Source organism: Pseudothermotoga sp., assembly GCA_025060105.1.
Lineage (GTDB): Bacteria > Thermotogota > Thermotogae > Thermotogales > DSM-5069 > Pseudothermotoga_A.
In genome coordinates this window covers 1-115,343 of sequence record JANXCS010000006.1, presented here as the reverse complement: position 1 = coordinate 115,343, position 115,343 = coordinate 1, and the positions used below count along the sequence as shown (strand labels likewise).

The window sequence follows — 115,343 nt, the reverse complement described above, 5'->3', positions numbered from 1 at the left end:
ACGTTCTGCTTCCTTTTTATCAAACTTTTCAACATCTATCGTCGTGGAGGAAAAGTCTCTTTCATTGATGAGAGGCCAGGTCGCGATCTCTAACGTTTCAAAACCCACCTTACTCGACCATTCAACGATCTCTTCAAGCTTAGTGTTACCCATTGCCACAGTTAAGAAACCTATCTTCATTCGAACACCTCCAAACAACTGAGGCGGGCAGTTGCCCGCCTCAACTTTTTAGAACACTGAATCTGGGAAGTAGTAGTCTTTCGCATTCTGTCTCGTGACAGTTTCTGTGGAGAGTATTATCTTTCTCGGAATTCCTTTCTGGTAGAATCCATTCAAAGATTGACCTCTCAATGCCATGACCGCAAGATTGATGGCTGTAGCGATCATGTTCGGTGGGTAAGTGAAGTTAACCTCGATCAGTGGATGACCATCCATGATCATTTTAACGATATTCTTTTCACAAGCACCACCCACCAAAACGATGTTCTTATCCCTTCCGGCTTGTCTGAGTGCGATGAGCACACCATGGAGCATGTCATCGTCTCCAGTCCAGACTGCATCGATCTGTGGGAATTTTGTCAACAGCGTCTGCATAACCTCGAAAGCTTTCTCTCTGGACCAATAACCTGGTTGCTCAGCGATGATCTTGATATCTGGATAAGGTGCGATCGCATCCTTGAACGCCTTGACTCTTTCATCGTCGATCGTGGAAGGGATGCCCCTTATAACGACGACATTGCCTTTACCTTTCAGCTTTTCAGCGATGTATTTACCTGCTAGATAACCGTACATGTAGTTATCACCAGCGATATAAACGTTGTACTCTTCGGAGACGATGCCCCTATCAACTATCACCGTGAAAATACCTTGTCTGAACGCTTGAACGCAGATCGGTGTGAGTGGTGCGGACTCGTATGGGTTGATCACCAAAGCGTTGATTCCACGCGCTAAGAGTGCTTGAACTTGAGCAATTTGTTCGCTCGGTTCTCTCGCCGTCACCAAGTAGAACTCTAAATCTGGATCTTTCTGGTACTGCTTGATGGCGTACTGTGCCCACCAGACCATACCACCAGTCCAACCGTGATCGGCCGCCGGTATAGCGACTCCGATCTTGAACTTTGCGGCGAAGCTCAAGAGTGTCATGACGATCATCAATACAACCAGAAACCTCTTCATACAAACACCTCCCTTTCTTTCCCCCTCACGGGGTGATCATTTTCTGATGTTCTGAAGTAAAACCGCCGCGATGATGATGAGCCCTTTCACCATACCTTGGAGATATACCGCGACGTTCAGCATCACCAACATGTTGTTCACGACACCTAAGATCAACGCTCCAAAGAAAGTACCAAAGATCGTACCTTTACCTCCACTCAAACTCGTTCCTCCGATCACGGCCGCCGCGATCGCATCCAACTCAAAACCTGATCCAGTGGATGAGGAACTCACCGATGCCATCATCGAAGAGAGTAAAACTGCCGATGTGACCACCGAAACGCCACTGATAACGTAAGTGATCGTCCTGATCAAATCCACTTTTATCGCTGAATAAACGGCTGCCGTTTCGTTCGCACCGACTGCGTACACGTACCTACCGAACCTTGTCCTGTCCAACACTATGTGAGCCAGGATGGCATAAACAATGAACACAACCATCGGCAATGGCAATCCTGCAATGAATTTCATTCCAAAACTCGAGAAGGTTCGAGAAAAGCTCATGTACACTCCGCCGTTGGCGAAATTCAAAACCAAAGATCTGTATATCGCCATGCCTCCAAGCGTCGTTATGAACGCTGGAATCTTTCCTTTGGTTGTCAAAAGTCCCATACCTAAACCAAGTAGCGCACCGAGCCCATAAGTGAGAAGGATCGAAACAAGGGTTGAACCAAGATTATCGCCGAGTTTATTACTCGTGGTGATCGCAAAAGCCCCCATCAGTGCGAGCATTGATCCGACCGAAAGATCTATTCCACCGGCGATCATGACGAAGGTGATACCTATCGCGATGATGCCTACATACGATGTTTGCCAGAAGATATTGAGAATGTTCCTCGGTTTGAGGAAAGCAGGTGTAATGATCCCTGAAAACACCATCAAACCGAGTAGTACAAAGACTATCATGTATTTCGAAATGATGCTTTTGAATTTAATACACACCAACCTCCTTCACACCGGTTGCATGGTAAATCAGTTCTTTCTCAGTCAGTTCTTCACCAGCCACTTCGGCAACGATCTCACCACTTCTCATGATCAAAACTCTGTTGCAAAGTCCTATAACTTCAGGTAAATCTGAAGACACAACGACAAAGCTACAACCGAGCTCTTTGATCATGTTGTGCATGATCTCATAAATTTGGTGCCTCGCGTTGACATCTACACCTCGTGTTGGCTCGTCGAAGAGGAAGATCCTTGCCCCCGTTTCAACCAACTTGGATATGACGACTTTCTGTTGATTACCACCGCTCAGTGTTCCGGCCGTTTGCCATGGACTTTGTACTTTGATCTTGAATCTTTTCTCATAATTTTTGAAAGCACTAATTTCATACTTCGTTTTCAAGAGGAGTTTGGAAAACTTTTCTAAAGACATCATCGTAGTGTTTTTGAAGGCCTCCAAAACCGAGATGATTCCTGCTTTTTTTCTATCCTCTGGAAGATAAACCAACCCAAATCTTTTTGCCGTTTTGGGATCTTTAATTTCTACTTTCTTACCAAACAGATGTATCTCGCCCGATAAAACTTTCCTGATACCAACCAAGGCTTCCATGAGTTCCGTTCTGCCTGAGCCTACTAGGCCATAGAAACCCAGTATTTCACCTTTATAAAGCTCAAAACTTGCTTTCTTAACTCTGCCGTCCTCAGTTGAAAGATCCTTCACCTGAAGGACTACCTCGCGGTCGGGGATGGGTTTGCTCGGAAACATCTCGTCCAACTTTCGACCAACCATGAGCTCCGCTATTTGCTTTTCAGTGAGGTTCTGCAACTCTCCTTGATAAACTTTTCTCCCGTCCCGTAGCACGATCAGTTCCTCAGCGATTTGGCGAACTTCCTTGAGTCTGTGGGAAATGAATATGACCGTTATACCGTGCTGCTTCATGTTTCTCATTATTTGAAAGAGCTTCAACACTTCCTCATCCGTTAAAGATGATGTTGGCTCATCCATGATGAGTACTTTCACCCTCTTCGATATGGCTTTGATGATCTCCACCATTTGCTTCTGAGCTGGGGAAAGTTGGAAGACGAAAGCTGTGGGATCTATAGACAGCTCGAGCTGCGATATTAAACGCTTGGTTTCTTCTATCATGGCTTTCTTGGAAATGAAAAATCCTTTCCTGATCTCATCACCGAGAAAGATGTTCTCGTAAACTCTCAAGCCTTCGACGAGATTCAGCTCCTGCGGTATCAAGATGATCCCCAATGACTTGGCCTTCAACGGATTGAGTAGGACTCTATTTCCCTCAAAATAAACTTCACCTTCGGTCGGATGAAGAAAACCCGATAAGATTCTCATCAGCGTTGACTTTCCGGCACCGTTCTCACCGACTAGGCCGTATATCCTCGCCGGTGAAAAGTCCACATCAACGTTATGAAGAACTCTCACACCAGAAAAGTCCATGCAAATGTTTCTCGCTGAAAGAATCACACTCATTCGATGCTCACTACCTGTCCTTTCTTATAAGATTCGAATATTTTCTCGACAACTTTCACCGCGATGTACCCATCTTCTGGCTTAACGATAGGTTCTTCTAGCCCCAGACACACTTTAGCGAAATGATCGATGATGGGCATCTTCCAGTAAGGATCTTCATTAGTGAATAGAGGTTTTAGAACTATTTCTCCGTGCATTCTGAAAGGTCTGTCGAGATAGATATCGATCTTCGTTGGATCGGTTTGTCCAACCTTCATTGTGCCTTTCTCTCCGTAGACAACAAAGTAGTTCTCTTCGAGCCCCTTAGTTATCCAGTTAGAATCGAGTGTGGCCAAGGCTGAGTTCGAAAGTTTCAAAACCGCACTCGCGACATCTTCCACTGAGGCACGTTTTTCAAGTGTCGCGGTTAGGCCAACACACTGCACAATGTCTAGTCCCGTGATGTACCTGATCAAATCTACCTTGTGTACCCCCAGATCTCCCAAAGCACCGAACATGGCCACATCTTTATTGAAGAACCACGCGGCATTCGGCGACCAATTCTCTGGTCCCGCATGACCAAACATCGTCTTGACGAGTCTTATTTCACCGAGTATGCCAGACTGAACCACCTCCTTAGCTCTTTGATGGTGTGGAAAAAATCTTTGTGAATGGTTCACCATCAAAACTTTTTTGCTTTTCTTCGCTGCTTCGATCATCTTTAAAGCCTCTTGAGAATTAGTAGCCATAGGCTTTTCAACAAGCACGTTCCTACCACTCTCTAAAGCAGCGATAGAAATCTCCGCGTGCAAAGTATTCGGAACCGCAACGATCACAGCATCCATACTTTCTTTTTGAAACATCTCTCGGTAGTCAACATAGAAATTGATACGGTGACTTTCCAACTTCTTCTTGAAGTACTCGAGTCTCTGCGGATTAGGATCAGCTATGGCCACAAGCTCTGCATACTCTGAGAGGAGTGTGTTTGGAACATGGAGTACCTCAGCGATTTTTCCAGCGCCCACGATACCAACTTTTAATTTCTTCATCGAAGCACCTCCTCAAAGTTTTGAAAGGTCCAAAAGCTTCTTCCTGCACGGTGATAATGGAAATCTAGAACCTAGATGCTTGAACACCTCGGCATAAGGACAACCAATTTGAATACCCCTAAAGCCTGCAGGGAAAATGATCGAAGGCATTATTTCTTTCTCGAAGACCTCCTCTTTGAAAGCACTTTTCATCATTTCTATAGCCTTTCTCTTGTACTCATAAGAACTCGTCACATCCACTGCCACATCGAACTGAAAATCCTGACTTGAAGCTGGTATTTCGAAAAGATAGATCTCCTTTTCAAACTTCCTAGCCAGTTTGATGGTGTGCTTCGAAACTACTTCGTGATCGTACAATATCTCGGAATACCAGTGGGTAAAAACGATGTCTGGATTGAGTTTTTTCATCAACTCTTCGAGCCGTTTGAAAAAGTCCTCTTCATCTATCTGAGCGTAAGAAAAATCGAAATACACAGGTTCAGCGCTGAGCAATTCAATCGCTTCAGTGTAACCTTCTATCCTATCACCGCAAACACTCAAAACCGTGACACTGTTGCCGAGTTTTGACAGCTCCCGTATGGTACCACCGACCCCTATGATTGGATCGTCGCTGTGGGCTCCAACGATGAGAATTTTTTTCATGATTCACCCCTCAAACTTGACTGCCTCACGACTAACCTTGGAGCGAACACGTAACGTTTGACCTTTGAGTTTCCTTTGATGAGTTCGAACAACAATTTCGCAGCCACTTCACCCATTTCTTCCACAGGTTGATGTATCGAACTCAACGGTGGATTCACCACCTCACAGAGTTCTTCATCGTTGTCGAAACCTATGACGGCCACGTCTTGTGGTATTCTCAATCCTTTTTCTTTGATAGCTCTCATGGCACCTATGGCCACAAGATCGTTCATGCAAAAAACCCCATCCAACTTTTCTCCTGTTTCGATCAACCGCTTCATACCCTGATAACCCGCTGACTCGTTATAACCTACAGGTTGAACCAAAGGCTTTAGACCCGCCTCCTTCATGGCTGATTCATAACCCCGAGCACGTTCTAAGGAAACATAAAGTTCATGGGTTCCACCCAGATGCACGATATTTTTACAACCGTTTTCGATCAAATGCTTCGTCGCCATGTACGCGCCATAGTTGTTGTCCAAAACTATAGAAACAACGTTCTCCAACTCATAGTACTTGTCGAACACGACTACGGGAATGTAGTTCGAAATTTCCTCCACCAAGTCATCGTTCACGCGAGAGTTGCCTATGATGATCCCATTTATACCGAAAAACCTCGCATTGCGTATGAGTTTCTCTTCTCTATCAAGGTTTCTGAACGAATCCATGAGGATGACCAGCGTATCTTCCCCACAAGCTTTTTGAACCCCACGCGTTAGTCTTGCAAAAAATGGGTTGATGATGTCTGGCACGATCAAACCTATAGTCAAAATCTTTGTCCTCCGAGCCATCGTTCGAGCGTGGTAGTTTGGCGTGTAGCCGAGTTGCCTCGCTATTTTCAGTATCTCTTTCCTTTTCGCCTCGCTCACGCGACCTTTTCCATTGAGCACCTTGGAAACTGTCGAGATCGAAACGTTGGCCAAATTTGCCACATCTTTCAGACTAGCCAACGATCATTCTCCTTTTCTAATGAGAGGTCTAACGTTTTCTCAATATGTTCATCAACAATATACCAATTTTTCTCAGATTACACAAATCCCACTTTTGCCAATCATTCGTAAGATTCAAATGATTTGCGTTGTTTTTCATTTTTATGGCTCGTTTTCTCACCTAATCGAAAGATTTCTTAAAATTTCTTGCAATTTCAATTCAAACGTAGTGCGAACATTGAAAGAAATTCGCGTTAAAAGCTGATCACATGAGAAGATACTCATTGTCGAATCTTCTGTGCAAACAGTTTTTCAATGCAAGCTTTGATCGCGTTATGGTAACAAAATTGGTGCAATGGGGTGTTTATGGATCTCAAGTGAGGAGTATCAAAAACTTGACAAACAATGAACCAAAAACCTCAACACGAGTTTTTAAAAAGTGTATTTTTCACCTTTCGTAAACAGGGTTACTTTAAAAGCTAAGCAGCGGCTAGGTCAACTTTTGTTCAAGGTATGATCGAGTGATCAATAATTATCACACACCCACCTGACGATCGAATCTATCTGATCTTTAGGATATTGACCAGAATAGTTGTTCACAAATATTGCGAAAGCCACTTTCCTGTCAAACTTGGTGATAGCAACTCCTGCTAAGGAAGCACAGTATGCCAAGGTACCTGTTTTACCATACACTTGATAACCTGCTAATCTCTTCGCCAAGGTACCATCTTTTCCAGCCACGGCCAGCGTGGAGATGAACCCATTCAAGCCACCACATTTCTTGTAAGCGTATTCGAGCAACTTCACTGTCATGTATGGGCTTACAAGGTTGTACATCGAAAGACCACAACCGTCAGCAAAATTGCGTGGATAATCTTCTCCAACGATTTTATCTACCAACTGATTCAGTGCTTTCACAGCGTTTGCGTTACTACCAATTCCAAAGAGCTTCAATCCAACCGTTCTGAATATTTGTTCCGCGTAAGAGTTATGACTGACTTTGTTTGCAACGCGTATCAATTCCTTTAAAGGTTGTGAGCGTATGGTTATGAATTCCTCAAATATTTCTGGTTCGAGCCTTCCGACCTTCACGCTCTGCAACTGTATGTCAAAACGTTGCAGCGTTTCTCTCACCATCTCTCCTGCATAGAGTGCTACTTCGTCCTCATTGTATGGATTGAAGCCATGCACTCTGTTTTGAACGATCAATGCATCAACGTGGGGATTATCGTTCAAATCCCATGGCCATCTCGTAGACCACCTCTCTTTGTTGAAAGCGGTGTTGTCGATCACCAAGTTGCCTTCTACCCTTTGAAAGCCATCTTCCTTGAATTTGACCAAATGCTTTTCGAGTACAACATGGTTCAGTGAAGGATCTCCGCTACCTTTTATCACGATATCTCCTTTCACACATGGAGGTTGTGAACCCTTAGGAATATAAATCTTCGTTTCGTACTTGAAATCTTCTCCGAGAACCTCCCAAGCCAGCAAAGTTGAAAAGAGTTTCATGACCGAAGCTGGTATGAATAGTTTGTGTTCGTTGTAATTCAGAATGACTTCTCCGCTTTCCAAGTCCACAAAGTAAATTCCTAAATGTGCAGTTCGAATTGTTTTGTCATTTCTCATGGCATCAATAAAGTCACGAGAGGAATCGAAAAAAGTCGAAGAAAAAATTGTGGCAGGAATTAAAAGAAAACAAAATAATTTCAGCATGAAATCACCCCTCCTACGGTTTCAATCATTATCAATGAATAGTATAAATTTAGGGCTTAGAGAATCCTCGAAAGGGTTTATTGACAGATGGAATCAATCTTTAATCCCTCTCTACCTTTGTCTTCGAAATTGTGCTAGTCTAAATCAAAGGGTGAGGAACTTGGAAAGGGAAGATTTCGTTGATCGTGTGAAGATATTCGTGAAAGCTGGAGACGGTGGAAATGGAGCGGTGAGCTTCCGCAGGGAAAAGTATGTGCCACACGGAGGACCGGACGGCGGCGATGGAGGCGATGGAGGCTTCGTCATCTTGAGAGCCGATGCCAGCTTCTCGACACTTCTCAGATTCAAACATCAAAAGAAATTCGTCGCAGAAAACGGACAGCACGGTAAAGGGAAAAAACAGGCCGGTAAGAACGGTGAAGATCTGATCATAGATGTTCCGGTCGGCACCGTGGTGAGAGACTTGCAAACTGGTGAGATTTTAGCGGATCTCGATAGGCACGGCATGATGGTTTGTGTCGCACGGGGGGGTAAAGGCGGTAGGGGTAATGTTCACTTTGCAACCAGCACTCTGAGAGCCCCGAGGATCGCGGAGTCTGGAGAGAAAGGTGAAGAAAGATGGATAGAACTTGAGTTGAAACTGCTCGCCGATGCAGGATTGGTCGGACTTCCAAACGTTGGTAAATCCTCACTCATCGCGGCAATGAGCAATGCCAGGCCAAAGATCGCTGACTATCCTTTCACCACACTCATACCGAACCTAGGAGTTGTACGGATTGGAAACGAGATAGAATACGTCCTTGCTGACATCCCCGGACTGATCGAGGGGGCACACAAAGGTAGTGGACTTGGAAACCTGTTTTTGAGGCACATCGAAAGATGCAGTGTTCTTGTACACGTGATAGATATAGCGAGCGTCGAGGGTAGAGATTTTTTGAAGGATCACGATGTGATCGTGCAAGAGCTAGAAAAATACAGTCCAGAATTGTTGAAAAAACCCCAACTCTTAGTCGCAAACAAGATAGACTTACTCGATGAAAAAGAACTGCACGAAAGACTCGAGAGATTGAAACGTCACACCGGTAAAGAACCGATAGCAGTTTCTGCGCTCACGAAGCAAAACATAGATATTTTGAAAGCCAAGATAGCAGAACACGTTGGTGAGAGCAAATTGAAGATGAAAATGCTTCCAGCTCCAGCTTTTGAGAAACCTAAACCGGTCAAAACAAGACTCGAACTCAAGTTCGACTTTGAAATTGTCAGAACGAAAGAAGGGTTCATCGTGAAAGGTGAGCAAGTTGAAGCCTGGCTCAAACGTTATTCGTTACAATACAAAGATGCGTTGGCAAGATTTCTGGAAGTGTTGGAAAGGAATGGTTTGAGTGAGAAACTGAAGCAAGCTGGAGCGAAGGAAGGAGATACGGTCTGGATTGGAGGTTATGACTTTGAATATCACGAATAGAATAGGCATCTTTGGTGGCACCTTCAGTCCCCCACACGTAGGTCATTTGATCGTGACACAGTATGCGATGGAACTTTTACAGCTCGAATTACTCTACATCGTGCCGACTTATAAACCTCCTCACAGATCTGACGACGTGGCACCGTTCGAGCTGAGGTTCGAATGGTGTAAGAAAACTTTCGATTTGAATAACGTCGTAGTGAGCGATTATGAAAAGGTCAGGGGAGATGTCTCTTATTCCCTCTACACAGTGAACCACTTTGCGAGCAAGCACTCGTGCAAACCATATTTCATCGTTGGTGAAGATGCTTTGAGTTATATCGAAACTTGGTACAGATATGTAGATTTGCTCAACTCATGTCACTTCGTCGTTTATCCAAGATACTGTGGAAAACCTTACCACGAAAGGGCAAAAACCGTTTTGAATGATCTGTTTGAAAGAATCATTTTCCTTCAGGCTCCGTTGATCGAACTTTCCGCAACCGAGATAAGAAAACGTGCACGACAGGGCAAAAGTATAAAAGGTATGGTCGTTGCACAAATAGAAGAATCCGTCGCGAGTTACTATGGCGAAGTTTAGTTATCCAGGCTCTGTAGGTCTCGCGCCCATGGCTGGCATAACGGATAAGGCTTTCAGAACTGTGTGTAGATTGTGGGGCGCACAGTTCTTTTTCACCGAAATGATCAGCGCCGAAAGTGTTTTACTGCAACTCACCGTTGTCGAAAGAATGCTTCCTTCAGTCGATGAAAAGGACACGGCCGTTCAACTCTACGGATCTGAACCAAGAAAACTCGCCCTCGCTGCCAAGAAGATTCAACATCGTGCCAGTTGGATCGATTTGAATGCCGCGTGTCCTGTGAAGAAGGTGGTTAAAAAGAATGCCGGTGCCGCGTTGCTGAGAGATCTAAATCGACTCGGAGACATCGTCAAAGCCATGAAAGATGCTTGTGAAAAACCTGTGACAGTGAAAGTGAGACTTGGTTTTGAAAAGAACGAACTTGAAAAGATCATGGAAACTTTGATTTTTACTGGGGTGGATGGTGTGGAAGTTCATGGAAGAACAGCCGTTCAGATGTACTCTGGTAAAGCCGAATGGAACCTACAACTCGATAAATGGAACGTACCCACTGCGATCAGTGGCGATCTTTTCACAGTTGAAGATATCAAAAAAGCACTCGAAATTTCGAAATCGAAGGCTGCCATCGTGGCCAGGGGTGTTTTGAGAAAACCTTGGATATTCTTCGAAATCCAACATGGAAGTGAACCTAGCTTTGAGGAGATAAGAGATATGTTTCTTTTCCATACAAGGATGCTGAGAGAACAAGAAGGAGAGAAGTCTTTCTACAAACTCAGGCAGTTCGTGATGGGGTACACACATGGTTTTGCGAACGCAAGGAAATTCAGAGAAGCTTTCATGAAACTTGAAAAATTCGAGTCTATAGAACGCGCTATTCAGGAATTTTTTAATCACTTTCTAATGAACGCGGGGGAAAATATGAGCGTCAAAGAAGATGGAGCCAAAGCTTGATTCGAGGAGGTGTTCGCTGTGAGAAAACTGTTCGTGGTGTTGAGCCTACTTGTGGTGGTAGTTTCAACTTTTGCACTGCTCAATCCGGATTACCAGAGCCCCATCGTCGCAGTGGTTGAGGCCTGTGCACCAGCTGTGGTCAAAGTTGAAGCGGTGAAGACTGTCAGCTCACCGTATTTCGATCCATTCATAGAGGATTTCTTCAGACGCTGGTTCGGTTACTCTCCGTTCGGAGGAACACAGCGCACCACGAGTATTGGCTCTGGCTTCATCTTCGACAAAGTTGGCTACATACTCACCAACGAACATGTCGTGAGTGGTGCTGTCGAGATCACTGTAACACTCCTGAACGGTTCTACTTACAAAGCTGAGTACATCGGTGGAGACGCAGAATTGGACATCGCTGTTATAAAGATCAACGCTGAAAAAGAACTTCCAGTGCTTGAATTTGGTGATTCGGACAAGGTCAAGATAGGTGAATGGGCCATCGCGATTGGTAATCCTCTTGGTTTTCAACACACAGTCACCATAGGCGTGGTGAGCGCTACTGGAAGGAGGATACCGAAGCCAGATGGATCGGGTTACTATACCAACCTCATTCAAACGGACGCGGCGATCAACCCAGGTAACAGTGGTGGACCTCTTTTGAACATACACGGTCAAGTGATAGGTATCAACACGGCGATCATCAATCCACAGCAGGCAGTGAACCTTGGTTTCGCCATACCCATCAACACGGTGAAGCGTTTCATCGATCAGCTCGTTCAAACTGGTAAGGCTCAAAAAGCTTTCCTCGGCGTCAGAGTGACCACCGTGACCAACGAGCTCGCCAAAGCGTTGGGATTGAAGGTGAACAAAGGTGCCTTGATCGTACAGATCCTGGGAGGTTCACCGGCAGAAAAGGCCGGTTTGAAGGAGAACGACGTGGTCATCAAGTTCGATGGGGTCGATGTGAGCAGTGATGCTGAACTCGTTTCACTCATACACAGTCGTGTGCCTGGAGAAATTGTGGAAATCGTCGTGAACAGAAACGGAAGAGAAATGAAGTTCAGTGTCAAACTCGGTGCCTCCACTGACGAACAAACACAATCGGTCACTGCTGCAAGAGAATTCGCCGGACTTGTGGTGGGTGAAATAACCCCATCTGACAGAGAAACTTACTCCATAGCTGCATCTGTGAACGGTGTGATCGTAAGACAGAACAAAGGTTCACTTGGCTTGCAACCAGGCGATGTGATCGATCAAATTGCGGTGAGCGGTCAAAGATACACCATAAAGTCCACGAACGATTGGAACGAAGTGGTGGGAAAGATCAAAAAAGGAGATTTCGTAGCGATCTTCGCCATCAGAAAGATGGCCAGGCTCGTTTACAGTTTCACATACTGAGAGGCGCGATCGCGCCTCTCAATTTTAACCTATGGGGGTGATGGTATGAAGGTAAAAAGAAACGTCCTGTTGATCATTGTTACGGCGCTCGCAGCCTTATTGATCTACTCCTGCAGTACACCGATAGCACTTCCAAAGTATGGAACACCTCTGAACATAGTTGAAGCAGGCCCAGTGAGAAACTCTAATCTAGAGGATCTTTCAAACTGGTGTAACAACGTTCGAACAGACACCATATTGCTCTGGTATCCAAGTTCAGCACTGTTTAGTGATCGTGGTATAGAAAGTGTGACCCCAAATGATAGGTATGCATTTTTGAACAATGAATTTGTTGGTAGTTACGATACATATTCGAACCTTCAGAATGTCAAAGAACAGATCCGTGATCGGGTCGAATCTATCACAGGTGGTAATTTGAAGCTCCGCTTAGAGCCGAACGATCTTTTTGGTACAACGTGGGACTTAGTGATCGGCGTAGGAACACAAGAGAAAGTGTTAATTACTCCAAACAGTGGTTATGTCTTGGTCCAATTCATCAACGAAAATGGTGTTTATAGAGTTACAAGCGCCGAATTTAGAACAAACTGGCAGGATTTGACAGTACCTAAGAATATATCTTCATCTCAGCTGAGGGGTTTTGCCTTTTTCAAGATTGAAGGTGGAAAAGTTACAGCGGCACGTGTGATTGAGCCGTGAAAGGGGGGATTTGGATGAGCAAAAAGGTTTGGATTTTAATTTTGGTTTCACTGATCGCAACAATGAGCTTTGCAGAGATGCAGCTTAAAAACATCATCATTGTTCCAAAACCTAGTGAGCTTGAAGTGAGAGTTTGGCTCAATAAACCTGAAGGAGCGGTCTATCAGGTTGGAGAATCGATCAACATCTTTTTCAAAGCCAACAAGAGTTGTTATGTGGTCATTTACGATATTCGACCCGATGGAAAGATCACGCTTTTGTTCCCGAACAGGTACGATACGAACAATTACATCGCACCGAACGTCACTTACAAGCTTCCCATCTCGACAACCTATTCTCTCAAAGTTTCACCACCTGAGGGTAAAGAGTTCATTCAAATCATCGCTAGTACCAGCTATATCCCCATCATCCAACAATTGAGAGAGCTCGGTACCACCCAAACTTTCCCAGAACTCACGACCGATCCAGAAAATTATGTTCAAAGACAGATCTTGCCATACCTCACCGGTGAATGGGCGAGCGATATAACTTATTTCTACGTTGGCAGAGCTCCGAGAACAGGTGTCGTTCAACTGGAATCTAACCCAACTGGCGCATACGTGTATGTTGATGGAAGATATCTTGGAAGAACTCCAGCGCGAGTCGAGCTCGATGAGGGTCAACACTTCGCCACCTTCTATCTACAAGATCAAGTCATAGTTGAAACTTTCTTCGTCACCGAAGGAAGAACAATAGTTGTAACAGCAAACTTTCTGAGAAAGACTATGCTCAACATCCAAACAACACCACCGGGTGCGCAGATCTATCTGAACGGTAGCTACGTTGGTGTGAGCCCACTGCAGATCGAAGTTCAACCTGGTACGCACACGATCCTCGCCACCAGACCAGGATACGAACCAGAGCAAAGATCGGTCACCATTGCCCTGGGTGAGACCAAAACGGTGAGCATGGCGCTCAGTCCAGAAAGAGCCACGTTGATCGTGTTCACGAATCCCATAGGAGCATCGATCTACATCAATACTCAATATAGAGGAACCACAACATCGGCAGGTTTGAGTCTTTCATTGACCCCTGCCACCTACAACATAGTCGCCAGAATGAGTGGTTATCAAGATGCTTCTGTGACGGTGACGTTGAGCCCAGGTGAGACAAGATCAGTCACGCTCAACCTTGCTCCCGCTGTGAGAAAAGGAACACTCAACATTTTCACCAATCCAGCTGGCGCCTCGATCTATGTGGATGGAACTTACGTTGGAACCGCAAGAGCGACAGGACTTTCAGTGCAAGTTGATCCAGGTCCACACACGATCATCGCGACGATGGATGGCTATCAGGATACGACGGTGACGGTGAGTGTGGCTTCCGGTGAGACCAAGAGGATCGATATAACATTGCCACCGATCGTCAGAACCGGCTTTTTGCTCATTTATACTACTCCACCGAACGCTTCAATTTACGTGAATGGAAGGTACGTCGGCGTTGCAGATCCATCAGGCTTGAGAGTTGAAGTCGATGCCAACATTGTACACAGAGTCGTTGCGAGTCTGCCGGACTATGAAGATGCCTCAACGGAAGTCCAAGTTACCCCGAATGAAACAAAAACTGTGAGGTTGACACTTGAACCTGTCAGCAGGATCGGTACTGTAAGCATAAGTAGCTCGCCTTCCAACGCACTCGTTTACATCAACGGTTATTTGAAAGGTATCACACCGCTCAGAATCGATCTTGACTATGGAACTTATCAACTTGTGGTGATCAAAGGCGGTTACTACGCAGAAGTTCTCACACTGAAGGTGGATAGAAAAACCGTCAATGTCTCCGTCACGCTCAGACCGATTCAGTAAATCTGAAGGGGGCTCATGCCCCCTTCAATCTTGTCTCACATCGATGATGGAAACGTTTGGAATACCCTCTAACAGTTTCTTTTCGAAGCTTTCTCTGTTCAACGAAAGTTTGACCTTCACAACGACGTTGTACTCTTGATCCGATTTTTCATACGTGCTAACGGCGATCACATCTGCCCCACATTGATACATCAAATTCAAAATTCTTGCGAGGATGCCCGGAACATTCTGAACTTTGAAAACGTATCTGAAACCTTTTTCACGAGCTCCCAACATGTTGATGAACATTTTGAATATGTCAGTCTCAGTGATGATACCAACCAACTTCTCTTCTTCCATCACCAAAAGTGAACCTATTTTTCTGTCTGCCATGATCTTAGCAGCTTCTTCTATCGGTGTGTTCGGGTGCACATGGACAACGTCTTTCTTCATGATTTGTTTGACCTTCAGTTTACCGAGCAGCGTGGTGAGCTCCCACACGTCCAAAGTCGTCGCCTGAGATGGAGAGGCCTTCAATAAATCTTTCTCAGCGACGATACCAACGACTTTGTCATCTTTGACCACAGGAAGTCTCCTCACACCCTTAGTCCTGATGATCTCCATCGCTTCGTGAAATGTTGCTTCCGGAGATATAGTGATGACGTTCGTTGTCATGATATCCTTGACGAACATGGTTAAACCTCCCTCCTTGGATCAACTTTCCTCAACATTTTGTTTTTCCAATGTTTCTTGGAAATCTTCGAATCTCTTGGCCTTTGCTATATTTTCTCTGATTTTATCAACACTCGATCGTATTGAATCGCTAGATTTCGCAATACTGTCGATTTTCTTCTCAATTTCCGCAAGAACTTTCAGCAATCCATTCACAAGTTGTTTGTATCTTCCAACATCTCCTTGCTCTTTGAGCTGAAGATATCTTTCAGCTATCGTGTGTGCCACGAAGAAAACATCTTTATAACCACAAAGATAAACATTCGATCCTCTGCCGATATTCATGAGCTCTGGAGCAATATCCAATGCCGCATCTGGCACCACCAATATACAACTATCGATGGTGTTGTGACAGTTCTGATATTTCTTGACACGTTCGATCTCTTTTTTGAGTTTATCGGATATCAACTTTCGATAGGATTCTTTTTCTGAAATGTCAGCCTTCTCAAGTTGTTCGATGATCTCCTCAAGCTCCGGTAGTTTTGAATCTATCGGAATGTACTTTCCATCCCCCAAATCCCAAGCAAATTCGACCTCACCGTTTCCAGTTTTCAAATTCGTCTTCACAATCCCAACCTTTATCGATTCTTTCATGACCTCTTTCAAAATGTTTTCTCCAGTTCGACCACGCGTTCTTGTACCTGAGATAGTTTTCACGAATTCTTCTATCGTTCGCTTTACATCTTGTAACTGTGCATCTCTTCTTTTTTCTATCTCTTCCTTGCTTTTTCCTTGTTCGATCAGAAACATCTCTACATGCTTTTGCTGTTGTTCCAAGAAAATTTTGATCTGATCAACTAATTGTTTTACTCGTTTTTCCCTCTCACTCTCGGTCACTTCAGTTCGAGTCTTTAACTCTTCGAAGAGTTTGTAGATGTTAGTAATAGTTTCAGTCAATCTGTTAGTCTTTTCATCTTCGAGCTTTTTCTGATATTCCCTCCAGCTTCTCAACTGTTCAAGTTCAGCCTTGAGATTAACTATATCTTGCACAACATCGTATTTCGTTCCCACTCTCGATCTGAAGATATGAACAGTCCAAAGCACCAACAACACCGTCCATGTGAACAAAACTGCAAACCATACAGCGATCATACAACCTACCCCCTCGACAAAAAAGGACCCCAAACGGGGTCCTTTCACACCACGATTAGATTCAAAAACTCATTGCGCTCCGCCGGCACCGGCCATCATCAAACCGATGATTCCAAGGACCGCACCAGCTGCTCCAACGATTATACCTATCAAACCCATGTTGTAAGCATCGCTGATCTTCTTGGATAGATCAACCGTCGTAGCTTCGATGTCGCTCATCCAAGGTTTAGAGTCGATCTTTTTGGATAGGTTCGCAATGTTCTGCTCGTTCTGCGACACTTTCTGACTCAGTGAAGTCATCTGGCCAGCCAACGTCCCAACGTTACCTTCGAGAATACCCACTTTCTTTGCTGCGCTCGTTGCTTCAGCGACATCCTTCTTCAGTTTCTCGACGTCCGTGACGAGTGAAGCAACTTGACCTTCGAGCAAGGACAACCTCGCATCGAGTTGACGAGCGGTTGTGTCCAATGCTTTTCTGAGACCATCCACATCGGAAGCAACCTTTGTTTCGAGCGCTGCAACACGACCTTCAAGATCAGATAGACCTTTTCTCAGTGTTGTGAGAGCCTGCAGGTTTGATTCCACTCCATCGACTCTCTTGGACAGCGCCGTTAAGTCCGCCTTCGTCGAGTCGAGCGATTTCGACAGAGCATCTATCCTCGAAGAGAGTGTATTGGAAAGTGAGTTGAGTTTACCATCGATTTCGCTCACTTTCGCGTTGACCGCATCGATGGAGCCTTTGACTTGCGACATAATCTGTGCAGAGATCTGAGCCTGTAGTTCAGAAACACTCTTCTCAACTGCAGCTACTTTCGAGGATAGTTGATTGTACATCGTCATCATCTTGCTTTCAGAAGCAGCGATCATGGTTGGCAAGTCCCTTCTTACCTGAGAGATCTCAACTATAGTGGATTTCAAATTGGAAATTTCTGCCAAAACAGTTTGAAGAGTTTGATCTGTGACAGCCAACTGTTCCCCTTGTCTTTGAGTCCTGTTTATAGCTGTGCTGACTAGATCTTCCAGAGCAGATATTCTTCTCAAAGCATTCTGTAGATCAGCTGGAGATGCAGTTGAAATCCGCTTCGTGAGATAGTCTATGAGCTTTTTGAGTGCGACTGCGACTTGGTAGCGAGTCATCGGGTTGTTTCCCTGAAACGTACCATCAGGCATTCCTGAGATGATACCGAGCTTGGCAAGCTCAGTCACAGCTTCATATGCCCAGTGGTTCACAGGCACATCGGAGAACGCTTGTGCAAAGATCAAACCCGCAACGAGTACCATGACTAAAATGAACGCTTTCTTCATCCACCTCACCTCCAAGAACAATTCTTTCTTGAATTATATTACCACAGCAATGTCTGTTTTTCGGACTGATTCGCTAAACTCTATTTCTCAAAGAGAACAGTGCATTCTACCGGCTGTGTTTGGCCGAAATTTCGTTGAACATATTCATGAGTTTGCTGGTCTTGAAGTTGGAGAATGGAGGGATAAGATGAAAGCGTTTCTATTGTGGTCTGTGGTTTTCTCCGTGATCTTTTTACTCTCGATAGACCCTTTGAAAGCGGTGGAGGGAGAAAAGTTTCTCGATCGATCGCTCTACGATTTTGAAACTATCGACGGTTTAAAAATAGCTTACCAAAAGGTGGGAGACGGACCTGAGGTTTTGATCCTGATCCACGGTTTTATGGGTAACTCGACGAATTTCGAGTATCTTTTTGATCTGCTGAGAAACGATCTCACATTGATCGCCGTTGACTTACCAGGTTTTGGGTTGAGCGAGAAAAATATCAAAAAACCATTGTCAAGAAGGTACATGGCACAAACAGTGGCAAAACTGGCTGAAAAGCTGAATTTGGATCATTACCATGTACTCGGTCATTCGATGGGTTCAGAAGTCGCAATGTGGTTGGCTTTGGATGATCCAGCCAGAGTGAAATCCTTGATTTTGCTCGACAGCCCAATATGCCTTTCTGAAAGAAATTCTATTCCAAACAACATCTTCACGAAAGTCGGTTTGAGACTCATCTTTATGAATTACAATTTCCAGAAAAAAGTTTTCAAAGATATGCTGATAAACGAGCAGAACTTCGATGAGAAATATTTTCTGAAGAATTACTACCTCGCCTATCAAACCCCCATGGAAGTCATCTTCAATTTGGCTGAAAATCAGGATACGCCTCAACTCAGAGAAAACATTGGAAAAATTTCCGTTCCTACGTTCATCATTTGGGGGGAGAAAGACGAAGTGACCCCTTTGAAGAGTGCAGAATGTTTACTGAGTGCTGTCAAGGCCAAACTTTTAGTGATACCGGATGCAGGACATCTACCGATGATCGATCAACCTCACGCTGTGGCCAGAGCGATTGAAGGTATCATTTTCTCATCGATTTCTAATCGACCGTGAATTATCTTATGATTCGGGAGGATAGAGAACACATGAGAAAAACTTGGTTGCTGCTTGCAAGTTTTTTGTTGCTCGGTCTCTGTTTTGCAATCGACGCATCAGATTCGGTGAATCTCTTTGGAATCGATCTGTACAAAACGTTGGCGAGTAAGGATGGAAACATTTTCTTTTCTCCGTTCAGTTTGAGCACAGCCTTGGCCATGACATATCTAGGTGCAAACGGTAAAACGGCGGAACAGATGGGTCAAGTGCTTCATTTCAAAGAGAATGTAAACATCCATGAAAGCTTTTCGAAACTCATCGCTTCACTCAATGAACCTTCACAAAATTACAAGCTTTCTGTTGCTAACGCGTTGTGGTTGCAGAAGAATTATCCATTGCTCCAATCTTTTCTCGACGCGGTGGAAAGATACTACAAGGCACCAGTCAACATCGTAGATTTTGTGAATGAATTAGGAAATTCTGTTCGAAAAATCAACGCATGGATCGAAGAAAAAACCGACAAGAAGATCAAAGATATGATCACAGAAAACGATGTGGATAGCTTGACCAGATTGATCCTCACCAACGCCATTTATTTCAAAGGTGTATGGGAAGTTCCATTCGATCCATCACGAACCGAGAAGGATCTTTTCTATATCGATGAAACCACATCTGTAGAAGTGAACATGATGAAATTGACGGCTATGTTCAAATATTTCGAAGATGAAGAGGCGCAAATCTTGCAGCTTCCATACGCCGGTGGGAGATTCTCCATGGTGATCGTTCTACCAAAGAAGAGCGTGAAATTGAGCGACGTTGAAAAAAGATTTTCACTTCAGAAGTTGATGCACTGGTTGCAGAGTCTCGAAGTCCTAGAAGTACAAGTATATTTGCCGAGGTTCAAAGTGGAACAGCGATTTTCCCTGAAGGAAGTTTTAACGAAGATGGGCATGGTGGACGCGTTCACCGATTCTGCTGATTTTTCCAAAATGGACGGAACTAAAATGCTGAAGATCCAAAATGTCATCCATCAAGCTTTCGTTGAAGTGAACGAAGAAGGAACGGAGGCAGCTGCCGCAACGGCTGTGATCATTGGGATCAAGATGGGCCCAAAAATTCCCATCATTTTCAAGGTTGACAGACCTTTCTTGTTCTTCATCTATGAAAAGTCTAACAACGTCATCCTGTTCATGGGGAGGGTGATGAAACCTTAATATAAGAAGCATGCTACGCGGTGTGAACCATCGACAGCCTTGAGCTCTGGCGGCTGTTCCAAACACACTTTCATGGCATACGGACATCTTGGAGCGAAAAGACACGCGTTCGGTGGGTCTATAGGAGAGCTGATCTCACCTTGGATTGGTTCTACGATGTGCAATTTCCTCAATTTCGGATTGGGTATAGGGACAGACGATATGAGCGCTTTCGTATAAGGATGCAAAGGCTTGGAGAAGATATCATCGCTTCTGGCTATTTCTACAATTTTTCCAAGATACATAATGCCTATTTTGTCGCTGACATGTTTCACAACAGCAAGATCGTGTGCGATGAAAAGGTAAGTCAAGCCGTATCTCTCTTTCAAGGACATGAGTAAATTTATTACTTGCGCTTGGACAGAGACATCGAGTGCCGAAACAGGTTCGTCGCACACAAGGAGCTGTGGTTTCAGTATGAGTGCTCTAGCTATGCTTATTCTTTGCCTCTGACCACCTGAAAATTCGTGAGGATATCTCATCAAATGCTCCGGTCTTAAACCAACTTCGCTCAGTACTTGCAGTGCGAGCTCTCTTTTTTCCTTCAGTGCGTATTGTGAACCGAGCCCTTCCGTAACGATTTGAAAAACAGTGAGTCGTGGGTTCAACGAACCGTAAGGGTCTTGAAAAATCATCTGTATCTTCTTTCGATACGGTTGAAACTGCTTTTCACTCAGTTTGAATAGATCCACTTCTGCGGTATCGTCGTAAAAAATCACCTTACCTGAAGTTGGTTCGTAGATACGAACGATCAATCTTCCCAGCGTTGTTTTTCCACAACCAGATTCACCAACCAGGCCAAAAATTTCACCTTTCGTGAGATCGAAAGAAACGTTGTCAACGGCTTTGAGGTAAGACTTTCCTAGAAGACCTCTCTTCAAAACGAACCACTTGCTCAACTTATCGAGCTTCAACAACATCATTATCATTTTCCCCCAACATCGTAAAGCCAACACTTCACTTCATGGTCAGGATTGACTGCGATCCTACGGGGTGGTTCTTGTGAACAAATGGGCAGTTTTTCTGAGCATCTCGGGTGAAAACGACATCCTTTGGGATACCTCATAGGATGCGGCACCACACCTTCTATGGAAATGAGTTTAGATCTACCAGGTTGATCTATTTTTGGTATGGCTCTCAAAAGTGCCTTCGTGTAAGGATGAAGAGGATTTTCAAACAAATCGAATACATTCGATTTTTCGATCACTTGACCTGCGTACATCACTACGACTTTGTCGCACATTTCAGCAACCACGGCAAGGTTGTGTGTGATGAGTAAGATCGATGTTCCAAAATGCTTTTTCAATTCGAGCATGAGCTTGAGAATCTGTGCTTGTATGGTGACGTCAAGGGCAGTGGTTGGTTCATCTGCGATGAGCAATTTCGGCCGACATGCCAGTGCCATCGCTATCATGACCCGTTGTCTCATCCCTCCAGAAAACTGGTGTGGATAATGTTTAAACCTTCTCTCTGGTTCTGGTATCTTGACTTTCTTGAGCATATCTATGGTTTTCAATTCCGCTTCTTCTCTCTCTAACCTTTCGTGCAACTCGTATACCTCCTGGATTTGCCATCCTACGGTGAAAACTGGGTTGAGCGAAGTCATCGGTTCTTGGAATATCATCGCTATATCCTTTCCCCTAACTTTGTAGAGCTCTTCTTCGGAGAGAGATATCAAATCTATCCCGCCGAACCAAACGTGCGATTCGGTATCGATGAAAGCGTTTTTCGGGAGCAATCTAACGATCGAATACGCTGTCACAGTTTTGCCACAACCAGATTCACCAACGAGTCCCACCACTTCGCCTGTGCTCATCTCAAAGCTCACGTCGTCAACTGGGATTATCCTCCCAAAGTTGGTCTTGAAGCCGACTTTCAACTTTTCGACCTTCAAAAGCACTGTATCACCTCAGATTTCGCTGACGAATCTAGGATCGAGCGCATCTCTCAATCCATCTCCCACAAAATTCACACTCAAAACCGTTATGAAAATCATGAAACCTGGAAAGAAAATGAGCCACCATGCAATACGACCTGTCACCGTCGGCGTCAGTATGTAGTTCATGGCCCTTTGAAGCATGTTGCCCCAAGAAGGTGTGGGCGGTTGAATTCCAAGTCCAAGATAACTCAACGAGGATTCACTAAGAATAGCATAGGAGAGGTTCAAGGTCATCGAGACGATGGTTATTGGTACGACGTTTGGTAAGATGTGTTTGAAAAGCACTTTAACTTTGCTAGTTCCGAGCACGCGAGCTGCCATTATGTATTCACTCTCTCTGAGAGACAAAACTACTCCCCTCACTAACCTTGAAACGCCCATCCAACCAAAGATAGAAAGAACGATTATCGTGTTCTTCATACCCGGTCCAAAAACCATGGTGAGGATAAGGAGCACAGGGAACAAAGGTATAGAAAGCATCACATCAACGAATCTCATCAAGAGTCTGTCCAGAAGGCCTCCGAAGTAACCAGAGACCAAACCTACAGCGAGTCCTAAAGCTGTCGAGATCAAGGAAGCTGCAAGACCAACGATCAGTGAAATCCTACCACCATACATGAGCCTAACTAGCACATCTCGTCCAAGCTCATCGGTACCGAAAGGATGTTCTTTCAAAGTGAACGGTGGTCTAAACCTGGCTAGAAGGTTCATATCTTCGTAAGATAAATTTGTGAACAGAGGCCCTACGAAACTGAAAAACATGACGAATATCAAGGAGAACAGACCAAACATGGCGAGTCTGTGCCTCAAAAACTTCCGTTTGACTAATTGCCAATACGTTCCAATCAGTACAGGTGAGTCTGCGTTCTCCTCGATCTGCTCTATTCTCTTCTTGATGGGCAAGATCATCAAAATCACACCGCCTTTTCACCGAGTCTGATTCTTGGATCGACAACGGCGTAGAGCACATCAGCAAGCAAATTGCTCAACAGCGTAACAATGGCGATGAACATGAGACAGTTTATTGCCAAATTGTAATCGCTCGCCAGCACGGCTTCGTAGATCAACCTACCCATACCTGGCCACGCAAAAACGGTTTCGATTATGAGTGCACCTCCAAAAAAGTAAGGTATGTCCAGTGCTATGATCGTTATGATCGGTATCATTGCGTTCCGAAGTGCGTGTTTCAACACTACTCTACGCTCATTCGCACCTTTAGCATAGGCAGTTCTTATGTAGTCTTGATCTAGCACTTCGAGCAAGGCAGTTCTTATGTATCTAACCCAGTAAGCTACCTGCACCAAGCCGAGGACTAGTGAAGGCAGTGCGAGGTGCTTCAACCTGTCGACAAAAACATTCCAAAAACCTGTGACACCGTAGGTTTGAACACCTGAGATTGGGAACCACTTGAGCCACAAAGAAAAAACTATGATGCCCATCAAGGCGAACCAGAACGTCGGCAGAGAAATACCTACGAAAGCAAGTACTGTGAAGAAATAGTCGAAGAAAGAATATTTTCTCAAGGCTGAATAGATTCCTATCGGAAAAGCGACGATCAAACCTATGAGCCAAGCGGTGATCGTTAGGAGCAACGTGTGTGGTAGCCTTTTCAGAATTATCTGTAAAACAGGCTGTTTGTACATGGAAGAATAACCCAGATCACCCTTCAAAAAACTGATCAACCAGAACACATACCTTATCGGTAGCGGATCATCCAAGTGATAATACTTTCTCAACTCTGCTATCCTCTGTGGATCTCTCAGAACAGCCCTGGGATTTTCCATCCTCGCATAGAGTAGGGGATCGCCTGGCATGGCGTTCAAGATGATGAAGACGATGAGTGAGATCAAGAAGAACACGGGTACGAGCTCTATCATTCTTACGATCAAATAGCGTTTCATGCTTTACCTCCGCAGGTTCTGAACATAGTCAGCTGTGTACAACCCCGCGAGGAGCTGAATCGCAATCAAATGTTTTATTGGGATGGCTCGATAGTTCAAGTTTTTTTCTAGATATTCTATCTTTTCATCAAAATTCGTATCGATAATGCGCTTTCTTTCTAAAAGATGTTCATCTTGCTTGATGTTTAAAGCCTCATTGTAGAGCCTGCGAAGCATTCCCAGCACTAAACACTGATAGAATACCGTTACACACGTACTGTCGAAGACCTCTGCCACCGTGGCCCTCCTCAACAGTTGTTGGTCCGTCTCTATCCAGTTCCTCTCGGCTTCGAGATGCTTAGGACCGGTTTCAACGTAGTTTTTCAGCGTTTCGCAGAATGGAGAAAAGCTGACATCTACCTTACTCAGACAGAGCTCAAAGTTTTCCTTGACGAACTCCAAGTTTTGCTTCGATCTTTCCCAAGATATGAGCCTCGATTCTTTTCTACTCATATTCGTTTCAGAAGTATCTTCTATTCTTGGATCATAATAGTATGGTACTTCACACACCAAAGAAAAGGTATCTGCTATTCTGCTAGCATATTCGTCAGAACTCGCTCCAGCTTTTATGATCATGGCTGGATCTACGTTGGAATGTTTTTCCAAATAATCGTACTCTTCCGTGATAGGAGAAAGTTTGTAAACGGCTCGAGCGAAAGCTTTCAAGTACGGTACTTCTGGTTCCCCTAGGGCGAGTGGTACCCCAAATTCATGAGGAATCCGATGAAAATTTTCATAGAGGTTTGGGGCATCATCCGAGATGTAATAGTACACACCTCCGAACCCCGCGTTGTGGAGTGAGTACATGAAAGATGGTTTATGCTTTTCGATGAGTTTCATGAGCACCTGTGTTTCTGGCAATGGGTTGTGGAAATGGAGCGTTTTGTAATCGACAGGAAACGTCCATTCCACTTGGAGATATCCAGGTGGTCTATAGAAATGCTCAGCGTAGGATCTTATAGATTGTGGATTCGAAAACCAACCTTCGTTCAGTTTAGTACCGTCTGGATCTATCACTTTCACGATGTACCAGGTGTAATCGAAATGGTTTCTCAGATCCTCATTCACGGTGAGTTCCTCACAGAGAAAATCTAGCATCATAGCACCTATAGGTTCGTTGGGGTGAGGACAGCCGAACAGAAGGGCTGTCTTTGAACCTTCACCTATTTTGATGACCTTTATTGGATGACCTTTCCTCGAGTACCCTCCCACAAAGACTTCAACTGTTTCAGGATGGTGCCTCACAAGATCATCGGTGTGCTGATCAAATTCTTTGACCCTGAAGAATCTCTTGTAATCTGGGATCTTCTCGATCAATTTTTCAAACACCGACCTTCCCCCCTGAAAAAGGGGTGGCCCTGTGCCACCCCTCAGCGTTGTTCAGTGTCGATGTACCAGTTGTAAATGATCCATCCAAGACCGCTATCATACGTGGAATTGAAACTCTTTATGTATTTCTTAGCAAAATGTGGGGTAGGATCAGAAATGAGTGGTAGAACTGGTAAATCGTTCGTCCAGAGTGCGAAATGTTCTTCGTAAAGTTGTACCCTCTTCTTGTAATCGACTTCCTTAGCCATCAGTCGCATCAATTCATCGTTCCTTGGATTAGACCAACCAGTGTAGTTGGTTCCACCCCAGTTGTTCTCTTCAGAAGGAATCATGTCGCTACCCCAGTAGTTCAACGCCTCATCGCTCACCCCATATCCCCAACCGGTGAGCCACGCGTCGAACTTACCCATGGGAGCTTCTTCCCAAATCACCAACGGCGGTTTCAATTCTATTTTCATCGAAATGCCAACCTTTTTCAACATCGCTTGAATGAGCTGGGCCATCAACTCCGTCTGTGGGTTACCTGCTCCAGCGATCATCGTGAACTCAAAGATTTTTCCATCCTTTTCGAGTAAACCCTGTCTGTTCTTCTTCCATCCAGCTTCTGTGAGCAACTGCTCAGCTTTCTTTGGATCGTACGGATACTTCTTTATCTTGTTGCTCTTCAAAGCATCTCTCATGATGTGAAGCTCGGTGATCCACGTATCTACTATCCGACCAAGACCTTGGAAGACAACTTCGTTAAGTTGTTGCCTATCGATCGCATACAGCATGGCTTGCCTGACTCTAACATCTGAGAACAGTGGGTGTGGTTTGGACAGATCGTTTGGATCTCTGAAATTCAAATCCAGCGTCCAAAGTGCCACGTTGGGTGTGAAGTAAACGTTGAAGATGTCACCTTTCTCTTTCTGAAGTTGCAGACTCTGCTGCAAATTGAGTGTGTATCTTCCAAAATCGATCTCGCCCTTCAGAGTAGAAGCGAATATCACGTCTTGATCTGGTATGATTTTCATGACTATTCGATCGATGTTTGGTCTACCCATGTAGTATCCATCAAAAGCTTCCAAAACTATGTATTGGCCTTCGACGTACTCTTTGAACTTGTAAGGACCAGTCATGATCGGATTGAACATAACTTTCTGCACGAATTCATCCCACTTGCCAGTCGCTTTAGCCTTTTCGAAATCTTCTCTGAAGATGTGCTCGGGTAACTGGAACCAACCGTAGTAATACGCATAGACTGAGGAACCAAGCTCCATGCCAGGTACCGGATGTGGCAGATGTATCGTGAAGGTGTAATCATCTATGACGTCCACACGTTGGACCAATTTTTCAAAATAGTTCGATGTGATGGGTGCATCTGAAATCATCACTTCCCATTGGAATTTGGCATCGCGTGCCGTTACAGGATGACCATCGTGCCACTTCATACCCTTCCTCAACTCAAAGGTTATGCTCACCGATCCGTTTGGATTGATCTTGATCAAACCATTTTCTAAACTTGGAAGTCTTTTGATCATCCTTGGATGATAGAACCCATTGTCATCGGTTCCGGTGTAGCCATCACCAATGATGTTGCATATAGTCCAAGTCAAACCAGAGGAAGTGAAGAGCGTGTTGAAACCTTTCGGGTTAGCTACAACCGCCGTCGTTATTGTTCCTCCCCGCTTCGGTGGATAAAGGGCCATGTAGAAAGATCTTGCAGCCTCGGCTTTCGTGATGGGCGAGAAGGGTTCGAGCAGGTGTCCATAACGATAATCCAAAAGTTGTCTGTCACTTCTGAATGCGAGGGTGAATGCTCCGACCGATTCTGGTGGAACTTTATCTTCATCGTTGGCGAGCGTGCATATTTCTTTGAATTTAGCTGCCTCTTGTTCAAGACCGAGTACCTTCACCAAAATCAAGATGAAATCTTTCCTCAGAACAGGTTCGGAACCCTTTTTGACCAAGTTTTCTTTACCCGGGAATGCCTTCGCTACCGCCGCTCGAAATTCATCGTAACTAAGAGGCGAATCGTCGATCTTTTGCAAAATTCCGAGTTTTTGAATCACAGGCGCAGCTTCCTGAAGACTGATTTGCGCAAAGATCGTGCAGGCAAGCAGAGTTAGCACCAAGAAAGGTACTTTTTTCATGTTTTCACCCCCTCACGTTTAGTTGAAAACTATTATAGAGGCACGGCAGTCCTTCGGTCAAGGAGAAAAATTGTAGGAAAATCTTTACAAATTGTAGCTCATCAACCTTTTATTCCACTTCCCGTCAACGATTTAACGAAGAGATCTTGCAGGAAGAAAAACAACAGCAAAGTTGGCATCAGCGCCACGATAGTCGCAGCCATGATGATACCCCAATTGTTTGAAGATTCGGCGTTTATGATCATGTTGATCGCCACCTGAACCGTTTTCATTCTATCCTCCATGGCTACGATCATCGGCCAAAGGTACATGTTCCAAGCGTATGTGAAGTTTATTATACTGGCACCCGCGAGCATCGGACGGGACAGGGGAATAACTATTTTCGTCAAATATTGCATTGCGGTGGCACCATCTATCATCGCAGCATCTTTGAACTCCTTCGGTATAGTCAAAAAATGCTGTCTCAAAAGAAAGGTGTTGGTCGCACTGGCCATGAACGGTATCATCATCGCCCAGTAGGTATTGACCCAACCAAGTTTGCTGATGATTTGAAACAGTGGAACGATCAAAACGATCTCAGCTGGTATGAAAAGCGTGGCGAGCAAAATATAGAAAGACACCCTCGACCCTCTGAAGCGGAAGTTCGAATAAGCGTAGGCTGCTAAAGTTCCAGTGATGAGCTTTCCAAACGTTATGGAAACAGCGATCAATAGGCTGTTCAACATCATCCTCGCGAAGGGAACAATTTTGAAAGCTTGAAAGTAATTTTCAACGAAGAAACCCTTTGGCAAGAACCTCGGTGGATAAGAGAAAACAAATTCGGGAGGCTGGATACTCATTATCAGTGCTAAAAGTATTGGTGCAAACATTGTAAGGCTTGCGAATATCAAAAGAAACTCATAAACGACTGTCAATGTAAATTTCTTCGTTGAAAGCCGCATTTTTCTCACCTCATTGATAATGTACCCTCTGCTGACCATATTTGAAGTAAACAAAGGTCACAACGATCATCATTACAAAGAGTATCGTATTCTGAGCCGCTGCCAATCCCATTTTTTGGAATCTGAAACCGTCCATGTAGAGCTTATAAATCAAATTCGTCGTGTAGCCCCCTGGACCTCCCTTAGTCATAACGTCGATGATCGCGAACGATTGAAAAGTGGCAGATATGATACTCATTATAACTAGGTAAAAAGTTATGGGTGAAACCAGCGGAAAGATCAGATCCCAGATCCTGCGCCAAGCATTCGCACCATCTATGATGCTCGCTTCAATGAGCTCTGAGGGTATATTCTGCAGTGCGGCTAGATAAAAAATCACATTGAATGGTAGAGTTTTCCACACAGAAGCAAAAATGAGTGCGTAGATCGCATAGGGCCTAGCAGTCAACCAGTTGGCTTGCACACCGAAAAAAATTCTAGCGAGATAGTTCACATGTCCAACAACAGGGTTGAGTAAGAATCCCCACAAGGCACCAGCTATGGCGTAAGAAACGGCATAGGGTGCAAAAATTAAAGTTCTATATATCTTTGAACCAGGTACTTTCTGATCCAAAAGGAGCGCGAGGAAGAAAGACAAAAATATAGATATCACAACAGTGACGAGAGTGTAAATCACCGTGAAGCGAATCGCGGCGAGATAATCTGGATCTTGGAACAACGTTGTGTAATTTCTAAAACCGACAAACATCCTCCTGTTACCAAAGACAGAGATCCTCATGAAGCTGTTCACGAATGATTCATAAGCGGGAAGGTATATGAAAAGAACGATTATCAGAAAAGTGGGTAGAAGCAGAACGTAAGGTAGCAGTTTTTTTCTCATTTTTGACAACCTCCAAAGGGGCGGCACGCGGCCGCCCGAGATCAGAAGTATTCTTTAATCGCTTTGTTTGCGTTCCTCTCGGCTTCAGACAAAGCTTGCTTAGGCGTCATAGCTCCAGAGATCATCTTTTCAGCGGCAGATTCTATAGCATCACGAACCTCGGGGAATGCTCCTATGATCGCCCCTTGAGTGTTGTAATTTTGTACACCGGTGAGTAGTTGGAGCATGGCCGTCAAATGATGAGGATTTTCAGCATAATAACCTTGTACATGGAGAGTGTGTATTGCATCGACTCTGATGGGATAATAACCTGTGGCTTTGTGCCAAACTATCTGTGGTCCTGGTTCTGCGAGGTACTTGACGAGTTTCCATGCTGCCTCAACTTCCGATCTGTTCTTCTGCTGGATGATCCATAAACTACCTCCACCTATGATGACTCCACCACGCTGTACACCATCCGGCAATGGTAAGAATGCAGTTCCAAGTTCAAAACCTTGTTTCTTAGATTCATTCATGAGTAACGCAACATCAGAAGTTGAGGAAATCAACATACCAACAGTTTGTGATATGAACAACTGTCTCGCAGCCGTCCAATCCGCTCGCTTCGTATTGATCATGAGCCCTTCCTTAGTGAGCTTATCCCAGAGTTCAAAGAACCGCAAACCAGCATCGTTGTTGAACACAACTTTAGTGGCTTTTCCGGTTCTCCCGTTGTTGTTGTCCACGAGAGGTTGATTCTGTAAAGCCATGTATTGTTCGAAGAACCAAGAGTACAGAGGCCAAGTGATTCCTGTTCTGACTATATTACCCTTTTCATCCTTCTTCACAAGCTTTCTGCATGCTTCGATCAGTTCACTGAACGTGGTGGGTGGATCGTTCGGATCAAGCCCAACTTCTTTGAACAGTGTCTTGTTGTAATAAAGCAACGGTGTGGAGGTATTCCAAGGCATCGAATAGAGTTTTCCACCGACACGGTAATAGTTCAAAACCTGTGGTAAGAACAAACCAACGTCGAAGGTAGGATCTTTGTCTATGAAATCTTGCACTGGTACGATCACACCGCTGTCGATCATCTTCTGTGTGCTGATCTCGTTCAACTGAACCACATGAGGTGGCGTTCCTGCTTTGACAGCAGCCACAGTCTTCGCCAAGATCTCCTCGTAGCTGCCGACGTATTGTACCTCCACTTCGATGTCCGGATTCAGTTTCATGAATTCGTTCACCATGTTCTGAATGACCTCGATACGCCAACCACCCATCGCGTGCCAGAACTGAATCTTAACCTTCGCTAGAGCAAAAACCGTCAAGAGCACTAGAAACAAAACAAACAGCTTCCTCACACCACACACCTCCCCACACTATGGTATCGATCTTCTTTAAGGAAATCTTAAAAATGAAAGGCCATACCTCGAACTTGAGATATGGCCTCTCCTGATCTCCGAAAACATTTTACTATTCCGATCGAATTTTGTCAACTGTGTGAGAAGAGAGTAAAAACTCGCTGAATGTGCCTTATCATAGAGCTAATCTATAGACCACTTCCACCGCAGTCGAATCGTCACATCTATCTTTTACAGAACGAACAGTGAGCCTCTCACAGTCGTTCTAAAACTTGAGCAAAATTTGTACGATCAATCTAACAACTAGTGCTCTCTTGACTTGATGTATTACTGTGTGGTAACCTATGTTACGTGGGGATGTCGGGATTTTGCAAAGAAAGTGAGGGAGAAGATGGGCAAGATCAAGGTAGCCGTCGTTGGAATGGGGAACGTTGGAAAACAAGTTTTACAAGCGTTGAGAGGTTCTCAGGATATGGAGATCGTCGGAATCGTAGAGCTTCCAGATAGAATACCGCAGATTGTGAGTCAGATCACGGATCTACCTGTGGTAAGCAATATTGAGCAACTGGAGAGACCGGACGTTGCGATCCTAGCGATAGATAGTCGTGCAGTACCCCACGTGGCTCCGGATTATCTACGTCGAGGAATAAATACGGTGGATGCTTACGATATTCATGGGGCAGAAGGAGCGTTGAGATTGAAGAAACACCTCAACGAGATCGCTAAAGAGGGTAACAGTGTCGCCATCATCTGTGCGGGATGGGATCCGGGGACAGATTCGCTCGTCAGAGCGATCATGCAGATCATTGCACCTCAGGGCATGACCTGGACCAACTTCGGTCCTGGGATGAGTATGGGACATACGGTGGCTGTGAAGAGGATCAAAGGTGTTAGAGATGCTGTTTCCATCACTTGTCCGAAAGGTATGGGTATACACATGAGGCTCGTGTACGTGGAGTTGGAAGATGGCTACGATTTTGCAGATGTAGCCAAAAAGATCGCTGAAGATCCGTATTTCTGTCACGATGAGGTTTACATCAACCAAGTGGAGAGTGTGAAAGACTTGATAGATATGGGTCATTCTGTGAAAATAGAGAGAAAAGGAACTTCGGCTGGGGCGTGTAATCAGAGAATGGAATATCTGATGTGGGTCAATAACCCTGCGGCGACGGCACAGGTGATGGTCGCCGCAGCGAGAGCGAGTATTAAACAGGAACCTGGTTGTTACACGCTGTTGGAAGTTCCGCTCATAGATCTGTTGTTTGGAGAGAAGGATGAGTTGATCTGCAAGATTCTGTGAAGTATGAACCTCATTCAGGTTGGAGGGGGTGTGTTGTTATGAGGAAGGTTTTACTTGTGGTGTTGCTCGTATTGTTCGCCGCAACATTCTTTGCACAGAAACCCAAGAGAGGCGGTATAATTTACGACTATTGGACCACGGATAGGATGACCTTCGATGCGCAAGAAGATACGACGTTGCAGACATACGCGATGGCTAGGCTTTTGTTCAGCACGCTGGTGAGGTACAAGGGGGAAACGCTGGAGCTTGAGCCAGAACTGCTGGTGAAGATGCCGGAGATTTCAGGAGATGGCAAAGTTTACACTTTCGAGCTGAAGAAAGGTATCAAGTTCCACGATGGCAAGACAGAACTCACGAGTGACGATGTGCGGTTCACCATCGAGAGAATGCTCAGCCCGAAAGGTAGAGGAGCGAGCAAGTGGTTGTTCGAACCTATCCTTGGTGCCGACAAGTTCATGAAAGGCGAAACAGCAACCTTGGAAGGTTTCAAGAAAATCGACGATTACAGATTCCAAATTGTGTTGAAAGAAGCTTATGCACCGTTCATCTATCATTTAGCTGTTCCTGGTGCTTCAATCTATTCAGAAAAACTCGTGAAAGCCGCTGGTGATAATTGGAAACTGAATCCAATCGGAACGGGTCCGTTCAAATTGAAAAGGCATGTACCGAACACTGAAATCGTCTTCGAAAGAAACCCACATTACTTTGAAAAAGATCTACCTTACCTCGATGGTGTGGTCTACAGGATCATACCAGATTCAGCCACCGCTTTGATGGAGTTCGAGGCCGGAACTTTGGATGTAGTCACGATACCTGTGTTAGAATACGACAGACTGAAGAAATCCGGTAAATACAACATCATAGAGAAAGAAGCCCTCAACACTTATTACTTCATCATGAACATGAGCGATCCGAAATGGTCCAATCCGATCTTGAGAAAAGCAATGGCTCTGGCCATCAACAAGAAGGAACTCGCTGAAGCGGTGTTCGGTCCAAGGGCGACCGTGGCGACGAGCTTCGTCACACCCGGTATACCCGGCTCTTACCCGCTCGGAAAAGGTCCAGCCTACGATTACAATCCTGAGGAAGCGAAAAAATTGGTCGCACAACTTGGAAACATAGGTAAAGTCACAGCTTGGCAATGGGGCGGGGATACTCTATCGCAACCCAACATCATCATACAAGCGATGGCGAAAGAAGTGGGTATAGATCTGGAAATCATACCGATCGAAAGGGCCGCATTCCGTCAAGCGAGATCTGAAGGAAAGATCCCCGCAAACTATGGCAACTGGTGGGCCGATATACCAGATCCAGACAACTATATCGGTGTGTTCTTCGGCGAAGGCAATCAAATGTCTTCAGGTTACAACAACAAAGAGGTACAGGAGATGATCAAAAAAGCCCGCGTCGAGGTTAACCCGGAAAAAAGAGCGCAGATGTACAGAGAGATAGAGCACAAGATCATCAGAGAAGATGTTGCCATCATACCACTGTTCCATCTGAAGTATTTATTAGCGACGCAGAAAAACGTTCAAGGCATCATCGCTCATCCAACAGGGATAACAGTTTATCTGTACGCTTACAAAGAGTGAAACTTTGGGCGGGCACTTGCCCGCCCTCTTTGGAGGAGTAAAATTGTGCTTCAGTACATCGTTCGAAGATTGATCTTCTCTGTGCCAGTCATAATCGGTGTTACGTTGATAACCTTTATTCTTTTGAACGTGGTGCCTGGAGATCCTGTCTTGGAAATGGTCGGCAAGTACGCAGATCCAGAAACGATTCAGCAAATTAGAGAGCAACTCGGTTTGAACGATCCTCTTGTGGTTCAGTACATCAGATTTCTGTTCAACTTGCTTCGAGGAGATCTAGGAAGATCCTTCAAGACTAACTTACCTGTGTCCAAGATGATCGCCGATACCTTTCCCACGACTTTGAAACTTGCACTGAGTTCTTATCTTGTGGCGATAGTGCTGGGAGTTTCTGTGGGTATAATTTCTGCCGTTAAACAATATTCGCTTCTGGATCATTCCATGATGATCTTGGCACTCGCTGGGATCAGTGCCCCAGTCTTTTGGGTTGCTGTGATCGCACAATTGATCTTTGGTTTGAAGCTTGGCTGGTTCCCCATATCTGGTTATTACAGTTTCAAACACATGATCCTCCCGGCGATCGTCTTGGGCACAAGGTTCGCCGCTTCGATCGCTCGTTACACACGTAGTGCTCTTTTGGATGTGATAAGACAGGATTACATAAGAACTGCGCGTGCTAAAGGACTTGCGGAAAGAAGGGTTATCTTCGTTCACGCACTGAAGAATGCCATGATTCCAGTTGTGACGATACTCGGCATGCAGCTCAGCGGGCTTCTCACCGGTTCCATTTTGACTGAGACAGTCTTCGCGATACCAGGACTAGGTAGGCTCTCCGTTTGGGCTCTTTCAGAAAGGGACTTCCCATTGGTTCAAGGCACAGTGGTATTCACGGCTATCATCTACATTTTGGGAAATCTGATCGTCGATATATCCTATGCCTTTTTGAACCCGAGAATAAGGCTCAAGTAGGAGGTTACACGAAGTGGGTGTGAAGAAGGCCACAAACCTTTACACGGATGCCTTCAAAAGGTTGAGAAGAAACAAACCAGCGATGTTTGGTCTGGCCTTCGTCATCTTCATCACGATAATCGCCATTCTTGCGCCACTCCTCGCGCCAGCAGATCCGAACAAGATAGATCTTCAAAATCGTTTGAAACCCATGGGATCTTCCTCAAAAATATGCAAAAACGGAGTTTACTTGCTTGGATCAGACGAATACGGCAGGGATATCCTTTCAAGGCTGATCTATGGTGCTAGAGTGTCACTGCTAGTTGGCGTCGTTACACAGTTCATAACTACAGTGATTGGAATCATTGTTGGGGCGTTGGCAGGTTACTACGGTGGGGCCATAGACATGTTCATGATGAGAGTCGCAGACGTGTTGTTCGCTTTTCCTGAATTGCTCTTTTATATAGGTATGATGTTCGCTCTAGGTCCTGGTTTGACGAACATGTTCATCGCACTGTCTGTGATAGGATGGGCGGGCAAAGCCAGGTTAGTCAGAAGCCAGGTTATTTCCTTGAAGGAAACAGAGTTCGTGGAAGCTGCGAAAGCACAAGGTCTTTCAGATTTTCGGATCATCACGAAACATATACTTCCCAACTGCATGGGACCAATCATCGTTTCAGTGTCGCTCGGTATACCAGGCTCGATCTTGGCTGAGGCTGGTCTTTCGTTCCTTGGGCTTGGAATATTGCCACCGACTCCGAGTTGGGGTAACATGATAAGATCCGCGAGCGCTTATTTGAGAATTCAGCCCTGGTACGCGGTGTGGCCTGGTCTCGTACTCATGCTTGCCACATTTTCCTTCAATCTTCTCGGTGACGGTTTAAGGGATGCGCTCGATCCGAGATTGAAACAATGAAAGGAAGCGATTGAAATGAAAAAGGTTATCGTTGGTTGCTTGTTGGCTTCAATCTTGTTGTTTGGGAGTGGTGCTACGGTGCAGCTTTTAGAAAGAGCAAATAGAGAGATAGAGCAGTTCAGAAAAGAGCTCAAAATTGATCCACGAGAAGTTGTGTTCGATATCAAGGCGAAGATTGAGGATGGAAGGTTCACCATTTTTGGGGAAGTTTCAGAAGCTGATTTGAAAGAAAAGCTGATCGAAAGACTGGGAAAAATTCTCGAAGTTACTATCAACGATGAGGTGAAACTCCTACCTGACGAGTCTGTGGGCGAAAAAACTTTCGCGATCGTGAAGGTCAACGTTGTGAATTTGATGGACGCACCTGGGAGAACTCTTCAAAAGAATGCTGTGACGCAAGCTCGGATGGGGGATATTTTGAGGTTGCTGAAGAAGATGAACGGTTGGTTTTTAGCCCAGATGGAGGATTCTTACATTGGTTGGATAGATGGTTCAGCCGTTGTGACAATGGATGATGAAGAATTGAAAAAATATCTCTCTAATCCTTTTGCCTTAATCGTTTCGAGGTTCGCACAACTGTATCGAACACCAGATGAATCCAGCATGATCGATGAAAAGCTCGTTCAAGGTTCGGTGTTACCTTGTTCATCAGAAAAGGAAGGTTGGCTATCTTTGAAATTACCAGACGGAAGAGAGCTGTTTGTACGTTTCAGTGATGTGGGAATATACGAGAATCGAGATAAAGTTTTCTCAGAAAGGAAAGATGCAGGATACATCATTGAACTTGCGAAGCAACATCTGGGTCTTCCTTACCTTTGGGCAGGCACAACATCGTACGGTTTCGATTGCTCAGGCTTCACTCAATTTTGTTTCAAAATGGCAGGTTACTTTTTGAGACGTGATGCCGACATGCAGTTCGAACAAGGTGAACCCGTGTTGAACCGAAGAGATCTCAAACCGGCTGATCTGGTCTTCTTCCAAACTTATAAACCTGGTCCTTCCCACGTTGGTATCTACATTGGGAACATGAAATACATTCACTCGGGTAGCAGGGGAGTCGCCATAAACAGCTTCGATCCCAACGATCCTGACTATTCATTGGATTTGGACAAGAAATACATCGGCGCGAGAAGGGTTATTCCCCAAAGGTGATGAAAAATGGAGGAAATTCTGCGCGTGGAAGATCTTACCGTGAAATTTTTCACCGATGATGGTACGGTCCATGCAGTGGATCGCGTTAGCTTTTCCGTCAAACAAGAAGAAGTTTTGGGATTGGTCGGCGAATCTGGTTGTGGAAAATCCGTCACTTCACTCGCCATAATGAGACTTTTGCCGATCCCGCCCGCAAAGATCACTTCAGGTAAGGTCTTCTTCGAGGGAAAAAATTTGCTCGAACTTTCAGACAACGAGATGAGAAGGATCAGAGGAAGTGCTATCTCGATGATCTTTCAAGAACCTATGACTTCTTTAAACCCGGTGATCACCGTTGGAAAACAAATTTCAGAAGCGATCATCACCCACCAAAATGTGAGTGTGGGGGAGGCAAAAAACAAAGCGATCGAGTTACTCAAGTTGGTTGGCATTCCCAATCCAGAGAAAAGGTACAACGATTATCCTCACCAATTGTCCGGTGGCATGAGACAACGTGCCATGATAGCCATGGCTTTATCCTGCAACCCAAAACTTTTGATAGCGGACGAACCTACCACAGCTTTGGATGTGACTGTTCAAGCCCAGATACTCGATCTCATATCCCAGCTCAGAAAAACATTCGGAATGAGCGTGCTTCTCATAACACACGATCTTGGAGTGATCGCAGAAATGTGCAATCGAGTTGTGGTGATGTACGCTGGTCAAATAGTGGAAGAAGCCTCATGTACAGAATTGTTCGAAAAACCACTCCATCCATACACAGACGGCCTACTCAAATCTATACCCAAGTTGGAACCCGGTAGAAAACCACTGCACACGATAGAAGGTACCGTTCCGAATGCGATGAACCTACCGCCTGGATGCAGGTTTCATCCACGCTGTTCTTTCGCCTTCGATTTGTGCAGAGAGAGAGTACCAAAACTGGTGAACGTGAATGAAAACAGGAAAGTTAGGTGTTTTCTGAGAGGATCCGATCCCGAGGAAGTGGGAGAATGAGCGATGTGATCCTCGAAGTGAGGAACCTTGTGAAGTATTTTCCAGTGAAAGCAGGCATACTTCAAAGAACAATCGCAACAGTTAAGGCTGTCGATGGAGTGAGTTTTCAAATAAAGAGGGGTGAAACTTTCGGTCTAGTGGGTGAGAGTGGTTGTGGGAAGACAACCACAGGAAGGTGTATTTTACGTTTGGAAGAACCGACGAGTGGTGAGATCATCTTCGAAGGAATCGAAATAACGAAGCTTAATCAAAAGCAACTCAAAAAACTTAGGCCAAAAATGCAGATTGTTTTTCAAGATCCCTTCAGTTCGCTCAATCCGAGATTACCTGTCAAAGAGATCGTAGGCGAAGCGATGGTCTATCATGGTCTTGTGAAAGGTAAGGAAGCTGAAAAGAAGGTCAAGGAACTTTTGGAAATGGTTGGACTCTCCGCCGAACATATGTACAGATATCCCCACGAGTTCTCCGGTGGTCAAAGGCAAAGGATATGTATCGCACGAGCTCTATCGACACAACCTGATCTGATCGTTTGTGATGAAGCGGTTTCCGCACTCGATGTTTCAATCCAAAGTCAGATACTAAAGCTTTTGGAAAATCTTCAAGCAAAGTTGGGAGTCGCTTATCTTTTCATCTCCCACGCTTTGAACGTAGTGAAGTACATCTCCCACAGGATCGGGGTTATGTACCTTGGAAAACTCGTCGAAGTGGCAGAGAGTGAAGAACTCTATCTGAACCCTTTACACCCCTACACGAAGGCGCTCATTTCTGCCGTACCTGTGCCTGATCCAAAGGTGAAGAGGCAGAAAATAATCCTCAAAGGCGATGTGCCAAGTCCATTGAATCCTCCAAAGGGTTGTAGATTCGTCACCAGATGTCCCCAAGCTATGCCTATCTGCAGTGAGTTGGAGCCACAGATGCTCGAGGTTTCACCGAACCACTTCGTGGCGTGCCATCTTTTCCAAAAACAATTTTGATCATCCTAAGATTTACCGTCTTGAATGAGTTTGAAGTACGATATATAGACAAAAACTCTTAAAGTATTGTAAATCCCACAGGATATCGCCCCGGATCTATAATATTCGTAAATCATATTGATTAGGGGGTATGAACGTGGAAGGAACAGCGTGGTCTGCTTTGCCTCCTCTCGTAGCAATTGTACTCTGCTTCATAACAAAGAACGTTCTGCTTTCGCTATTTTTGGGGATTTTCACTGGCGGACTACTTTTGAATAACTTTAACCCAATTTCTGGTATAACTTATTCACTCGAAAAGATCATCGGCTCCATGGCAGACGAATGGAGCGCGAAGTTACTCTTGTTCAACCTACTCATGGGATCTGGTATCGCTTTCATCTGGCGACTTGGGGGTAGCAAGGCGTTGGGGGACTGGGCAGCGAAGAAGATCAAGTCAAGGAGATCTGCGAACGTTTGGGCTTGGCTGCTTGGTGTCATCGTCTTTTTCAACGACTACATAAACTCAGCCATAGTTGGAAATGTCATGAGAGACATCTTTGAACAACGCAAGATTTCCAAAGAAAAGCTTTCGTACATCCTCGATTCAACATCTTCACCAGTTGCGACGTTCTTTATTTCAGACTGGATAGCGTACCAGCTCGCGATGATACAAAACGGCATGAGTGCAGCAGGAATAACGACGCTTGCACCCATGGCTGTATTCATCGGAAGCATTCCTTTCAACTTTTACTGTATTTTCACTGTGCTGTTTGTTGGTATCATCGCGATCAGTGGCTGGGATTTTGGACCCATGTTGAAGGCAGAACGTAGAGCCGAACTGGAAGGGAAAACTTCTCGCGACGGTGCCATGCCGATGTTGAACATCGATTTTGAGCTTGGAAAACCCATCGAGAAAAGACCTATGATAATGACCTTCGTTTTACCGATCGTAGCGCTGGTGTTCGTCACCATATTCGGTTTTTATTACACTGGTGCCGCACAGGGCGGGCAAACTCTCATAGAAAAACTTGGAAATGCAGATGCAGCGACTGCCTTATTGTGGGGCGCTTTCGCGATGTCCTTGGTTGGAATAATCATAGCTTTGAGCTTTAAACTCATGAGCGTTGCGGAAGCGATGAAAACGTTCCTTGAGGGATTCAAGCTGATGCTTTTGGCCTGTGCGATATTGGTCTTGGCTTGGTCAATCGGGACCGTCACGAAGGATATGAAACTTGCAGATTACGTTGTATCCTTGGTGGGAGAGGACGTTTCGTTCGCTTTAGTTCCTGCTGTCGTTTTCCTTATCGGCATGTTCATCTCCTTCTCGACGGGAACTTCTTGGGGTACGATGGCGATACTGACCCCCATCGCGATACCGGTAGCTTACAACATAACCAAAGATCCCTGGCTTTCCACGACGGTGATGACAGGAACTGTCTTTGCAGGCGCAATCTTTGGAGATCACTGTTCCCCCATTTCCGATACAACCGTTCTTTCTTCGATCTTCTCTGGATGCGATCACATGGATCATGTGAACACACAACTACCTTACGCACTTTTGTGCGCCTTCACGGCGTTGATCATGTATATCCTCTATGGGGTTCTCAAACTCAGTCCATTCATCTTGCTACCAATCGGAATCGTTATTCTGGTGCTCCTCACGAAGATATTACACACAAGAACTTTGAGAAAATTGGCATGAACAACGTAAAAAAGTGAGGGCTGAGAGCCCTCACTTTCTTTTTTGTAATACTTCTGGGTTGACTAAATTCGGTGGGACTTCACCATTCAAGGCTTTGATGATGTTTTCTGCCACCATGATGGACATTCTGGATCTCGTTGCGTAAGATGCGGAGGCAATGTGTGGTGCGAGGACAACGTTATCGAGTTTCAGCAATTCTGGTTCAACTTCGGGTTCATTTTCGAACACGTCGAGTGCGGCTCCCTTGATCCAACCTTCCTTCAGGGCCTTCACCAAAGCTTTTTCGTCCACGACAGGACCTCTAGCTGTGTTGATCAAATAAGCTCCCCTCTTCATCATCCTGAGCTCTTTTTCACCGATTAAATGGTGAGTTTCTTTCGTTAGGGGAACATGTAACGAAACGAAATCGGATTCTTTCAGAAGCGTTGGAAGATCGACGTATGTAGCCTTCAATTCTTTTTCTATTTGTTCAGGCACTCTGGCGTTATCGTAGTATAGAACCTTCATATTGAATCCTAGAGCTCTCCGAGCCATTGCTTGACCTATACGTCCAAAACCGACGATACCAAGTGTTGCTCCATAAACATCCGTTCCAAGCAGAAGCATGGGTTCCCAACCACGGAATTTTCCTTCTCTGACAAATCTGTCCGCTTCAACGATCCTTCGAGCTATGGCCATCATCAAGGCCCAAGCCAAATCTGCCGTGGTTTCTGTGAGTACCCCGGGTGTGTTTGTGACCAAAATACCGCGCTTTGTGGCTTCCTCCACATCGATGTTGTTGTACCCCACAGCGTAGTTCGCTACGATTTTCAAGTTGGGCCCAGCTGCATCCATCACTTCGGCATCTATCGTATCGGTGAGCAAACTCAGTATGGCATCGACTCCTTTGACTTTTTCCAGAAGCATTCTCCTTGGAATGACTCCGTCATAATCACTCACTTCGACATCGAATTTTTCTCTGAGCATGTTCAAACCCTCTTCTAGGATCTTTCGTGTGACGAAAACTTTGAACCTCTTCATCCATCAAACCTCCTTCAGAAGTTTCGCATAGGCTGCTAAGAAAGTCCTCTTAGCATTCGCCACAACCAAATCAGGATCTTCGTTTGGCAGAGGCTTGACCTCGAAAGATATCACCGGTTTACTCGTGGCGACTTTCTTATCGAAATAGTTAATCTTGAACAAAGCTTTCAAAAAATATGAGAGTTCTTCCACGTCGTTCTTTCCACCTTTTATACCGAACCTTGGATGCTGATCACCGTAAGCTGGATGACCTGGTTCGAGAACCGCGTTACCCACGTGTATGTGTGTCACAAAAGCTGAGAGCAATGTCAACGTGTAAAAGGCATCTTCGAACACTAGAGGTTGATGAGAAAGATCGATCGTCAAGCCAAAGTTATCATGGAAAGATCTGACCTTCGATGCAATCTCGAAAGCCACGGGGGCTGGACCAACCAAAGCATTTTTTTCGATAGAATAATCGAAAACTTCAAGGTTCACTGCGAGAGTGTAACCAAACTCACTCGATCTTTCTTTCGCATAATCACAGATTTGAGAGAGCGAATCTACAAGTCTTTCTTTTGCCATTTCGATGTGTATCGCTTCGGGCATCTTACCGCTCAAAAAAGCTATCGCCTTGGCACCTGAGGCGTACGCTTTATCAACAGCCTTCTTGATTTCTTCAATTGCTGTTTTCCTCTCCTCATCGTTCAGAGAGTTCAAGTTCAACTTCTTTGAGAGCACTAACGGTTGAGCAGCTATCAAAAGGTCTACCTTTGCAACCTCGCACATTTTACCTATCTTTTTCAAGGTGGTTTCTTCAACGAGGGCACTGATCTCTATGGCTTGGAAGAATTCGTCTTGAAGCACACATTTGACTGTGGAAAGGATCTCTTCTTCAGTCCCCGCATTTGGATATGCCATGAAGTGTATCAAACCCATATGAAAGCGATCGTGCCATGGATACACTCATTTCACCTCCCTTGGATCATCTGCTTCAACGTGTCAACAACTTTCTTTCCGCCATCGACTATCAAATTTATATCACTCGAACACATGAGTAATTTCATTCCTTTTTCTATCCAAGGTTGGAGGGCTTCAGGAGTGGGTAAATGTATGCCACAAGGTACATTGAGCCTCAAACATTTCTGCACGAACTTATCCACGTACTCCTGGACCAATGGATGCTTCGTGTCACCCGGCACTCCCAGACTCTGTGAAAGATCGTTGGGACCTATGAGACATGCATCGACGCCAGGTAAGATTAGACTTTCAAGGTTATCTATAGCTTCTTTACTCTCTATTTGCAGAATGATCAACGTGTTTTCGTTGGCCCATTTGGTGACTTCCTCTCCTTTGAGAGAGGCAAAACCTGTTGGGGTTCTTCTGAGCGCCATACCTCTTTCACCGAGTGGATAGTACTTGGTGGCCTTGATTATCTGCTCGACTTCTTCGCGTGTCTCTACCTGTGGCACAAGCAAACCCTCCGCACCACTGTCGAGAGGTCTCGAGAGATTGTGATGACCATATCTCGTCGGCACCCTGACGATGGGTGTTATACCACCCGCCCTGGCGGCCCACACCATGTCTTGAACGGTTTCGAGAGTGAAAGGAGAATGCTCTGTGTCTATGACAAAGAAATCAAAACCAGCAGTTGCAAGCATCTGCGCAATACCGGGAGTTCTTATCTCGCTGACCATGATGCCGATCGCATGTTTACCTTCCTTCAAAAGTCTTTTCGTTCTGTTTTCACGCATTTCAGACACTCCCCTCACAAAAGTTTCATTTCTTGAAGGACTTTTCTCAGTTCGGCTTTCTTTTCCTCACTCAAACCCTTGATTGGTCCACGTGCCGGCCCAGCTTCGATTCCCATCATGTTCAATGCTTCTTTGATGACCACCGGGAAGGTTCCGAGCTCAAAGGCTAGTCTCAACGGCGTGAGTTCTTCCTGAGCTCGTTTTGCATTCTCAATATCTCCTTTGATGAAATAATCATATATGCTTGCAACAAGCTTTGGTGCGGCGTTGGCTGTTGCTGCAATGGAACCAGTTCCACCGTAGAGCAGTGTGGCTAGTATGAGCGTGTCTCTCCCCGCGAGCACATAAAAATTCTTAGCTTTAGTACGTCTTATGTACTCACTCGTGTTAGTCAAATCGCCACTGCTATCCTTTATACCCACGATATTATCGATGTCTGCCAGCTTTTCAACCGTTCGTGGCTCCAGCTTCACACCCCCAGTTCTTCCAGGGTTGTTGTATAACAAAACTGGCAATCTGGTGGCTTTCGCGATCTTTGCATAATGTTCGTACAGCTCGTCTTGCGATGGTGTGATATAGTACGGTGTGATGATGGAAACAGCATCCACACCTATCCTCTCCGCCGCATCATTGAGCTCGATGACTTCTTTAGTAGTTATACCTCCAGTACCTGCATAAACTGGAACTCTACCGTTCACTTCCTCGACGGCGATCTCCATCAATCTAATTTTCTCTTCCTTCGTCAGAGCGTAAAATTCCCCTTGGCTTCCTATCACAAAGACACCGTGAACACCGTTGTTGACTAGATAGTTTAAAAGTTTTCTGAAAGCCGACTCGTTGATACTCTCATCTTTGTGCATGGGTGTAACGACCGCTGGTATAACTCCTTTTGGAACAAAATTCATCTCCATTCGCCCCCTTTTCAAATCTTTCCGTACTTTCTCAAGAGATCTAGATTCACAGGAAAGCTCGGTTTCTTTCCCGTTAGAACTTCTATCACACCTTGTGCCGCTCCTTCTGCCATCCTGATCACGCATTCTTTAGTGAGTGCTGAGTTGTGTGGTGTGAGCAAGATTTTTTCACATTTGAGGAAGGGATGATCGTTCTTTGGGGGTTCTTCGACAAATACGTCAGTGGCCGCACCTGCTATCCAACCTTCGTTGAGCGCTTTCACCACAGCGTATTCGTCCCAAATTGGACCACGCGCCATGTTTATGATGTACGCAGTTGGTTTCATGAGTTTCAACTGTGCTTCTCCTATCATATTTTTTGTTTCAGTTGTGAGTGGAACATGGATTGTGACGAAATCCGCTTCTTTCAAAAGTCGATCCAATGAGGTTAACTCAACCCCCAGCTCCAAAGCTCTACTAGTGTCGATGTAGGGATCGTAAGCGAGTACCTTCATCGAGAAAGCAGCTTGACATTTCTTCGCCACCAACGAACCTATCCTACCTAGACCAATGATCCCAAGAGTTTTTCCATCCACATCCATGGTTGAGAATAGATCCCTGATCTTGAAATCCCCTCTCCTCGTAGCAGCATCCATCTGCTTGAGTTGCTTTGCTAGAGCGAGTATGAACGCAACTGTAGCTTCAGCAACCGAGAGTGCATTCGCATTGGGAGTGTTGACAACGTAAATTCCATGCTTTGAGGCTTCTTCAACGTCGATGTTGTCCACCCCTACACCGTGTCTCGCTATGACCTTGAGTTTTGGTGCATTTCTTATGATCTCCGCCGTGAAAAGTGCGGTCCTGACTATAACTCCATCGCAATCTGAGATCTCGCGAGCAACGACAGATGGTTCTGGATTTGAAGCTTGCACGACCTCGAATCCCGCATTCAAAAGCATTTTCACGCCGTTTTCGTGGATCGGTTGTACTATCATGACCTTCACGTTCATCCCTCCAAAATTGGAATCGTATGCACACCGTTGGGCATCACAAGAAATTTTGTACGTGGATTTTCCTTCAAAATTTGATCGATTCCTTCTTGAAGCGTGGAAACTTTCAAGAGGTACATCTTTCTCAAAATGAGATCATCTATCTCGCAATCACTCATTACGATCGAAGCGTGAGATAAAATCTTGGTCAGAACGTATGCTTTATGTTCACCGATTTCAAAACCTTTCGTGAATATATGTTCCCTTAAGTTTTCAAAATTATCGAAGCTAGACATGAATTTATAGTAATTCTCGTCACCCAAGCCGTCTTCACACCGAGCGGGTATGAGAATGAGCCCTCCTCTTTTCACTACAGGCTTTGGTCCAAGAACCACCGTGTTTGCAGCCCTTGTGGCTTGATACAAGTTCACACTCTTCGGAAAACCCGGGCACGAAATGACCACGTCCGCTACACCTTGAACGGGAACCTCCACAAAGGACTTGGTAAACTTCACAGCGGCATTGAACGATTCAATGGGATGACCAGAAAACGCCGCTGTGAGTTGCTTTTCTTCGTTCAACACAAGGTTCACTGTGAAATCTATTTTCACTCTCTGAGCCATCTCGTTGAGAAAATCTCTGAAAACATTACCCTCTATAACCCCAAGTCTCGTTCTGGGATCTGAAAGTACTTTGAGGCTGTGCGTTGCACCTATCGTTTCGATACCTGCCAAACCGACACAAATAGTTTTAACTCCCCCACTGTAACCTGCAAACAGGTGCGGCTCGATCACACCTACGGTGATTTTTACATCAGCTTCCATCAGCTTTTTGCTGATCTTCATTGGGAAACCTGCCGAACTTTGCCCTAAGTCTGTGAGTCCATTGTGGCAATCATGATTGTAAATGGCATACTCATTCACGATCTTTTCTCCCAATTTTTCTTCTATTTCTTTTTGATTCATGGGCCTGTGTGTGCCAAGCGCGATTAGAAAATATACATTCTTTTTTGGTACGCCTGCCGAGTGAATTTCCTCGAGCAACAATTCGCTAACCAAACCGTCCATGGCGTGCCTCGTCATATCTGTGACAACGATGGCCACTTTGCTCTTTTTCCCCAAGATTTCACCGAGCTTGGGTGAAGCTATGGGATTACGAAACGATCTTTTCAGTTCACTTATAGGATCCTTTACGGCCTCGGGAAAGCGAGCTCGAGCTATTGCCAAAATGTTTTGCTCGGGTATCTCCACCTCGAGAAAACGATCCTTGTCGTAGGGAAGTTTTATCTGCATAATTTCACCTCAGGGGAGCACTAGCCTCAGCACTTTAGCAAAAACGTACCACACAGAAAAACTCGTTGCGATGGCGAAGATTGCAGAATAAACCGTCGTTTTAATCTTAATGGGCCAAGATATGATCAAACACGAGACAAAAACGAATATGATGCTAGATAGAACGAAACCGACCGGTTCCATCAACAAAATGTAGACCAGAAAGCTGACCAAAAAGAGGATTACTCTTAAAGGCTTTTCGAAGACGATCGGTTTGGGTTTCTCTTTGCTGAGGAGTGAATGAATAACTAAAGCGACAGAGAATATCACCAGCAGAATAGTAGCTACACTTGGAAAAAATGTGTTGTCCAACACGTCGAATCTCAACCTTCTTATTTTTTGACTTTCAAAAAACATCAAAACACCGAACAAACTCAGAATCAACCCAGAATAAAAATCCTTCCCAAAGCGCATACTCTGTACCTCCAAAGCTGGGGGACAACGCCCCCAGCAAAAGATTCACTTTTTCAAACCCGCAGCTCTCGCAAAACGATCGAACCTCTCATCTTCCCATTTGAGGAATTTGAGCATTTCCTCACCATCCATGTAGAACGGTATGGCGAAGGCTTTCTCGGCGAGTTCATCCGCACACTCTTTCAGTTGCAAAACCTGCTTGATGGCATTGGCAAAAGTTTTCACAATTTCTGTTGGTGTTCCTTTCGGCATCAAGAAGAATTGGTCTTGAGTGAAAACGAGTTCTTCCAATCCGAGTTCTTTTGCCGTCGGTACGTTTGGCAAGAATGGGTCTCTTTCGGGTGACAAAACCGCGAGTGGTTTCAGCTCACCCGATTTGAAGAACGGCACAGCGGCAGAGAGCGCTATCGGACTCAAGTCCATATGACCTCCCATGATCTTAGTGATTCTATCCATATCGCCACCGGAACTGGCACTCAAAATGAAACCGTTGTTGGCGGCAAGCTGTATTGGTATCGCTTGGAAATGGCTCGTTGCACCGATTTCTACACCTAATCTTATTTTTCCTGGGTTCTTCTTGGCATCCTCGATGGCATCTCTCAAGTTCTTCCAAGGAGAATCTGGCCTTGCGATGACCACACGGTTACCCCTGGTTGCGATGCACACTGGTGTGAAATCGTAATAGTTAAACTCAGCTGTTCCAACGTGGTAGTTCGAAAAGACTGACTGATGATACCAAAGTACAGTATAACCGTCTGGTTTCGCCTTCAAAACTTCCCTAGCACCGGTGCTTCCTCCGCCACTAGTTATGTTCACAACTGCGAAATCCCAGCCAAACAGTTGTTTGACGTACTTTCCTATGATCCTCACTTGTACGTCACTGGCTCCACCTGCGGAATACGGTACAACCACTTTGATGGGACCTGTTGGATATGTAGCGAAGCTGAGAGAAACAAAACTCAGTAACACCATCACTGCGAGCAACCTTCTGCCCATGCAAACACCTCCTTTTAGGATTTGTATTCACCTTTCTTGACGAGTATCCTTCCAAGGACAAAGAGGAACGCCGCGATTATCAGCAACATGAGCGACAAAGGCCTTGTGAAAATGGGCGAAAACTTACCTGCACTCGCTGTTAAACCTTGTCTCAAGTTCGACTCAGCTATCGGTCCGAGAACGAAAGCAATTATGATAGGAAGCACTGGAAAATCAAGCTTTTTCAATACATAACCAATGATTCCGAATATCAACATAACCCAGATATCGAACACCCTGTTGTTCAATCCGAAAGCTCCAACAGCTGCGCAAACTGTGATCAAAGGAAGCAAATATTGTTTTGGAAAACTCAGAGAATAGATGTAAAACTTCATCAGTACAATACCAAGAACAAGCATCACGATGTTGCCCCAAAACTGCGCTGCGTAGACTCCGAAGACCAAATCTGGATTGTACCTGAACATGAGGGGGCCTGGGTTTATACCATGAATGAGAAAGCCTCCAAGCAATATCGCAGTGACCGCATCACCAGGTATACCGAGTGCAAGTAACGGCACCATCGCTCCTCCGACGGAGGCATTGTTCGAAACCTCGCTGGCTATTATGCCATCAGGGATTCCCGTACCGAATTTCTCTGGATGTCTCGAGTTCGACCTAGCCACACCATACGAAATGATGTTCGCCGTTGCACCTCCAATGCCAGGAAAAACACCGATGATGAAACCTATCGCGAAGGAAGTCAAAGCGTTGCCGAGTTGTTTGAAGAGGATCTTTGCAGCTTGGAAAACTTCCGAAAGTTTCATTGAGCGCGATTCCGGAGGAACAATCCTTTCGATTTCTGATTCTATATCGGCGATGATTTCAGAAACACAGAATAAACCAACTAAAAGAGGTAATAACGCTATACCACTGTGAAGCTCACGGAACTGGAAAGTGAGTCTTGGGATACTCGTTATTGGGTCAGCTCCAACGCAGCTCAAGAGTAAACCTATGGCAATACCTATTAAATTCTTCAGAATGTTACCTCCAAGCATACTGCTCACCGCGACGAAAGCCATAACCGCGAGTGAGAAATACTCGAAAGGTCCGAATTTCAAAGCAACACGAGCGATCAAAGAAGCTAATGAGATCAAGAAGATCACACCAACGATTCCACCGAAGAACGACGAGAATAATCCAAGAGCCAATGCGAGTCCAGATTTTCCCTGCTTGCTCATAGGATGCGCATCGAAACAGGTTGTTATGGAAGATGGAGTACCTGGCATATTCAGTAAAGTTGCTGAGATAAAACCACCAGACACACCACCTATGTAGATTCCTGTGAGCAGAACCAATCCCGATATAGGTTTCATACTGAACGTGAATGGGATCGCGAGAGCCACACCCATCGTCGCTGTCAGACCAGGGATGGCTCCAAAGATCATACCCCACAGTACCCCAATGAACAACAGCAATAAGTTCCAAGGTTGAAACACTTGTGCAAACCCCACCGTCACCGTTTGAGTCAAAACCTCCATGGTGCAACCTCCTCATGCACGTTTCATGATCAACGAATAATAGCTGTCAACAACAGATTTGAGCGTTTCACGCAGATGCTTTCTCATGAGCTCTTCCACTCTGGTTTCATCGTTCGACAGTATGGCTTCGATGATTTTCACATGATCATCCCTCGATCTCTTCTCTATCTCTACAGATCTTTTAGTTATGTTTCTGGTCATGTTCGTGAGTAATCTGAGTTTTTCGTAAAATTTCTTGAGAATTTTGTTCCCACTGTACTCAATCAAAAGATCATGAAGTTGTCTTCCCAGTGCCACACCTTGTGCGGGATCTTTATCTATATCGACGAGCTTAAGATTTTCTTTCAATTTGTTGAGTTTCTCAATCAGCTCAGGTTCCCTTCTGCGGCACGCGAGGCGAGCTGCAGCTCCTTCGATCGCTTCCCTAGCTGTGTATATCTCTACAAAATCTTCTAGACTGAGCTTCTTGACCGTGTAACCTTTCTTACCGTTGAGCTCAATGAGACCGTCTTCCATCAACATACGTAGAACTTCCCTTATTGGAGTCCTACTCACTTTGTAAATCTCTGTGAGCTTTCTCTCAACTATCCACTCGCCGGGTTTAATTTCTTCATTCAAGATCTTTTCGCGAAGATCAAGATAAATCTTTTCTTTCAGATCGCCAAGATCTCTACGCATAAGGTACCTCCATGGTATACCTTTTTAATACCAAAGTTAGGTTATCAATTCACACCCACCAAGATCAAGTTTCTTTACTCAATATTTTTCGGTCTGTTCAGTTGGCTTTTGGGCTGATATTCTCTAATTCTTCTTTTTGCTCACGAAATCTTCTGCTCTCTCAAGTTTTCTCAATCAGGAAAGATTTTTCCAGGATTCAAGATATTGTTAGGATCGAAGAGGTTTTTGAGCTTCTTCATCAGTTCCAATTCTGTTTCGCTCAGAAACATTCGCAGATATTTCTTTCGTTTCAGCCCAATCCCATGTTCGCCAGTCAAACTTCCTTCGAGCTCTACCGTGACCCTATAAAGTTCCTTCAAAGCATCTTCAAGTGAATCGTTCCAAGACTCGTCGTTCACCTCGTCAGGTTTCAGAAAAGTGACGTGAACATTCCCATCACCAACGTGTCCGAAGTTCAGCACTTCCAATCCTTCATTGCGGGCGATTTCGTAAGTCGACACAATCAATTTAGGCATGTTGGCTATGGGAACTACTACATCCTCCATGCAATGCTTTGGTTTGAACGCGATGATACCTTCGGCTATGGCTTTTCTGAACCGCCATATTTTCATCCGTTGAGTCCTGTTGTCGGCGATGTACACTTCCATGGCGTTCATCTTAATAAGTTTTTCTCCGAGTTCTACGTATTCTTTGACCAAGTTTTGTTTGTCTGAAGATTCGAGCTCGAAGATGAGATGGCATTCTGCCTCAGGGTTTGGAATATTCTCATTCAAAAACCTCGAGGCTATCTCACTGGAAGGTTTGTCCATGAACTCTATGGAAGCAGGAAGAACACCGGATTGTGAAAGCACTTTCGGTACACACTTCACCGCTTCTTCCACAGTTTGAAAAGGTGCAAGTAGAACGGCTGCGTACTTCGGTTTTGGTATCAACCTGAGTGTGATTTTCGTCACAATACCGAGGGTTCCCTCACTGCCGACGAACAATTTCACCATATCGTAACCTGTCACATTCTTGAGTGTTTTACCACCGAAATGAGCGATATCACCCGTTGGAAGAACGACTTCAATTCCAAGCACATGAAAACCAGTGGGTCCATATTTTATAACTTTTGTCCCACCCGCGTTCTCAGCCACGTTCCCCCCTATGGAAGAACTCTCACTGCTGGCAGGATCGCCTGCATAGTATAAGCCGTGTTCTTCTGCGATCTTTTGTATCTCACCAGTGATCATCCCAGGCTCAACTGTTATGGTCATGTTCTCCTCGTCGAACTCGATCACCCTGTTCATCCTCTCGAGTGAAAGGATGACAGCCCCTCTCAACGGCACAGCACCACCCGATAGTCCCGTACCAGCTCCACGGGGAACCACAGGAATCTTCCTTTGATTTGCCCACCTCAAAACCTTTGACACTTGTTCGGTATCAGTTGGAAAAACCACCGCTGAAGGCATTTGCCATTCGATACCACTGGTTTCATCGTGGGAGTACTTCTCAAGCTCTTCAGGATCACATTTGACATTTTCAACGCCAACTATTTCTGCAAGCTCATTCATTAATTCCATCCATATCACGCTCCAATTGCTTTATGAGCTCACTCAGTGCCCAACATGCGTCTGCCACGATGCCTATGTCTGCGATCTTGAAAATGGGTGCGTATTTGTCTTTATTGATCGCAACAATAATTTTTGATGTCTGCATGCCTGCAAGATGCTGAACTGCTCCCGAGATACCAACAGCCATGTAAATCTTAGGCTTGACAGTTTTACCACTCAGTCCCACTTGATGATCGTGAGAAAGCCATTTCGCATCCACAACAGCTCTCGAAGCTCCCACTGCGCCTTTCACAAGTTTCGCAAGTTTGAAAGCCAGCTCGACGTTTTCCTTCTTGCGAAGACCTTTACCTACCGAGACAATGATTTCGGCTTCTTCAAGCCTAGCACCAGCTTCTTTGGACTCTACAGAAAGAAGTTCACATCTGTCATACACATCGTCGATCTTTTCCTCCAAAATGATGGTGTTTCTCTCATCGCATTCGCTCATCTCAAACACACCGGGTCTAACCGTCGCCATCTGTGGTCGGTGCGATGGCGTCATTATAGTCGCCATGACGTTTCCACCTATCGCTGGTCTGGTTTGAAGGAGGTTCCCGTCTGCGTCGATATCGAGATCGGTGCAATCGGCAGTCAAACCGGTGCGAAATATCGCTGCCAACGCGGGCATCAAGGTCCTTCCAAAGGTTGTCGCTGGTGCCAAAACGATCGAAGGTGAGTACTTTTCAATGATTTTGCTCGATGCCGAAAGGAATGGATCGATGGAGAACCTTTTGAATCTCTCATGTAATGCCAAGATGATCAAGTCAGGCCCAAAACGTTTCAGATTTTCTACTCCATCTTTCGAGCAAGACATCAATAAAAAAGCGAGTTTAGTGGAAACTTTATCCGCAAGCTTCCTCGCCTTGGAGATTAATTCAAAACTGTTGCGATCCACCCTGTGGTTGAGGACAAAGATCATCACAAGCCACCTTCCAGTGACAGTTTGATGAGTTCTAAAACGCGTTCGATCCCCCGAACGACTTCTCTGTCTGAATACAACTTGCAAGAACGAGAGACCTTGGTATTGAACACTTTCACAACACGGGTAGGAGAGCCCTTCAATCCAACCTCTTCAGGCTCGAGCCCAACGTCCTTGATTCCATAGGTTTCAATATTAGAATTCATTGCTCTCTTCTTTCCCCCCAAGGTGGGTAATCTTGGTTCTGCAACACTTTTCAACACGCACAAACAAGAAGGTAATGGAACTCTCCAAATTTCATGGGCATCTTCCACAGAACGTTTCACAATCACTGAACTTGTACCAACTTCGACGAGTTCTGAAACATAAGTCAAAACGGGTAAACCCAACAATATCGCCAACTCCACACCGACTTGACCAGTTTCACCGTCGGTGGACTTTTCTCCACATAAGAGAAGGTCGAAATCGATCTTAAGGTTGCGAATCGTTCTTGCAAGGGCCAGGCTCGTCACCCAGGTGTCTGAACCTGCGAGTGCGGGATCACTCAGAAGAATCGCTCTATCTGCGCCGAGTGCCACAGCGTCTTTCAGCACATCGATCGTGTTCATTGGTCCCATGCTTAAAACAACCACTCTTCCTCCCACTCTTTCTTTCAGAGACACTGCCAACTCCAGTGCGTGAGCATCGAGTGGATTCATCGTGATATCGAGGCCCTCTCTGATCATTGCTCCTGTGACTGGATCTATTTTCACTTTTTCTGTGTCTGGAACCTGTTTTAAGAGCACAAGAAAGTTCACAGTGAATACACCTTCCTTGTCTTTATTTTATACCATTTAAAAACTCAATGTAAGGACAACAAATTCAATGGGTGTATAATCAAAGAGCGAGGTGGTTTGAATGGACCTCGATGGAATGGTCGGTCAGCTTTTTTTGATAGGTATCAAAGGCAAAGAAGTCGACGAAGAGACGTTGAAAGTGTTGAGAATCGTCAAACCAGGATTCGTGATCCTCTTCGCAAGAAACGTGGAAAGACCGAAACAAGTGCTCAATTTGGTGAAGCAAGTTAGATCAGTGCTGGGTAACGATGTCATCTTCGCTGTGGATCAAGAGGGAGGTATTGTGACACGCTTCAGAGAAGGTTTCTCCGTTTCTCCCGGAGCGATGGCCATCGCGGCTACCGACAACGAGGGCAACGCCTACAAGGTTGCGAAAGTTTTGGCTCGTGAAATGAGGGCTGTTGGTGTGAGTTGGAATCTCGCACCAGTGGTTGATATCAACGATAATCCGAACAATCCTGGAATTGGAGTGAGGAGTTTTTCGGACAGAGCCGAGATTGTTGCCAAATTCGCGTTACGCTTTTACGAAGGGTTAAAAGAAGAAAACGTGGCAGCCTGCGCGAAGCATTTTCCAGGCAAAGGAAGCGTTTCTTTGGATGCACACTTGGAGATGCCAACACTCGACAAAAGTCTTGAACAACTCGAAAAGTGGGAGCTCATTCCTTTCAAACTGCTGATCGAGGAAGGTATAGACACCATCATGCCCTCGCACATATACCTTCCAAAGCTTCAACCAACCAAACAACCCGCCACAGTATCGTTTGAAATCGTGACAGAGCTTCTGAGAAAGAAGCTCGGATACACTAAAATAGCTGTTGCGGACGATCTTCTAATGGGTGGTATCGTGAAGAACATGACGGTGGAAGAAGCGGTTGTGAGGTCCTTCGAGGCCGGTATCGACGTCTTAACGGTTTGTCACGAACCTGAAGCTCAGATTTCAGCGAAGAAAACTTTGTTGAAAAAGATAGAGCAAGAGCCGATTTTACAAAAAAGGCTCATGGAATCTTTGGAGAGGATTCGTTGGTTCAAAGAAAAGTTTTCGATCAAACAGTTGCCTGAGGAAATACATTTCGGTGTGGAACACGAAAAAACCATGCAGGAAGTGGCAGAAAGTTCAATCACTCTCGTCAGCGATCGAGATGGCATGCTACCGCTGAAGCTGAACAAACATGATCATGTGTTCACCGTCAAATTGAGTAGATTGGTTCAAGTTCAAGAATCCGATGTAGGTATTCCTTGGGTAGCGAAGGAACTCTCGAGGATGTTCAACAGCAAACTTTCCACTTTGGAGGAGGGAACGGAGATCGTAGAGGGAGAAAAATGTGTTGTCTTCACTGAAAATGCACACCTTTCGAGTTGGCAGAAGGAACAACTGTATCGTGTACGCAAGAATTTCAAGAAAGTTTTGATGGTCGCTCTTCGCAACCCCTATGATTGTTGCTTGATAGAATCTTCCAGCGTTTGCACCTATGGTTACGAAATGGTCTCTCAAAGAGCTCTCATGAGAGTGTTACTCGGTGAAATAAAACCTGCCGGAAAACTTCCTGTGGAGGTGTATCGATGAACGAACACAAACCGATCACAGAGATGAGGAATCCAAAATCTTTTGGTATTGACAGCAAGAACACGGCTGAAATTTTGAAAATTATAAACGAAGAAGATGCTTTGGTTGCTCTGGCTGTGCGCGAAGCGTTACCACAGATAGAGAGACTGGTTGAAACATGCATCGAAGTTCTGCGATCGAACGGAAAAGTTTTCTACGTCGGTGCTGGAACCAGTGGAAGGATAGCTTTCATGGATGCCGTGGAACTCGTGCCAACTTACGGTATTTCAGAGGATGTATTCGTCCCAATCATCGCTGGAGGTTTCGAAGCATTACGCAGATCGATCGAAGGAGTTGAAGATTCAGAAGAAGAAGGAAAAAAAGATCTTTTGAATCACGGCATCAGCTCGAAGGATCTAGTCATTGGCATAGCTGCAAGTGGAAGTACGCCTTATGTGAGAGGAGCTCTTTCCTTGGCAAGGCAACTTGGTTGTAAGACTGCCCTGATCTGCAACGTGGACAAGCCACCGTTGGGTCATCTTGCGGACATAGTTGTGTCAGTCGTCACCGGACCTGAGGTAATAACCGGCAGTACACGTATGAAAGCTGGAACGGCACAGAAAATGGTTCTGAACATGTTCAGTACAGCTGTGATGATAAAACTCGGCAAGGTGTATGACAATTTGATGATAGATGTGCTCGTTCTGAATGAAAAACTGAGAAGAAGAGCAATAGATATGATTGTACAACTAGCAAAAACGGATGAAGAAACTGCTAAAATAACCCTTGAAAAGGCAAATTTCAATGTCAAACTTGCCGTGCTGCATTTGATTTCGAAGAAGAGTTTTGAAGAATGTCAAAAGGTTCTCAGTGTTCAACCGAATTTGAGGAAAGCGATCACAATGTTGGGGGGATGAATGTGGAAGAATATCCTGTTCCTCTGTATTATCGAGTTTATAAGGATCTGAAACGTAAGATTCTGGACGGAGAGTACAGACCTGGTGACAGAATCCCACCAGAGATCGAGTTAGTGAGAACATTCGGCGTGAGTAGATTGACCGTTCGCCGAGCATTGGATGAACTCAAGTCTGAAGGTCTCATAACTAGGCACAAAGGTAAAGGAACATTCATCGTTGGTCGTAAAGAAGAAGAGGCAATGAACGTTTTGAAAGGCTTCACCGACAAGGCAAAGGAAGAAGGGTTCAGTGTCAAATCACACGTCTTGGACAACAAACTCATTGAAGTCCCAGCGGAATTGTGTGGTATCTTTGGCCTCGAACAAGGCACCATGGTTGTATTACTCAGGCGCGTGAGATTTCTGAACGATGATCCCGTTGCTATAGAGAGTGCTTATTTGAACCCCGCGGTGGATGTGAGGATATTGAACATATTGAAAAAAGACATGTCAAAAGAATCCCTCTATGAATTCCTTAGGAACGAACTGAAGATACCACTGATCAGAGCAATGGAGGAACTCGAACTCACACAAGTCTCTACTCCTGATGCTAAACATTTGGGAATTCAACCTGGGACGTGCGCCTTGTTGAGAAAGCGTTACACTTATACAACGAATGGAAAATGTGTTGAGTTCGTGCGCTCTATTTACAGAGGAGATAAATACAAGTTCAAGATGGAACTCAGATCAGAAGGCGCGTTTGAAAGGTGAGCTCTCTGACTTGGTGAGCATGAATACGACCAAACCTATATAAACGAACACATCTCCAATACTGATCAGAAACTTTCTACACCAAGGTGTATAAGCAGGTATTATATCGCCGATCAGCAAAATGACATTGAATCTTTCCAACAATGTATGCTTGATGCTCGGTGTCAGGCCCATGGCGGCTGCCAGAGGACCATAGACTGGCATTCTCCCACCACCGAGCATGATGGCAACAAAGTTCAAAGCCGAGCCGAAAAATATGTACTTGAAACCTTCTATCTTCCAGTTGATCACAAGAAGGAAGAACAAGATTGAATAGGAAGCTATCATCATTAAAACTCTGTTTTCAACTTGTAGGAACTGTAAGATGAAAGGCAGAGGGAAGAGATAGACTAACCTTATTTTCGTTTCGTGAAGGTGATACAGTCTCTTTTTGAATATAAGAGATAAAAGCAGCGAAACGATGAAAACATCCAGTATCATCCAAGTATCGTGTTGTCAATCAAGCGGGCCTTCCCGACCCAGGCGGCCACGGCGACCAGAACCTTTCCATCCAACTGTCCCACAGGTTGAAGTGTTTCTTCATCAACGATTTCCACATAGTCCACTTTGACAAGATCGTATTTCGCAAAATGTTCCAACATCTTTTGTTTGATTCTTTCAGCGTTTCTCTCACCTGACTGGTAAAGTTGTTCGGCGATCTTCAACGATTGATACAACGCCAAAGCTTGCTTTCTTTCTTCACCAACTAGATAAACGTTTCTCGAACTCATGGCTAATCCATCTTGTTCTCTCACTATGGGACATTCTATAACCTCAACGTCCATGTTGAGATCTTTAACCATTCTGCGTATAATCCTGAACTGTTGAGCATCCTTTTGCCCAAAATAAGCACGGTGTGGTTTCACAATGTTGAACAGCTTCGTGACGATGGTGCATACACCTTTGAAATGAGTTGGACGAGATTTACCGCACAGGTATCTCGACAGGTTCTCTTCGATCACGTACGTCGAATAGTTTTTTGGATACATCTCTTCCACGGTCGGCACGAATACATAATCGACGTTCTCCTTTTCCAACATCGATAGGTCTCTTTTCAAATCGCGAGGATAATTCGCGTAATCTTCATTCGGCCCGAACTGAGTTGGATTGACGAATATGCTGACAACGACCGTGTCGTTCTCACTGCGGCAACGTCTTACTAAAGACAAATGTCCTTCATGCAGATAGCCCATCGTTGGAACGAAACCGATCCACTTTCCTGCGCTTCTATGCGATTCAGCTAGACGCTTCATATCCACGACTTTTTCAACGACGAACATGCTATCACCTTCTTCTGGCGGAGGCGGTGGGACTCGAACCCACAAGGGCCTCACGGCCCACCGGTTTTCGAGACCGGCTCCTTAGCCAGTTCGGACACGCCTCCTCAAATCCTTAAAATGCGAGTTCCAAAATCTTTTTCACATCGCTTCTGTCCAATTTTTTGAGCTGACCAAGAGTTCTACCAGATCTGAAGACGTTTTCTACTATTTTGTCCAGATCAGAAGATGGAATGTTCACATCCCTCAGGGATACCGGAGCTCCCATTCTTCTCAGCCAAGATTTGAAAGCTTCTATTCCATCCAATGCTGCAGTTTCACCATCGCTAGTTATCGAGAAAACTTTCTTGGCGAATCTGATGAACTGTTGGGGTTTTTGCCTCCAAACATGCTTCATCCAAGCAGGAAAAACGATCGCGAGTCCCGCACCGTGAGCTATGTCATAGATAGCACTCAAAGAATGCTCTATTCTGTGACAAGCCCAATCTCCACCGCGTCTGCCTGCCGCGGTCAAACCATTCAGCGCCAATGTCGCGCTCCATGCGAAGTTTGCCCTCGCTTCATAGTCGTTTGGATCGTTCAACAATTTCTCCGTACACACCATAATAGTTCTTATCAAAGCTTCACTGAGTTCGTCTTGAGCTAGAGCGTCTGAACCATCAAAGTAATATTCCAGAATGTGCGCGATTGCGTCCACAGCGCCGTAAACAGTTTGTTCTTTAGGCAAACTTGCTTGAACCGAAGGATCAATTATCGAAACTTTCGGATACAACGCTTTTGAACTGACGGCAAGTTTTTCTTGCGTCTTCTCGTTGGTTATCACGGCGTTTCCATTCATTTCAGTTCCGGTGGCCGAGATCGTCAAGATAGCGAAAACAGGCAAGGCTTTTTCAACTTTATATTTACCGACGAAAGCATCCCATATATCACCAGCATAAACAACGCCTGCCGCAACAGCTTTAGCAGAGTCTATGACGCTACCACCGCCGATTCCCAGTATAGCTTCGACTTTCTCTTTTCTGGCGATCTCCACCGCTTCGTGTACTTTTGAAAGCACGGGATTGGGTTTGATACCCCAAACTTCAACCCAGGATATCTGGCCCTTTTTGAGAGACTCTGTTGCAAGATCGTAGACTCCATTCTTCTTTATGGAACCACTACCACACAACATCAAGACTTTTTTCAACCCGGCAACCTTGATTTCTTCGCCGATCTTTTCTATAGTTCCTTTCCCAAAAATGAGTTTAGTTTCGTTATGGAACACGAAGTTTTCCATCGATCACACCTCGCAAAGCAAATTATACACGAAAGAGTGCTACACATCAATGATTGAATCATCACTAGTTGTTACTCTGTACTTGGCATCGTAATTATAAAATCTCTTGAAGTACTCTTCGACCAAAAGTTTCGCAAGCTGTTCCCTGTTTAAAAGCTTGATCTTCTCATAAGAAACCAAGCAAACCAAATCATGTGGACCATTCTGAAGGATGATCAACTCATCGCCAGGCAGAGTTACATCTACGATGGCGAGCTTATCTTTCCCCAAAAGAAGTTCAATTTCATTGAAATTTTTGATCTTTCCAAATTCAACACCTTCGCCAAAGAAGGCTTCTACACTCTCTTCATCAAAGATGGCGAGTGAGAGCAACATCTTAGGTGTCTCACCTTCGTAAACATAGAGACACACGTTGAAGGTTCCAGAGTGAAGAGAATTGAGAAACGGCTCTTTAGATGACGTTTTCGATTGTTGATTTTTAACGTTTTCGTTTTGGTAGTGAACTGTGAAACTGTCGAGCAGTGTCATTTTTCACCATACCTTTCTAAGAAGAGTTCGTAGAGTTTTGGATTTTCTCTAACAATCTTCAATGCAAACTCGGCATGATTCTTCGCATAACCATTACCTATGATCATGTCCACATCTTTACCTATACCCTCGGCACCGAGTGCCGCTTTGGTGAAACTCGTCGCCATAGAGAAGAAATAAACTTTCCCTCTCTCTCTAGCGCACAATATTGAAGTCATCTCAGTATCTGGCACGTTCACCACGTTGATCACAACGTCCGCGAGTCTTCCACGAGTGATTTGAAGGAATTTCTCGTAAGAACCAACAGCTTCCTGTGCATCGGAGACAAAAACATCGTCCACGAAGCCCAGTTTCTCCAACTCACTCACGGATCTTTCTGAGTGTACCAGCGCCACAACTTTACCAGTTGGCCCTGCATATTTTTTTGCTACGTAGCAACAGAGCACCCCAGATTTACCACCAGCACCAATAACTAGCACCAAATCGGAGGGCGAGACGAGCCTCGCCGTTTGGATCGGAGCTCCCGCCACATCGAGTATCGCGAGCGCCACAGACTCAGGCATATCTTCAGGCAGTCGAGCAAAAACCCCGGTTTCGAAAAGTATCGCTTCACCTTCGACATCAACTTGATCTCTATCTAGATAAACTTTCTTTATCTTTTTCAAGTTCAATGGTGTTAAACTGAGCGAGACAAGTGTTGCTATTTTATCACCAACTTTCACATCCACATTTAGATCTTTTCCGATCATTTTCACTATGCCTATGAGCATACCACCGGAACCTGTCACGGGATTATGTAACTTACCACGTTCTCGAACGATCTGCATGATCCTCTCAGCGATTTTTTTCTCATCTAATCCCACTTCGTTCTTTATCTGAGTGAAAGAAGCTGCATCCACATTCAATTTGATCACTTCTATCAACATTTCGTTATCGTACAACTTCGTTGTGTCATTATCCAGTTTCCACGCAGGCTGAGGTAGTTTTCCCTTCGGTTCGACCACTCTATGCCTCCCGAATGGATCTCCCCTCACACTCATCCCTCCGAAATCAAAACGGGGGCCTTGAGCCCCCGTCACGTTCCTTACATACCTTCCTTTGCGAGTTCTCTCTTTATCTCTGCCTCCGCCCAAGCTAAACCTTCTTCTACAGTTTTCTTCCCGTACAGCACGTCACTCACCATAGTACCAACGATATTCCTTATTTCAGCCCAAACACCAATCTGCGGGTCAAAAACACCGTACGGAAGTTGAATCAATGGTACCTGCGCCGCTGGGTCTTCCGCAACATATTTCTTCCAAATGGCAGTCTCCGTCGCACTCTTTCTGACAGGTAGATATCCAGTCTTGACAGCCCAATATGCCGTGATCTCTGGGGATATCAGAAACTTCATGAATTCCCAAGCTGCTCTTTTCTCTTCAGGCTTTGCAGTGCTGAACATGATCACGTCTGTACCTGCGAACTGAACGTTGCGTGTTTTCCATACAGGCACTGGTGCCCAAGTCCAACCATGCTTACCCTTCGAAGCAGAATCGACGTAAGGTTTACTCGCCACCGTTTCGATGAACATGGCTATTTTTCCTTCACCGAATGGTCCATCCAGATAACCACCCTGTACCAGAGCGTATTTATCCTTTAAATCGAGCAAAAATTGAAGAGCCTCTCTAGATTCTGGACTGTTGATCGTCACTTTCCATTTACCGTCTGGACCTTTTTGGAGTATCGAGCCTCCATTCAAAGCCAGGAAAACTTGGAAATGGTCCACTGTAGATCTGAATCCAAATCCGTACTGATCGATCTTTCCATCGTTGTTGAAATCCTCCGTCATCAATATCGCGGCTCTCTTCAACTCACCTATGGTCTCCGGTATCTTTAGCCCAGCGAGTGCAAGTGCGTCCGTGTTCACGTACAGCACGTAGATACTCTTGTTGAAAGGCACAGCATAGATCTTATCGCCCCACATGCAGTTCAACCTCATAGGTTCCCAGATGTCTTCCCACTCCGCTTTGGACAAGCCTATCTTCGGATCGTTCACATAAGCGTTCAGTTGTTCGACAATACCAGAGTAAATGAGTTTTGCGGTCCAGTTCGAATAAGCTTGAGAGATCGTCGGAAGTCCTCCGGCCTGTGCAGCGGCAAGCAGTTTCTGCTGTAGAGCAGAATAGGTTCCGATGTATACGGCTTCGACTTCGATATCCGGACGTTGCTGATTGAAGAAATTGACGATTTCCTGCAAAGTTTGACCGTGTCCTCCGCCCATCGCATGCCAGAACGTGACCTTAACCTTTGCTAAAGCGAACGCTACGAACAGTACAATCGACAAAATCACCAGAAACTTTCTCATGAACCGACACCTCCCTTAAGTAATTGTTTGTAAATGTGAATTACTTTTTCTCTGAGAGACTCAATGTCCGAATCGTTTTCGACGATGAAACCTTCCTCAGAAATATCTCTCTGAGCGAAAAGTCTTTTTTTGATCTCAACTTCTGTGAGCCCTTTTGCTCTCAATCTCTCGATGATTTTTTCATCATCACACTTGACAGTGATTATGGCATCACACAGTTTGTCAAGTCCTATCCTTTTCAAAATTGCTGCGTCCAGCACGACTACACCCGACATGCTCTCCAATCTTTTTGAAACTCGTTCTCTGATTAAAGGATGTACGATCTTCTCGAGCGCTTTGAGCTTTTCCTCATCATCGAAAACTATCCTTCCTAGCTTTACTCTGTCGATTTCATCACCCGAGAAGATTTCTGAGCCGAAAAGTTGTCTCAACTCCTCTTTCACTGATTCATCCTGCAACACTTCGTGTCCAATCTTATCAACATCGATGACACTGGCTCCAAATTGCTTGAGCATATTTGCAACGGTGCTCTTACCACTCCCTGTTCTTCCAGTTAATCCAACTACAAGCTTCAGTAAAGCTTCTCTCCTTTGCCAAGTAATGGCAGAAGTTGGTTGAATTCCTCTTCCGTCACAACGATGAGAACTGGTTCTTCACCGACTTCTCGGTAAAACTCAATAAATTTCTTTTCAACATCAGTTTCTTCATCGACCACGACCACATAAACGTTCTCTCCAAGAGGACCTTCTTCAACGTGGTAGAGACTCCTCGGCTTGAATATTTCGACGATTTTCTTGGTCATTCGATCACAACCTTCTTCGTTGGTTCTGGAAATTTCATCTCTTCAAAACCTTTTCTTCCCATCAGAGAGTAAGTGATCTGCTTACCCAACTCAACACCGGGTTGATCGAACGGATCGATCTTCAAAAGTTTCCCCATGAGTGTCGTAGTGAACTCGTAGTACATGAAGAACTGACCAAGCTCGTAAGCGTTGATCGATGGAAAGATTATCCTCATACTCGGCCGTCCATTGAAGGCTAAAGATCTCTCCGTTCCAAGCAATTCATTTTTGAGCAACTCCGAGAGTTTCTTATCATTAAGATAGGCGATTTCCTCATCTTGATGGATAGAGGGTATCAGAACCTCTCTGTCAAATTTTTCAACCTCAATGAACGTGATGGTTTTATCGTCTGGTCCTTCATTGTAAAGTTGAAGCTGTGAATGTTGATCAACCACGCCAAGGGCTTTTATAGGTGTTAGACCTTCATACACGATCTCCCCTGTGAGCGAATATTTCTTCCCCAAGCTTTCAGCCCACAGTTGTCTAAACCAATCAGCCAGTGTGTATAACCGATTCGAATATGGCATCATAACCGTGATCCGTCTACCTTTGAGCTTGTGCAAATAATAACAAGCGGTCATCATTGCCGAGGGATTCTTCCAAACGTCCAACACAACGCACTTCATGTAAGCATCCTTAGCTCCATCCACCAGAGCTTTCACGTCGATTCCTATAGCCATCGCTGGGAAAAGCCCCACTGCCGAGAGGACACTGAATCTACCACCCAGTTCCGGTGGTATATCCAAAGCGACTATCTTGTCACGCTCTGCGATCTTTCTGAGTAAACCCTTCTTTGGGTCCGTTGTGAACACGATGTGCTCCGATGGTTTCAAACCTTTGATCTCAAGCAGACCCCTGATGATTTGATAGTGTGCAAGGCATTCCGCCGTTGAGCCTGACTTCGAAACCACATTGAAAACGGTGGTGCGAAGATCTATGCGATCCAACACAGAAGCAGTATAATCTGGATCAACATTTTCCAGGAAAAAGATCCTCAGATAACCTCCGCGCTCCGCCTTGGATAGATAATTCCAGTCGAAAGGTTTCAACGCACTGGCTAAAGCGGCAGTTCCAAGACTGGAACCACCTATGCCTATGACCACGAGACTATCGAAGTTCAGAATCCATTCTCTCAAATCTTCCAAAGATTCCATCAGATTGCGATCGAACAGGATCTTAACGAACGAAGGCTTTTCGCGCGCCGTTTCTTCCACTATCTGACTAAGAACAGGTTGCAACCTGGCAATATCTTCTTCATTGATGCCATCTTTCACGTTAGGCTCGAACATGAAGCTGAAATCGAATTTGAGCATGAAGCTCACCCCTCAATAGGTGAGGACAGATCGAACGTCGTAGTTCCTCAACTTCTCTCTCGGGTTCAAATAGGTCAGTTCTATGAGAAAACACATTCCCACCACTTTACCACCCACACTTTTTACTAAGTCGGCTATAGCCGATGCTGTGCCACCCGTTGCCAGAACATCGTCCACGATGATCACACTTTGACCATTTTGGATGGCATCCGAATGCATATGAAGCTGTGCGCTTCCATACTCGAGAGCGTACTCAACAGAGACAGTTTCGTAAGGGAGCTTCCCCGGTTTCCTCACAGGTACGAAACCTTTGCCAAGTCTGTAAGCCAAAGTCGCACCGAAAATGAATCCACGAGCTTCGGGAGAAACTATGAGATCGAAGTTCAAACCATGCATAGTTCTAGTCATTTCATCGATTGCCCTTTGGAAAGCCGCAGGATTTCTCAACAAAGGTGTGACATCTCGAAATATGATACCTTTTGTGGGAAAATCAGGAATATTTCTGATGAAAGCTTTCAGATCCACTCTGCTCACCATCCTTTTTCAAATCTCACAACTACATTTTAGCAAAAATAAAATCGCGCGGAAAATCCGCGCGATCAAACTACTGCTGCTTTCTTCACTTTTCCTGCTTTCAAGCATTTGGCACACACCTTCATCGTTTTGATCGTTCCATCCTCCAGTATCACCTTCACTCTTTGAACGTTTGGCCTGAACATCCTTGGTGTGTGCCGGTTTGAATGGCTCACATTCTTACCAGCCACGGGTTCTTTGCCACAGATCTCGCACCTTTTTGCCATGTCGCATACCCCTTTCCTTTCGACCGACACAATATTACCAAATCGATGTGAAGATTTCAAGTTTTGACGTAGAATTATGTTATCAAAAGCGAGGGATGAGTATGATTCTTAAAGGAAAAAGAGTCATCTTGAGGCCTGTCGAAATTTCAGACATCGATAGGCTTTTGAACATCAACGATGAAGAAGTCAGACAGTACCTTTTGAGTGTTTTCCCATTGAACAGGCTCAGAGAAGAAGAATGGATAAAAAATCTTTATACGAGCCAAAAAGACGTTGTATTCGCGATTGTTCCAGTAGAATTAGGCCAACTCGTTGGCACCACGGGTTTGCACAACATTGACTGGGTGAACAGGTGTGCCGAATTCGGCATAGCCATAACGGAGAGAAATTTCTGGGGCCTCGGGTTGGGAACGGAAGCAACTGAGCTCACTTTAAAATACGCTTTTGAGTATCTCAACCTCAACCGTGTTCAGTTACGAGTGTACGAATACAATCCACGTGCAATCCATGTTTATGAAAAATGTGGTTTTCTGAAGGAAGGCATCCTGAGAAAGGCAAGATACTTGAAAGGGAGATACTACGATGTGATCATGATGGGTATACTCGCCGAGGAATATTTCGCTAAGAAATCTTGATCCTTTGAAAGACTTATTCATCCAAGGTATTATAAAAACTGGATTTGAACTACCACTTACTACTTATAGAAATATCTCTCTAAAGTTTGGGAAGCGCTACTACAAAAGTGATGTTATTGAATTTACCAAAAGGTTAGACTGAGGGCTCAATATGTAGACAACACCCTTCGTTCAAACGTTGAGTCACCTTTGAGAGCGCTCCCCATTAATATATGTATGGAGATGCGTATTGACGAATGGAAACAGTTCTGTGACGATTCGTCACCTCGAAAAGCTTACCGTTGAGTAAAATGGGACACAGCCCTCATTGTACAGGTTGTTTTTGTTCCATGGAAAAGAAACCAACGGTTGCAACGATCACACCAACCAGCATGAGTATGGCTCCGACACCAAAGACTATGAGCAGAATCGCCCCCCATTTATAAAGTTTCGCAACCGTGTTGAAAATGTTCATCTTTGTAACTTCAGCCAACAGTCTGTACGCTTTCACGTAAGAAACTAAGCTCACGATCAGAATTATTACTGCTGCGACTATGAGGACTATCATCGAAGCGCTTAAACCCGCCAAGCTCCTCATCATGATACTGGCAATGGCGCTTGCCATCGTGATCAAAGTGATGATTGTGGCTATGAAGCCGAGGATCACAGGAATCAGAAACAGTTGAAAGATCCTTTTTTCATTTGTAATCTCAGAAATCTTATAGATACCCACAAGGAACAACACTAAGCCGATTATTGCGAATACCCAACCCGCCATCGGTATCAATGCGAGTAAATAAGAGGAAACTAGACCAAGACCAGCCAAGAAACCTGCTTGCTTCATGCCCATCACCCCCCATGTTCGAAGAATCTTAGTTCAATCTTATCACAAATTGTTAATTTTCGAGCTGGGGAGGAATTTTAGTATATAATATCTGCGGTGCCACGGTAGGCGGGGGGCTGGCGGTCCCCTGTACCCGAAATCCGCCATACGCGGGGCCGAAGTCCCACCGGAGGCGGTTCATGTCGAGACACAGACCAAGTGGAAAGCGAAGAAAGCTGGGGCCTGTGCAACGGTGCGCCGTGAACCTGGTCAGGTCCGGAAGGAAGCAGCCATAAGCGGTTGCACCGTGTGCCGCAGAGATACCTGGCTGGAGCTGGAAGCTTGGTTATGCCTCGGTTTGAACTAGTCGAAGGTGGGTCCGTGGCACCATTTTTACCAAAAAAGAGCGGCTATATGCCGCTCATCGATGAATCTCATTGTGGTACAAGAAGCACGCCACTGAATGTTCTTCCCTGATCGGTGATAATCTCGGTCTGAATTCTCTGCATTCTTTCATCCTTGAAGCACATCTCTCAAAGAATGGACAACCAGTTGAGATGTTCGCTAAAGATGGTACTTCACTGACATCGATGGAAAACTTCATTCTCTTTTTTGGATCTGGCACAGGTATGGAGCTGAACAATAGGCGGGTGTATGGATGTAACATCCCATTTATGACATTTTCTGCCGCGCCCATTTCAACGATCTGTCCCAAATACATCACAGCGATCCTGTCACTCAAAAATTGAATGATGGAAAGATCATGAGATATGAAAAGATAGGTCAATTTCAACTTCTGTTTCAACTCTTTCAAGAGGTTCGCTATTTGTGCTTGAACGGAGACATCCAAAGCACTGGTTGGTTCGTCCAGAACGATGAACTTCGGTTTGGTTATTATCGCTCGAGCGATGGCGATTCTCTGTCTCTGACCTCCGGAGAACTCGTGTGGAAATCTCCCAAGATGTTCCGATTTGAGTCCAACACTCTCCAGAGTGGAGATTATCAGGTCCTTTTCTTCAGATTTTGGAACAACTTTGTGTATACGCAAAGGTCTCGCGAGGATATCGTAAACAGTCATGCGTGGATTCAACGATGAGAAAGGATCTTGAAAAACAATTTGCATGTTCCTTCTAAAGTGTCTGAATTGTTTTTCCTTCAAGTCAGTGATGTCCGTTCCGTTGAAATGAATCCTTCCTCCGTCAGGTTCATAGAGTCTTATGACTGTGCGACCGAGTGTGGTCTTTCCGCAACCTGACTCTCCAACGATCCCAAGGGTCTCTCCCTCTTCTATCTCAAAAGAAACATCGTTGATCGGTCTGATCACGTGTCTACCACCGAAAAATCCAAGCTTGATCGAAAAGTCCTTGATGAGTCTTTCAACCCGCAGAAGCTTCATTTATTACCACCACCGTTGTACGGATTGAAGCATGCTACCAAGTGATGTTCACCGAAAAGTTTGGGTGCCTCAACGTCGCAAACACCTCGTACAAGCCTTTCACACCTGGGGTGAAAACGACAACCGGAGGGAGGGTTGATCAAGTTGGGGACACTGCCTTCGATGATTTTGAGTCTTTCGACCTTACGATCGATGGGAGGTATCGCGTTGAGGAGTCCTCGCGTGTAAGGATGCATTGGCTGATTGAAAATTTCCTTTATTTCAGCGATTTCAACGACGTACCCGGCATACATGACAACAACTTTGTCACAAATCTGGGCAACTATTCCAAAGTTGTGCGTTATTATCATCACACTGAGTTTGAACTGTTCGTTCATCCTTTTGAGTAAACCAAGAATCTGAGCTTGGATCGTGACATCCAAAGCAGTGGTGGCTTCATCGGCGATCAAAAGTTTCGGATTACACAGTAAGGCCATCGCGATCATCACTCTTTGTCTCATACCACCGGAGAGTTGGTGTGGATATTTGTTGAGCAGTGCAACGGGATCTTGCATTCTCACGAGCTTGAACACCTCGAGTACTTTCTCGATGGCCTGTTTTCTGTCGACCTTCATGTGTGTCATGAGAACGTCACACAATTGTTCCCCCACGGTGAACGTTGGATTGAGCGACGTCATGGGCTCTTGGAAGATCATCGCGATCTTTTTTCCACGTATTTCCCTCATTTTTTCCTCGTCGAATGAACTTATTTCCTGTCCTTCAAACCAAATTCTTCCCGAGAGTATCCTCGCAGGAGGGCTCGGTATGAGCTTGAGTACGCTCATCGCGGTTATAGATTTTCCACTACCAGTCTCTCCAACGACTCCAACGATTTCGCCTTCGTTCACACTCAAATTGACATCCTCTAAAGCTTTAACAGTACCCTCCTCCGTGTCGAAATACAATCTCAAATTCTCTATTTTCAAAAGTTCTTTCACGCGCATCACCTGTCCTTCAAGCGGGGATTCAAAGCGTCGTTCAAACCATCACCGAAGAGGTTGAAACCCATCACCGTGAGGAACAGTGCCAAACCCGGAAAGATCCCCAGATGCGGTGCTATTTCGAGATAAACTCTCGCCATGGCAAGGTCTGTACCCCACTCAGCTTCGGGCGGTTTCACTCCAAGACCTAGGAAGCTCAAACCGGAGATGGTGAGCACGGCGGTTGCCATTCTCAGCGTTGCTTGAACGAGCACAGGTGCAAGTGCGTTGGGGAGAATGTATCTCAACATTATTGAAAAATTTGATTCTCCAATCGCTTTGGCAGCTTCGACATATTCTGTGTTCTTTATCATGAGCGTTGAAGCCCGCATTACCCTAGCAAACTGTGGGAAAGAATATATAGCAATGGCAACCACTAAGTTCATCTTCCCGGGACCGAGTGCTGCCACGATGGCTATGGCCAAGAGTATGTCTGGAAAAGCCATGAGTATATCGAGGAATCTCATCAAAATCTCATCTAGTACTCCTCCAAAGTATCCGGCTACGATACCAACGATGGCTCCGAGTAAGAAAGCGATCAGGACCGCGAGGGAAGAAATCGAAAGCGAAGTTCTGGCACCGTAGATCACTCTGCTCAGGACGTCTCTACCAAACACATCGGTACCGAAGAAATGCTTCCAGGAAGGTGCCTCCAAGCTTGCCAGAAGATCTTGTTTATATGGATCTTTAGGAGCAATGAGAGGTGCGAAGAGAGCCACGAAGATTATCATAAAAACCACAGACATACCAAAAACTGCACCCTTGTTTCTCGATATACGCTTCAATACGATCAATAAAGAACTCTTTCTCTTCATAGTCATCAACCCCGCCTCAGTCTGGGATCTATGAAAGCATACAGTAGGTCCACGAGCAAGTTCACCAAGACGAAAGTGGTTGCAATGGTCATGATTCCAACTTGCACAGCTATATAGTCTCTACTGAAGATGGAGTCAACGATGAATCTGCCAAGGCCAGGCCAACCGAAGACGCTCTCAGTGAGTACTGCCCCACCCAGAAGATAACCAAACTGAAGACCTATGACCGTCACGACGGGTATGAGCGCATTGCGTAAAACGTATTTGTAAATGACCTTCCTTTTGGGAAGACCGAAAGCAACCGCTGTTCTCACGTAATCTTGGTTGAGCACCTCCAACATACTCGCACGTGTCATTCGAGCGATGATCGCTGATGCAGCGAGGCCGAGGGTCAGAGCGGGAAGTATTAAATGTTGTACGCCACCCTTTCCGCCTGAAGGTAGCCATCTCAATGTCACCGCGAAGAGTATTATCAAAAGTATTCCAAGCCAGAAAATGGGCATCGAAACACCTACAAGCGAAAAGACCATAGAGAAAGTGTCCAACCAACTGTTCCTTTTCACGGCTGAAAGTATACCGAGGCTCACACCGATCGTGGAAGATATGAGAACACTCACTATAGCGAGTTGGGCTGTGTTAGCGAACCTCGGGAGTATTTCACTCAATATCGGACGTTCTGTTCTTATCGATCTCAGATCGTTCGTCAGGACACCCCTCATGAATCTAAAATACTGTTCGATCAAAGGTCTATCCAAACCGTACTTTATCCTTATGGCCATGATGTCTTCAACTGTGGCACCTTCCCCCGCTATGAGTCGTGCCGGATCACCTGGAATCATGTGCATGATAGAGAAAGAAATGATGGAAACACCGATAATAACAGGTATCAGAAGCAGCAATCTTCTGCCTACAAACCTGAGCAAGACTGATCACCTTCCTTCAAAGAGGGTGGCAAGAGCCACCCTCGTGTTCAGCGATCGATCCAAGCTTCTGCGAGGCTTACCCTTTCGGTAGGATAGAGCTTGACTCCCTGAACTTCTTTTCGCATCACTGCGGCTATGTTCATTTCATAGAGGAAGATCCATGGGGCATCCTGAACGATCAATCTTTGAGCTTCTGCAAAGTATTCAAGTAGCTTCTTTTCGTCTATTTCTACTGCAGCTTTTTCTATGAGCTCGTCGACCTTTGGATTACTGTAGAAATAGTTGTTGTACCGCATCGTACCGGTGGGGCTACCCATCCGGTTCGAAGAATGGAACAGTGGAAAGAGCACTTGATATCCTTCTGCAGTGCCTGGCGCCCATCCTAAAAGAAACATTTGGTAATCCCAGTCTTCCGGCTTTTGTGAGAGGATTTTCGCTACGTAACTACCCCACTCCATCGGTTTGACATCTACATTTATCCCAACCTCTTTGAGCATGCCCTGTATGGCGACTGCAGTTTCGTAATCGTTGAGATATCTTCCTTTCGGTGTGATGAGTTCGAGTTTCAGATTTTCATATCCAGCTTCCTTGAGCAATTGTTTCGCCTTCTGTGGATTGTAAGGATAGCCTCCTGTAGAGAAATAACCATAAGTCATGCTCGAAAGAGGTGAGTCTGAAGGCTTTGCAAGACCCCTCATGAGGACCTTGCAAAGTTTTTCTTTATCAACAGCATAGTTCAAAGCCTGCCTAACCCTCACGTCATTCAATGGGGCTCTTGAAGTGTTTAAACCTATGAAGATCGTCCTGACAGTTGGTATGATCTTGATCTGTAGGGACTTATCCTGTTCAATGGCTGCAACCAACGCTGGGGGTGGATTGTACATAAGATCTGCATCGCCAGCTCTAACTTGATTGACGCGCGAGACATCTTCAGCAACAACTCTAAAGATGATCCTGTCGAGATAGGGTAAACCCTGACGCCAGTAATTTGGGTTTCTGACGAGCTCAACACTTTCGCCAGCTTTCCACTCTTTGAACATGAACGGCCCAGTACCAACGGGATTTCTTGAAAGAACGGCTGTGTCCTGTCCAAATTTGTCGATCATCTGTGGTGAAACGAACCAACCGGTCGATTGAGCCAACCTGTAGAGGATGGCAGAATGCGGTCTGAACAGCACTATCTTCACGGTGAAATCATCCAAAACCTGAACTTCTTTGATGATCCCTTTGAATACTCCAACGTTCCTGAGATTCGCAGAGAATAGATAATCAAAGTTTTTCTTCACAGCATGAGCGTTGAAGTCTACACCATCATGGAATTTGACGTTTTTACGAAGATGAAAGACGTAGGCGGTACCATTGTCGGTGATCTCCCACCTTTCGGCAAGTGCGGGGATGATCCTGAGATTTTCGTCGATGTCCACCAAACCTTCGAAAATGTGCATACCGACGATCGTACTGATGGAATCTGGGATGTTTCCAGGAAGCAGTGTGGTAACATCGACGCCGATGAGGAATCGGAACGTTCCACCGTACTTCGCCGCAAAGATGGCCACGTAGAGAAACACAAAAATCAGCACTGCAAACCTACGCACTAACACTTCACCTCCCCTTAGAAGTTATTTGGCACTTATTGTACCATGCAGAGTGAAACCCTGTCAAGTACTGTCTCTAGGATCACTTGACATCTTCAGAAAAATTCAAGGTTATCACGCCACTGCAATGCAGTGGATTAAAATCTCTTGGGTGATCGTGATGGGCTTTGATCCAATTGAAAGATCTGGTCAAGTCGAATCTTCGGTCATGAGAGGTTTTGAAAGAAAATATTACCGCTTTCGCAGTTCCTCTCACTACGGTGGTATCGTCACTGCAGATACTGTTGGTTGCAATTTGCTGTGTGCTTACTGTTGGAATTACTTTAGAAACGAAAGGCCAACCCACTTCGGCGAATTTTTCTCACCGGAAATCGTGGCGAGTGAATTGAGGAAAATCTCAAGAAAGACTGGATACAAATTGTTTCGAGTCAGCGGTGCCGAGCCAATTCTCGGTGAGATTTCAGCTAGACATGTTGCAGAAATCATCAAACTCACAAATGGTGAATTCATCCTCGAAACGAATGGACTCATGTTCGGTTATAAACCAGAATTGATCGATCTTTTCACTGGTTTGAAAGTTCACGTCAGGTTGAACGTGAAGGGTTGGGATGAGAAAAGCTTCGAGAAGATCACCGGTGCTTCGGGAGAATTTTTTCAATATCAACTCAAAGCAATTGAGAAATTGCAAGGTAAAGTGCACTTTTGGATCGCCATCATGTACGACGTGTTCAGAGAAGTTGGTGTGAAGGAACTGAAAAAGAAACTTTCCTCACCTTGCGAAATCGAGGAAGAAACCTTGAATGATTATTCATTCGTCATTGAAAATATGAAAAAACGAGGAATACAAATCTAAAGATCTCTCGTTCAAAGGCGCCAAAAATCTCTTCTCAATTTTTGACTGCTGGAATTGCCGCCTTCACTGCCTCTGTAAGGTACCGGGATATATTGAACCGAAGGCCTCCTCTGTTCAGTTTGCCTGTAGAGATTCATCAACTCATAGACTTCTTGCGGCATCTGATCGGAAACCGGCAAACCCATTTGTTTCAAGACATCCACCGTGATTGGATAATCGTGTGTCCATTTGCCAGTACACAAATTTTCCGCGAGTTCTTTCGCTCTCTCCTCCCCAACTTTCTCCTTCAAGAGACAAGTCACAAAATCTTTGACCTGTTCCATCGCTTTCTTTGCCACATCTGCGAGTATCAAAGTTTCATCATCCACTTCATTGATGTTCTTCTTCTCCAAAACGCTCAGTATGGACGGTGCTGGATATCCTCCTATCTGTGGATCCAGCGGTCCGAGTACCGCGTTTGGATCCATGATTATCTCATCGGCAGCAAGAGCGATCAAAGTACCGCCAGACATGGCATAGTGTGGTACGAAGACGGTCACCTTACCCTTGTGTTTGATCAAAGCGCGCGCAATCTGCTCGGCTGCCAACACGAGTCCACCTGGAGTATGCAAGATCAAATCGATAGGCATGTCAGGTGGCGTCAATTTTATGGCTCTCAAGATCTCCTCAGAATCCTCAATTGTTATGTACCTTGCGAAGGTTAATCCAAAAAAGCTCACAGATTCTTGCCTGTGTATGAGTGTGATCACCCTACTTTTACGCTTGATCTCCAATTGCCTTATGAGAGCTTCTCTGGCATTCCTCTGAGCATAAGCACGTACGAAAGGTATGAACATGCTGAAAATGAGGACCATCCAAAACAGCTCGAATATGAAGGACGACAAAAACGATCACTCCTCAGATCACAAGGATATCCGGTCTATCGATGAAGCATGAACCTACCTGCAACTTCACCGCAGGCCATCGACTCGTTTCAGGATAAGAAAAGCATTCCAATCCGTTTTCGAGTATCAAGAAAGTATCTTCAGATTTTGTACCCGTGATCGTTGGATTCCAAGCAACCACGTTTCTAGATCTCAACATGTAACCTTCTTCTTCGTTTGCAATGATCTCCCGCGCATTGTAACCGGCAAGACCCCCTTGATGATGCAAGAACCATTCATGAGGTTTGTTCACTGCGATATACGCTCTCTTGATTTCCTCAAAAACTTCGTTCAGCTTAGCACCAGGTTTGGAACTCGCTAAGGCTGATGCCTCAACGTAGCAGTTGTCCCTGTGTTGCTTTATCCAGCGTTCATCCTTACCAAAAAGGATCGATCTGGTGGACGAAAGTATCAAACCCCTCTTCCTAACGCACACACTGACGAAAAGTTTTCTACCGATCTTCACATTCCTCGGAAGATTGTGCCTGTAAAGTTGTGCACTCTCTTCACCGAAAACGAGGATGAGTATGGGCTCGATGCCACGCTCAATGAAAGCTTTTGCGATCTCAGATTGTACCTGCCATTCGGTCATCTCTGGAGAAAACTTCGGCATCACGTTTGAAAAAATCTCATCACAGTTTTTACCGAGCCATCTGTAAGTTTCGATTTCTATCTCGGTGAAAACGAGCCTCAATTCCCTCAGCTTATCGGAGATATTTTTTGAATCGAACATGCCCGTGTCCGATAGGAATTTTTTACCGTGCACGAAGGATCTCAATACATCCCAGAGATCCTTTGACCACATGTACTCGGCAAACTCAACTTCGTTCGCGATGTCTTCGTGTAACTCTTCTCGCTCTATTCGCTTTCTTTCTATGTTGTCTGCGAGTATGTAGATGGAGTCTTCTGCGATCAAAAAATGGACGTTTCCGATTTGGCTGTTGATCGTGACGTAGTTTCTAGCACCGAAGGTTGCCCAAGCGAAGTTGTCACATCGAGATATCAACAAAGCTTCAGCATGCTCATTTTCAATGAGCTTTTTGAGTGCTTCCATTCTCTCCCTGAACAATTTTCTCACCAAGCCGTATCACCTCATTGTAACAGTCTCAGTACAGTTTGCCGAGAAAGGTTTGAGTGAATCATGCTGAGCATTGAAGACTGTCTTAAAAGCTGGATTTTGAAAAATTCCATTGAGCTCCTTGCAAAATCTGTATCAGTGAGTCTGCTGACACCCGAAGCCAAATTGATCATTGTGTTACTCAGTTCACTGGCTGCAGACAACAACCTGTTTGTTGTGGCACCTATGTATGACCTCGTTCTAGAGACACTCTCCGAGGCGGTTTCAACAGCTTCAAGTGCACGTTGGGCGTTTTCAACACTGGAAATATTGGTGTTAGAAAGACCAAGAGTTTCAACATTGATACTGGGAATATTGATACTGAGCTTCTGTCCCTCGTTTGGCCCCATTTGAACGTTGAAATTTTTCACTTCACCAGCGAGAATTCGAATGTTGTTGTACGTCAAGTTCTGGGATGTGGAATTTATCTGCTGAAGTAGCTGTGAATATTCTCTTTGCAGAGCGGTTCTTTCAGCACCTGTCAGTGTCGAGCTGGAAGCCTGCACTGCGAGTTCCCTGAGCCTATTCAAAACTGAGCTGATTGAACCGAGACCCGCCTCGGCTGTCGCGAGCATACCGACAGCGTTGTGAACTTCATACATGGAGCGTTGATAGCCCCCAATTTGTGCCCTTAGCCTCTCAGCGATCACGGAAGATGAGACATCTTGATTGAAAGGAGTCACGGCGCGTGACAACTGGTTGAAAGTGATCGATTGTTGACCAGAAAGCTGTTGGAACTGTCTTATCAACCATGCACCCGTGACATCATTGATCCTCATGATTTTCTCCTCCCACTCACATTTTACCATTCGTTGTAGAATTTGAAATGTTGGAAAAAATATTTAGGAGGTGGAAATCGTGTTGAAATTCACACCAAAGAACGTTTGGCAACTGAGAGACAGAAAACAGATCGAACAGTTCAGCAGACAGTATGCAGATTTCATGAACAGTGCAAGAACTGAAAGAATGGTCATCTCTGAGTTCGAAAAAATGTTAAAAGAAGCTGGGTTCGTGAGCATTGAACGTTTCGATGGATCACAGAACAGTGTTTACTCCATCAATAAAGGAAAATCTCTTGTGGCACTGAAGTTGTTTGGAAAGCTTCAAGATGGTTTGAACCTCGTCGTTGCACACATAGATTCGCCGAGGTTAGATCTCAAACCACAACCGATATTCGAGGAAGAGAACGTTGCTTTGGCGCGTACACATTACTACGGTGGTGTCAAGAAGTACCAGTGGCTCAGTCTGCCTTTGGAACTCCACGGTTTCGTTGTGCGATCCAGCGGGGAGAAAATCGAGATACACCTTGGTCAATGCATTGAAGATCCGGTCTTCGTCATACCCGATCTTTTGCCACATCTCGACAAGGATGATATGCCAACCAGCCAAAAATTCGATGCAGAAAAACTTTCCGTGGTCCTTGGAACGATCCCGCTGGCTGGACAAGAGAAAGAAGCCGTGAAGATGTTCGTGTTGAAGATATTGAAAGAAAGGTACGATATCGAAGAAGAAGATTTTGTGAGTGCGGAATTTCAACTTGTGCCGGCTTTGAAAGCACGAGACGTCGGTTTGGATGAAAGTTTGTTGGGTGCCTACGGTCATGACGATCGAGTCTGCGCTTATACAGCAGTGAGAGCTCTCATCGAAGTCGAAAAACCCACAAGATCGTGTGGTGTGATACTCTTCGATAGAGAAGAGATAGGAAGCGAAGGTAACGCTGCTGCGAAGGCGAGCTTTTATGTCCTGTTCCTCAAAAAGATCCTCAAGATTCAAGGCTGTGACGATACAGCCCTCGCCATAGATGAACTTTTCTCTAAATGTAACGTCATCTCTGCAGACGTTTGTCCAGCGGTTGATCCCATGTTCAAAGAAGTTCACGATGTACAGAACGCTGCCAAACTTGGTTACGGTATCGGATTGGTCAGATACACTGGTAGCAGAGGAAAGTCAGGTTCCAGCGAAGCACACGCTGAATTTGTAGCGAAAGTTAGGAAGATTTTGAATGAAGAAAAGATCGTCTGGCAAATCGCAACGCTCGGTAAAGTGGATCGAGGTGGAGGAGGAACTGTTGCAAAATTCTTGGCAGAAAAAGGTGCTTGTGTGTTGGACATGGGACCTGCCTTGCTGGGAATGCATTCTCCTTTCGAGCTGGTTTCGAAAGCCGATTTGTTCGAAACTTACAGAGCTTACAAGGTGCTTTTAGAAAAGTTGGATTGAAAAGGGGGCCGAAAGGCCCCTCCTTTAAAATTTCACGGAGAAATTCAAATTGTATTTTGGTTCTCCCATGATACCTGCTCGAGGTGCGAATTCAACAACGTACGCCGCGAAAGCGATGTTGAAGAACGGTGCGTTGAGTTTCAAACCCCCAGTGAACCAACCTGCGTGTAAACCAGCATAAAGTTTCAAAAAGCCAAAACTGGATTCCAACCCAAAATTCATCTTTCTGTAGAAAGACTTCTCTTGGCTCAAAAGATCTTCCAACTCAAAGGCAAGTTTTAGAACCTTCAGATCGTAAGAAACTCCGGCCGAGAAAATTTGACTCGCTTGCCCTGTGAGTAAGTTCTTCGAATTGTAGTGGAAAACGGCACCGATGGAAAGATCGTTCCATCTATAGATGGTTCCGACGTTCAGGATGAAAAACGGTGTGTTCACGTAACTGAAAATTTTGGTAGGATCATCCGGGAGTAGAGATTCTAAAGAATTTGGATCCGTTAGATTCACGGTTGCTGGATATTCAGTTCCGGTGGCTGGAATAAAAATACCAGCCATACCGCCACCAACAGAGATACCTATCTTCAAATTACCCGTCAAATTCAAAGAGCCACCGAACAAGCCGAAGTATCCCGCCCACGCACCCAATTCGACTTCACCGATGTTCGTCAACGAAAGATTCCAGAAGATTTCCGACTGGAATGCCCCTAGCCCTCCAAAGTTCATCCAAAACGTTTTCACACCGTAACCACCATAGAAGTTCACACCATAGCTGTGGACACCCTGTACAGCGCTGAGGAACTGGCTGTCAGTGGCGAGCTCTGTTATTCTATCGGGATTTCTCAAGAGCTCGAACAACCTCGGACCTATCGTCACTACGTTGCTCGAAAGGCTCAGATCGAAACCAACAAGCCCACCAGCTTCGAACAAAGCTGGGTTCAAGAGCAAAGCCTCTACGCCTTCTGTTGTGGTGACGTACGTTCCACCCATTGCCAAGCTGTTGAGAGGTTTGAAAAAGCCAGGGAAATTCTCCCACTGATAGGAATAGGTCGTCAGAGAAACCGCCATCAAGAGTGCCAGTAAAAGTTTTTTCACATCCATAGTTCACCACCCCTAAAAGAGAATAAGAACATCGTATATTTTCTGTTTCTGCGAAAGTGTTGCCGAATTTATCGCCGGAAAGCTTGCTTCAATACCTAAAATATCGAAAGCATCTTCTAAAACATTCAACGCCCACACGAATTCATCGCAAGCGAACGAATCGTTGTACAATCCACTAGTTGCTTCTTGAGAAAGTTCAACGATCGAATCTGGATCGTTTATCACGTTTTTCACGAACGCCTCATCAGTCACATTGCCGTCGTTGTCCACATCCAAAAGAAGGTTGAACATGTAACAAATGTCATAGAAAACACAAATCATGGCTGAGAAATTCCTATCTTCGTTGGTGTTCATGGCGATGAAATGATAACCACCAGTGAGTAGCTTGAGAGCATTTCGATTATCAAAAAATTCACTCAGGACAGACACGATGGTCCCAGCGCTAGTCTCAAACTCTCCCCAGAAGTTGGAATTTCCTTTTGGAATTGTTTTTAAACGGGCGTCGAAAATACCGAGTTCCTCCATCAAGTCATACACGTCCTCAGAAAAACTCGCCAAATCTTTCTTTGTCTTACAAGCCACTGCTTCAACCAAAATCCTCACCGCTTCGAGCAAATCTTTTGTCGGAGTAGCCCCTTGCAAAGCTTGTGATAATTGATGAACAACAGAGGTCGATTCGAGTAATCGTTCGAAATCTTCGATTGTCAAGTTCAGGTTCAATTCTCTGTTGATGACAGCTGTGGAGAGTGCTATGGCTGCATCGTAATTTCCCCCAGAGAGTGCCTCCTTTGCTGCTTTGATCTTTTGTTCTGTGGTTCCTGTTGAAAGAAGGTTTCTAAGCTCAAGATTCGAAAACAAGTTGAAAGCGCAAGAACTCAACAACATCAAAACCAGAACTACAAACCAAAGTACGATCAAATTCTTCCTCAACTTTCATCCCCCCCAACTCGTTTTCGGTTACATTCTACCATTTTAAGTTGCTCGTTCGACTCCTCATCCTATCAAAATGAAAGACCCCACATGAACTTAGATTTGTGACTTTGAAAATTGAAAGATTCAAGCGGCGAAGAAAAAATGATAATATAAAGAGCGAAAGGCATGTGAATGAATCGATGATCAGGAGGGATTCAAGGATGGAGAAGGCAATAAAGCTCGGTTCGGCGGACAAATTGACGCGCCTGATCGAAGGGCTTCAGGCGAGAAAAATCAAGATTGAAGGACCTTCTACGGGGAGGGCGGAGGCTCATCGAGATTGGCACGATCTATATGTAGTGCTATCGGGAAGAGCCAAAGTTCAACTCGGTGAACTGACAGGAACGATTGAAGAAATATCGGTCGGCGAACTCAGAGGTAACGAGCTGAAAGTCCAAGAAGAAGTTGAACTTTCAGAAGGAGACATCTTATTGATACCAGCAGGCCTCGGGCACAGGACCATCGTGGATGAACACTACTTACAATGGGTTTTCAAGGTGCCCGCGCATCAGCGAGTGTAGAAAAAATTCAACATCACTGTGAACTGAAAAACTATTTCAAACTGAGCCCGACCTCTTCCAGTACTTTTTCCAAGCGCTCTTTGAAGTTTCGTTCCTGCTCTTCGCTCAACAACTTCAGAGGTGATCGACAACCTCCTATTTTTATGCCACGCCATTTCAGCGCCATCTTCAACATGGGAATACTTGCACCATCTCCCAAAGTGAGAGAAACCTTGGTGAGCTTTTTCTGAGTTTCCCTCGCTGAATTCAAATCTCTCATCTGGAATTGACGGTACAGTTGCACGAAAAATTCTGGAAACACGGCTCCAGGTCCTGAGACACAACCTTTTGCGCCCATTTGAAGAACCGTCAAGAAAGCCCTATCAGAACCAACCACAACTTCGAAGCTTTCAGGTGTGTCGTTGATCAAAGAAAGCACGTGTAACAGATCTTGTGTACTATCTTTGACACCAACGACGTTTGGTCTATCTCTGTGAACGATTGCAGCAATTTCTGCCGTTATCCAGTTGCCCGTCAGGGCGGGAATATTGTAGAGATATATCGGAAAATCTTTCACACCTTCTGTAGCCTCCAGAAAGAAATCTACGATCTCATCGGGACGATATTTATAGTAAAAAGGTGAAACGATCGATGCACCGTCCGCTCCAGCGCTCTTTGCGTGAGATAAGAGTTCTCTGACCTCATCGATTCTCAACGCACCACAATGAGCTATGAGAATGACTCGACCATCAACAGCTTTGATGAAGCTTTCTAGAACCTTCTTTCTCTCCTCCAATTGCAATAGCAAACCTTCTCCGGTGGTACCAAGCGCGAAAATGCCGTTCACACCCTTTTCTACGAGAAAATCAACGTAGTCCTTAATGACACCAAATTCGATTTTCGAACCGTCCTCACTCATCGGTGTCAAAGCCGCAACCGTCACTCCAAAAAGTTTCTTCATACTTTCTCCCCCAGTCCTTCAAGCTTTTGACTACAATGCTTCTCAACTTCCACGCACAACTTCAACCTTTGTATCCGAACAATCTCGGCAAGAAGAGTACCAAATCTGGGAGATAAGTCACTGCGATCAACGCTAAAACCTCCGCCGGTATCCAAAACTTCAACATCTCTTTGAAAACATCTTTGACCGGCGTGTTGCTCATGGCACTGGTAATGAAGGCAGTCTGCGCGTAGGGAGGCGTGTCGAGTCCTATCATGATGTTGAAAACGCTCACAACGCCGAAGTGAACCAAGTCTATGCCAGCAGCTTTCACAACAGGGAGGAGCAAAGGTATCACGACGAGTATAGTTACAGAAGCATCTATGAACATGCCAAGGATGAAGTATAAAACATTGATCACTGCGAGCAGCAGCAACGGTTTGGAGGCTAGACCCATGCCAACCAGTGACTCGGTGAGCTTTATCGCAAGTCTTTCACGCGTGACCACATAACTGACGAGTTGAGCTGCTGCAACCATGATGCTGACATAACCGATATCCTCAGCCGTTTTGATCAGAATCCTGTAAAACTTCTTCCAACCCAACGTACGGTAAATGAAGATACTCGTCACCGTCGCGTACGCAACAACTATCGCTGCCGCTTCTGTGGGTGTGAAAGCTCCTCCGTACATACCCAACAGCAAAATTACTGGGGCCAGCATGGCCGGTAGAGCTGCGACAAAAGACTTAGTGAGCTGTGAAAGTGGAACTTTACCTTCTACAGGATAATTTCTCACCCTTGAAAGGATGTACACCAAAACCATTTCAAACCCAGCGAGTACGAGGCCAGGAATGAAACCAGCTAGAAAAAGATAACCCAACGAAGCGCCGGAGATCATCGAATAGAGAACCATAGGAATGCTCGGAGGAATTATGGGACCTATCGTGGCCGAAGCTGCCGTGACAGCACAAGAGAACGGACCATCGTATCCGGCGTCCATCATAGCTTTGATTTCTATTTTTCCAAGGCCGGCGACATCCGCAAGCTGTGAACCTGTCATGCCAGCGAAGATGACGCTCGCAACGACATTTGCGTACCCCAAAGAACCTCTCAATCTTCCGAAGGCTTTCCTGACGAAATCGAACAGCTTATCGGTAATCTCCGCATCGTTCATGATATTGGCGGCGAGTATGAAGAGCGGAACGGCAATAAGCACTGTTTGGTTTGAAAGTCCTATCACCATCATATCCAACACGTTTGCCAAACTGAGACCTTTGACCATGAGATATACAATACCAGCAGCCAACATGCCGAAGGCGATGGGATAACCTAACGCAAAGCTGGTAGCGAAGATGATCAAGAACATCGTCAACGCCATGTCTTTTCCTCCAATTTGAAAGGTTTATTGAAGATGAGCTCTCTCAAATTTAAAAAGATAAAACGACAATTATCGATTATCATGAGCAACATGGCGATCGGCAAACACAGTGTTAGATAGACCCATGGTATACCGAGCACTTCCGATTTTATAATTCTGTACCATAAAGCCTGCGAAACAATTGGTTTGAGTGAAATAGTTAAGAGTACGCTGAAAAAGCTATCGAAGATGATATCAATGACGATCTGAACCTTTCTTGGGAACTTATTGTAGAGTATGTCGAATTTTATATGGTTTCTGTACCTGTTAGCTAGCGCTGCACCGAGCAACACACTCCATACAAAACTGTAAGAGGATATCTCGAAAGCCTCAGGTGACGGATGACGAAAAACATATCGTAGAAGTACCTGAACGAACATGCTGGAGAAGAGGAGCAAAACACAAACCGCCGGGAGATGTATTTGAAACAAATTCTTGATCTTCTTGAGGATATTCATGTTCACCACCTTTGGAAAACCGCTGGGCGATCTGCCCAGCGGAGAAAATTCACATGTTCTGAATCTTTTCGTACATGCCTGGACCCCAAGATTTATCAAACTCAGGTTGACTGTAAAATTTCTTCGCATTCTCGATGAATGCAGCTTTGTCTGGTACTATGATTTCCATTTTGTATTCATCCACGAAAAGTTTCAACAATTTAGCTTCTTGCTCAAGCACCGTGTAATTCATGAAGGCCCTTGCAACTTCCATTGCTCTCTTGATGTATACTCTATATTCCTCTGGCATGCTCTGCCACAGTTTTTCGTTGATCACCGGACAGACCATGCCGATCTGATGGTCCGTCAAAACTATGTACTTAGTCACCTCAACGAACTTCGCCGCAAGATTCGTGGGTAACGGGTTGTCTTGACCATCGATCGTACCAGTTTTGAGAGCCATGTAGACTTCTCCGAAAGCCATCGGTGTTGGTGTTGCACCCAGAGCTCGTCCCATATCGAGGAACGTTTTGTTGTTCGGCATCCTCAACTTGACACCTTTCAAATCCTCAGGTCTTCTCACTCGACCAACTTTTTCGACCAAGTTGAGTTGCCGTGTTCCAAGATACCAAACATCCAAAACTCTGAGTCCCGTTTTTTGGGCGAGCTTATCGAACATGTCCTGAACCATCTTGCTCGTCATGACTCTGTACATGTGATCGAGATCTTTGAAAACGTAGGCTGCTTCAAACACACCGAACTCCGGCATGGCTCCAAGATCCGCAAACCATGATGGAGCACCATCTCCAGCCATTTCCAAATCTCCCCTCATCACTGCGAGCAAAGCCGTTTTCTGATCGCCGAGTTGACCAGAATGGTAAACCTCAACTTTGATGTTTCCACCGCTGAGTTGCTCAACTATCTCAGAGAACTTCTGCATAGCTAAAACCTGAGGTTGCGTTGGTGCCGCAACCGTGTTGAATCTGAGCACATACTTCGGAGCGGCAACGAGTGTCAGGGCAACGATCAACATCACAACCAACACCAATCTCTTCATGTGTATCCCTCCCCCTCATGAAATCCGTCACACATGGACAGAGAAATCTATGCCCGTTAGCTTACAAAAGTGCACGAGTTCTTCCACATAATCACCGTAAACACCGTGTATATGGTTCGAACTGTAAGTGGACAGAAACTCCTCGACGGAAACTTTGAGTCTAGCGAAAGCATGAGGCCATTCAATTTGAGTGACGCGCGCCTTTTCTTCGTTCCCACATTCTCCGAAATCAAGAAATTCTCCCTTGATGATGTTCATAACATAACGACCATTCTTCCTCGTCAGCCTTGCGAGTGTGACTTCACCCGGTGCCGCGATATGGCGTACTGAGGCACCACCCGCGGGGAAATAAAAGCTTTCTGGATAAAACTCTACCTTCGCGAGGTTCACTGCTGGATCATAAGACCTAGCAGCAAAAAAGGTGGCATGCTGACCAGAATTGCACAGGTCAAAGAAGTTGTCCTCACTGTCATAATGTCGAACGTCTGCGAAGAGGACCGGCTGATTCGAAATGAGCTTGAAGATCTGCATTGTCAAAGCTCCATCTGAATCGGCTTCTGTGGCACACACCAGCGGCTCTTTCGGTCCGTCCCAATCGTACGGATCGTTCAAAAAGGCCTCGGCAACGTCCATCGTCACAAAATGCTCTGTCAATTCAGGCTGGGCCTTCACACCTATGAAATCGAGCTCAAGTTCTTCAGATATTCTTTTGAGAGCGTAATAGCTCTTGATTTGCAATTCGAGTTTTTCCGGTGTGAGCTGTTTTCCATCGTAATGTATTTTCTTCACATGTTTCTCGAGCCATTCTCTAGCACGCTTCGCGTCGGACTCCGATACCTTTTTACTCTTTTCCACGATCTCAAGCTGATCTATGTGTTCCACATCGATACCAAACATTTTGTTCCAAAGGTCTACGTTGGGCACGGCCGTGTACATACCCATGGAACGTCCCCCGAACAAGCCGTAACGTTGACCTTTTAGCAAGTTCCTCGCGGTGGCTGCTCTTACAAAACTCATCACTTTCTTCAGCACATGTGGTTCTCTCACATCACCCCAAACTCTGTGAGTCTGGGTACCATCCTGCTCGAGCGCACCGGCAGCGGCCAACATACCCACCATGCCAGGATACTTAGGATTGACGTTTCCAAACAGCAAGAATGGCCCTGGGGCGAACTTACTTGCGATGACACTGAAGTGCGGAAAGGCCCATACCGCATAATGGAATATAGTCATCTGTGCTCCTTCGTTTCTAATTCTGAGCGCCTCTTCTTTAGCAACGGACGGTTTGTCGACGATCCTCTCAGCTTTCACAACTTCTATTTCTTGAGTGGATTCCAAAGCCTCCACGAGTATCCGTTCAAACTTTTTGTTTATCTCGATGAGCTCTTTACTCACATAATCCCTGCCATCCGAGAAGGTGAGAAGACCGACCTTCCTTTTCATATTAATTCCTCCTTAGTCATTGTGCAACGCATTCGTTTGCTCACATTACAACTACAGTATAATCAGAGAATTTGCGATCTTCAAACTGAGAAAACGAGAACAAAAAAGAGCTTGAGAAAGATTCAGCAAGCAAATCTCGGTGAGCCGGCCTAATAACCAACAAAGCACAAAAAATCCCCGCCTTTCGGCGGGGAAAAGATCATTTTGGTTCGTCATTTCCGTTTAAAGAAGAACTGCATGGGCATGGCGTTCAAAGGTGTAAAGAAAGGTGTTTCCGCGACGAGTTTCTCTGGAACATTCCTGAAATTATTCTTGACAACGAGGGGTGAAGGATCTTCTCCAACTGTTCCTATCATCCATAGATTTTCTCTGTGTATCTTCGTTACCTCTTTCATGAGTTCTTTAATTCTCTGCGGATTCGTTGAGGTCTTAATCTGTTCCCAGATCTGAAGCAGCTTCTTCACTTCCGCCGGGGGTTCTTTAGCGTTTGCGGGAGGAGTCTCTCCTTTCAAGTAAGCGTTGATCCAATCCATCCAACCTATGTACCAAGAAGTTGCATACTGAGAACCTCCGGGGATGATCATCATTGGGTCGGCGAGTGGTTGAGCAGCCCTGTCAAGTAGCCACACTTGTGCGTCAAAATAATGCGCACTCAATCTGCTTTCATACAACGATCTCTCCAAATTCTCTATCTCGACCCAAACACCGATCTTTTTCCAATGCTCCTTGACGGTTGTCCAAATGTCTACGTGAGGTTGACCAACCACTTGAATCGTGAATCTGAGTGGCCTACCATCTGTCAACAAGCGATACTCACGCTTTGCATCCCATTTGAGTCCCATTTCATCGAGTAATTTGTTCGCACGTTCTGGATCATACTCCGCATAAGCTTTCTCCCACTCCGGATCGAAATATCCAGAACCACTGACGAAGGAAGCTTGTCTTGGTTCTGCAAGACCATTGTAGAATATCTCGTTGATCTCTTGCCTGTTGATCGCGAGTGAGAGCGCCCTTCTGAACCTGACATCGTTGAACACCTTTCCAAGTTCAGGATCTTGCGGGTCAGAAACGTTGAGCATCAACTGACTCACAGAACCATTTGCGTTCGACCAGAGCAAAACTCTGTAATCTCCCTTCTTTTCATTCTCTTTCAGGATCGGATAGTTCGCCAGTCCTGCACCAAGCAGGCCTATGTGCCTCCACTGGAAGTCCAACTCACCGGATATTGCCTTGAGAAGGATAACCTCGTTGTCAGTTATGTACTCGTTCCTTATATAGTCTATGTACGGCAGTTGGTTTCCAGCGATGTCAACGGCCCAGAAATATGGGTTTCTTTCCAAAATGAAGAACTGACCAGAAGGATCGTTGACCGGCTTCCAGGTCAGTATCGTTGGGAGTTCTGAGTTTTTCAAAAAGTCATTCCTATCGTTGAAAAGATCAACCCATGTTTTGTGTGTACCTGGCACCATTTTTTTCTCGATTTCCGACATCGGGGTGAAATCAGGATGGAACTGCGATAGATAATGTTTCGGTGCACAGAAAGTCCCTCTGGCAAGTTCCATCATGAAGAGCGGATAAGGCTGAGCGAAATCAAACCTCACGGTGTAATCATCGATCTTGGTCACTTTGACAGGTTGACCGCCTATTCTGTACCACGTTGGCTTGGATGGAGTTAGATCGTTGTTGCCAACAATTTTTTCCACATAGAAAACGACATCATCCGCTGTGAACGGGTGACCATCAGACCACTTCATACCTTTTCTGAGGTAGAAGATGTAAGTCTTTCCACCTTCGAGTATGTCCCACTTCTTGGCTATACCGGGTAAGAACTCTGCTCCTTCTTTGTCCCAGAAGACAAAATGGGCAGCCATTATTCTGTAAAGTCCCCATCTGTCTGCAAGGCCCTTCCAAGCCCTCCTCCAAGTTCCGCCGTACTGCCCAACTTCCTCCTCGGGCACGATCACGAGTGGTTCTTCCGGGAGCCTTTGTTCAACGGGTGGTAACTTTCCTTGCTTCACAAGTTCTGCGAGCATAGGTGATTCGCTGTACTTCACGATCTCTTTTCCAGTTGCTTTTCGATAATCCTGAGGTGTTGCGTAAGCGGTCCAAGCAAAGCTCAATGCAGCGAAAACTATGACGAAAACGATGAACAGAACCTTCTTCACAACAATCCCCCCATTCATGAGAAATGGATGAAATGAAACCTACAGACAATATGAATTTCTTCCAGCAAGTTATTATACCTCCATCAACGTCAAAAATGTCAAGAGTTCAAAACCTTCTTTTTAGAACAAAAATGTCTTGGAAACTTGAAGAATCAGGTTTCAGTTGCACAATTTTTGCGAAATCTCGTTCTTTCATCTTCGTGCTTTACATAACATGACATTTCAAACTGTGACGTTTTAAATTTCACCGAGTTCGTTCTTCCTGATTCGGAAATCGATGTTCAATTATTTGTTGAACGATATAGAATAGACTTGAACGCAGATACAGAGGTGAGAATGCTTTGAAGATAACTCTCAAGCAGATTGCGGCAGAACTCGGTGTCAATGTTTCCACCGTTTCGAGAGCTTTGAATGGGAAACCCGGAGTAAGCGAAGAGTTACGTGAAAAGATCATAGAATTTGCCAGGAATAAGGGATACCTCCCAGATTTGGCAGCCGTGGGGTTGAGAAAGGGAAAAACAAAAATAGTGGGAGTCCTCATACCCGACGTAGCCAATCCCTTTTTTGCACAAATATTGCGTGGAATGGAGAAAGTGTTCTACCCATTAGGCTATCATGTACTGCTTTGTTCAACGGACGAAAACTCTGAAAAGGAAGAGGAAAACCTTCGCACGCTTCTAAGCCAGCGAGTTGAAGGCATTCTGGCCGCACCCGTTGATTCCGGTGGAAACAGATCGATCTATAGAAAAATCGTCGAGTACGGTATTCCCTTGGTTTTCTTTGACCGTATCGTACCAGGTCTTGAAGTGAGTTACGTGATAACAGACAACGAAGGTGGGATAGCTGAGCTAGTCCGCTATGTACACAAAAAAGGTCATAGAAAGGTCGGCATCATAACGCTCAGATCACGTTCTTATACAGGTAAGATGAGGCTCTCTGGAGCATTGAAAGCATGTGATGAGCTTGGAATATTGGTGAAAGAAGAATGGATTCTTGACGGTGGTTCCACACAAGAGGGTGCATACCAGTCAGTGAAGAAACTTTTCCAACTGGAAGACAGGCCAACGGCATTGATAATTTGCAACAATCTCATGATGCTGGGTGTGATGAAAGCACTCAAAGAATTGGGTGTAAAAGTTCCGGAAGATATCTCCATCGTTTCATTCGATGATTCCTATTGGAATGAGATATTCGATCCTCCAATCACATGTGTCGCGCAGGAACCCGAACAAATGGGTTTGATCGCAGCGACGATGATGATGGATCTGTTGTTGCACGGTTCAAAATCCAGCAAAACCATCTTGAAAGCTCATTTCATTGAAAGAAATTCCGTAAAACAAATTGAATGAGGGGCCGATCGCCCCTCATTTTCTAAAGATTAGACCGTATTCGTCGGCATCGATCGTGATCGTCTCACCTTCTGCAAACTCCCCGGATATGATTTTGTCTGCAAGGACTGTCTCCACTTCATTGTCTATGATCCTCCTCAAAGGTCTTGCGCCCATAGCTGGTAAATAGCCTCTGTTGGCGAGATATTCTTTGGCCGAATCGGTGAACACGACACTTCTCTTTTGTTCCCTAATCCTTTCTTCAACTTTTCTGAGTTGTAATTCCACGATTCTTTTCATGTGCTCAAAGCTGAGTGGTTTGAAAATTATTGCCGCATCTATTCTGTTTATGAATTCGGGTTTGAAGTGTTTCCTCATCTCTTCCTCTATCAGAGGTGTGAGATCCGTGATACCTTCTTCGAGTGCATCCAAAATTTGTTGACTCGCTATGTTGCTGGTCATTATGATGATCGTGTTCCTGAAATCCACCGTGTTACCTTTTCCATCGGTGAGCCTACCGTCGTCGAAAACTTGTAAAAGCACGTTGAAAACCTCTTGATGCGCTTTCTCTATTTCGTCAAGCAAGATGACGCTGTATGGCCTTCTACGCACTGCTTCGGTGAGTTGACCACCTTCTTCGTAACCAACGTAACCTGGAGGTGCCCCGATCAATCTACTTACAGAATGCTTTTCTGTGTACTCACTCATATCGATCCTTATGAGTGCGTCCTCTGTCCCGAAGAGCACCTCTGCGAGAGCTTTAGCCAGTTCTGTTTTACCCACACCCGTTGGACCTAAGAACAGAAAAACACCAGACGGTCTTTTTGGATCCTTCAGACCAGCACGAGCTTTTCTGATCGTTCTGGCAACCGTCAAAACAGCATCATCTTGGTCAACGATCCTTTTGTGTAACAATTCTTCCAAACGCATGAGCTTTTCACGTTCAGATTGCATCATTCTTGAAACCGGTATACCAGTCCAAGATTCAACAACTTTCGCTATGTCGTTCTCATCGACAACCTTGCCATTCGCCAACAATCTCTTCTCTGATGCGGCTTCGTCTATCAAATCGATCGCTTTATCCGGTAGGAATCTGTCGGTGATGTATCTCGCGGAAAGCCTTGAAGCAGCGATTAAGGCTTCATCCGTTATGGTTACACCGTGATGCTTTTCGAATTCCTTTTTTATGCCTTTCAGAATTTCTATCGTCTCTTCAACGTTCGGTTCATTCACCAAGATTGGTTGGAACCTGCGCGCGAGCGCTTTGTCCTTTTCAACGTATTTGCGGTATTCGTTGATCGTCGTGGCACCTATCACCTGCATTTCACCGCGTGCTAGCTCTGGTTTGAGTAAGTTTGCCGCGTCCACGGCACCCTCTGCAGCTCCTGCACCCACGACGGTGTGTAGTTCATCTATGAAAAGAATGTACTGTGACGCGTTCTTTTTGAGAGCATCGATGAGTCTCTTCATCCTTTCTTCGAACTCTCCTCGGAATTTCGTACCAGCAATGATCCTTCCCATATCGAGCTTGAGGATCTTCCTGTTCTTCAAAAAACTGGGTACGTCACCTTTAATTATTCTCTGAGCGAGGCCCTCGACGATGGCTGTTTTTCCAACTCCCGGATCGCCTATGAGAACGGGGTTGTTCTTGAACTTCCTTCCAAGGATCTGTATCACTCTGAGGATCTCCTTTTCCCTACCTACCACGGGGAGAAGTTTTCCTTCCTTCGCCATGTGCGTTAGATCTTCCGTGAACTTGAAAAGCACATCCACGTTTTCGTCTTCCACAGTTTTGCCACTCGTCCTCAAATCCCTTATAGCTTCGTAAACCTTGTCTGGTGTCACACCGTATCTAGTCAAAAGCCTGTACGTCATAGAGCTCGGTGAGAGTATCATCCCGAGCAAAAGGTGATCTGTGCCAACCTTTTCATCCCCCATCCTTCGAGCTTCCCTTTTCGCTTCCTCCAAAACATGTCTTGCATCCGGTGTGATGTAAACCTGTGAGAGTTGCCCATGAGGATTGTGTGAGCGCATACCATACTTGCTCACAAAAGAGGTAGTTTCATCGCGAAGTGCATCTATGTTGACACCTATCTTTCTCAAAATGTCCACGGCAGCGTTCTCACCGTCTTCGAGTATGGCGAGCAGAATGTGTTCAGAAGACATTTGATTTTGAGAATATCTGTTCAATATATCCTGAACTGCCCCGAGGACCCTTTGTGCACTTTCTGTGTAATCTTTAAAGTCTATCATCGTTTCACCTCCCTTAAATTCGAAGGGGCGGTTCCTCCGCCCCTTCGAATTCATTCAACCTCAACGTCGACGATCTTGACTTTCTTTTCCTCACGCTTCGGTATCGTGATGGTCAAGACCCCGTTTTCGTACTTTGCTTTGATTTTTTCTGCATCCACATAGTCTGGTAGAGCCAAACATCTTTCAAACTTGCCATAGGATCTTTCATATACTCTGTAGTTTCTATCTTTCTTCTCGCGTTCAAGCTTTTTCTCACCGGAGATCTTCAAGACGTTGTCTTCAACTTTCACCGTGATGTCTTTTCTTTCCATTCCAGGAACTTCAGCTTCGATGACTATTTCTTTGTCTGTTTCATACACGTCTATATCCGGTGTAAAGGTGTAAACATCAAACCTCTTCCTGATGGTTGGTGTGAAGAAGTCTTCGAAGAGTCTGTCGATCTCCCTTTGCAGTTCCCTGAATGGTTTGAAGAAATCTTCGCGTCTTTCGAGCAACATACACATCCCTCCTTCCACAAGTCAAAGTTTTATTGAATTCTTCATTGTGCACCGGGTTGTTCCTTTCGAACGCTTTCGTACAGATACTGGCCTATCTTCATACTTTCGCGCTGGAGATCGTCGAAGAGGATCTTGACTTTAGTTATGTCATCACGGTTGATGGCTTCTCTCAAGTCCCTGACGAGGTTTTCAAGTCTGTCCTTCAAGTCCTGTGGTAGCTTACTGCCATGCTCTCTGAGTGTCTTACTCACGCTGTAGGCGAGATCGTCTGCTCTGTTTTTGAGCTCGACCTCCTCACGTTTCCTTCTATCTTGCTCCTCGTATTTCTGTGCCTCCTCAACCATTTTCCTGATCTCGTCTTCCCTCAGCTTGTGCCTACCCGTCACAACCATGGACTGTTCCTTGTTGGATGCGAGATCTTTGGCTGAAACGTGCACTATACCGTCACTGTCTATATCGAACGTTACTTCTATCTGTGGAACACCTCTGGGTGCCGGTGGAATGTCCACCAACCTGAAACTACCCAAGAAGATATTGTCACGCGCCATGGCTCTTTCACCTTGATAGACTCTGATTTCGACTTCCGTTTGGAAATCCTCTGCGGTGGTGAAGATTTTGCTCTTTCTAACGGGTATGGTCGTGTTTCGAGGTATGATGGGTTCCATTAGGCCTCCTTTAACTTCGATACCGAGCGTCAACGGTGTAACGTCCACAAGGACTATGTCCTTTTCTTTGGCACTACCGGCGAGTATCGCTGCCTGTATGGCGGCACCGATCGCAACTGCCTCGTCTGGGTTCACGCTCTTGTTTGGTTCTTTGCCGAATATTTCATAGATCAATCTCTGCACCATTGGAGTCCTCGTCATCCCGCCGACGAGGATGACTTCATCTATATCCCTCGGTGATAGCTTCGCATCACTCAGGGCTCTTTCAATTGGTCCCCTGGTCATCTCGACCAGATCTTTCACGAGTGATTCATACAGAGCTCTGGTGAGCTTGGCTTCCAAGTGCAATGGTCCAGAGCTCGTCGCAGCTATGTACGGCAAGCTTATATCAGTCTCAAGCTTCGTTGAAAGTTCTATCTTCGCTTTCTCGGCAGCGTCTCTGAGTCTCTGGAGTGCTTGTTTGTCTTCCCTGAGATCTATCCTATGATGTTTCTTGAAATCCTCCGCGAGCCAATCGATGATTCTTTGGTCGAAATCATCACCACCTAAGTGGTTGTTCCCGCTCGTAGCGATGACTTGAATGACACCTTCACTGATTTCGAGGATGGAAACGTCGAAAGTTCCACCGCCCAGGTCGTAGACGAGTACTCTCTGTTCCTTTTTCTTGTCGAGACCGTAAGCCAGTGCTGCAGCGGTTGGTTCGTTGATTATCCTCAGCACTTCAAAACCAGCTATCTGACCTGCTTCTTTTGTGGCTTGTCTCTGAGCATCGTTAAAATAAGCAGGACAAGTGATGACGGCTTTCCTGATCCTTCCGCCCAAGTACTGCTCAGCATCCTTCTTCATCTTCATGAGGATGAATGCACTGATCTGCTGCGGTGTGTATTCTTTGTCATCTATCCTGACTTTGTAGTCCGATCCCATCTTGCGCTTGATGGATTTGATGGTCCTCTCTGCGTTGAGGATCATCTGTCTCTTGGCTGGTTCCCCGACGAGTATCTCACCGGTCTTGGTGAACGCAACGATGGAAGGTGTGAGTCTGCTACCCTCTGCGTTCGGTATAACTTCTATGGAACCATCTGGTTTCATCCAAGCTATCACAGAGTTTGTAGTCCCAAGGTCGATACCCACAACGAATTCTCTATCGCTCATTTTTTCACCTCCTGAATCGTTTCCAATCTCATTATATGGAGTGTTGAGTGGCTTGTCAAGAGTCCTTTTTAAAATTTGGTATCATCATTTATGCTCATAGAATCTTAATTTTATTGCTAATAATATTTTTGCATATAAAATGTATAGCACTCGTTTCAATTAATTGCTACTAAACCGAAAAAATTCGTCTCTAAGGATGTATCCAACGCCTCTTGATATAATTCAAATGAGGGGGGAAAGTTGTGAAGATCACTTGGTTCGGGCACGCATGTTTTCTCATCGACAGTCAAGGCGTTCGCATTTTGATGGACCCATTCGACAGTTCTGTGGGTTACAAGGTTCCAAACGTTTCGGTCGACGTTGTTACTGAGAGCCACCAACATTTCGATCACAACGCGCACCATTTACTTAGGGGAGATTTTCAGTTGATCAAGGAAGCTGGAGAGTACACCATCAAGAACGTGAAAATCAGAGGTATAAAGACCTTTCACGATGAAGCTGGAGGTGTTAAGAGGGGCGTAAACATCGTTTTCGTGATTGAATTTTCAGATTTCAGAGTGGCACACCTTGGTGATCTTGGACACACTTTGAATCAGCAACAAGTTCAACAGATAGGTCAGCTAGACGTGCTGCTGATTCCAGTTGGAGGTACCTTCACTGTGGGACCGGAGGAAGCCAAGAAGATAGTTGAACAATTACAACCTCACGTTGCGATCCCGATGCATTACAAGACGAAATACATAAAGTTCGACCTCAGACCTGTGGAAGACTTTTTGAAGTTCTTCACGAACGTTAAGAAATTCTCTGAAAGTACTATTGAGCTTGGAGAAGAGGTAAAATCTCAACGAATAGCAATTTACGTTCCTTCAATTTGAAAGGAGGCTGGCTGTGGCTATAGAAGTTCTGCTCGACGAGAAAACGATCAAAGAGAGGATCAAACAATTGTCGAAAGAGATCGAGGAGTACTACAAAGGTAAAACTGACACGTTGCATGCCATATGCGTACTCAAAGGTTCAATACACTTCTTCAGTGAGCTCGTGTTGAATCTCAACATGAATGTGAACTATTCTTTCGTACACGTATCGAGTTACGCCGGGACAGAATCTTCCGGGAGGATCAGGGTTAAATCGTGGGTGGACGAACCACTCCAAGGTAAGTATGTACTCGTGGTGGAAGACATTGTGGATACCGGAAACACGCTGAGGTACATTTTGAACTATCTAAGGAAGTATAAACCAGCCGATTTGAAAATCGTGGCTCTCATAGAAAAGGAAAAATACCAGCACGGTATTCCTATAGATTTCGTTGGCTTCAGAGTACAAGACGTTTTCTTGATAGGTTACGGTCTAGACTACGACGAGAAGTACAGGAATCTTCCATACATAGGTTATTTGAAGCCAGAATCATGAAGCGAGCCTTCATGATTGTTGCGAGCCTCATTGTGGCTTTAATCGTTTTTGTGCTACTCATCTGCCTTGAGCAAATCATCAGGGTAAGAATGGGTATGATTCACACCAACAAGGAAGGCGTTTCTATTTATGCGCCCCATTCTCGTTGAAGAATTCTTCAAAGACCTCGAAGAGAACATCTTCAACGTTCTTAACGGAAGGACCTCTTCCCGTGAATTGCTCGAATGGGTTCAAGAACACCGCGAGCTCATTCAAGATCCTCTATTAGAGGATACATTCGCTCGTGAGAGATTAGAACAATTGATCGACTATCTTGAACCGATAACAGAGTTCTCGAAGGAACGCATCGTGAAACGTTTGATGAACGCGCTGGGCATGATCGAAAGGTACAAATCTTGGCATTTCCTTGCAAAGCCAGATCCATCTCAAGCGAAACAACTTTCTTCAGAGATAAAGTATGCGCGCGGTGTCGGCCCCAAGAGAGAAAAGCTGTTACAAAAGCTTGGTATCAACACGTTGGAGGATTTGATCTTCTATTTTCCCAGAGAGTATGAAGATCGCCGAAGGGTCCTATCCTTGAAAGATGTACTCGTTGGAGAAAAGGTCACAACCAAAGGCAAAATCATGAGCGTTGAGATGAAAGACCTATCTGGCATGAAAGTCTTGGCTGCCGTACTTGCTGATGGTATTCATCACCTGATTTTAAAATGGTTCAATCAAGATTTCCTCTACAGACAACTTCAAGCGCTGAAAGGCAAAGAAGTGTACGTCACAGGCGTGGTTAAAAAAGGCATGTTCGGCGGACTTGAGATCGTCAATCCCGAAGTAGAAATCGCTGAGGAAACAGTTTCGTTAGAAATTTTTCCTATCTATCCGCTCACCGAAGGCATACGACAGAAGGAATTACGCAGAATTTTACGACAAAACATTCACTGCGTTGTGAACGTCCAGGATGACTTGCCGAGCGAACTTGTAGAAAAGAGAAAACTGATAGATCTAAGCACGGCTCTGTATGGAATGCATTTTCCCAAAACGATGTACCAACTCGAAAAATCCAGAGAAAGACTCGCTTACGAAGAATTGCTTTTTTTGCAGCTGGCAATGCTTTTGTCAAGACGCACCCTCGAATCGATCGGAGGCATAGCAAAAAAGGTTGAAGGAAAGTTAGCTCAGGAATTCCTCAGAAAACTTCCTTTCGAACTGACCAATGCTCAAAAAAAAGCACACCAAGAGATCAGGGAAGATCTACGTTCACCACGTCCAATGAGCAGATTACTCCAAGGCGACGTTGGCTGTGGCAAAACGGTGGTCGCACAATTGGCGATCATAGACAATTTTGAGGCAGGCTTTCAAGCCGCCGTGATGGCACCAACTTCAATCTTGGCAACCCAGCATTACAGGAGAATGGCTCCCATGTTCGAAAGCCTTGGAATCAAAACGGCTCTCTTACTCGGCGATATGAGCAAAGCCGAAAAAGAAAGGATCAAGAAACTCCTCAAAAGCGGTCAACTGTCGGTGGTTATAGGCACTCACACCCTCATACAGGAAGACGTCGAATTCGACAGACTCGGACTCGTCATCATAGATGAACAGCATCGTTTTGGTGTGAGACAGAGGGAAGCTCTGATAAGCAAAGGAGCCGCTGTGGACACGCTCGTCATGACAGCAACTCCAATACCCAGAACCCTTGCACTCGCCGTTTACGGTGATCTGGACTTGACAATCATAGACGAAATGCCACCAGGCAGGAAAGATGTGAAAACGATTTTGGTCAGTGTAACGAAGATCGATCAAGTGTTCGAGTTCGTTAGAAAAGAAGTCAGCACAGGAGACCAAGCGTTCATAGTGTATCCCCTCATAGAAGAATCAGACAAACTACAGGTGAAAGCAGCCACGCAGATGTACGAAAAACTGTCTCAAGAAGTCTTCAAAGACTTGCGAGTCGGACTCTTGCATGGAAGGATGAGCCAACAGGAAAAAGACATGGTGATGGAGAGATTCGCGCTTGGAGATTTCGATATACTCGTATCTACGACCGTCATCGAGGTAGGCATAGACATACCGAATGCAACGATCATGGTCGTGGAGAATCCCGAGAGGTTTGGTTTGGCACAGCTCCACCAACTGCGTGGAAGGATTGGCAGGGGGGGCAAGCAAGGATACTGTTTCTTGGTGGTTGGCAACATCGATGAAGAAGCGATGGAAAGACTCAGATATTTCGCAACTACAAAAAACGGCTTTGAGGTCGCCGAGTACGACATGAAACTGAGGGGACCTGGAGAAATACTCGGCCTACGTCAACATGGTTTACCAGACTTGAGGGTGGCCGACTTGGTGAGGGACAAACATCTCCTTTTAAAAGCGAGAGAAGACGCAGAACTTGTAATTAAAGAATTCGAAAGATTCAAAAATCTCATCGACAAAGTTGAAAGGATGTACGGTGAAAGATTGAAGCTGGTGAAAGTTGGATAGAAATGGTGGGTGCGGCAGGAATCGAACCTGCGGCCTCTTCCTCGTGAGGGAAGCGCTCTCCCTCTGAGCTACGCACCCAACTCGCAAAAAAAATTGTACCATCTGTTGTGGATAATTTCAAGGGGAGGAGGTTCATGAAGGTACTTCTTTATGCGGAAGCAAAAAGGCTCCTGTCGAGATCGGGAATCGGTATCGCCTTAAAACACCAGATGGAAGCTTTAAAGAGAGTGAATGTTGATTTCACACTCGCCATTGACGACGACTACGATCTGGCGCACATCAACACCGTTGGACCGGGAGCCAGATTCGTGGCAAACAGTTGCCGTTCGAAAAACATCCCAATCATTTGGCATGTGCACACCACGGCCGAGGACATAAGGAACAGCTTTCTATTGAGCAATATCTATTCGAAATACGCCAAATTTGCGTTGCGTAAGATCTATTCTAAAGCAGATTTTTTGGTCTTTCCAACACGTTACACGATGAACATCGTGAGAAAATACGGTGTGAAAGTGGAAGGAGAAGTGGTCTCAAACGGGGTTGACACACAGTTTTTCAAGAAAAACGAAGAAAAAGCTAGGCAGTTCAGACGAAAGTACGGTTTGACTGGTCCGATAGTTCTGTGCGTTGCCTTACCCTTCAAAAGGAAAGGAATCCACGATTTCGTAGATGTTGCAAAGAGGCTGAGTCAGTGCCATTTTGTGTGGATAGGTTCTAAAGGCTTAGCCTCCCTTCTTCCAAGGGATGTGAGAGAGATCCTGCGTAATCCCCCTTCAAATGTCCTGTTTCCAGGTTTTATGCCGCAAGAAGAGCTCGTGGGTGCTTACTCAGCGGCAGATGTTTTCTTCTTTCCATCTTACGAAGAAAACGAGGGTATCGTTGTACTCGAAGCCTTGTCCTGTGAATGTCCAGTCCTGGTCAGAGACATACCGGTGTACGAAGACTGGTTGCAGGATGGCGTGAACTGCTTGAAGGGTAAGACCAACACGGATTTCGAAAAAGCCATAGAAAAACTCATCAGTGACAAAAATTTTGCAAACGAGCTCGGAAAGATGGCAAGAAAGGTAGCTTTGGAGAGAGATCTAACCATAATCGGTGAAAAACTCAAACGCATTTACGAGGAAGTGTTGGAAAAGCATGGCAAAAAAGATGAGTAATCTCAAAAAAGCTGTTCTGATAGTTCTACTGAGTTTAATCATTGTGCTGGTGATAGCGGGCCTCACCGATATAAAACTCACAATCGAAGCCATCAGAAGAATCTCTCTCAGTTGGTTCGCATACGTACTCCTACTCGTCTCATTCGATTGGCTTGCGGAGACCCTCACAGTTTGGATGTTCGCCCGTTCTTACAAGGCGAAGATCCCACTTTTATACCTGTTCAAAATCACATTGGTCGGTAGATTTTTCTCGGCGATAACCCCGTTTTCAACCGGTGGTCAACCTGCACAGATAGCTTTCCTAGGTAAACGCGGAACTGAGTATGGTGAAGCCACCGCTATGCTCGTATCACGTTTCATCTTTTATCAAATTGTCGTTACTGCTATAAGCGTTGCTGGTTTGATCAGAGCTTATTCGTTGTTCGAGAAAAAGATCTCGAACTTTTCCTTGTTAGCTTTCTTTGGTTTCGCTTTGAACACCTTTGTGCTTTTCCTCCTTTTTTTGTTCACCTTGAATAGAAACTTGGCGGAGGGGTTGATTTCAAAGATATCCAAAGTCTTAGTTGCACTGAGAATTGTCAAGAACAGAGGGACTTTCCAGAAAAACTTGATCGAGCAGACCAAACTCTTTCACGAATGCATGTTGAAAACCACCAAAGACTTATTTACGACAAGTTTGGCTCTAATTGCAGCATCATTGGAAGTCTGGGCGAAAGTTTCAATAACTTATTTTGTTGGCAGATCCCTTGGCATCACATGTTCTTACATAGATGTGATCATGACCCAGTTGGTGGTCTTCTTGGTAGCCTCCTTCGTCCCCACACCGGGTGCCACCGGAGCTTCAGAGGGTGTCTACACACTCTTCTTCAAACACCTCTTCGGCCCCAAAACCGTCGCCGCCTTGCTCGTTTGGCGGTTTTTCACATACTATTTGAACATATTGATCGGTGGAATCGCCACGGCCCACGAGCTGGGAAAATTCAACATCAAAAAGACTTGAAATCTTCGCGTTCATTGTGTTAAGATAAAGATAACATTCATTAAGTTGTGATTGTTTAATCATTTAACCAAAATTTTGCCACCACGAACATCATTCTGGATCTCTTTGAGCCACAAAGGAGAGATCCAAATCAACGTTAGGGAGGGTGTTAAAATGGCGCAACCGAAAGCTCAAAGCATCTGGAGGTCCTACAGGTTCTCGGTGATACTACTTTTATCCATCATCATCGGAAGTCTTCTTGGCCTCGCTCTTGGTAAAAAAGCCACGGTTTTGCAACCCTTTGGTGACATCTTTCTCAATTTGATGTTCACCATCGTTGTGCCACTCGTTCTGGTGACGGTCACCAGTGCCGTTGCGAGCATTGCAAATCTCAGAAGACTTGGAAAAATCATCGGAACCATGCTCGTGATTTTTATCATCACAGGTTTGATAGCGGCCATCATAACAACAATCGTCGTCGTGATCTATCCACCAGCTAAGGGTGTCAAGTTGGATTTGCCAAAAGCTGAGCAAATCCAACCCCTCAAAACAGCCGATCAAATAGTGAAAGCGTTCACTGTCAACGATTTCCAAGCCCTGCTATCAAGAAGAAGCATGATGCCACTCATAATCTTTTCGATTCTACTCGGTTTGAGCATCAGTTTACTGAAAGAAAAAGCAGAACCGTTGGTGAAGATACTCAACATCCTCTCTGAAGCCATGGTGAAGATGATCTCGATCATCATGTATTACGCACCCATAGGTCTCGGTGCTTACTTCGCAGCGTTGGTTGGAGACTTTGGACCACAACTTTTGGGGGCATACGGTAGGGCAATGTTGGTGTACTATCCATTGTCGGTGCTCTACTTTTTCATAGCGTTCGCGATCTATGCATATTTCGCTTCCGGTAGAGAGGGACCAAAGAAATTCTTCAAAGCGATCTTTGAGCCTGCCATCACCGCACTCGCCACTCAAAGCAGTTTGGCAACTCTGCCTGTCAATTTGAAGGCTGCAAGGAGATTGGGAATACCGAAGGACATCAGAGAGATCGTACTCCCAGTGGGCGCAACGATGCACATGGACGGTTCATGTATAAGCGCTATACTTAAGATCTCCTTCCTGTTTGGAATCTTTGGAATGCCTTTCACTGGTGCAGGAACGTTCATCACAGCCTTTTTCGTTGCTGTGCTCAGTGGTGTGGTCATGTCTGGTGTTCCCGGTGGTGGACTGATCGGTGAAATGTTGATCGTCAGTTTGTATGGATTTCCTCCCGAAGCTTTCCCGATCATCGCGATGATCGGCTATCTCGTCGATCCACCCGCGACGATGGTCAATGCAACTGGTGATACGGTCGCGGCCATGATGGTGACACGCTTGATCGAAGGGAAAGACTGGATGAAGAAGAAATTCGTAGAAGAGGAAGCATGAAATCGAAGGGCGGCTTTGCCGCCCTTTTTTCACGTTTTTCCTTCCTGCCGAGTCGGAATGAACCTTTTGTCCAAGTCGAGTCCAAATCGCACCACGGATGAAAATCATTCTTTTCTTCACAATTTTCACTCTTTTTCGAGAGAACCTCGAACAAATGCCAATCATCCCTCAGATGAGAGTCAAAGAACTTGTACAAATGCCTTTAAAAACATCTTCGATCGACTGAGTCCCAATTCAGCGCTGACTTTGCTCAATTATGAAATGAATAAACTGAGACATAAAATTTACATATAATATATGTATGCAGACAATAAAGAATCGAACCAAGCCACTAGCCATTTGAACGATCTTGAAAGAATGAGCTGTTTGTACGAAAGAAACTTTTCTGATCTTACGTGTGGGGGTGGAACGTTCTCCACTAAAAATTCGTGATCTTCAAGTGTCATAAAAAAGGTCCAACAGGATCAATAAAAATTGGGGAACGAACTTTTTTGGTCATTGGCAAATGAATAGTTTACAATTGTTTCCATGATGGTGAGGTGAAAGAACATGGACCTTGGAAAGTATAGAAACACTTTAGTGTGCACAGTTGGTGCAAGCTTTCTCAGTAACGCTAGCAAACTCAATGCTCCAGAAGAACCGAAAAAAATACTCGAATTTGCAAAATTGGGGAAATTTGACGAAGTTGCTCGAATTGTGAGGAAAATTGAAGATCCAAGAAACTACATCTGGGGTGCTGAGATCAATTCAGTCGCTAGCCTGGTTGAAAAAGGATTCCTATCTGCTCGTCAGAAAATGTATTTGTTGGTTTCTGACACACCCGAGGGGAGCCTTGTGGGAAACATCCTCAAAATATATTTTGAAAACAACACAAACGGTTTAGACTTCAACAGCGTAGAGATCGTGAAAATCGATAAACTAGACAACAGAAATCGTTTGGAATTCAAATTCCAAGGCCTCAGGAATCTGGTCAGGGAGATGGCCAGATGCGTCAAAAATCATTTGGAATACAGTATCATCAATGCCACCGGTGGTTACAAAGCAACCATTGCCTACGCTACTCTTCTCGGACAAGCTTTGAACGTACCTGTTTATTATCTCTTCGAAACCTTCGATGAAATAATAGAACTGCTTCCAATACCTGTGAAGTTCGATCCGAACGTGTACAAAAATTATTCAAGCATCTTCGCATACCTTGAATACATAAATACGACAGACGAAGAAAGCTTTCTCAAAAAGTTTGGTTTCCGAAATTGGGGTGCCGTGCCGAACGAATTGAAGATATTCATAGAGAGAGTAAACTTGGACAACAAAAACTGCTTGTCTTTGAACCCCCTCGGTGAAATATACCTTCAAACCATCGAGTGGGACTGCTCAACCATTGAAGATAAAGATTACATGTGCGAAGAAGACTTTTCCAATAAGATCATTACGGATATCAGGCACGGAACCAAATTCAAAGAGCACAACAAAAACATCATCGAGGAAATAGCGAAGCTCCCTTGGGTAAAAACCGTGAGAATAACTGGAACCTCTGAAAAGGAAAGTGGAGATAGTTACGACATCTGGATAGAAGCAGACCATTTGAAAATCATACTCAAAAGCAAAAAGGGGATGGGATTCCTCACCGTTCATACGGTGATTGGAAGAAACAGATTTTTAGAGTGTGTCAAAGAAAAGATCGAAAAAATTTTGAAAGAAAGGAGGTGAACATATGAAAAACGAACGTGAAGAACTAGTCATCGGTGCGTTGATACACGATATAGGCAAACTCGTGAGAAGAGCGGGATTACAAAAAGAGCCTCACACGATCGCGGGTGCTCGATTCGTTAGGGATGTCAAGGTTAACGATGAGTACATCTTTGGACCCTATCAAAAATTCATCTTCAAACATCATGAACGCGATCTCGATGACGACAAACTCACGTGGTTTGTGTGTTACGCCGACAACGTGGCTAGTTCTGAGCGTCAAACGAGAGAAGATGAAGGTTTCGAAGAATTAAGAACTCTTGAGAACGTTCTTGCAAGGATATACAAAGACAAGGATGCAACCAGCTTCTCTTTCTTTGAACCTTTACCAGTTGGTGAGTTGAAGCAACCAACGGACAAAAAAGTAGCGAAAGAAGAAGATTTCAGAAAACTCTACGAAATGCTCGTAGAAGATGCAAAAAAACTGAAATTGAACATTGAAAATCTGAGATTTCTTCTGTACAGGTATTTATCCTTCGTACCACAGTCAACTCAAAAGCTTGGAACTATGGACATATCACTCTACGACCATATGAAGGTCACCGCTATGATAGCACTCTCGCTTTATGACTACATACTGACGAATGGTATCAAAATCGATAATTATGGAGATCTTAAGAAGCTGTCGGAAGAAGAAGTTCTTCTACTCGTTGGAGGAGATGTTTCTGGGATTCAAAGGTTCATCAAGAAGGTTTCTTCGAAAGGTGCACTGCGCTCCTTCAGGGGTCGTAGTTTTTTCATAGACGTATTACAAGAAATAATTGTAGACAAGATACTCGAAGAAACAAACTTCTTCAGAACGAACGTTCACTACATAGGAGGAGGACACTTCTATCTGGTTTTGTCCAATACGAATCAAAACTTTCAAAAAATTTTGAAAGTGAAAAACGAGATCAACAGATGGCTCATCGAGAAAGCGCCTGAACTCAAACTGGTCATAGAATGCGAACCGATGAAACTGAGCGAGGTCAAGGATCCTTCCAACGCTTTTCAAAGGTTGAAGAACAAATTGGGTCAAGCAAAGCTCAGAATGTACTCTCAAGAAGAACTTCACGAGATCTTCGATCTTGTGAACATTAAAAGCGTTCAAAACCTACAAACATGTAAAGTATGCGGAAAAAGGGTGAGAGATTTACAGCCGATAAGGGAAAATGAAGAACCAATCGTGTGCGGTTTCTGCAAACAGATGTACGAATATGGTAAACGAATGGTGAAAGCAAAATACTTTGTGCGTGATCCAGAGGGAGAATTTGAAATACTCAATGAAAAATACGATTTCAGTGACGAGCCTTCCAATTCAACCAGTTACGTACTGACCCTTCCTGAAAATTATCCAGAAAACTCTGAAAAACTCGTATTCATCGATATAGCGAGATACGCCAAACATGAAGAGTTCGAGGAAATGGCTGAAGAATCGGCAGGAAAGAAACTTGCATGCATCCAAGCTGACATCGATAGCCTTGGTGACATATTCAAAAACGGCTTAGAGATCAAAACTATGTCGAGAATCAGTACACTTTCAAGACTCTTCACATATTTCTTCAAATACAGAATCACGAAAATCGCTGAGGAGAAGAACCTTGCAATAGTTTACTCGAGTGGAGACGATCTTTTCGTTGTTGGTGGTTGGGAAGATGTTCTTCGTTTTACTTATGAAATGCAGATCGAATTTCGAAAATTCACTGGAAACAACGAAAAGATCACATACACTGCTGGCTTCGTTCTGTTTGATGAGAGGGAGAGTATCTCTCAGGTGAAGGAAACGGCTGAATACATCGAAAAACTTGGAAAAAGCAGAAAAGATTGTCTCGTCTTTTCTCACGGTATACAAAAACATCCTCAAAGAAAGAAGCTAGAGAAGACCCAAATCATCAAATGGAGTGAATTCGCTGGAAAGACATACCCTGCGTACGAACAACTATCGAGCCTAGTTGGTGTTGTGGATAGAAGCGTTTTGAGAAAAATTCTAACGCTTTCGCTGGAAGAATCACCTTTAAACAAGGCTTTTTTAGCTTACATTGAAGCTCGAGAGAACCAAAATGATAGAGATTTCGTCAAGCTCATCAGAACTAAAGATATTCCAGCATTAAACAGTGTCATGCAGTTGATGGATCTCAAGGCAAGGAGGGATGAAAATGATTAACTTACAGGAAATTAAGTGTCTACAAAAGCTTTCCAATTGGGATGTCTCTAAAATGATCGGTTTCTCAGAAAATGTCGCCAAAGGCATCATTGATAAAAAAATAACCATCACACAAATCAGAAGATTTCACAGCCATATAACCAAGATCTGGAGCAGATATTCGATGAACAGATCTTTATATTTAAAAGATTCAGAAAAATTCAAAAGAGAAATACTCGATGAGATAATCTTTGTTAAAGCTTTTCTCGCTTACCAAACAGGGCGCCAAGAAGAGCTGAAAGATTTACAGGATGTGTTGAGTGGAGCTATAGACAAAATCCAGGATCACCAAGATTTTGAATTTTTCAAAAAATTCTATGATTCTATAATTGCTTATGTCAAATATTACGAACAAATGAAGAGTGAACATTATGAAAATCTTCAGAGAGGAGGTAGAGGAAGATGAACGAAACATCCATCAAACCCATACTCGGCAAGTACATCATCTCTGGACGGATCGTCCTTTTAAGTGGAACAAGAGTCGGTGGATCGGACATAGGTATCTCCATAGGGGGACTTGACAACCCAGTGATCAGAAACCCACTCACTGGTCAACCTTACTTGCCTGGAAGTTCACTGAAAGGAAAAATGAGAGCGTTGCTGGAAAGGTTGAAGAAAAAGGAACTCAAACTCCATGGTTCTGGTAAGAATGCTATCAGAAGGCATGAGTGTGCTGATACTAAATGTGAAATCTGCAGACTCTTCGGCTCCTCACCGAAGTTCAATGATGAAAAGACCAACATACCTTCCAGGATAATCGTTAGAGACGCTCATCTGACAGAAGAATCGAGAGAATCTTTGGAAAGAATGGAAACAGATGCTCCGTACACGGAATGGAAGATGGAAAACGCTCTCGATAGAGTAACTTGTCATGCAAGCCCAAGAAGCTTTGAAAGAGTCCCAGCAAATGCTGAATTCTCATTTGAAATAATCTACACAGCTGAAAAAGCTGATGAGATCGAAGAAGACCTCAGGAACATCTTCACTGCCCTTGAACTGATCGAGGATGATTACATCGGTTCTAGTGGATCTAGAGGATACGGAAAAGTTAGATTCGAAGTAGACAGGCTGATCGTCAAACCTGAAAGTTATTACAAAGGGGAACAACAAAATGTGATTTCCTTTGATTTGAAGGATAAAAGTGTTTCACGCTTGAAAGAAAGAGTTTCAGAGCTGAAGCAAAAACTTTTGAAGGGATGATCGAAATGAAAAAACTCATCCTCATCGAATTTGAGGGTGGTTTCAGGATAGGAAGGGGAGATGAATCTGACTCTACCCTCCCAACGATTCATTCGGACACGATCCATGGTGCTCTCGTTTACTGGGCATTCAAACTCAATCCTGAGGAAGCTGAGAATTTTGCGAAAAGCTTGAAATGTTCCTCTTTGATCTTCCAACACGCGAACGATTTTCTCATTCCAAAGCCTTTGATCCTTGATTCTCTTTCCTTAGAGAATCCAAAAAGATTGAAAAATGCAAACTACGTGTATCTATCAAAGCTATCTTTGAAGAATCCTGAAGAATCTGCATTAATGGATCAACCCGTGATCGTCACGAATATCCCTAGAAATGCTCTAGACAGGAACACCAACAAATCGATGCTCTACTTCGTAGAGGTTGCTCATGTCAAACCAGACTATGTTCCGTGCGTAATTTTAGAATTTGCAGATACCTATGAACGCTTATTGATGGAGTGTCTGAGAATCTTGGCAGACAGTGGTATCGGTGGGGATTCAACGTATGGTTTTGGCTTGTTCAACTTTAAAGTGGTCGATTTGCCCAAGTTGTTTGAGCAAGGTGGGAAATATCACTGCACGTTGTCTTTATCTGTACCGAACGTAGATGAAATTGAGAGGTTGAACGAAGGTTACTATAAAGTTGTGAGGAAGCGAGGTTTCAAAAAAGATTCAGTTCAAGTCAAGGCAGATCTAAATTATCTTATGGAAGGTAGCACATTTCCATTTCCAATAAAAGGACGTGGCCTTGCCAAAATAGAAGACTATTTCATTCAAACCTCACCGATCACTGTAGCCTTCGGTGGTGATGGAGTATGAAACAAAGTGTGGTATTAAAACTCAAATCGCTAACCCCATTCTTCATAGGCTCTGGTGAAAAATACGTTCCCTGTCAAATCGTGAAGATTGGTGATACATATTACAGACTTCGAGACATGTCTTTTTTCAGGCTTCTTCACAAATATCCAAACATCAGAAAAGAATTCAAAAAGATTGTGAACGAGACTGTTCAAAGGGTGGATAAGGAAATAAACCATGATAATGACATTTTCTATCAGTTAAAAAACTACGTAGGGACAATCGATGGTGAGATCCTCCAGATGATAAAACACCCTTCAGGTGCCATGTACATACCCGGTAGTTCCATAAAAGGCGCCATAAGAACTGCCATAGAGTATTGTTTGATGAAAAGGAACGTTGGTTACTTTAGAAACTTGGTTGCAAACGCTTTGAGAACGGCTAGAAGAAAACAAGAATTGCAACACATCACCAAAGAAATCAACAACCACTTGAGATTGATCAAGAACGACCTTCGCTCTGACTTCGCGAGGTTTCTGATCGTGAGAGATTCAAACTTGATCAACACACCTTTCTGCCTATTGAGAATCGGTATCGTCAAGGTTCAGTCACAGAGACTCGATCCTGGTTCTATAAAACGCACCTTCCTCATAGAAGCTGCCGCTCCATCTATTGAACTGGAAGTTGAGATTATTTTCGATATGAACGGCTTAGAAGCGATTCAGAAGGAGTTGTCAAAAAATTTTTCAAACGTGCCAAGATCGATCGAACAGGTTTTAGATTGCGTCCGAGAAATGTACACAGACGTTGTAGAAGACGAATTGAGAGATTTAAAGAACGAAAATTCCAAATATCGTCAAATTCTTGAAGAACTAAAAAAGCAACCGAACAAGATTCACATAGGTTACGGCGGAGGACTGAAAGCTTGCAGTTTATTCATCCTGCTCGATGATCAACTCAGAAAAAATGTGAGAAACTTGATAAAGCCCCACGGAAATGATGTGGCTCCTCTCTCCAGAAGGGTTGTTTTGAGTAACGGTCAAATCATATCACCGATCGGTTGGTTCGCGTTCCAGGTGGTACGATGATTGGTAGATTTCCCATTTACACCAGTGAAATCTTCAATGATCATGAAGAAAAATGGCAGTATGTCCTAAAACTTATCAAGGATATAAATGAAGCCATTTATGAGTTCGTTCTGAATGCGCCGGATGGTACTTTACGGGTAATGGGACCGGTTCGGACTAAACACGGTAACTGCTTGGTGCTATCTAGCCCATTACCCGCTCTCTTTCGATTTTTCATACTGAACCTGCCGAACGAATTGAAGAGCTCGTTCAGATCAGACAACCCATTTTTTGAATGGACCCTCACCAAGGAACTCTTCACACCTCCGAGCACGTACATTCTGAAGATTTACGACGCCGACGTCATAAGTTTCAAACAACTCATCAGCGATTTTTCGATGTTCCTCGGTATAAATATCAAACCAAAATATCTCTTTGCCTCAATGAAAGTTGATAGGACGAACACCTATATCACTATCAGAACGTTGAACGAAGATGCCTCCGCCCTGATGAAATTTTCTCGATACGCGGGTTTTGGAGAAAACAGAAAGTATGGTTTTGGAGACGTAGAGGTTTTCGAAGTTGGTGAAGAGTGAACTTCCGAGATAGTTGGGGGAGAGAATATGCAGGAAGAACTTAAACAAGATCTGTTGGCTCTACGCAATCTGATTTCAGATGACAAAATGGCTGAGATAGCTTCTAATGCTCTCAAGGAAGCTTTGAGAGTGACGATCGAGACGAAAATAAGAAACATCTTCAGTTTTATGAAATTCACTGTGGTGAGCTCCGTGAAGCTTACAAAATATCTCTGTAAAACTGTAAGAGAAGAAAAGTGGGCCGCTCCGAAGAAGTGGTTGATCGACCTGAAGGACCAGCTGAAAAGCAGAGCAGAAAAGATTAAAAAGACTTGGGAGAGCATGACTCAACAGCAAAAGGTCGATACCGCGATCGATTTTGCAATAGTAGCGTTGTCTGCTTTCTTGGTCAGCGGTGGTTTTGATCTTGAAGGGGGACTCCCGGATATCGACACCAAATTTGGTGTGGGAAAACATAGGAACTTTTTCACACACAGCATACTCATCGGTCTAACACTCGAGTTTGTCATCAGATTTCTAGTGGCACTCGCGGTAGAATCAGAAAAACATGGCTATGTTCCAAAGTCCAAATTATTTCAAGCCTTTCTGAACTTTGCAAAAAAACATCACAATGCTGCAATATCGGGTATGTGGCTTGGATTGTTTTTACACTTCGCTAAAGATGCAAATCTTTTCAGCACACGAACGAAGCCGTACACAGGTATCAATGGTCTATCCATGAGACAACATCAAAGCCTGTTCACTTCCAACGCCCTTGCCGCGGCGATATTTTCTCAACCAAGGAAATCCGTTAACGAGTCTACAAAAAGCTGAGGGGTGATGCGTATCTTTCACAGTGTGGTCATCAAACTACAAGCTTTAGATGAAGGTGTATACGATTTTTACCCCGGTCAGAAAGTACACAGTTTTTTTCTTGACCTTATCAGTAAGTCCGATCCAAAAATGGCGAAGTTACTTCACGATGAGAAAAAAGAAAAGCCGTTCACAGTTTCATCCTTTTTAGGCCTTAACGTTGATGAGCCTATACACATCAACAAACACTCCTTTTATTTCATAAGAATCACAATGCTGAACGATGAGATCTTCGATTCCATGATTGCGAGTTTACTAGAAAAAAATGCACTGAGACAGGAAATGAAAATAGGCAACATACCCTACAGAATAGTCGAGATATTCTTCGACAAAGAGCACAGTAAATGGGCAGCACACGCATCTGCCCAAGAACTCTTCCTCAGCCCATTAGAATCGAACCTTATAAAACTTAGGTTCCACACACCAACGCTCTTCAGATCGGGAGATGAACATAACAGATATCCTGTGCCGGAGAAAGTCTTTTTCAGTCTTTTGAGAAAATTCAACAAATTTTCCGAATTTAAGATAGAGCAGCAGATTGAAAAACAATTCAAGGAGATTTCGATACTCGAGAGGAAAACCATATCCAAACGGGTGATTTTTAGAGATTTCTATCTCGAAGGATTCGTCGGAGATGTCATCTTCAAAGTTCCAGAGAACAACCAAGAACTACTGAAAATCACGAACGTGCTCGCCGATTTTGCCTTCTTTGCGGGTGTTGGGTACAAAACGACGATGGGACTCGGTCAGATCGAGAGATTGCCCATCGAATGAGGAGTGATTCCTTGAACTTCAAAGAGTTGGCTTTGAAAGCAGAGGAAGAATTTGACTTCGTGAAAGCTCTTGAATACTACGAAAAAGCCTTCAACGAATTATGCGTGGAGGACGGTTCACTCCAAAAATACGCCAACTTACTGTTGGAGTTTCAACGTTATGAGAAAGCGAGGGAAGTTCTCGAAATCTTGGTTCAAAAAACAGCCGAAAAACAGTACATGGAAAAACTTGCACAAGTTTACGAAGAACTTGGAATGACCGATCTAGCCGCATTGATTTACGAAAAACTAGGTACGGTGAACCCTGTCAAAAACGATTTAAAAGTGAACCAAATAGACCAACGTGTCATCAAGAAATTTCTTGAACTGTTCTCCGGTAGAGAAGACGTGTTCGCCGTTCAAACGAGTACTGGATACTACCCAGTGAGGTCTCCGATGAAAGAAAGAGACATCATTGATCATTTAGAAGGATCCAAAACTATTGGAGTGTATCCGTTGAGGTCTGACAACTGTATAAAATTCGCCGCCTTCGATGTAGATCTCAAAGACACAGTCTTGAAAGATCGAGAAAAGGCACTTTTGAACTGTCAAGAGGTGGTTAAACAAATCTGCAAAGAATTGGAAATCGAGGGCATCAAACACTACCTCGAGTTCAGCGGAAACAAAGGTTATCACGTGTGGATCTTCTTCAACACGTGGGTTCAAGCTTACAAAGTAAGGCTAGTTTTGAAAAGAATAGTTTCTGAAATTTCCATACCAGAACACATCAGCGTAGAAATCTTTCCTAAGCAGTCTGACACAGCTGGAGGTCTTGGTAATCTCATCAAGTTACCTCTCGGTGTTCACAGAAAAACGGCTAACAGGTGTGTTTTTGTGGACAAAAATCTCGAACCAGTTTCCAACCAACTTGAGTACCTCATGAAAATGGAACAAAACGATGTCAAGATCCTTGAACGGCTCTACAATGATTTGTTGCAACAAAACTCGCATGAACTTCCACGCATTGATGAGCCAAAAAATACTCAAAAGAACATAAAGAAGATCATCAGAAGTGAGATCGATCATGCAAAAACTTCGGACACGATCAATCACGTGATCCAATCGTGTCATGTCCTCAACCAAATCGCTGAAAAGATTCAAAAATCCGCTTACATAACGACCGATGAAGAATACATCCTGATCGCAGCTTGTGGATTTCTCGAGGAATCGAAAAGATTCCTCACTAGTTTGCTTGAAAACACTATAAACTATTCCCAACACAGACTGGAAGCGATTCTGAACAGCTTGGATTCTATTCCCATAAGCTGTGAAGAAATAAGAGAACAAATCGTGAACAAATCCATCGCTTTGAGCTTGGAACGTTGTAACTGTAAATTCAAAACGGTCTTCAACAGTCCCATTTGTTTTGCTGTAGACTGTCTTTCATTCGTACTTCAAAAGGTCGATGTGAGAGATCTGGTTAGAAAGATCTTGGACAAAACGAGGAAAAAAACAGAAATTGAAGTTCAAATAAAAACGCTGAAAACGATTTTAGCCTTAAAGATGACAAATGATGAGATACACGTGGAAAATATGGTCGTCAGAAAAAACAACGGAGAGATACAAATCATCTTGTGAGGGAAAGTATGGTACTGTACGTGACCGAACAAGGTGCTTTACTTTCCAAAGAATCCGGAAAGCTTATCGTTTCAAAACAAGGTGAAATTTTAGCCGAGATACCGCTCAAAAAAATCGAGAAGATCAATCTCATGGGCATGATATCGATGACCACCCAGTTGATCAACTACTTCTTGGAAAATGGGATCGAGGTCGTGTTCATGACCCAGTACGGCAAATACAGAGGAAAACTCTGTACAAATGAATATAGGAATGTTCTGCTTAGACTCAAACAATACGAAAGATACAACGACGCTGCTTTCAAGTTGAAAATGGCGCGAGCCATAGTCACTGGAAAATTAAAAAACTACTATGATTTTCTGAGCAACAGGAGTAAAAATCTACCCCGAGGCTTCCTCGGTGAGGAAATGGCAGCTTTGAGAAAAATCATCGAGAAAGTCTCCTTGGCTGATACCATCGAACAAATAATCGGACTGGAAGGGATCGGATCAAGGTACTATTTCCAAGGCTTTGGAAAATTGTTCAAGAGTGAACAGTTCAAATTTGAAAAGCGGGTCGCACATCCTCCAAAAGATCCGATAAACGCAATGCTTTCTCTTGGTTACAGCTTACTTTACAACGAGATTGAAGCAGCTTTGAACGCTGTGGGGCTCGATCCATACCTCGGGAACTTGCATACCGTTGACGTTTCGAAGAAATCATTGTTGTTTGATCTCACGGAGGAGTACAGATGCATACTTGTGGACAGTTTCGTGGTGAACGCGATCAACAGAAACGAGTTCACGATTCAGGATTTCGAAGAGATCGAAGGAGGAATAATTCACTTCACAAAAGACGCTTTGAAAAGGTTCATAAGCAAATTCGAGGAACGTTTGAACAGCAAGATGAAATACCACCTGGACGACGAGGAGAATTATGTGAGAACGATTTTCGAAAAGCAAGCTAGGCACTACGCTCGCGTAGTACTAGGTGAAGACGAACACTATATACCCTACTTCAGGAAGTGATAAACGTGCTTTTCGTTGTGAGTTACGATGTGACTGACGATAAAAGACGGAAAGAATTGTCTGATTACCTGGAAAGCTACGGTGTGAGGGTTCAATACAGCGTTTTCGAAACAGAACTCGCTGAATCACAGCTTGACCAACTCGTACGTGGTATTAAAAAACGCATTAAACCTGAAGAAGATACGGTGAGGATATACCCAATAACTAAAGGCGTGAGAGACAAAATAGTTACGATTGGTAAGGATAAAGGGCGCTTCTTCGACCAAGATGTGATCGTTATATGAGGAGGATTCACCGATGGAACTGAATCTGTACAGAATCGTCATCCCTGACAAGGTAAAAAGGATTTTCTATTACAACCCTGAAAGCTCTCCAGAACAGTTCGCTCGAAATATGTCACGGATGAACAACATAAGATTCGTCCACTCTTCAGATCTCGTCTGGGTTGAACTGCCTCTTACAAACAGGAATGTGAAGATATTACCAGAGCGTTCAAGCATGTACAAAAAGAAAGAGCAAATAGTTGAAAACGACGTGACACTCTTTGTTAAAACTCTTTACAGCTATATCGAAAAACTCTTCAAAGACAATAAATTTGCCAAAGCAGCACAACATTTGTACATTTCCTTGGCAACGAAAACACCGTTACGAACCCATCCAGAAGTCTCCTATTTCGAAGCTTATCGAATTGGAATCCATCAAATTGACGAAAAATTTTATCTATCGATCAATCCCCGTCTAGTGTTTCTATCTACCAAATCGGCACTCCATTCAACAGTGAGGTCTGCATTCCTGCTCAACATTATTTCAGGTAGATCTTTCCCCTTCGTTTGTATTGAAAACGGAAAGCTCGTCATACAAATAAACGAACATTTCCAGAAAGAAGTTTCTCAACCTGAGAACTATTTCTTCAACTTCTCCCCTAAAGAAATGGAAAAATTGAAAATCTCAAAGGAAATTTACGAACTTTATACGAATAAAATTCCCTCACTGTTCAAAAAGTTACCGACTGAGTTGAAGTTTTTGGAAGAACTGATCGATGTAAAGAAACCTTATTCTTTGAAACAAGGTAGTATAAAGAACTTTGGTATTGTCTACCAATTTGCCAAAGGTAAATCGAACCAGGTTAGAGACGTCTTTCAGTTTGGCTGGAGAGTCAAACCCAGCCGATTGAGAATAGTGCTCCTGCTTCCTGATAAGCTTTCAAAAGAGCAAAGGCAACAACTTATAGACAAATTAATCTCAGACAATTCCATTTATATGAAGACCTTAAGATCAATCGTACCCAACGTACAGAGTTTTGAAACAGTCGAATTTTTATATCGAGAAGAGGACCTCGAGCTTTTAGACTCTGAAAAACTTGGAGCTCTACCGAATGGAACAGTCGTGATCGTCCTTCTTTCGAAAACTTACAATGGCCTTGGAAAATTTTTGAAAAAATTCCCAAAGAACCTTATAGTTCTACCCATTCTAGTTTCGAAAATCGTTGAAAATCAAGTCTACGTTCTGAAGAGTTTTGCTTACAAAACGATCAATTTTGTTCCAGGATCTCAACCGTATTATTTGTCTGGTCTTTCAAACGGTGCGCTGTACACTGGATTCGATCTGAGTCATGATCATCACAAAAGACGATCCGACTATGCCTTTGCGGCTGTTGATTCTAAAGGAAAAATACTGTACATTGATCAAGAACTGAATCTAAAGTTGGATGAAAGGCTAGACATGAACCTACTGTTGAAAAATATCGCTAGATCTATTGATCTTTACACACTCTCAAATGGCGTTCCACCAAGAATACTCTTTTTGATTCGCGACGGATTGTTCATAGAAGACACAACAGAATTGAAAAATCATCTAGATATCTTAAAAGTGGATTATGTGATAGTTGAGATCAACAAAAACTCGAACATAAACTCATCCATGAACTTGAAAGGAAAGCTAATAGAACTCCAGAAAAACAAGTACATCTATTTTGCTGATACGTACAACTTGCAAAAAGGGGTTGAGATAAATATCCATACTAACAGATCAAACCTTTCTGAAGAGCAAATAGCATACGAAATCTATCTCACGACCAGATTGTTCCATCCGACACCATACGTGAATTTGAAGCTACCTTATCCCATCTACATTGTCGATAAGGTGTCACTCTTGAAAGATGAATGGAAACTCTACATACCCTATTTCCAACATCAAAATCCCTAGGACATGATCTTTGTTCCACGTACGTAAAATTATGGTCTTTGACAAGTGAAGAGACATCTGAAGCTTGTTTGAACAAAATTTGGATACACTGTTACATTAAGATGAAACATTTCCAGACCACATCCCAAAAATATGAATCATGCAGACAAGCCGTTTCATGTACAGAGATTACGAAACCGCATCTCAAGCTAAAAAGAGTAACAAAACCCCCAAATATTTAGTTGCATCTAACATCGACAACGTTAGGTTTGGAAATTCGATTACCGAAATTTTGAATTAATGATCTTTTCAAAAAAACACGGTCCGAAAAGAGATACTCTCTGAAAGAGATGGCAATACGGAGTCCCTTTAAACCATATCTTTCGATGTATTCGCTAGTCCGAAAAGAGATACTCTCTGAAAGAGATGGCAATCAGACCCCCCAGACGCCTGCTTCATATACCTGCTTTAACAGTCCGAAAAGAGATACTCTCTGAAAGAGATGGCAATAGCGAGCGTTCGGAGTCCACGGACCCCGTTTCTTTCTATGGTCCGAAAAGAGATACTCTCTGAAAGAGATGGCAATAATAACAAACCCCCCAGGCTCCAAACTTATAAATCTGCTGTCCGAAAAGAGATACTCTCTGAAAGAGATGGCAATTGGCA

General features: G+C 44.5%; 109 protein-coding genes, 2 tRNA genes, 1 other RNA gene and 1 CRISPR repeat array (1 of these 113 running past the window's edge). Of the genes, 45 read left to right on the top strand and 67 right to left on the bottom strand.

Going from position 1 to position 115,343, the window contains the following annotated elements; translation table 11 throughout:
• From NZ875_07045 to NZ875_07010, 8 genes are all read right to left on the bottom strand, one after another.
• Positions 1-180, bottom strand: partial view of a sugar phosphate isomerase/epimerase gene (locus NZ875_07045; protein ID MCS7175494.1) — the start only. It extends 738 nt beyond the left edge of the window; only the first 180 of its 918 coding nucleotides appear in the window; it begins with the start codon at positions 178-180; the stop codon falls past the left edge of the window.
• Positions 181-228: 48 nt separating this feature from the next.
• Positions 229-1,176, bottom strand: coding sequence for a substrate-binding domain-containing protein (locus NZ875_07040; protein MCS7175493.1), 948 nt, complete (start codon positions 1,174-1,176; stop codon positions 229-231).
• A gap of 36 nt (positions 1,177-1,212) precedes the next feature.
• On the bottom strand, positions 1,213-2,121 hold the full coding sequence (locus tag NZ875_07035) for an ABC transporter permease (protein ID MCS7175492.1): 909 nt from the start codon (positions 2,119-2,121) through the stop codon (positions 1,213-1,215).
• Positions 2,122-2,146: 25 nt separating this feature from the next.
• Positions 2,147-3,646: a sugar ABC transporter ATP-binding protein gene (locus NZ875_07030; GenBank protein ID MCS7175491.1), complete on the bottom strand. Its 1,500-nt coding sequence runs from the start codon at positions 3,644-3,646 to the stop codon at positions 2,147-2,149.
• Positions 3,643-4,674: a Gfo/Idh/MocA family oxidoreductase gene (locus NZ875_07025; GenBank protein ID MCS7175490.1), complete on the bottom strand. Its 1,032-nt coding sequence runs from the start codon at positions 4,672-4,674 to the stop codon at positions 3,643-3,645. Before NZ875_07025 ends, NZ875_07030 begins: the two co-directional genes overlap by 4 nt.
• A gap of 12 nt (positions 4,675-4,686) precedes the next feature.
• Complete coding sequence (locus NZ875_07020) at positions 4,687-5,316, bottom strand: PIG-L family deacetylase (protein MCS7175489.1); 630 nt, start codon at positions 5,314-5,316, stop codon at positions 4,687-4,689.
• Entirely contained in the window at positions 5,313-6,305 is a 993-nt protein-coding gene (locus NZ875_07015) for a LacI family transcriptional regulator (protein ID MCS7175488.1), read from the bottom strand. The genes NZ875_07020 and NZ875_07015 overlap by 4 nt, the downstream gene beginning before the upstream one ends.
• Positions 6,306-6,809: 504 nt before the next feature.
• Entirely contained in the window at positions 6,810-7,910 is a 1,101-nt protein-coding gene (locus tag NZ875_07010) for a D-alanyl-D-alanine carboxypeptidase (GenBank protein MCS7175487.1), read from the bottom strand.
• Between the two features lie 247 nt (positions 7,911-8,157).
• Here NZ875_07010 and obgE point away from each other — a divergent pair, with 247 nt between their 5' ends.
• Genes obgE through NZ875_06980 form a run of 6 tightly spaced genes read left to right on the top strand, consistent with a single transcriptional unit; the run spans position 8,158 to position 14,914 of the window.
• Complete coding sequence (gene obgE, locus NZ875_07005; GenBank protein ID MCS7175486.1) at positions 8,158-9,459, top strand: GTPase ObgE; 1,302 nt, start codon at positions 8,158-8,160, stop codon at positions 9,457-9,459.
• Positions 9,443-10,039, top strand: a complete 597-nt coding sequence (nadD, locus tag NZ875_07000; protein MCS7175485.1) for a nicotinate (nicotinamide) nucleotide adenylyltransferase — start codon at positions 9,443-9,445, stop codon at positions 10,037-10,039. Before obgE ends, nadD begins: the two co-directional genes overlap by 17 nt.
• Positions 10,026-10,988 carry a tRNA-dihydrouridine synthase gene (locus NZ875_06995; protein MCS7175484.1) on the top strand — a complete coding sequence of 321 codons (963 nt, stop codon included), beginning with the start codon at positions 10,026-10,028 and terminating at the stop codon, positions 10,986-10,988. Before nadD ends, NZ875_06995 begins: the two co-directional genes overlap by 14 nt.
• Before the next feature lie 18 nt (positions 10,989-11,006).
• Positions 11,007-12,374, top strand: a complete 1,368-nt coding sequence (locus tag NZ875_06990; GenBank protein MCS7175483.1) for a Do family serine endopeptidase — start codon at positions 11,007-11,009, stop codon at positions 12,372-12,374.
• Between the two features lie 45 nt (positions 12,375-12,419).
• Complete coding sequence (locus NZ875_06985; protein MCS7175482.1) at positions 12,420-13,070, top strand: hypothetical protein; 651 nt, start codon at positions 12,420-12,422, stop codon at positions 13,068-13,070.
• Positions 13,071-13,084: 14 nt separating this feature from the next.
• Positions 13,085-14,914, top strand: coding sequence for a PEGA domain-containing protein (locus NZ875_06980; protein ID MCS7175481.1), 1,830 nt, complete (start codon positions 13,085-13,087; stop codon positions 14,912-14,914).
• Between the two features lie 24 nt (positions 14,915-14,938).
• Here the strand turns inward: NZ875_06980 and NZ875_06975 are convergent, their stop codons facing one another.
• The 3 genes from NZ875_06975 to NZ875_06965 form a co-directional block, all read right to left on the bottom strand.
• Positions 14,939-15,586 carry a CBS domain-containing protein gene (locus NZ875_06975; protein ID MCS7175480.1) on the bottom strand — a complete coding sequence of 216 codons (648 nt, stop codon included), beginning with the start codon at positions 15,584-15,586 and terminating at the stop codon, positions 14,939-14,941.
• A 21-nt stretch (positions 15,587-15,607) separates the two neighbouring features.
• Complete coding sequence (gene rmuC / locus NZ875_06970) at positions 15,608-16,717, bottom strand: DNA recombination protein RmuC (GenBank protein MCS7175479.1); 1,110 nt, start codon at positions 16,715-16,717, stop codon at positions 15,608-15,610.
• Between the two features lie 69 nt (positions 16,718-16,786).
• Positions 16,787-18,022: an S-layer homology domain-containing protein gene (locus tag NZ875_06965; protein ID MCS7175478.1), complete on the bottom strand. Its 1,236-nt coding sequence runs from the start codon at positions 18,020-18,022 to the stop codon at positions 16,787-16,789.
• A 187-nt stretch (positions 18,023-18,209) separates the two neighbouring features.
• On the opposite strand from NZ875_06965, the gene NZ875_06960 reads away from it, so the two are divergent.
• Together NZ875_06960 and NZ875_06955 are read left to right on the top strand one after the other, a co-directional pair.
• Positions 18,210-19,121: an alpha/beta hydrolase gene (locus NZ875_06960; protein ID MCS7175477.1), complete on the top strand. Its 912-nt coding sequence runs from the start codon at positions 18,210-18,212 to the stop codon at positions 19,119-19,121.
• Between the two features lie 32 nt (positions 19,122-19,153).
• On the top strand, positions 19,154-20,317 hold the full coding sequence (locus NZ875_06955) for a serpin family protein (GenBank protein MCS7175476.1): 1,164 nt from the start codon (positions 19,154-19,156) through the stop codon (positions 20,315-20,317).
• Here NZ875_06955 and NZ875_06950 read toward each other — a convergent pair.
• The 9 genes from NZ875_06950 to NZ875_06910 all read right to left on the bottom strand — a co-directional run bounded on the left by NZ875_06950 (position 20,314) and on the right by NZ875_06910 (position 30,857).
• Positions 20,314-21,279 carry an ATP-binding cassette domain-containing protein gene (locus tag NZ875_06950; GenBank protein ID MCS7175475.1) on the bottom strand — a complete coding sequence of 322 codons (966 nt, stop codon included), beginning with the start codon at positions 21,277-21,279 and terminating at the stop codon, positions 20,314-20,316. The genes NZ875_06955 and NZ875_06950 overlap by 4 nt on opposite strands.
• A gap of 2 nt (positions 21,280-21,281) precedes the next feature.
• Positions 21,282-22,256 (bottom strand): ABC transporter ATP-binding protein, encoded by a 975-nt coding sequence (locus NZ875_06945; protein MCS7175474.1) that lies wholly within the window; start codon positions 22,254-22,256, stop codon positions 21,282-21,284.
• A 9-nt stretch (positions 22,257-22,265) separates the two neighbouring features.
• The gene (locus tag NZ875_06940; protein MCS7175473.1) at positions 22,266-23,204 is read right to left on the bottom strand and encodes an ABC transporter permease; all 939 of its coding nucleotides are present in this window, start codon (positions 23,202-23,204) and stop codon (positions 22,266-22,268) included.
• Between the two features lie 5 nt (positions 23,205-23,209).
• On the bottom strand, positions 23,210-24,196 hold the full coding sequence (locus NZ875_06935; GenBank protein ID MCS7175472.1) for an ABC transporter permease: 987 nt from the start codon (positions 24,194-24,196) through the stop codon (positions 23,210-23,212).
• A 3-nt stretch (positions 24,197-24,199) separates the two neighbouring features.
• Complete coding sequence (locus tag NZ875_06930) at positions 24,200-25,564, bottom strand: M14 family zinc carboxypeptidase (protein ID MCS7175471.1); 1,365 nt, start codon at positions 25,562-25,564, stop codon at positions 24,200-24,202.
• Between the two features lie 41 nt (positions 25,565-25,605).
• Positions 25,606-27,696 carry a peptide ABC transporter substrate-binding protein gene (locus NZ875_06925; protein MCS7175470.1) on the bottom strand — a complete coding sequence of 697 codons (2,091 nt, stop codon included), beginning with the start codon at positions 27,694-27,696 and terminating at the stop codon, positions 25,606-25,608.
• A 101-nt stretch (positions 27,697-27,797) separates the two neighbouring features.
• The gene (locus NZ875_06920) at positions 27,798-28,637 is read right to left on the bottom strand and encodes a carbohydrate ABC transporter permease (GenBank protein ID MCS7175469.1); all 840 of its coding nucleotides are present in this window, start codon (positions 28,635-28,637) and stop codon (positions 27,798-27,800) included.
• Positions 28,638-28,647: 10 nt separating this feature from the next.
• A complete protein-coding gene (locus tag NZ875_06915) occupies positions 28,648-29,517 on the bottom strand; it encodes a sugar ABC transporter permease (protein MCS7175468.1) in 870 nt (289 codons plus the stop codon).
• 41 nt (positions 29,518-29,558) lie between these two features.
• Positions 29,559-30,857 (bottom strand): ABC transporter substrate-binding protein, encoded by a 1,299-nt coding sequence (locus NZ875_06910; protein MCS7175467.1) that lies wholly within the window; start codon positions 30,855-30,857, stop codon positions 29,559-29,561.
• Between the two features lie 391 nt (positions 30,858-31,248).
• Between NZ875_06910 and NZ875_06905 the strand changes: the two genes are divergently transcribed.
• From NZ875_06905 to NZ875_06870, 8 genes are all read left to right on the top strand, one after another.
• Positions 31,249-32,157: a diaminopimelate dehydrogenase gene (locus NZ875_06905; GenBank protein MCS7175466.1), complete on the top strand. Its 909-nt coding sequence runs from the start codon at positions 31,249-31,251 to the stop codon at positions 32,155-32,157.
• 38 nt (positions 32,158-32,195) lie between these two features.
• Positions 32,196-33,749 (top strand): ABC transporter substrate-binding protein, encoded by a 1,554-nt coding sequence (locus NZ875_06900; GenBank protein MCS7175465.1) that lies wholly within the window; start codon positions 32,196-32,198, stop codon positions 33,747-33,749.
• A 45-nt stretch (positions 33,750-33,794) separates the two neighbouring features.
• Positions 33,795-34,715, top strand: a complete 921-nt coding sequence (locus tag NZ875_06895; GenBank protein MCS7175464.1) for an ABC transporter permease — start codon at positions 33,795-33,797, stop codon at positions 34,713-34,715.
• A gap of 19 nt (positions 34,716-34,734) precedes the next feature.
• Entirely contained in the window at positions 34,735-35,610 is an 876-nt protein-coding gene (locus NZ875_06890; protein ID MCS7175463.1) for an ABC transporter permease, read from the top strand.
• A 15-nt stretch (positions 35,611-35,625) separates the two neighbouring features.
• Complete coding sequence (locus NZ875_06885; protein MCS7175462.1) at positions 35,626-36,762, top strand: C40 family peptidase; 1,137 nt, start codon at positions 35,626-35,628, stop codon at positions 36,760-36,762.
• Between the two features lie 6 nt (positions 36,763-36,768).
• Positions 36,769-37,758, top strand: a complete 990-nt coding sequence (locus NZ875_06880) for an ABC transporter ATP-binding protein (GenBank protein MCS7175461.1) — start codon at positions 36,769-36,771, stop codon at positions 37,756-37,758.
• Positions 37,755-38,732, top strand: coding sequence for an ABC transporter ATP-binding protein (locus NZ875_06875; protein ID MCS7175460.1), 978 nt, complete (start codon positions 37,755-37,757; stop codon positions 38,730-38,732). Before NZ875_06880 ends, NZ875_06875 begins: the two co-directional genes overlap by 4 nt.
• Positions 38,733-38,862: 130 nt before the next feature.
• On the top strand, positions 38,863-40,413 hold the full coding sequence (locus NZ875_06870; protein ID MCS7175459.1) for a Na+/H+ antiporter NhaC family protein: 1,551 nt from the start codon (positions 38,863-38,865) through the stop codon (positions 40,411-40,413).
• A 30-nt stretch (positions 40,414-40,443) separates the two neighbouring features.
• Here NZ875_06870 and NZ875_06865 read toward each other — a convergent pair whose 3' ends face one another.
• The 13 genes from NZ875_06865 to NZ875_06805 form a co-directional block, all read right to left on the bottom strand.
• On the bottom strand, positions 40,444-41,433 hold the full coding sequence (locus tag NZ875_06865) for a D-glycerate dehydrogenase (protein MCS7175458.1): 990 nt from the start codon (positions 41,431-41,433) through the stop codon (positions 40,444-40,446).
• Positions 41,434-41,436: 3 nt separating this feature from the next.
• Complete coding sequence (locus NZ875_06860; protein MCS7175457.1) at positions 41,437-42,351, bottom strand: sugar phosphate isomerase/epimerase; 915 nt, start codon at positions 42,349-42,351, stop codon at positions 41,437-41,439.
• A 32-nt stretch (positions 42,352-42,383) separates the two neighbouring features.
• Positions 42,384-43,166: an aldolase/citrate lyase family protein gene (locus tag NZ875_06855; GenBank protein ID MCS7175456.1), complete on the bottom strand. Its 783-nt coding sequence runs from the start codon at positions 43,164-43,166 to the stop codon at positions 42,384-42,386.
• 14 nt (positions 43,167-43,180) lie between these two features.
• Positions 43,181-44,071, bottom strand: a complete 891-nt coding sequence (gene dapA, locus NZ875_06850; GenBank protein ID MCS7175455.1) for a 4-hydroxy-tetrahydrodipicolinate synthase — start codon at positions 44,069-44,071, stop codon at positions 43,181-43,183.
• A gap of 17 nt (positions 44,072-44,088) precedes the next feature.
• On the bottom strand, positions 44,089-45,051 hold the full coding sequence (locus NZ875_06845) for a hydroxyacid dehydrogenase (protein ID MCS7175454.1): 963 nt from the start codon (positions 45,049-45,051) through the stop codon (positions 44,089-44,091).
• 11 nt (positions 45,052-45,062) lie between these two features.
• On the bottom strand, positions 45,063-46,337 hold the full coding sequence (gene larA / locus NZ875_06840) for a nickel-dependent lactate racemase (protein ID MCS7175453.1): 1,275 nt from the start codon (positions 46,335-46,337) through the stop codon (positions 45,063-45,065).
• A gap of 9 nt (positions 46,338-46,346) precedes the next feature.
• On the bottom strand, positions 46,347-46,790 hold the full coding sequence (locus NZ875_06835; protein MCS7175452.1) for a tripartite tricarboxylate transporter TctB family protein: 444 nt from the start codon (positions 46,788-46,790) through the stop codon (positions 46,347-46,349).
• 45 nt (positions 46,791-46,835) lie between these two features.
• Positions 46,836-47,786 (bottom strand): tripartite tricarboxylate transporter substrate binding protein, encoded by a 951-nt coding sequence (locus NZ875_06830; protein MCS7175451.1) that lies wholly within the window; start codon positions 47,784-47,786, stop codon positions 46,836-46,838.
• Positions 47,787-47,800: 14 nt separating this feature from the next.
• A complete protein-coding gene (locus NZ875_06825; GenBank protein MCS7175450.1) occupies positions 47,801-49,303 on the bottom strand; it encodes a tripartite tricarboxylate transporter permease in 1,503 nt (500 codons plus the stop codon).
• 12 nt (positions 49,304-49,315) lie between these two features.
• Positions 49,316-49,981, bottom strand: a complete 666-nt coding sequence (locus NZ875_06820) for a GntR family transcriptional regulator (protein ID MCS7175449.1) — start codon at positions 49,979-49,981, stop codon at positions 49,316-49,318.
• A 170-nt stretch (positions 49,982-50,151) separates the two neighbouring features.
• The gene (locus tag NZ875_06815; protein MCS7175448.1) at positions 50,152-51,543 is read right to left on the bottom strand and encodes an FAD-binding oxidoreductase; all 1,392 of its coding nucleotides are present in this window, start codon (positions 51,541-51,543) and stop codon (positions 50,152-50,154) included.
• Positions 51,527-52,492, bottom strand: a complete 966-nt coding sequence (locus tag NZ875_06810) for an electron transfer flavoprotein subunit alpha/FixB family protein (GenBank protein MCS7175447.1) — start codon at positions 52,490-52,492, stop codon at positions 51,527-51,529. The genes NZ875_06815 and NZ875_06810 overlap by 17 nt, the downstream gene beginning before the upstream one ends.
• A complete protein-coding gene (locus NZ875_06805) occupies positions 52,492-53,289 on the bottom strand; it encodes an electron transfer flavoprotein subunit beta/FixA family protein (GenBank protein MCS7175446.1) in 798 nt (265 codons plus the stop codon). Before NZ875_06805 ends, NZ875_06810 begins: the two co-directional genes overlap by 1 nt.
• Positions 53,290-53,389: 100 nt before the next feature.
• On the opposite strand from NZ875_06805, the gene nagZ reads away from it, so the two are divergent.
• From nagZ to NZ875_06790, 3 genes are read left to right on the top strand one after another with little or no spacing between them, the layout of a single operon-like run.
• Positions 53,390-54,892, top strand: a complete 1,503-nt coding sequence (gene nagZ, locus NZ875_06800; protein MCS7175445.1) for a beta-N-acetylhexosaminidase — start codon at positions 53,390-53,392, stop codon at positions 54,890-54,892.
• Positions 54,889-55,788, top strand: coding sequence for an N-acetylmuramic acid 6-phosphate etherase (murQ, locus tag NZ875_06795; protein MCS7175444.1), 900 nt, complete (start codon positions 54,889-54,891; stop codon positions 55,786-55,788). Before nagZ ends, murQ begins: the two co-directional genes overlap by 4 nt.
• 2 nt (positions 55,789-55,790) lie before the next feature.
• The gene (locus tag NZ875_06790; GenBank protein ID MCS7175443.1) at positions 55,791-56,537 is read left to right on the top strand and encodes a GntR family transcriptional regulator; all 747 of its coding nucleotides are present in this window, start codon (positions 55,791-55,793) and stop codon (positions 56,535-56,537) included.
• On the opposite strand, the gene NZ875_06785 is transcribed toward NZ875_06790, so the two are convergent.
• The 12 genes from NZ875_06785 to rpmB all read right to left on the bottom strand — a co-directional run bounded on the left by NZ875_06785 (position 56,514) and on the right by rpmB (position 64,955).
• Positions 56,514-57,017: a DUF5317 domain-containing protein gene (locus NZ875_06785; GenBank protein MCS7175442.1), complete on the bottom strand. Its 504-nt coding sequence runs from the start codon at positions 57,015-57,017 to the stop codon at positions 56,514-56,516. The two genes, NZ875_06790 and NZ875_06785, sit on opposite strands and share 24 nt — an antisense overlap.
• A complete protein-coding gene (panC, locus tag NZ875_06780) occupies positions 57,014-57,856 on the bottom strand; it encodes a pantoate--beta-alanine ligase (protein ID MCS7175441.1) in 843 nt (280 codons plus the stop codon). The genes NZ875_06785 and panC overlap by 4 nt, the downstream gene beginning before the upstream one ends.
• A 15-nt stretch (positions 57,857-57,871) precedes the next feature.
• Positions 57,872-57,960, bottom strand: a tRNA-Ser gene (locus NZ875_06775).
• An 8-nt stretch (positions 57,961-57,968) separates the two neighbouring features.
• Positions 57,969-59,129 carry an iron-containing alcohol dehydrogenase gene (locus tag NZ875_06770; protein MCS7175440.1) on the bottom strand — a complete coding sequence of 387 codons (1,161 nt, stop codon included), beginning with the start codon at positions 59,127-59,129 and terminating at the stop codon, positions 57,969-57,971.
• A 39-nt stretch (positions 59,130-59,168) separates the two neighbouring features.
• Complete coding sequence (locus tag NZ875_06765; protein MCS7175439.1) at positions 59,169-59,657, bottom strand: hypothetical protein; 489 nt, start codon at positions 59,655-59,657, stop codon at positions 59,169-59,171.
• Positions 59,654-60,697: a zinc-binding dehydrogenase gene (locus NZ875_06760; GenBank protein ID MCS7175438.1), complete on the bottom strand. Its 1,044-nt coding sequence runs from the start codon at positions 60,695-60,697 to the stop codon at positions 59,654-59,656. The genes NZ875_06765 and NZ875_06760 overlap by 4 nt, the downstream gene beginning before the upstream one ends.
• 44 nt (positions 60,698-60,741) lie before the next feature.
• Complete coding sequence (locus NZ875_06755) at positions 60,742-62,001, bottom strand: ABC transporter substrate-binding protein (protein ID MCS7175437.1); 1,260 nt, start codon at positions 61,999-62,001, stop codon at positions 60,742-60,744.
• On the bottom strand, positions 61,998-62,576 hold the full coding sequence (coaE, locus tag NZ875_06750; protein ID MCS7175436.1) for a dephospho-CoA kinase: 579 nt from the start codon (positions 62,574-62,576) through the stop codon (positions 61,998-62,000). Before coaE ends, NZ875_06755 begins: the two co-directional genes overlap by 4 nt.
• The gene (locus NZ875_06745; GenBank protein ID MCS7175435.1) at positions 62,573-62,803 is read right to left on the bottom strand and encodes a hypothetical protein; all 231 of its coding nucleotides are present in this window, start codon (positions 62,801-62,803) and stop codon (positions 62,573-62,575) included. Before NZ875_06745 ends, coaE begins: the two co-directional genes overlap by 4 nt.
• A complete protein-coding gene (locus NZ875_06740) occupies positions 62,800-64,155 on the bottom strand; it encodes a glucose-6-phosphate isomerase (protein MCS7175434.1) in 1,356 nt (451 codons plus the stop codon). The genes NZ875_06745 and NZ875_06740 overlap by 4 nt, the downstream gene beginning before the upstream one ends.
• Positions 64,156-64,167: 12 nt before the next feature.
• Positions 64,168-64,680: an adenine phosphoribosyltransferase gene (locus NZ875_06735; protein ID MCS7175433.1), complete on the bottom strand. Its 513-nt coding sequence runs from the start codon at positions 64,678-64,680 to the stop codon at positions 64,168-64,170.
• 74 nt (positions 64,681-64,754) lie between these two features.
• Positions 64,755-64,955: a 50S ribosomal protein L28 gene (gene rpmB / locus NZ875_06730; protein MCS7175432.1), complete on the bottom strand. Its 201-nt coding sequence runs from the start codon at positions 64,953-64,955 to the stop codon at positions 64,755-64,757.
• Between the two features lie 101 nt (positions 64,956-65,056).
• Between rpmB and NZ875_06725 the strand changes: the two genes are divergently transcribed.
• Entirely contained in the window at positions 65,057-65,590 is a 534-nt protein-coding gene (locus NZ875_06725; GenBank protein MCS7175431.1) for a GNAT family N-acetyltransferase, read from the top strand.
• 304 nt (positions 65,591-65,894) lie between these two features.
• On the opposite strand, the gene NZ875_06720 is transcribed toward NZ875_06725, so the two are convergent.
• Entirely contained in the window at positions 65,895-66,413 is a 519-nt protein-coding gene (locus tag NZ875_06720) for a DUF996 domain-containing protein (GenBank protein ID MCS7175430.1), read from the bottom strand.
• Between the two features lie 99 nt (positions 66,414-66,512).
• Between NZ875_06720 and ffs the strand changes: the two genes are divergently transcribed.
• Positions 66,513-66,777, top strand: an RNA gene (gene ffs, locus NZ875_06715) — signal recognition particle sRNA large type.
• A 36-nt stretch (positions 66,778-66,813) separates the two neighbouring features.
• On the opposite strand, the gene NZ875_06710 is transcribed toward ffs, so the two are convergent.
• From NZ875_06710 to NZ875_06690, 5 genes are read right to left on the bottom strand one after another with little or no spacing between them, the layout of a single operon-like run.
• Positions 66,814-67,788 carry an ATP-binding cassette domain-containing protein gene (locus tag NZ875_06710; protein MCS7175429.1) on the bottom strand — a complete coding sequence of 325 codons (975 nt, stop codon included), beginning with the start codon at positions 67,786-67,788 and terminating at the stop codon, positions 66,814-66,816.
• A complete protein-coding gene (locus NZ875_06705; GenBank protein MCS7175428.1) occupies positions 67,785-68,771 on the bottom strand; it encodes an ABC transporter ATP-binding protein in 987 nt (328 codons plus the stop codon). Before NZ875_06705 ends, NZ875_06710 begins: the two co-directional genes overlap by 4 nt.
• On the bottom strand, positions 68,771-69,622 hold the full coding sequence (locus NZ875_06700; GenBank protein ID MCS7175427.1) for an ABC transporter permease: 852 nt from the start codon (positions 69,620-69,622) through the stop codon (positions 68,771-68,773). Before NZ875_06700 ends, NZ875_06705 begins: the two co-directional genes overlap by 1 nt.
• A gap of 5 nt (positions 69,623-69,627) precedes the next feature.
• Entirely contained in the window at positions 69,628-70,545 is a 918-nt protein-coding gene (locus NZ875_06695) for an ABC transporter permease (GenBank protein ID MCS7175426.1), read from the bottom strand.
• Positions 70,546-70,592: 47 nt separating this feature from the next.
• Positions 70,593-72,140, bottom strand: a complete 1,548-nt coding sequence (locus NZ875_06690) for a glutathione ABC transporter substrate-binding protein (protein MCS7175425.1) — start codon at positions 72,138-72,140, stop codon at positions 70,593-70,595.
• 127 nt (positions 72,141-72,267) lie between these two features.
• Between NZ875_06690 and NZ875_06685 the strand changes: the two genes are divergently transcribed.
• Positions 72,268-72,993: a radical SAM protein gene (locus NZ875_06685; protein MCS7175424.1), complete on the top strand. Its 726-nt coding sequence runs from the start codon at positions 72,268-72,270 to the stop codon at positions 72,991-72,993.
• 11 nt (positions 72,994-73,004) lie between these two features.
• Here the strand turns inward: NZ875_06685 and NZ875_06680 are convergent, their stop codons facing one another.
• The 3 genes from NZ875_06680 to NZ875_06670 are packed head-to-tail and all read right to left on the bottom strand — an operon-like array spanning position 73,005 to position 75,812.
• Complete coding sequence (locus tag NZ875_06680; protein ID MCS7175423.1) at positions 73,005-73,877, bottom strand: ATP-dependent Clp protease proteolytic subunit; 873 nt, start codon at positions 73,875-73,877, stop codon at positions 73,005-73,007.
• A gap of 13 nt (positions 73,878-73,890) precedes the next feature.
• Entirely contained in the window at positions 73,891-74,994 is a 1,104-nt protein-coding gene (locus tag NZ875_06675) for a M24 family metallopeptidase (GenBank protein ID MCS7175422.1), read from the bottom strand.
• A gap of 14 nt (positions 74,995-75,008) precedes the next feature.
• Positions 75,009-75,812 carry a flagellin gene (locus NZ875_06670; GenBank protein MCS7175421.1) on the bottom strand — a complete coding sequence of 268 codons (804 nt, stop codon included), beginning with the start codon at positions 75,810-75,812 and terminating at the stop codon, positions 75,009-75,011.
• Between the two features lie 82 nt (positions 75,813-75,894).
• Here NZ875_06670 and NZ875_06665 point away from each other — a divergent pair, with 82 nt between their 5' ends.
• Entirely contained in the window at positions 75,895-77,250 is a 1,356-nt protein-coding gene (locus NZ875_06665) for an aminopeptidase (GenBank protein ID MCS7175420.1), read from the top strand.
• Positions 77,251-77,274: 24 nt separating this feature from the next.
• On the opposite strand, the gene NZ875_06660 is transcribed toward NZ875_06665, so the two are convergent.
• Both NZ875_06660 and NZ875_06655 read right to left on the bottom strand, forming a co-directional pair.
• The gene (locus NZ875_06660; GenBank protein MCS7175419.1) at positions 77,275-78,345 is read right to left on the bottom strand and encodes a hypothetical protein; all 1,071 of its coding nucleotides are present in this window, start codon (positions 78,343-78,345) and stop codon (positions 77,275-77,277) included.
• A 12-nt stretch (positions 78,346-78,357) separates the two neighbouring features.
• On the bottom strand, positions 78,358-79,275 hold the full coding sequence (locus NZ875_06655) for a hypothetical protein (protein ID MCS7175418.1): 918 nt from the start codon (positions 79,273-79,275) through the stop codon (positions 78,358-78,360).
• A gap of 203 nt (positions 79,276-79,478) precedes the next feature.
• Between NZ875_06655 and NZ875_06650 the strand changes: the two genes are divergently transcribed.
• Positions 79,479-79,838: a hypothetical protein gene (locus NZ875_06650; protein ID MCS7175417.1), complete on the top strand. Its 360-nt coding sequence runs from the start codon at positions 79,479-79,481 to the stop codon at positions 79,836-79,838.
• Between the two features lie 31 nt (positions 79,839-79,869).
• Here NZ875_06650 and NZ875_06645 read toward each other — a convergent pair whose 3' ends face one another.
• The 6 genes from NZ875_06645 to NZ875_06620 all read right to left on the bottom strand — a co-directional run bounded on the left by NZ875_06645 (position 79,870) and on the right by NZ875_06620 (position 87,276).
• A complete protein-coding gene (locus NZ875_06645; GenBank protein ID MCS7175416.1) occupies positions 79,870-80,778 on the bottom strand; it encodes a dihydrodipicolinate synthase family protein in 909 nt (302 codons plus the stop codon).
• Between the two features lie 61 nt (positions 80,779-80,839).
• Positions 80,840-82,135, bottom strand: a complete 1,296-nt coding sequence (locus NZ875_06640; GenBank protein MCS7175415.1) for a TRAP transporter large permease — start codon at positions 82,133-82,135, stop codon at positions 80,840-80,842.
• Positions 82,126-82,632 (bottom strand): TRAP transporter small permease, encoded by a 507-nt coding sequence (locus NZ875_06635; GenBank protein ID MCS7175414.1) that lies wholly within the window; start codon positions 82,630-82,632, stop codon positions 82,126-82,128. Before NZ875_06635 ends, NZ875_06640 begins: the two co-directional genes overlap by 10 nt.
• A 49-nt stretch (positions 82,633-82,681) precedes the next feature.
• Positions 82,682-83,668: a sialic acid TRAP transporter substrate-binding protein SiaP gene (locus tag NZ875_06630; protein ID MCS7175413.1), complete on the bottom strand. Its 987-nt coding sequence runs from the start codon at positions 83,666-83,668 to the stop codon at positions 82,682-82,684.
• Positions 83,669-83,695: 27 nt separating this feature from the next.
• On the bottom strand, positions 83,696-85,111 hold the full coding sequence (locus NZ875_06625) for an L-fucose/L-arabinose isomerase family protein (protein ID MCS7175412.1): 1,416 nt from the start codon (positions 85,109-85,111) through the stop codon (positions 83,696-83,698).
• A gap of 212 nt (positions 85,112-85,323) precedes the next feature.
• Entirely contained in the window at positions 85,324-87,276 is a 1,953-nt protein-coding gene (locus NZ875_06620; GenBank protein ID MCS7175411.1) for an ABC transporter substrate-binding protein, read from the bottom strand.
• 341 nt (positions 87,277-87,617) lie between these two features.
• Between NZ875_06620 and NZ875_06615 the strand changes: the two genes are divergently transcribed.
• A complete protein-coding gene (locus NZ875_06615; protein ID MCS7175410.1) occupies positions 87,618-88,625 on the top strand; it encodes a LacI family transcriptional regulator in 1,008 nt (335 codons plus the stop codon).
• A 15-nt stretch (positions 88,626-88,640) separates the two neighbouring features.
• Here NZ875_06615 and NZ875_06610 read toward each other — a convergent pair whose 3' ends face one another.
• Genes NZ875_06610 through dnaK form a run of 3 tightly spaced genes read right to left on the bottom strand, consistent with a single transcriptional unit; the run spans position 88,641 to position 93,171 of the window.
• The gene (locus NZ875_06610; protein MCS7175409.1) at positions 88,641-90,857 is read right to left on the bottom strand and encodes an AAA family ATPase; all 2,217 of its coding nucleotides are present in this window, start codon (positions 90,855-90,857) and stop codon (positions 88,641-88,643) included.
• A gap of 50 nt (positions 90,858-90,907) precedes the next feature.
• On the bottom strand, positions 90,908-91,354 hold the full coding sequence (locus NZ875_06605) for an Hsp20/alpha crystallin family protein (protein MCS7175408.1): 447 nt from the start codon (positions 91,352-91,354) through the stop codon (positions 90,908-90,910).
• A 41-nt stretch (positions 91,355-91,395) separates the two neighbouring features.
• On the bottom strand, positions 91,396-93,171 hold the full coding sequence (dnaK, locus tag NZ875_06600) for a molecular chaperone DnaK (protein ID MCS7175407.1): 1,776 nt from the start codon (positions 93,169-93,171) through the stop codon (positions 91,396-91,398).
• 242 nt (positions 93,172-93,413) lie between these two features.
• Here dnaK and NZ875_06595 point away from each other — a divergent pair, with 242 nt between their 5' ends.
• The 3 genes from NZ875_06595 to recG all read left to right on the top strand — a co-directional run bounded on the left by NZ875_06595 (position 93,414) and on the right by recG (position 97,053).
• Positions 93,414-94,046: an MBL fold metallo-hydrolase gene (locus tag NZ875_06595; GenBank protein MCS7175406.1), complete on the top strand. Its 633-nt coding sequence runs from the start codon at positions 93,414-93,416 to the stop codon at positions 94,044-94,046.
• Between the two features lie 13 nt (positions 94,047-94,059).
• Positions 94,060-94,581 carry a hypoxanthine phosphoribosyltransferase gene (gene hpt / locus NZ875_06590; GenBank protein MCS7175405.1) on the top strand — a complete coding sequence of 174 codons (522 nt, stop codon included), beginning with the start codon at positions 94,060-94,062 and terminating at the stop codon, positions 94,579-94,581.
• A 129-nt stretch (positions 94,582-94,710) separates the two neighbouring features.
• The gene (gene recG, locus NZ875_06585) at positions 94,711-97,053 is read left to right on the top strand and encodes an ATP-dependent DNA helicase RecG (GenBank protein ID MCS7175404.1); all 2,343 of its coding nucleotides are present in this window, start codon (positions 94,711-94,713) and stop codon (positions 97,051-97,053) included.
• Between the two features lie 3 nt (positions 97,054-97,056).
• Here recG and NZ875_06580 read toward each other — a convergent pair.
• Positions 97,057-97,131: transfer RNA gene (locus tag NZ875_06580), tRNA-Val, on the bottom strand.
• A 56-nt stretch (positions 97,132-97,187) separates the two neighbouring features.
• Between NZ875_06580 and NZ875_06575 the strand changes: the two genes are divergently transcribed.
• The 4 genes from NZ875_06575 (at position 97,188) to NZ875_06560 (ending at position 100,843) form a co-directional block, all read left to right on the top strand.
• A complete protein-coding gene (locus NZ875_06575) occupies positions 97,188-98,210 on the top strand; it encodes a glycosyltransferase family 4 protein (GenBank protein ID MCS7175403.1) in 1,023 nt (340 codons plus the stop codon).
• Complete coding sequence (locus NZ875_06570; GenBank protein ID MCS7175402.1) at positions 98,191-99,210, top strand: flippase-like domain-containing protein; 1,020 nt, start codon at positions 98,191-98,193, stop codon at positions 99,208-99,210. Before NZ875_06575 ends, NZ875_06570 begins: the two co-directional genes overlap by 20 nt.
• Positions 99,211-99,363: 153 nt before the next feature.
• The gene (locus NZ875_06565) at positions 99,364-100,617 is read left to right on the top strand and encodes a dicarboxylate/amino acid:cation symporter (GenBank protein ID MCS7175401.1); all 1,254 of its coding nucleotides are present in this window, start codon (positions 99,364-99,366) and stop codon (positions 100,615-100,617) included.
• 97 nt (positions 100,618-100,714) lie between these two features.
• Complete coding sequence (locus NZ875_06560) at positions 100,715-100,843, top strand: hypothetical protein (GenBank protein ID MCS7175400.1); 129 nt, start codon at positions 100,715-100,717, stop codon at positions 100,841-100,843.
• A gap of 58 nt (positions 100,844-100,901) precedes the next feature.
• Here the strand turns inward: NZ875_06560 and NZ875_06555 are convergent, their stop codons facing one another.
• Positions 100,902-101,063 (bottom strand): hypothetical protein, encoded by a 162-nt coding sequence (locus NZ875_06555; protein MCS7175399.1) that lies wholly within the window; start codon positions 101,061-101,063, stop codon positions 100,902-100,904.
• Between the two features lie 103 nt (positions 101,064-101,166).
• Here NZ875_06555 and NZ875_06550 point away from each other — a divergent pair, with 103 nt between their 5' ends.
• The 13 genes from NZ875_06550 to NZ875_06490 are packed head-to-tail and all read left to right on the top strand — an operon-like array spanning position 101,167 to position 114,698.
• Positions 101,167-102,327 carry a putative CRISPR-associated protein gene (locus tag NZ875_06550; GenBank protein MCS7175398.1) on the top strand — a complete coding sequence of 387 codons (1,161 nt, stop codon included), beginning with the start codon at positions 101,167-101,169 and terminating at the stop codon, positions 102,325-102,327.
• Between the two features lie 4 nt (positions 102,328-102,331).
• Positions 102,332-104,509 (top strand): type III-A CRISPR-associated protein Cas10/Csm1, encoded by a 2,178-nt coding sequence (gene cas10 / locus NZ875_06545; GenBank protein ID MCS7175397.1) that lies wholly within the window; start codon positions 102,332-102,334, stop codon positions 104,507-104,509.
• Positions 104,502-104,954 carry a type III-A CRISPR-associated protein Csm2 gene (gene csm2, locus NZ875_06540; protein ID MCS7175396.1) on the top strand — a complete coding sequence of 151 codons (453 nt, stop codon included), beginning with the start codon at positions 104,502-104,504 and terminating at the stop codon, positions 104,952-104,954. Before cas10 ends, csm2 begins: the two co-directional genes overlap by 8 nt.
• Positions 104,951-105,748, top strand: a complete 798-nt coding sequence (csm3, locus tag NZ875_06535) for a type III-A CRISPR-associated RAMP protein Csm3 (GenBank protein MCS7175395.1) — start codon at positions 104,951-104,953, stop codon at positions 105,746-105,748. The genes csm2 and csm3 overlap by 4 nt, the downstream gene beginning before the upstream one ends.
• Positions 105,749-105,753: 5 nt before the next feature.
• The gene (gene csm4 / locus NZ875_06530; GenBank protein ID MCS7175394.1) at positions 105,754-106,602 is read left to right on the top strand and encodes a type III-A CRISPR-associated RAMP protein Csm4; all 849 of its coding nucleotides are present in this window, start codon (positions 105,754-105,756) and stop codon (positions 106,600-106,602) included.
• Complete coding sequence (gene csm5 / locus NZ875_06525) at positions 106,599-107,669, top strand: type III-A CRISPR-associated RAMP protein Csm5 (protein MCS7175393.1); 1,071 nt, start codon at positions 106,599-106,601, stop codon at positions 107,667-107,669. The genes csm4 and csm5 overlap by 4 nt, the downstream gene beginning before the upstream one ends.
• Complete coding sequence (locus NZ875_06520) at positions 107,666-108,244, top strand: hypothetical protein (GenBank protein MCS7175392.1); 579 nt, start codon at positions 107,666-107,668, stop codon at positions 108,242-108,244. Before csm5 ends, NZ875_06520 begins: the two co-directional genes overlap by 4 nt.
• A gap of 27 nt (positions 108,245-108,271) precedes the next feature.
• On the top strand, positions 108,272-109,057 hold the full coding sequence (locus tag NZ875_06515) for a hypothetical protein (protein ID MCS7175391.1): 786 nt from the start codon (positions 108,272-108,274) through the stop codon (positions 109,055-109,057).
• Between the two features lie 6 nt (positions 109,058-109,063).
• Positions 109,064-109,870, top strand: coding sequence for a CRISPR-associated endoribonuclease Cas6 (gene cas6 / locus NZ875_06510; GenBank protein MCS7175390.1), 807 nt, complete (start codon positions 109,064-109,066; stop codon positions 109,868-109,870).
• 11 nt (positions 109,871-109,881) lie between these two features.
• Positions 109,882-111,486 (top strand): CRISPR-associated primase-polymerase type A1, encoded by a 1,605-nt coding sequence (locus tag NZ875_06505; GenBank protein ID MCS7175389.1) that lies wholly within the window; start codon positions 109,882-109,884, stop codon positions 111,484-111,486.
• An 8-nt stretch (positions 111,487-111,494) separates the two neighbouring features.
• Positions 111,495-112,493, top strand: coding sequence for a CRISPR-associated endonuclease Cas1 (cas1, locus tag NZ875_06500; GenBank protein MCS7175388.1), 999 nt, complete (start codon positions 111,495-111,497; stop codon positions 112,491-112,493).
• A complete protein-coding gene (gene cas2, locus NZ875_06495) occupies positions 112,490-112,777 on the top strand; it encodes a CRISPR-associated endonuclease Cas2 (protein MCS7175387.1) in 288 nt (95 codons plus the stop codon). The genes cas1 and cas2 overlap by 4 nt, the downstream gene beginning before the upstream one ends.
• 13 nt (positions 112,778-112,790) lie before the next feature.
• Complete coding sequence (locus tag NZ875_06490) at positions 112,791-114,698, top strand: hypothetical protein (protein ID MCS7175386.1); 1,908 nt, start codon at positions 112,791-112,793, stop codon at positions 114,696-114,698.
• A 301-nt stretch (positions 114,699-114,999) separates the two neighbouring features.
• A CRISPR array of direct repeats spans positions 115,000-115,338; the repeat unit is 36 nt; unit sequence GTCCGAAAAGAGATACTCTCTGAAAGAGATGGCAAT.
• Positions 115,339-115,343 lie beyond the last annotated feature (5 nt).

What these genes read in the sequence shown, in the direction of transcription:
- NZ875_06950 (MCS7175475.1), bottom strand. Translation starts at nt 21,279, where the DNA reads ATGATGTTGTTGAAGCTCGATAAGTTGAGCAAGTGGTTCGTTTTGAAG.
- NZ875_06770 (MCS7175440.1), bottom strand. Translation starts at nt 59,129, where the DNA reads ATGGAAAACTTCGTGTTCCATAACGAAACTAAACTCATTTTTGGGAAA.
- NZ875_06685 (MCS7175424.1), top strand. Translation starts at nt 72,268, where the DNA reads ATGCAGTGGATTAAAATCTCTTGGGTGATCGTGATGGGCTTTGATCCA.
- dnaK (MCS7175407.1), bottom strand. Translation starts at nt 93,171, where the DNA reads ATGAGCGATAGAGAATTCGTTGTGGGTATCGACCTTGGGACTACAAAC.
- NZ875_06995 (MCS7175484.1), top strand. Translation starts at nt 10,026, where the DNA reads ATGGCGAAGTTTAGTTATCCAGGCTCTGTAGGTCTCGCGCCCATGGCT.
- panC (MCS7175441.1), bottom strand. Translation starts at nt 57,856, where the DNA reads ATGTTCGTCGTTGAAAAAGTCGTGGATATGAAGCGTCTAGCTGAATCG.
- NZ875_06875 (MCS7175460.1), top strand. Translation starts at nt 37,755, where the DNA reads ATGAGCGATGTGATCCTCGAAGTGAGGAACCTTGTGAAGTATTTTCCA.
- NZ875_06810 (MCS7175447.1), bottom strand. Translation starts at nt 52,492, where the DNA reads ATGATCTTTGTCCTCAACCACAGGGTGGATCGCAACAGTTTTGAATTA.
- NZ875_06960 (MCS7175477.1), top strand. Translation starts at nt 18,210, where the DNA reads ATGAAAGCGTTTCTATTGTGGTCTGTGGTTTTCTCCGTGATCTTTTTA.
- NZ875_06860 (MCS7175457.1), bottom strand. Translation starts at nt 42,351, where the DNA reads ATGGGTTTGATACACTTCATGGCATATCCAAATGCGGGGACTGAAGAA.
- NZ875_06645 (MCS7175416.1), bottom strand. Translation starts at nt 80,778, where the DNA reads ATGAAGAAACTTTTTGGAGTGACGGTTGCGGCTTTGACACCGATGAGT.
- rmuC (MCS7175479.1), bottom strand. Translation starts at nt 16,717, where the DNA reads ATGATCGCTGTATGGTTTGCAGTTTTGTTCACATGGACGGTGTTGTTG.
- NZ875_07030 (MCS7175491.1), bottom strand. Translation starts at nt 3,646, where the DNA reads ATGAGTGTGATTCTTTCAGCGAGAAACATTTGCATGGACTTTTCTGGT.
- NZ875_06640 (MCS7175415.1), bottom strand. Translation starts at nt 82,135, where the DNA reads ATGGCGTTGACGATGTTCTTGATCATCTTCGCTACCAGCTTTGCGTTA.
- dapA (MCS7175455.1), bottom strand. Translation starts at nt 44,071, where the DNA reads ATGAATTTTGTTCCAAAAGGAGTTATACCAGCGGTCGTTACACCCATG.
- NZ875_06720 (MCS7175430.1), bottom strand. Translation starts at nt 66,413, where the DNA reads ATGAAGCAAGCAGGTTTCTTGGCTGGTCTTGGTCTAGTTTCCTCTTAT.
- NZ875_06975 (MCS7175480.1), bottom strand. Translation starts at nt 15,586, where the DNA reads ATGTTCGTCAAGGATATCATGACAACGAACGTCATCACTATATCTCCG.
- NZ875_06560 (MCS7175400.1), top strand. Translation starts at nt 100,715, where the DNA reads ATGAAAATCATTCTTTTCTTCACAATTTTCACTCTTTTTCGAGAGAAC.
- NZ875_06830 (MCS7175451.1), bottom strand. Translation starts at nt 47,786, where the DNA reads ATGGGCAGAAGGTTGCTCGCAGTGATGGTGTTACTGAGTTTTGTTTCT.
- NZ875_07010 (MCS7175487.1), bottom strand. Translation starts at nt 7,910, where the DNA reads ATGAGAAATGACAAAACAATTCGAACTGCACATTTAGGAATTTACTTT.
- csm3 (MCS7175395.1), top strand. Translation starts at nt 104,951, where the DNA reads ATGAACGAAACATCCATCAAACCCATACTCGGCAAGTACATCATCTCT.
- NZ875_06935 (MCS7175472.1), bottom strand. Translation starts at nt 24,196, where the DNA reads ATGAAACGCTATTTGATCGTAAGAATGATAGAGCTCGTACCCGTGTTC.
- NZ875_06650 (MCS7175417.1), top strand. Translation starts at nt 79,479, where the DNA reads ATGGAGAAGGCAATAAAGCTCGGTTCGGCGGACAAATTGACGCGCCTG.
- NZ875_06900 (MCS7175465.1), top strand. Translation starts at nt 32,196, where the DNA reads ATGAGGAAGGTTTTACTTGTGGTGTTGCTCGTATTGTTCGCCGCAACA.
- NZ875_06660 (MCS7175419.1), bottom strand. Translation starts at nt 78,345, where the DNA reads ATGGATGTGAAAAAACTTTTACTGGCACTCTTGATGGCGGTTTCTCTG.
- NZ875_06920 (MCS7175469.1), bottom strand. Translation starts at nt 28,637, where the DNA reads ATGCGGCTTTCAACGAAGAAATTTACATTGACAGTCGTTTATGAGTTT.
- NZ875_06815 (MCS7175448.1), bottom strand. Translation starts at nt 51,543, where the DNA reads ATGGAATTAATGAATGAGCTTGCAGAAATAGTTGGCGTTGAAAATGTC.
- larA (MCS7175453.1), bottom strand. Translation starts at nt 46,337, where the DNA reads ATGCAGATAAAACTTCCCTACGACAAGGATCGTTTTCTCGAGGTGGAG.
- NZ875_06865 (MCS7175458.1), bottom strand. Translation starts at nt 41,433, where the DNA reads ATGAAGAGGTTCAAAGTTTTCGTCACACGAAAGATCCTAGAAGAGGGT.
- NZ875_06835 (MCS7175452.1), bottom strand. Translation starts at nt 46,790, where the DNA reads ATGCGCTTTGGGAAGGATTTTTATTCTGGGTTGATTCTGAGTTTGTTC.
- NZ875_06605 (MCS7175408.1), bottom strand. Translation starts at nt 91,354, where the DNA reads ATGTTGCTCGAAAGACGCGAAGATTTCTTCAAACCATTCAGGGAACTG.
- NZ875_06825 (MCS7175450.1), bottom strand. Translation starts at nt 49,303, where the DNA reads ATGGAGGTTTTGACTCAAACGGTGACGGTGGGGTTTGCACAAGTGTTT.
- NZ875_06985 (MCS7175482.1), top strand. Translation starts at nt 12,420, where the DNA reads ATGAAGGTAAAAAGAAACGTCCTGTTGATCATTGTTACGGCGCTCGCA.
- NZ875_06670 (MCS7175421.1), bottom strand. Translation starts at nt 75,812, where the DNA reads ATGAGGATCAATGATGTCACGGGTGCATGGTTGATAAGACAGTTCCAA.
- NZ875_06765 (MCS7175439.1), bottom strand. Translation starts at nt 59,657, where the DNA reads ATGACACTGCTCGACAGTTTCACAGTTCACTACCAAAACGAAAACGTT.
- NZ875_07020 (MCS7175489.1), bottom strand. Translation starts at nt 5,316, where the DNA reads ATGAAAAAAATTCTCATCGTTGGAGCCCACAGCGACGATCCAATCATA.
- NZ875_06755 (MCS7175437.1), bottom strand. Translation starts at nt 62,001, where the DNA reads ATGAGAAAGTTTCTGGTGATTTTGTCGATTGTACTGTTCGTAGCGTTC.
- NZ875_06725 (MCS7175431.1), top strand. Translation starts at nt 65,057, where the DNA reads ATGATTCTTAAAGGAAAAAGAGTCATCTTGAGGCCTGTCGAAATTTCA.
- NZ875_07035 (MCS7175492.1), bottom strand. Translation starts at nt 2,121, where the DNA reads ATGATAGTCTTTGTACTACTCGGTTTGATGGTGTTTTCAGGGATCATT.
- NZ875_06760 (MCS7175438.1), bottom strand. Translation starts at nt 60,697, where the DNA reads ATGAGTGTGAGGGGAGATCCATTCGGGAGGCATAGAGTGGTCGAACCG.
- NZ875_07025 (MCS7175490.1), bottom strand. Translation starts at nt 4,674, where the DNA reads ATGAAGAAATTAAAAGTTGGTATCGTGGGCGCTGGAAAAATCGCTGAG.
- csm5 (MCS7175393.1), top strand. Translation starts at nt 106,599, where the DNA reads ATGAAACAAAGTGTGGTATTAAAACTCAAATCGCTAACCCCATTCTTC.
- NZ875_06905 (MCS7175466.1), top strand. Translation starts at nt 31,249, where the DNA reads ATGGGCAAGATCAAGGTAGCCGTCGTTGGAATGGGGAACGTTGGAAAA.
- csm2 (MCS7175396.1), top strand. Translation starts at nt 104,502, where the DNA reads ATGATTAACTTACAGGAAATTAAGTGTCTACAAAAGCTTTCCAATTGG.
- cas6 (MCS7175390.1), top strand. Translation starts at nt 109,064, where the DNA reads ATGCGTATCTTTCACAGTGTGGTCATCAAACTACAAGCTTTAGATGAA.
- cas10 (MCS7175397.1), top strand. Translation starts at nt 102,332, where the DNA reads ATGAAAAACGAACGTGAAGAACTAGTCATCGGTGCGTTGATACACGAT.
- NZ875_06870 (MCS7175459.1), top strand. Translation starts at nt 38,863, where the DNA reads ATGAACGTGGAAGGAACAGCGTGGTCTGCTTTGCCTCCTCTCGTAGCA.
- NZ875_07040 (MCS7175493.1), bottom strand. Translation starts at nt 1,176, where the DNA reads ATGAAGAGGTTTCTGGTTGTATTGATGATCGTCATGACACTCTTGAGC.
- NZ875_06955 (MCS7175476.1), top strand. Translation starts at nt 19,154, where the DNA reads ATGAGAAAAACTTGGTTGCTGCTTGCAAGTTTTTTGTTGCTCGGTCTC.
- NZ875_06490 (MCS7175386.1), top strand. Translation starts at nt 112,791, where the DNA reads ATGGAACTGAATCTGTACAGAATCGTCATCCCTGACAAGGTAAAAAGG.
- NZ875_06915 (MCS7175468.1), bottom strand. Translation starts at nt 29,517, where the DNA reads ATGAGAAAAAAACTGCTACCTTACGTTCTGCTTCTACCCACTTTTCTG.
- cas1 (MCS7175388.1), top strand. Translation starts at nt 111,495, where the DNA reads ATGGTACTGTACGTGACCGAACAAGGTGCTTTACTTTCCAAAGAATCC.
- NZ875_06630 (MCS7175413.1), bottom strand. Translation starts at nt 83,668, where the DNA reads ATGAAGAGATTGGTGTTGGTTGTGATGTTGATCGTTGCCCTGACACTC.
- NZ875_06925 (MCS7175470.1), bottom strand. Translation starts at nt 27,696, where the DNA reads ATGAAAAAAGTACCTTTCTTGGTGCTAACTCTGCTTGCCTGCACGATC.
- NZ875_06940 (MCS7175473.1), bottom strand. Translation starts at nt 23,204, where the DNA reads ATGATCTTGCCCATCAAGAAGAGAATAGAGCAGATCGAGGAGAACGCA.
- NZ875_06980 (MCS7175481.1), top strand. Translation starts at nt 13,085, where the DNA reads ATGAGCAAAAAGGTTTGGATTTTAATTTTGGTTTCACTGATCGCAACA.
- NZ875_06515 (MCS7175391.1), top strand. Translation starts at nt 108,272, where the DNA reads ATGCAGGAAGAACTTAAACAAGATCTGTTGGCTCTACGCAATCTGATT.
- NZ875_06565 (MCS7175401.1), top strand. Translation starts at nt 99,364, where the DNA reads ATGGCGCAACCGAAAGCTCAAAGCATCTGGAGGTCCTACAGGTTCTCG.
- csm4 (MCS7175394.1), top strand. Translation starts at nt 105,754, where the DNA reads ATGAAAAAACTCATCCTCATCGAATTTGAGGGTGGTTTCAGGATAGGA.
- NZ875_06700 (MCS7175427.1), bottom strand. Translation starts at nt 69,622, where the DNA reads ATGAAGAGAAAGAGTTCTTTATTGATCGTATTGAAGCGTATATCGAGA.
- NZ875_06745 (MCS7175435.1), bottom strand. Translation starts at nt 62,803, where the DNA reads ATGACCAAGAAAATCGTCGAAATATTCAAGCCGAGGAGTCTCTACCAC.
- NZ875_06820 (MCS7175449.1), bottom strand. Translation starts at nt 49,981, where the DNA reads ATGCGTAGAGATCTTGGCGATCTGAAAGAAAAGATTTATCTTGATCTT.
- NZ875_06570 (MCS7175402.1), top strand. Translation starts at nt 98,191, where the DNA reads ATGGCAAAAAAGATGAGTAATCTCAAAAAAGCTGTTCTGATAGTTCTA.
- NZ875_06555 (MCS7175399.1), bottom strand. Translation starts at nt 101,063, where the DNA reads ATGACACTTGAAGATCACGAATTTTTAGTGGAGAACGTTCCACCCCCA.
- NZ875_06855 (MCS7175456.1), bottom strand. Translation starts at nt 43,166, where the DNA reads ATGCGTGAAAACAGAACGAAAAGACTTTTGAAGGAAGGTAAACATGCG.
- NZ875_06520 (MCS7175392.1), top strand. Translation starts at nt 107,666, where the DNA reads ATGATTGGTAGATTTCCCATTTACACCAGTGAAATCTTCAATGATCAT.
- NZ875_06880 (MCS7175461.1), top strand. Translation starts at nt 36,769, where the DNA reads ATGGAGGAAATTCTGCGCGTGGAAGATCTTACCGTGAAATTTTTCACC.
- recG (MCS7175404.1), top strand. Translation starts at nt 94,711, where the DNA reads ATGCGCCCCATTCTCGTTGAAGAATTCTTCAAAGACCTCGAAGAGAAC.
- NZ875_06785 (MCS7175442.1), bottom strand. Translation starts at nt 57,017, where the DNA reads ATGATACTGGATGTTTTCATCGTTTCGCTGCTTTTATCTCTTATATTC.
- NZ875_06965 (MCS7175478.1), bottom strand. Translation starts at nt 18,022, where the DNA reads ATGAAGAAAGCGTTCATTTTAGTCATGGTACTCGTTGCGGGTTTGATC.
- NZ875_06710 (MCS7175429.1), bottom strand. Translation starts at nt 67,788, where the DNA reads ATGAAGCTTCTGCGGGTTGAAAGACTCATCAAGGACTTTTCGATCAAG.
- NZ875_06705 (MCS7175428.1), bottom strand. Translation starts at nt 68,771, where the DNA reads ATGCGCGTGAAAGAACTTTTGAAAATAGAGAATTTGAGATTGTATTTC.
- NZ875_06885 (MCS7175462.1), top strand. Translation starts at nt 35,626, where the DNA reads ATGAAAAAGGTTATCGTTGGTTGCTTGTTGGCTTCAATCTTGTTGTTT.
- NZ875_06845 (MCS7175454.1), bottom strand. Translation starts at nt 45,051, where the DNA reads ATGATAGTACAACCGATCCACGAAAACGGCGTGAAAATGCTTTTGAAT.
- murQ (MCS7175444.1), top strand. Translation starts at nt 54,889, where the DNA reads ATGAACGAACACAAACCGATCACAGAGATGAGGAATCCAAAATCTTTT.
- rpmB (MCS7175432.1), bottom strand. Translation starts at nt 64,955, where the DNA reads ATGGCAAAAAGGTGCGAGATCTGTGGCAAAGAACCCGTGGCTGGTAAG.
- NZ875_06740 (MCS7175434.1), bottom strand. Translation starts at nt 64,155, where the DNA reads ATGCTCAAATTCGATTTCAGCTTCATGTTCGAGCCTAACGTGAAAGAT.
- NZ875_06625 (MCS7175412.1), bottom strand. Translation starts at nt 85,111, where the DNA reads ATGAAAAGGAAGGTCGGTCTTCTCACCTTCTCGGATGGCAGGGATTAT.
- NZ875_06550 (MCS7175398.1), top strand. Translation starts at nt 101,167, where the DNA reads ATGGACCTTGGAAAGTATAGAAACACTTTAGTGTGCACAGTTGGTGCA.
- nagZ (MCS7175445.1), top strand. Translation starts at nt 53,390, where the DNA reads ATGGACCTCGATGGAATGGTCGGTCAGCTTTTTTTGATAGGTATCAAA.
- NZ875_06575 (MCS7175403.1), top strand. Translation starts at nt 97,188, where the DNA reads ATGAAGGTACTTCTTTATGCGGAAGCAAAAAGGCTCCTGTCGAGATCG.
- NZ875_06635 (MCS7175414.1), bottom strand. Translation starts at nt 82,632, where the DNA reads ATGAATATCCTCAAGAAGATCAAGAATTTGTTTCAAATACATCTCCCG.
- NZ875_06610 (MCS7175409.1), bottom strand. Translation starts at nt 90,857, where the DNA reads ATGATAGACTTTAAAGATTACACAGAAAGTGCACAAAGGGTCCTCGGG.